Below are 115,343 nucleotides of genomic sequence, written 5' to 3'. Positions count from 1 at the left end.
TGCCCTGCCTGCCACCTGCGAAAAGCCGGACTGGATACCTACCTTTCCGAAAAAAATGAACAAGGGACCACTGTCTGATGAGCGCCAACTTCGATTTTCGCATCGTCGACCGCATGCAGACTTTGGGTACCCATATTGATAGATCACAGCTTCGCTACCACAACAAGCGCGTTCTTGTGAGCAAGGAGTTTACCTTCGACGCGGCACACCACCTGCACGCCTACGAAGGAAAATGCAAGAACCTGCATGGACACACGTATACCGTCGTATTTGGGATCAGCGGCTATCCGGACGAAATCGGACTGGTCATCGATTTTGGCGACATCAAGCAGATTTGGAAGGAACACATCGAAATCTACCTGGATCACCGCTATCTCAACGAAATGCTGCCTGCGATGAACACCACGGCAGAAAATATGGTCGTCTGGCTGTTCGAACAGATGGAGCAGCAGCTGCAATCAGAAGCTTATCGCGACCACTACAACGGAGCTCGTGTCGAATTCGTTCGCTTGTTCGAGACGCCGACCAGCTATGCCGAAGCGAGACGGGAGTGGATGATGGAGTGAACCCTATTCCTGTTTTGGAGATTTTCGGGCCGACTATTCAAGGCGAAGGCATGGTCATCGGGCAAAAAACGATGTTTGTGCGCACCGCAGGGTGTGACTACCGCTGCAGCTGGTGTGATTCCGCCTTTACCTGGGATGGCTCTGCTCGGGATGAGATCCAGCTTCTGTCCGCCGAAGCCATCTGGCAAGAGCTGTACCGGCTGGGCGAAGACCGTTTTTCTCATGTCACGATCTCTGGCGGCAACCCCGCGCTGATCGAGGGCATCGGGGCATTGGTGTCGCTGCTGCAGGAAAAAGGGATTCGTACAGCCGTGGAGACACAAGGCAGCAGATGGCAGGATTGGCTCATGCAAATCGATGACGTCACGATCTCACCCAAGCCGCCAAGCTCCGGGATGAAAACGGATTTGGACATGCTGGATCAGATCGTCCATCGGCTCGTCGATGGCGGTCATGATGGGGTTAGCCTGAAAGTCGTTGTGTTCAATGACGAAGATTTTGCCTATGCGCGCAGGATCCACAGCCGCTACCCTGCGGTGCCTTTTTACCTGCAGCCAGGCAATGGCGATCTGACGGACGCCAACACCGACCTGCTGCGCGAAAAGCTGTTGAAGTCTTTTGAATGGTTGATCGATCAGGCCATGTCAGCAGCAGACATGAACGATGCCAAGGTTCTGCCACAGCTGCACGCCTTGGTCTGGGGCAACAAGCGTGGCGTATAACGATGAGAATCAAGGAAGAAACGAGGGAATAAGATAGATGGCAAACCACGAAGAACGAGACTTGTCTTCATTGACTCTCCTGGGCAACCAGGGAACGACCTACAACTACACGTACGATCCGGGTGTATTGGAGACCTTTGACAACAAGCACCCGTACCGGGATTACTTCGTCAAGTTCAACTGCCCGGAATTCACCAGCCTCTGCCCGATCACCGGGCAGCCTGATTTTGCTACGATCTATATCAGCTATGTCCCGGACATCAAGATGGTGGAGAGCAAGTCGCTCAAGCTGTATCTCTTCAGCTTCCGCAATCACGGGGATTTCCACGAGGATTGCGTCAACATCATCATGAATGACCTGATCAAGCTGATGGAGCCCCGTTACATCGAGGTATGGGGCAAATTCACTCCACGTGGTGGTATTTCGATCGACCCGTACTGCAATTATGGCAAGCCGGGCACGAAGTACGAGGAGATGGCGCAATTCCGGATGATGAATCATGATCTGTACCCGGAGAAAGTCGATAATCGGTAGAGTTGCATGTAGTTCAAAATGAGGAAACCCTTATATAATAAGGGTTTTTCTTATTCTCACATTGTTGGGTTGTAGATTAAAATCACTGTTGTTGACGCATTTCGTCAACAGATCGTCAACAACATCCCTATTATTTTTGCCCCTTTAACCAATGTATAAAGGTACTTTTTGATATTCGCATTAACCGCCCAACCCTTACGACTGGAAGCTCTCCCGAATTCATTAATTCATATGTTTGCCGACGACCAATACCTAGGATGTTCTGAATATCTTTGGGAGTAAGCACATGGTGATAATCTGCCAGTAAATCATCTTCAATACTTCCTATCTCGGATACCTTAGGTTTTTCCTTCTCAATATTCTGAAGTAGCTCTCGGTACGCATGAACCTCTTTTATCAGAACATCCACATCCATCATCACGAGCTTCTGCAGACTCTTATACCTGTCCTCAATCTCTGAAACTTGTTTTTCTGAAAGGAAGTTGTGCTCCATCCCCACTCACCTAATTTGTCGCCTGTATTTTGGGTTAATCTCTACTTCTATCTCCATCCCATATTTGTCCTTAGCCAACTGTTTGACCTGACGTGCAAACCATTCATAACTACATTCCGTTCCAAATGTCTCTGTAACCGTAAATTCAATTTTCCTCACACCACCTGAACTAGTATGGATCCTCATTATTTAAATTCACCTCATGTAAATTTTTTTCTTCGGAATGACTGCCAGGTAGCTTTAGCAAGTCCATAAAAATGGATTTACCTACTATCCACCAAATTTGAACTGATTGCTTGGTTTGCTTTCTATCCAGCGAGTGAGGATTGGTCTTGAAGCAAAGGGTGTCAAATTTGACCCTCTCTACAAAGACGAATCGATGTCGTCACGGACCGTTACATCATCCAGAAATCATCCTGTTTTACGTTCGGATCAACTTTCCGAAGCGCCTTCAGTATTTTTTGGATCGTCTTCAAATTCGGCATGTTGTCATCGCTTGCACACAATCGACTGATCGTTGCTTTATTCAATTTTGATTCTGAGCAGAGCCACCCTTGTGTCAGATCGTTACTGTCTAACCATTTGCCCAAGCGGGATCTCTTTTTTCCAAGCCCAAACATGAGCTATCACCTCACCCATATCTTGGACAAACATTCAGAAAAGTATACTAGCAGTGTTTGAAAAATGCGTAATAATGGACAATCCCTTCCGCATCACATAGTAACACAGCACCACACCGCTGCTCTCCCCTCAACACATCGCAATGTGGTGCTATACATCACTTGGAGGTGCAGCACATGGGTGAAAAACGAAAGCCTATTGTATTTAACACTGAGGATCTCCTGGAGAAAGAAATGCACGAGTACGCGAAGAGTATCAATTTCTCAGGGTGGGCAAAGGGGAAGTTGATGCCTGCAGCTCTCTCACGCCTGGCTCAAAGGGGTATTGATATCGAACCGTATAAAAACCGAAGATACGGAAGCTAACAGACCCAGAAAACAAAAAAACCGCCAAGTTTGGCGGTGGGTAGACTCTGGCTATGGAGCTGTTGCGTTACTCGCGTGTACGCATGCGTTACTCACAGCGTATGCATTGGGGGGCTGCTTTATGCCTGTTCGCTGAACCTGCAGAAAAATTATCCTCCAAAAACAGCTGGGGCTCCCCAAATCATCATTCCGATACCAATTCCAATTTTGATCAGAGCTGCTACTGGCATTTCGCCACACTCCTTTCGTGTATTCTCCCCCAGCATTCCCGACTTACTGAAAATTTATCCATGAGGAGGAGATCAGGATGGTAAAGGTAATTCGCATCAACGGGAACACCATTCAGGACCTGTGCGGCACACAGCTGCCGCCACTAGACGAGAAGACTGCCCTCCGCTTAGATCGTGCTATCGCTCACCTGAAACGGAATAAAAAAGCGTATCTGGCTGTCTGCTATGCCCTGGCGATCGCGCTTCTTCCTCATACTGCCTTTGCTGCGAATGGCATAGGCGGCGGTATCCGTCTGCTGAAACTGGTGCAGCAGGGAGCCTTTTGGGGCGGCATCATCGTGACAATCTGGGGAATCGTCGAAGCCTGGCTGGATTGGCCAGACTGGAAGGGCCGGGTCCTCAAAGGAATCATCGGGTACGTTTTGATCCTACTGGTACCACTCCTCTTCCTTGAGTTGGATGCGAGTCTGGGCGTAGACGTTTGGACAGAGTTGGAACAAAGAACGGGGGCGGTCGGAAAATGATGGTCAAGATCAGCGGAAACCCGATCGAGTCAATCAGCAGCGCAGCCGACAAGGTCAATCAGGCAGCCGACGCCTGGGACGTATTCGTCTACTGGATAAATCCCGTTCATTGGTGGGACGCCCTGGGCGCTTACATCGTAAGCCCGGACGCATTCTTCGCAGTTGCGATCGCGACCTGCCTACTGATTGGACTATGGGCGCTTGGTGCGGAGTGGCCGAAGAAAGCGATATTCTGGGGCAACCTGACATTCTGGATACTACGGGGGCGATCTTCGGATGATTGTAAAAATCGGTAGAAAAGTCATTTACGAGCGGAAGGCAGATGATTACGCGGTTTATGAGATCACGGCGACGCCCAGCATACGGAATAACCAGGCGTACGTCCTGGGGAAGGTTATCTCGAGTTTTTACCGAAAGCCCAGCGAACGCCGCAGCTGGTTCCGTGAAGGGCGGGTCCTTGAAGAAGCCAGCCCCTACCGCTGCAACTTCCGTATCATCATGCGGCCGAATGACGTCGCCTTCTACCTGCTGCTGCCCCGCGAGAAGGCTGGAGAGGTTCTGCGTAAGGCCGAAGCGATCTACGACAGCGGAATCACGATCCAGGAGGTCAAGGACCAGCTGCCGAAGCTGGTCCCGGAGAAGACCTTCTGCACCGAATTGCATTACCGCAAGCACGACATTTTCAGCCTGGCAACCGACAAGGACAACAACTACCCGCTACCGTCGCTGTTGACAGCTGTCCGTACCCTGGAGGGTGACGACGTCGCCATCTTTGACGCCATGTTCGAACCAACGGATCCACTGGGCTGGTACAAGGAAGCGAAGCAGGCCCACAACCTACTAGATCAAGGCTACGTCCCGAATCCCAGCCTGGGAAACAAGATCCTGCGTACCATCCATGCAGGCTTCGAAAAGGCCAGGTACGAGATTCTAAAGCTGACCAGAGTAACTGAGAAACAGAAGGAACGCCTGGAGCAGCACAGGAAGGAGCGCGGCAGCTACAGCGAAGCGTCCCGGATCAAGGCCGACATGACGAACGCCACGAAGCGAAAGCAGGGCGACGACGTCCTAAAAGCCTGGCTGCGGGTCGCCGTTCAGTCAGAGGACCGTACCCGGAGACGGGACACTGCCTACACCATCGCGAACGCTTGGAAGGACCTGACCGCTGACAACGAGCTGGAGCGCACAGACGTGCCCGCAAAATGGACCGCGCAGTTCCTAGACGCGATCGAAACCCGCAAGGGATATTCCATTCGCTTCAAACCGTTGCGTGTGAGTTGCGACGAAGCCGGAAAAATCATGCAGCTGCCCGGACGAAGCCTACTGGAAGAATTCCCACAGGTCCGTAACCGCAGCCACAAGGAAGTCCAGCTGCCGGAAGAATTGACGGTCGAGGGCGACGGTATGAAGCATGTCCGGATTGGCTGGGTGACGACCAGGGGTGTCCGGCAGCTTGCCCGCATTCCTCTTACAGGCTGGGCGGCTATGTCAACGAAGGCGGTCTATGACGCCCTTTGTACGACGACCTTCGCCCAGGGCAAACAGGGCAGCGGTAAGTCGGAAGGCTTCGGGACGGTCTGGGCCTACGATATGGTCATGGCTGGCTTCACGGCTATTCTGATCGACACAGCTGACGGCCAGGTGCTGCGTAACTTTGTGAATTGTCTGCCCGCCGATTATCCGGATGAAAAGTTGCACCTTCTGAACCTAGATAATAAGGCTAGACCAATGCCACTCGGATGGGACGACGTATACGGGCGCACCTTTGCAACAGCAGGTGGAGACGAAGAACTGGCCGCCTTGGAGATCAGCGAACGCCTGACCGCCCGTTTCGTCGGCTTTATCAACGGCCTATCCAAGACGGGCGAGTTTTCCGACCGGATGCAGCAGTACGTCATATCCTGCATGCGGGCGATTACGACCCGGAAGGGCTGGTCTTTTCTCGATCTGGAACTTGCCCTGACGTCGCCCGCATATCGCCAGGAGTTACTGGGTAGAGCAGAAGTACAAACGCATCCAGATGTTGTACGCGACCTCCTCCACCTGCAGGAGAAGGCAGCAAGCGGAAGTGTAAACGCAATTATCGACCCGATCATGGCCCGCGTTAAGGCGCTGTCCTCTACCCCTTTCCTGGCGAACTTGTTCTTGCAAGCGCCAAAGCTAGATGAAGACGGGAAACCTATCTTTGACCTGCGCCGAATCATGGATAACCCGGAAGGCGGATACGGCCATGTCGTCTGCATCCAAGCATCATTTGACGCTTGGCAGGAGTACCAAGGCGTTATCCTGGGATTTTTCGACGATAAAATAAACTTCAACATCTACAGCCGGATTGATCAGGACCAGACACTGCGCAAGCCATGTCTAAAATGGTGGGACGAAGCGCACAAGGTAATTGACTATATTGAGGATCGAGCAAGTGAAACGGCTGTAGAGTTTCGGAAATATCGCGTGAAACAACTGTATACAAACCATTCTATCGATCAAATGGGCGCAGCCGCTCAGGCGCTACTGGACGGTGGCGCCCAAATCACCAGCTACAAGACTGAACGTTTGAGCGAGTTATCGCGATTCGCCCACGCGCTCAAGCCCTACGATGACGCGAAGGTGCTGTACGAGTCCCTGCCAGATAAGCATCGGGCCGTAAACAAGGTACGCCTTCCATCCGGTGCCGACTGCCCAGCCTTTATAGCCGACATGGTACCACCGCCACCAGAGGTCAAAAACCGTAGCTACGCTTGGCAACAGAGTGCTGAACGTTACGGGCGCCCATGGAAAGAAGTGCGGGACACCATCCAATCAAAGCGCTCACGCTATGCTGCTCAAGATAATGACTGGTATGCTGCTAAATCAGAAGAAGCACAGGCAGTAGCTGCAGAGGAAGCCGCACGCAAAGCACAGGCCCGCGCGGAAGCCAGGATGGCAGCCAAAGAAAGTGGAACACCCGCCTCGGCTTAATGCGGAGACGGGTAGTCATTCTTTTTCGGAGAACGAATCAGCCTTTCCACTTTTTTCTGCTCCTTCACTCGTAGCCTCCCCTCTAATTACAGATACGATTGCCCATATATTACTCGTATTAGTAATATGACGTTTGGCTTCGACTAAGTAACAATACTAATTAGAAATAAGTAATGTTACTCTCACTTACGCAATAAGTAATTTACGAGTCAAAATAATCACTTGCCGCCCGGTGGAGTAAATGGCGATGACCCGCAGTACATTGTGCTTGATGTCAGACAGCATGGCGGATCACCACCGGCTGGACAGCAAAGATATTGCCAATGGCAATGAAACTTGGTGCTCGCCGTGTGAGGCAGTATGCTTTCAGGCGGTCGCCAGTGATCTCCAACGGACGCAAAGTTTGCCTCGTTGTCTGGCTGTTGCTGCCAAGGTAGATGATCTGAATATATTGATGTTGATCTGTTGCTCGTTGCATTTCCTTCTCCATGTTCTTCGTTATTCAAGCAAAAAATACCCCACTTTTCAGTGGAACACGCTACCGCCGCCTTCTGGCGAACTAAACATTGGCCAACTTTGTTCTCCTAATAAGGAAATAAGCGATCCTTGTGCGCCAGGGCCGAGCGTCAAAGGAAGAACACGTTCAACAGCATCAAGCGATGCGTGGCTGTAACCCCAACCATCTTCCATCATCATTTGTTCATAACTAGGACAGCAGTCCTTTAAAATATGTTGGATCTCACTCTCCTTTGTCTCTATCATACCGATGCCCCCAGAAAAATAGAAAAAGCCTCTCCAGCGGATCTCTCCACCAGAGGGCTTAAGAATGAGGGCTTGGCCCTTATACTCATATCGCTGCATGTCGTCTTTATCTTAAGATTGTATACCAAAGTTGCTAACAAAAGCTTGCCACTTCTCATACACAGTGATCAGCCCAGGCGTTTTTTCGAATGTTGTTATTGCTTTTGTTAGCCCGTCCAACATACCGTTTAGTGATAGCCTATTTGGTTTTTCCTTGGCAACTTCTTCGGAGATTGAATCAATTGCACCTGATAACTCCTGTTTGGTCTCTTCAGGAATATCTGAATTTTGAATGGCTTCAAGCAGCTCTTTTTTTGCATCTACTAAACCAGCGGCAGTTGTATTATACGTTGTAGCACTTCCGTAATCGCCAACTTGAACAGATCCTTGAGGGGCGTCAATTTTCCCAATGTTATATTTAGGGCCATGAGTAGTCAAGTGCATATCCCCTTCAGAATTATATTGATGTAGATGTATCTCCGTCGGCTTGTCAAGCATCTCAGCAATGCTAGGGAACAACTCATGAAGCATCGACATACTCGCTGGAGTAATCATCCCTTTTTGGGTCAATGGGGGCGGATTTACACTTGTATTAGTACGCGTAGACTTTTTTTTTACTTCTCCTTGCCTAATATCTCTCGCGTACTTTCTTAAATCGTCAGTAATCTCAAATATAGGAAAAATAACCTCTGGAGACACTTCTACTTCTTGTCCACAATCACACGTATACTCTTTCTGAGATGGGACTGTGTCAAAAGTGTCCAGTGTTCGTACACAATAGTGATTCGGACATCTGATCTCCCACTTAAGTACAATTTTACCATCCTTCGTCAGCTCAAGGAGGCGCTCAAAAATAACTCCCAAAGGCAACTCTAAGTCTTGCATCAAGGAGGTTGGATAAAACCTTTTGGTAAGACCCAATGCTTTTCGTTGGACCCAGTTATCAACCATCCATTTGCTTGACATAAAGCTATCCTCCCTTCTTGACTCGATGGCAATACTCATCATACCACAGCTGTGATCGTTTGTCGCACGTGTTTAATAACCTCTTCAGTTGCGGGTGTATTGAAATAAATACTATTTGAAACTAACCCTACCCTGATGGTATGCGATTGGAATACCCCGTTTACTGGGTAGCGAAACCGGATGAACCCAGTTTGATGTTGCAAAAAGGGACTTAGAAAATCATAAAGCGGCTGCCCCCGTAATTCTTTGTCGGAACCCATGGAAACGCGTTGTAGTCCAGCCAAAATAATGGCTGTAAAAGGCGTCTCGAGCAAATTATCACCAAAAACATCTTTTGCCTGGGCAAGATTATCTTCAAGATCAGCAATATCTTCTGTCTCGAAATAATCATTCAAGCCTTCAAGAATTTGAACAATCGCTTCCCCCTGTTCTTGCGTAAACTCATCCAATAATAGACCTGGTTTCGAACTTGTATCAATAAACTCGCCACCTAATGCATCTGCGAATCGTTCTACATCCGCACCGAAGGGGGCAAGTATTCTCGTCTCTTCCATAAATGTCCTTTGTTGGATAAGCGAAAAAAGAACCTGTGCAACTTCCCTTGCTGACTTTGGCTCAGTTCTAATTTCGACTGCACCTTGTTCCTCATTTATATATACGTTGCAGATTCGTTGGATAGGACTAGTGGTCCCAGTATAATAGTCTCGCCGAACACCAGACTTCCACATAAATCTTAAGTAATATTCATGTGGCGAGTCTCCTTCTGCTGCACTGAATAACACTGGCGTACTTGTGAGATCACCAGGGTCAGGAACGGTTATGACTTCGAAAGGATTCTGATGGAAATTTCGTATAATCAATTCCTTAGCACCGCGCAAGGAGTTTTGTGCTGCTGACGAATACCAAGTAACTGTTGTTTTCCCGGCAAGAATCCTATCCCTAACACTCTCCAGTGCGATATTCTGTAGTCTCCTATTACCTTCTATTCTACCCATAATACTATAAGCTAAATCATCCTTGGTCCCAACAGATGGCAAGTTTAAATTCGTACAGATTTCTTTTAGCGATTCCTTCGGAAGGCTAATGACATCTCTTAGCATGGTTAGGTTCTGGATAGTAAGCATCATGATACCCCCGCATCTTTTTACATATTATGGCACAAACATACAAGCTAAGCAAAGAAAATTCTTATTCTGATTGGTCATTGTTTGCAATTGGTTTGCATTTGATTACTAATGAAAATATGGAGTTCGTATATCAATTTTCACAACGAGGTTGTGGCGACGAACACCCCAGCTAAATCTTTGTAGCCCTGAACTATGGCAAGGACGTCAACGGCAGGGAAGATCGGCTCTCCCAGCTCTTCCAGACGAGTCACAAAGCACAGACGGCAGTCCGGCTCCACGAAGAACGGATCGACGCCCGTAAAATTGGAAATGCACGGGTTGCGCAGCACGGTGATGTCGATGTCGGGCGGCATCTCCCCCTGTACCCGACTCAGCGCCCCCCGCTGGCCTGGTAACGGTAGTATGAGAGTCTTCCGCGTCGATCCACAGGTTGGTAATGAACGAGACTACGCCAAGCACGGGCTGACAATTTGCGATTCGGAGTCACGAGTCAGCTTGATCAGAATCGGATTCATGTCTGTCGTGGCCAAAATCCCCGCTGCTTCTGCCTGAACACCCTGCGCTCGCCCGATTTCTTTTCCATCCAAGGTCACGTACGAGTTCATCGCCATGTTTTGCGATTTGAACGGAGCCGTCTTGTAGCCATCCTGGGAAAAAATGCGGCACAGGGCTGTTGCAATCGTTTTTCCGGCATCCAGCTCGTACCCTGAATCATCAACGGGAGGCTTTTATGCAGGCGCTCCCCCCTCCACGCAGCGGCTCAGCCACCTTTTTACCAGCTCTGGATTCGACCCGAAATGCAGATGTGTATAGCCTGCGATCAAATTCCCTTCGGCGTACCCTTTCGGCTTGGTTCCTCGCAGTCCTCTCGTCTCATAGGCGTGTGGCAAGTCAGCCTCTGTCGAATAGGTGGAATAGTGGAACTCATGCCCTTTTGCCTGTTCCTCTGTACTGATCAGGAAGTTACCTTCTTTTCCACGAACCTCGGGACAGCCCGAGGTAGCCAGATTCTTTTACATCCGTCACTTCGCCCGGGATGATCTAGACCATTGGGTACATAGTGCGCGCAGTTGCAACTGTCCAGAAAACAATGCTGGCTCCACAAGCAGCTTCACGGCCTTGTTTTTTTGTGTCGAATTTATCGCGTCCTCTGCTCTTCTTCTTTTCCACCAGAAATATGCTCACAGTTCGCTTGAATTGCTTCTCCCAGACTGTACTTGCCTCTGCTTACCTGATTCAGTACTTTTTCTCTCGTCAATTGGCGTATCCATTGCGGTGATTTGCCTACAATTTCCGCCAATTCAGAAGTGGATACCTCTTTGATTTTCAACTGTTCGGCCTTCGCCTTTGGTTTCGCCAAATCTTCCACCTCACTTTCGTTTTTGGCATGAATTTCATCAGTGTTCATTTTTAGGACATCAGATGAAGTCAAATTTTTAGAATCGGCTGTTTTAACCAGTGCCCAGGCGAAAGCGCCAGTGATTTTCAAAAATAAAATCTAGCGGGATTTCGGGGCTCGCTAGACCCGCTAGCCTCTATCCTCTCCAGAAGGACCCGCGATTCCTAATCACCTATGCCCAGCCTATCCTTAACAGCTTGCACATCGATACCAGATACTTCGATAACGTCAACGTTGCCACTCATTTGAATGAACTGTTGATCGTGTCCCTGGGTCATAAAGAATGACACGCCTTCCTCATCCTTTACCGGCTGGAATCCTTTGACGTGATAGCTGGTAATCACCTTGCCTTGATCGATGTACTTCACGATTGGCTTCATCATCAGCTCATGCTCTTCTGCTTGTACCAATGCCAGCAGCGCTGTTGACTTTGCCTGCATTAACGTACAAAACATACGCTCATCATCGATCCCCTTCCCTGTGTTCGATATTTCTTTGATGCTCAGATCGATTTCTTCAAGGTGGCTTTTAATCTGTTTAACTCGATTACTCATAGCTGTTGATCCCTCTCTTCTCTCTGAAATAAAAAATGCCACTCAAAATACGAGTGACATTGTCGCGAGTATATTTCTTTAATATTTTCTTTAATATTTTCTTTAGGCATCGCGCTCTAATGAAGAAAAAAGTTTGACTGTCCTCTACGTGGAGTACACTACTGTACCCTACGTGGAGTACGGTTCTGTACTCTACGTGGAGTACGGTCGTGACTGTCCTCTATGTGGAGTGCGGTTGCCGTAAAAGCCTTATGTATCAAGGGCTGGCGCTTCTGTCCGTACTCTACGTGGAGTACAGTCGCTTGTTGCAAAAGAAAAAGCACCTTGTGGGTGCTTATCGTAAACTACCGCCCTGCTCGATCAAATCGATACCGTATGCTGTAATTTTCGCTTGGTATGCGGTTCTGTGCATAATTTTACTATCAATTAGGTTTTTATCATTGAGGTATAGGATTGCTGTTACAAGCTCATTATCAATCTTTCCGTCTTTTTCAATGTTAATTTGTGCAGTACGGCCGCCATCTTGGAAATGATGGTCATACAAGTCTTTTAGCAATTCTAGTCTCTTCTGATTTCTTTGTTCAGGTGTCATGGTCCCACCTCCTTTCGCCTACATCATTCGACAAAAGGAAGTCATTTCCTGTTACTATTTTACTATTCTTCCTCCAACATGTGGTAATTGTTAAAATCCGAGACCTTTTCCTGTAATATACGGTCGTCAATAAAAAAACCGCCCGTAGGCGGTTGTTTCTGGTTTATTGGATCGGCTGATATTGTTTAATCCGTTGTTCCATGTTTATTATTTTCTGCGTTTAATAATGCTCTGATCCTGATGCTTATGTGGCAAGCTCAAACCGACTTGCTTGCTCATGTTCTTAGCTTTCCACTGTGTGAAACACATACGCTCTAGGGACTTTTGCTCTAGTGTTCTTGCCATTACTTTCACCCCGTTCTGTATCTTTAGACGAAATGCCAATATACTACTCAGGGAGTTTTATTTTCCTTTTGCTTTACAATCTTCTCCCACGGCTTTTCATTAACTTTTCTATCTCCGCGACAATAGCCTCCCCTTCATTGAGGTGGTACTCACCTCTAACACGATCTACGTCAATATATTCAGCATTCTTTAATGCTTTAATAGCAGCTTCGATAATGTGGTTGTTCAGTGGAGTTCTAAGCCTTTCCAACTCCTTGATTCTGTTCTGTTCTGTAGACCGATTTTCCATTGAAATTTCCTCCAGTATTGTTATGGTATTTAAACTTGTGGAATGCTGTTTCCACCGTGTTGTGGCGGCCTGTACTCAACAGATGTTCCCGGATCACCAATACTAATAATGGGACCTTTATATTCATCCGATTTACTGAAGAAATCTTCAATCGTCTCTCCACTCATCCATTTTCGAATCAAAGTCTCTTTTTCGGTAAGTGACAACGCGGTCGCTCTTGGATCAATGTAGGAAGCGATCCCTACTAAATCCATTTCAGTCGTTCTTGAATAGGATACTCGCCAATCCAACATTACTTGCTCTCGTTTCATCTTCAAATCTGCTATTTGTTGCGCTAATTGCTCCCCTTGCTTATGGAGATTATTGACTCTTTCCACACGATCCTTGTCCGCTTGAATGGCGGCAGCTTTGACTTTGTCCAGCTCCTTTCCTAATTGATATCCCTGCCCTAACTGAGATCTATATCCTTGAATGGAGTCCTTGATTTCATCGATCTGTAAACGCAGCTGGCGATTACTCTTCATGATTTTTTCAGCACCCGCATTATCCCCGGCTATTTCTAATTCAATCATGGCCGCAGTTTGCACTTTAACCTTATCTGTGAGGGAATCGAATAGAAATTCCAGCTCCTCAATTTTTGAACGGATCTTCCCTTCCTGCTCGTTCACTTTACTCAAAAACTCATTGACATGTTGCTGTAACGTTTTGTTTCCAAACATCTTCATCGCTCCTCTGTTTTGATTGGGTGGAACCGTAATTGAAAATTTATCTAGCAATCACAGACTGTAGTGTTATAAAATCTATTGCGGAAGCATAACCTAGTTTCAAACGATGTTACTGATCTGGATACCTTCACTATTGGCAGTAGTGGGGGTATTTTTTCTGTCTTCACGAACCTCTCCTAAGAAACTTTCTATCTTGCCCGTATCCCTACCCTGGGATTTCATGACGGCGATCAAATCATCAACGTCAATCGTCTTTCTACTATCCATTCGGTCGCCTCCTAGAACCTCGGCTTCTTATCACTGAGAATGAAATACACTTCTTCCACAGGATCATAGTGCTTGGTTAGTAACTCAAATGCTGACATCTCCAGGATCCGCTTTGCGTACTTCTTTAGAGCAGAGATACTCCGTCCGCCTGTACCAAGAAACAAAGTGTAATTACCTCTCACCTCCATGGGCTTATAAACCCCGTCCTCCTTCGCTGGTTCAACTGCCATCATCTCAACGATGCCCATTCTGCTAAAGATTGCGTATTTGCCTTCCAGCAAAATGGCCTGAAAGAGCCTGGTTTTGTTACGTCCCGACCATGTTTCTACTAAAACCTCTTCCATTTCCTCAAACACCCCCTCTCTACAGTTTGAACTGCGCAAGCTCTTGTGTGATGTCATCCATTTCATCATTCAACTTGGCTATTCTAGCCTCGATTTTCTGAAACTCTTTTTCTGACAGAAGCGGCTTTTCAGCAGCCAGAAGACGAAGCTCCGTATATTCGTTGACAACGTTCAAATACCGTTTTTCAGCTTTGCGTATCGCCTTTGTGGAGAATTAAGGATTTTCATCTAGTTCAGCCTCCGTTTGAACAAACTGCTGCAGGATGTTTTCCCGTTCAAGTCGCAATTTCTCGATACGTGCTTTATAAATCTCGATCTCCAGCTCAGAGAGTCGATAGCGCTCGACGATCAATTCCCGGGCAAGCCGGGTATGCTCCTGTGTTATTTCAACCAGCCGGTCGCCGTGTTCAGAGTTGACAGCTAGCCAGATAGTCCGCTTACTATGGTTCATGATCTAACACCACCGATTACTTGCATGATGTTCATAATTTCCTGACTGTCTGAAATGTACCGCTTATACGTCTTCTCCACCCAGTGAATCGCTTCTGACTTGCTCATCCGACGAACTTCCTGCCTGATAGCTGCCACCGTTTTACCATATCTTCGTGAAGCCAAGAGCTTAAAATATTCATCCATGAATCGGGCGCCCTTCGGGTTTTTATCAAGCATTTCAAGCATGCTGTATTTGAGAATTCCCCGCGCCGAGAAAAGCATTGTTTCGGGATCATCTGGATTCGGCATAACGTCCACGCCGCTCTCCATCAATGGCTTTTCGATGTTGGACTTCTTCAACCGATGCATCGTCACGTCTGGAGCGTCCATTTGAGCTTGGTAAGAGATAAACCGGACATCCCTCGAATAGTCAACATCAACTCCTTCCTCTTTCAGCTGTTCCAGAAGCGTCTTTACGCAAGCAGCAACTTCGTTAATTATCAGAGGCTTCGGATATGTCTTAAAGTTGCTGCCACCCAAATCCATCGTGATCGTATACTTGGAAAATGGATCGGCTTCATCTACGGGGAAAGCAAAAATCTTCCCGCCCAATTCTTCTTTTAGCTGTGCTGCTCTATTTTCAATCTCCTGAATGTACATCCACTACACCGCCTTCTCGTAATTAATTCATAGTACAGTTTGGTTTGCCGTCACCCTCAAGAATGCCAAGCATGATCGCAAGTTTGCACATGGCTCTCCACCTGATTTTGGTATAAGTACCCTCGCTGATCGGTGGATTGAAACGATCGCGATACACTCTATAGTCGGTGATATAATCGGTATTGACACCTAGATACCTTTCTTTAATCAAAAATTGTTCACGATCTGGTAGCTGGCTGACAGCCTGTTCAATCTTTCTACAGAATGTACGATGCTTTTCCAGTGATTCGATATCATAATTTGATCTAATGGATTGGCCGTCTTCTGGAATTAGGTATTTGCAAAGCCTGTACTTCTCAAGAAGGGATTCAACAGATTGAAGTATTGCTTTTCGTTCACCCTTATGTAACTCATCAACCCCTTTCACTGGTAACACCTCGATTGCAAAGTGGACACCAATGAGAATCTGGAACCTCCGAGCTAATGCCTAGAATCTCAGCCAGCTTTTTCATCGATTTATTTTTATATTTGTAGTACGTGAACTGGCTAATCTGCATAGCCTCATAAACTTCGTAATCCTTGACGTAATTCCCATCCTGAGAAAGGTACCGCTCCGTAATCAGCCGAATTTCTTTTGGAGCAAGGAGTGCAACTGCTTTTTCGATCCGTTCAACGAACTGCTTGCGTTGTAGAACGATTTCGTCATCTAGCTGCTTGTCCTCTGCCACGCCAACTAGATTGATGTATTTTAAAAACTGTGCCTGTTTGAGCATTTCTTCAACGGTTTTGAAGGTGGTTTTATCTACTAGTGCCCTCACATCACATCCTCCTTCTAAGAATCTCCCCAGTTATAGTCCTCTGGATTGTTACCTCCTTGTACCCAGCGTTGAAATCCTATCTCTTTGTCTCGAGGATCAGCTTTTTTTGCTTTATAAGTCGAGGGCTTGTCTGATGACAAATGATCTTTCCAACGGTCGCTTTTGAGAAAAGTAGCTGCATGCTTAATGAACTGCATCTCTTTTCCCTGGCATTCAGTTGCATAGTTTCTGGTCGCTGCCATGATTTCATCTATGCTAACTCCTGATTTGACTAGGGCATTCCATGCTTTTGCTGCATCGGCTTTTGATACTTTCCGAGGATATTCACTCCAAAATTCATCGAATTGCGGAGTATATATTTCTTTCTTATCATTCTTTACATTCTTATTATTGTTCCGCGGTTGTTCCGCGACTGTTCCAAGTTCCGTTCCGAGTTCTGTCTTCTTATAGCTGTCAAACCCTTGATACTGCTCGTAATTTAGTACTGTGAACACTGTTCCAAGTTGGTGCTGTTTCGTGCATATCCTCTGCATATCAACTAGTTTCTTGATGGTCCGGTTTATCGTGGACACAGAATAAGTTTTGACCTGACGATTTTCAATGAATTTTAGGTCCTCTTGCAGCTTTCTCGTAGATCGAAGCCATTGACCACGTTGTAGAATAAGGTCATCTGCAACTCGTACGCCTTCGTCTGAAAACACTGCGTTGCCATAGATCAAGAAAAATAACCGAAATTCAACTATGCTTTTCCAAATTGGATTTTTGAACACCTCACGACTTGTAAGAAACGCTCCTCCCTCCACATCACCACCACTCTTTCATGTTTCCACCGGAAAAAATTGACGATTATCGATATCCCTGCTCCTGTTGTCGCAGCCAAGCCTCCAAAGTGTCTCTACGCAGTAAATACTTGGCACCGATTTTCACGTGAGGAATAGTCCCTGCCCGTAGCATCGAGTACAATTTATACTCCGAAATGGAGTTCTCGAACACTTCCTCAAGCGCTTCTTTCACCGTAAGGGTGTTTCGTCTATTTTGCACTGGCTGCACCTGCTGCTGTTGGATTAACGCTTGTGCCATCTCCTGGGCCAACTTCTGGATGAGCTGGCTTGGATCAGGTTGATGTTCTGCAGGCTGAGCTGTATGTACTATAACCGCTGGGCTGATGGATCGGTTTGTTCTTCCTCTGGATCCCCTCATTGATCTCACCACCTATACCTTTTATTTCGTGACGATATCGTTTCGTTTTTCGCGCATTCGCTTCATTCTCGCCCTAGATGCTTCCTTTTGTTCTGACGTCATTTTTGAAACGATCTCAACTGCAAAACGGACTTGACTGCCTTTTAGCTTCCACCTAGCAGCTGTGACACGGTCACCGTCTTTTTCCTCCCAAAAAGGTTCGGCTATCTTGCGTAGCTTCGTCAGATGGCGAGGTACGCAGCTATAAACATCCCAAATCCCATCAATGTAGTCATATACGCAAACCGTTTCCTTTTCCTCGTTGGTATAATTCATCTCTTACCTCTCCTTCTATCGTGAATTTCAAGGCAGTTGACACACGTTTTTCAAGTAAGCTGATGATAGCTGGGTATTTGTGCCTCCTCGTATGTCACTCGCATTTATTCCAGCGTTTTAGATTTCGCACGACACGCCTTTCAACTCTTTGTACACCGGTTCGCCACTCCACCAGTTTTTATCTGACTTCGCCACTGCCTGCTCTGCAAGTTCTCTGCTGAAATAGATCCCATAAATCAATTTTGTTACGCTGTCCGAAACCTCTACGACAGTCAACGTTTCTTTTTCCATTTGTTTCACCCTCGCGTATAGTCCAGCATAGAGCGGCCATCCCTCAACCGTTTTTGCTGTCAATGCGTCCCAAGTTGTAACAGGCTGATACTCATCACCGTTGCGGACCTCGATGTGATCGCCTTCCCCCAGATATAGTTCTTGCCCATTAGACCGTTGAATCCCTACTGTCCCGTTTTCAACAAACAGCCTGCCAGTTATATAACCAGCCATGATGTCAGCAGTCTCTTTCATGTGATCAGACAGAAAGATCATTGATTAACGCCCCCCTTCTGCGAGCTGCCGCTTTGAGTAATTGCAGCTTTGTTCCCATTGAAAGGCGCCTCCATGTCCCGCATTTGATTCGCAAAAACGTCCCCCCTCCAAATACTTCAAGTGATTACCCGGCAGTAACTCCAGTAGCTTTAACAATCACAAAAATGTCGTCAAATTCAACTGCTAGAGTATCAGTGATTCTTTTTGCCACTGGTGGACTTGGATGACGATCCCCATTGGTAATTTGAATCGTCATCGGCTGTGATAACTTAATTGCTTTGCTGAAGCTAGTTTTAGTGAAACCTTTGCGGAGTAAAAGCTCATTCAGATGATCCAGGTCCTTAACCTTTATCTTCACTTTGCCACCACCTTTCTTGCTATAAGCAAACTATAACACCAATTCTTACTATAAGCAAGAATTAACAAGTTTTATATTTTAATTTGTTTGCCTTTAGCAAGTTTGTTTATAATAGCTAGTAAAGAGAAAGGTTGTGGTTCCATGGATCCAACAGAATTCGGGAGATATCTTAAATCATTAAGAAAAGCTCAAAACTTGACACTCACCCAACTCGGAAAGCTTATTGGGTACTCCAACCCCTACTTGTCGCAAATCGAAAACGGCCAAAAGGGTATACCCTCCCCTGACCTATTAAGAAAGTTATCTGGGCCGTTGAATGCAGATTTTTTTGTGTTAATGCAAAAAGCTGGGCATTTACCGAATCAAGACTATCAAGCAATATTAAACGGAATGTTGCAGGGGATTATTGAAATTACTGGAGAGGATTTTTCAGTGGACTTAATTGAGAAACTTGAGCCATTAAAAATGAAATATGACGCAATTCTCGAAGAAGACTTTGAGTTTTCACCCCTCAGTCTAAGAGAACTAATGAAGAACAGCAGCTGGCGGCAAGAATGGAAGCAAGAAATGCTCACAGACATTATTGTCACGCTTAAGAATTCTGGTAACACATCTGCAAATAAAATGAATAACTCTTATTTGGAGTTAAGTACATACCTCGAACAAACAAACATTACATACAAAGGTAATCCTCTCACTGAAGATGACCGAAAATTAATACTCGACATGCTCAACAGAATATATCCAGATCAGAAGGACCTTGGTTAACCGGCTTTATATTCGTCTAGTTAACTTGTGATAACAGTTCATTTTCCAAGGAGGCAAACCAATGAAATTAGCCGATGCCAAAAAGTTAATCAGCGAACTTCAATACTTTGTAGATTTAGTGGAGTCTTACGAGCCCAGTACCTTTGAGACCAATATAATTCGCGAGTACGCGATTCATGGGAACGTCAATGAAGTAGCGAAAATAATGAATGAATTAGGATTTCAGGTAAACGGAAAAAAAGTTAACAGTTCAGATGTTTCCGAAGTGCTGAAACAAAAACCATCCGATGAGTTGCACAAAATCGTATCAAGAACATTTAAAAACAACAAAAAAGCTGTACAAAAGTTCACCTAATAATCAACGGAAAACTTCCTTTGATTTCAACTAGTCCCGTATTCCCGGGAGTGGTACGTCGCTACCCACTACTCTGCGTACAGTATTGCGCAGTAAAGGAGGAGAATTGATGGAGAGGAAAGCAAGAAAGCAAACTCAGTTCACTTACACTGAGCAAAACGGCATATTACCGATTGAGGAATGGCTAATATCAGCCCTAAAAACTTTTGCTAAAACGAAATATGGAATAAGTCTTGAGGTGTATTACGGAAAGGAGGAATAAACGTGGCAAGTATTCAAAAACGTGGAGAAAACTCTTGGCTGCTCGTCGTTGAAGCAGGATACAGCCCAGATGGAAAACGAATCAAGCGGACCCGAACGATAAGAATAACGGACAAGCTTACTCCAAAAAAGACCAAAGACTTTCTCGAACTTGAGCTGGCCAAATTCAAAATGGAAGTTGAAGCTGGTGAATATATTGCACCGGAAAAGATGACCTTTGCCGCATTTGTTGAGGAATGGCGTACAAAATATGCCGTAAAAGAGATAGGTCCAAAAACTGTTGACATCTACCTTAGACACTTGAAAAACCGTATTTTGCCTGTTTTCGGGCACATGCGACTTGATCAAGTTAAACCCTTTCACATCGTGAAATTCATCTCAGAATTAAGTGACGAAGGAAGTCGCCAGGATGGTAGCGCCGGACGATTATCTCCTGGAACAGTGCGCTATATTCACCGTGTACTCAATAACGTATTGTCCCGCGCCGAAGAATGGAAACTCATTAAAAAGAACCCCGCTGCGAGTGTAAAGAAACCCAAAGAAACATACAACGATATTGACGTATATGACGAAAACGATATAGCAGCCCTTTTCGAAGCACTCGAGAAAGAGCCGATACAATGGCGCATGTTAATTACGCTAGCAATCACAACCGGATTGCGCAGAGGTGAACTCGTCGGCCTGGAGTGGAGTCATGTTGACCTTGATCACGGTATCATAGAAGTTAAACAGAGCATTTCTACACAGATCAATGGTGAACCGATCATTACGGAGCCAAAAACAAAAAAATCCAAGCGGAAAATTAGCTTACCTGATGACTTGATTGATCAGTTGAAAGAGTACTATCTTTATGCTCGAAAGGTACGTCTCCAAATGGGTGACAAGTGGGCCGGGGAAAATCACTTCTTTGTATTTTGTAACCCCGACGGAAAACCGTTTCATCCCGAAACGCCATATTTGCACTTTAGGAGATTCCTCAAGAAGAACGGGCTACGTTATATCCGTTTTCATGCCCTACGCCATACCTCCGCTACTTGGTTAATCAGTCAAGGAGTTCATGCTAAAGTCATATCTGAAAGACTTGGACATGCCAGTATTACTACAACCATGAATGTTTATGGACATGCCCTTCAAACAGCTGACAAGGAAGCCGCTAATAAATTCAACAGCATCATACCGATGAAGAATAAAAAAGCATAAGGAGCCACAAAAGCAGCTCCTTTTTTCGTCAACAATCCGTCAACAACTCCCTGTTCAGGTGATCGAAACCCCATATTTATCAAGGGTTTAATACTTAGGGTATTTACCCGGAGAAAGTGGATAATCGGTAACGAACGCGCATGAGGCTGACCCTGGAGGTCAGCCTCATGCGCGTTTATTGCTGTGCTTCAAGCAGGGATTCCTTGAACTTTGCCAGCGTGCTTTCCTCAATCCCGCAGCCTTCGCGCAAATAGACGGCAACAGACCCGTGTTTTTGCAGCATAGCTTGGTAGACCTCATCCAAAAATCGCTGATGAGCCGTCAGGATCAGTTTCGTGCGCGCAGGCGAAACCCGCTTCAAGGTAACCCCATTCACAATCTTAGCTACCTTTTCCAAACGGGTCTGGTAGTAGTGATTCGTCAACAGGTATTCCTGTACAACCGTCTCATACGGCACACCTGCGAACAATTGGATCAAAGCAGCGATATAACCTGTCCGGTCTTTTCCAGCTGTGCAGTGAATCAAAACCGGCAGATTTTCCTCTTGGGCAAGCAAAGTAAATAGAGCTTTGATCTGAGAAGTGCTTTTGAAAGCCATATGCTGATAATACCCGCTGCTAAACTCCAAAAAACGCTCCCCGCCCGACCTTCCGAAAAAGAAGTCGAGTATCATCCTTCTGCTGGCTTGAGTCTCATCTTGGTGAAGTGGAAAATTGAACAAATGGAAGCTTTCATTGGATGCATGCCGTGATCGCTTGGATCGATGCCTTTTGGGCGTGCGCAAATCACAGACGACCTTGATGTTATAGGTACTCAGCTTCTCTGTATCTTTTTGGCTCATTTTCGAGATATCATCTGACCGGTACAGAAGCCCTGCTTTCATGACTCTACCATCAACCGTCTGCAGGCCGCCGATGTCTCTGAAATTAGCCAGCTTCTCAAAAAGGTGAAGATCTTCTCTCTGCCGTGTATTCATGTTTATTCCCTCTAAACGCCAGGAGCTCTCAAGCTGTTTTGGATTTCCCTTTCAAACAGCATGCTCCTTTTTTCTTCAAAATGAATCTTCTATCTATATACCACGCGATTCCAATAGCGCCGATCAGAGTCAACAGCAGGTTGCCGTATGTCTCATAGGGAAGCGCATTTCCCTCAAGCTGGTAATTTTCCGCCCGAAATTCCAGTCGTTTTACTGCATGCAGGGCTGTGAGCAAGTCCTCTTGCTTGGCTAAATCCTCAAACTGAGCCTCGAAGATAAAACGATTCGGATCACTGTGCACCAGGAGTGGCTCCAACCCATTTCCGATTTCCTTCCACCCCTCGATTTCATCTGTTGCGAGGGTCGTTGCTTGAGTACCGGGAACGATCATTTTATCCAACGCAGGGAGAGTCGCCCATTCATAGCGCGGCAGCAGATTCAGACCATGCTTCGACACGACTGGCTGACCTGCGCTGGTAGCCGATAGGACCTGTGTCGTTCCGGTGTCAGAATAAATATCCAGGACCGATGCAATCGCCATCTCTTCGACACCGTTGTAGAGGAGCATGCCCGCTTTTGTCTTATTCCACTGAAATGCGTTGTTCAGGATATAGGTCGAGTATTTCATGTCGATGGAAAAAGGCTCAACCTTCGGATTCTTCACGAAATCATAGGATGGGTAGTTTAGGTCTTTCGCTATTTTTTCTGCCATTGGTTCCCCTAGCTGCTGGCTGATAACGTAGAGTGTGGCATCAATTCCTGAAGAAACTCCCGCAGAGGAAATGATTTTGCCCTCATCATTCGTGATGTAGCGTCGATCCGTCACCCAGTTCACGTTTGGATACAGCCTTGTCAGATCAGCAACCGTCTGCCAATGAGTCGTGACCGTCTTTCCGTCCAGCAATCCGGTGGCTGCCAGATTACCGGAACCAGCGCAAATGCTGAGCAGGGTCGTATCCTTATGCTTTTGAATCCACTCTCGAATCGGTTCAAATTTTTGTGCGTCCTGGGTCATCATAAATGGAATCGCGATCATATCCGCGCTTTTTCCCAACAACGCATCCAGCTCCGCAAACGAATAATGAGGAACGATATCAACGCCACCTGTTAGCGATCTCACCTGGTTATCCTCGGCAACAGCATAAACATTGTACGCACCTGTCATGGATAAAAGCTGATAGGGAATGGTGAAATCCATGCTCTCTGTCGCTTCATTTCCCAGCAAAACAGCCACCGTAGGTTTATTGGGATCATGCACAGGCTTCTGGATCCCCTCCAAGGAAGGAACGGGCTCCTGGCGAATCGAGCCCCAAAACAGCCCTTGGGAATAGACTAATCCGGAAACTCCTATTCCCCCTACTAACAGGATGATGATCATTGCATAAACGACTGAGCGCAGCAAAAATTTCCACATGGTAACCGATCTCCTTATGATTTATTGTCACTATGATCATAAGAAGAAAAGGGGATCTGCAACGCGCAAACATCGGTCGGTGTCACGCAAAAATCTGCGCTCAGCACGCAAAAGCTGGTGTGCCACGGCAAAGGGATGCCAGAGTGGCTAAAATAAATCTTCAGCTGGGAGAATCCCTAGCTTTTTGGCTTTCTTGATCACCTCAACGCGTGAACTCACCTGCAGCTTCTGGAATAGCTCAGTCAGGCTGTATTCCAATGAACGCTGACTGATCATGAGCGTTTTCGATATTTCCTTGTTGCTCTTTCCCTTGGCCAATTCACGCAAGAGCTTGTCTTCTTCATGGGTAATTGTGGTATCTTCGCGCCCGGCTTCCCCTTGGACTACAATTTCCTGACGTCTCAGCTGCTTGAGCAGATGCATGGGAACGATCGCCTCTTTCCTGGCGGCACAGCGGATCGCTTGAATCAGCTGTTCTCTTGTGGAGGTTTTGGCGACAAAACCTGAAACCCCGGACTCCATCAATAAATTGAAATGGGGAGCGATCTCAAATCCTGAATAAATCAAAATGACGGCATCCGGGACATACTGGAGCACTTTGCGCGCCAAGTCAGCACCATTGATGTTAGGCATATATAAATCAAATAAGATCACATCGAATTTATGGAGACGAATCAGATCTGTGACACCATACACATCCGTCTCAATCATTACATTCATATCCGGCTCTGATTCGATCAGCATTTTCGTACCCTCTACGACCGAACGATGATCGTCAACCAATAAAATTTCCATCGCATTCACCTTGCCATCATCATTTTGGGAAAGCGTATTGTCACGTGAAACCCCTCTTTTGGGGCTGTATGAAATTGCACAATTCCTTCCAGACTTAGCACCCTCTTTTCGATGCCCGCTATCCCCATGTGCTGGAACGATCCCTCAAAGGCGGTGAGGTCCATCCCAACCCCGTCGTCTGAATAGGAAAAGGTGATGTGCTCCTCTGTGCTGCCTAGTGTCATGGCCACTTGGGTGGCATGAGAATGTTTGGATGCATTGTTTAACAATTCCTGGACAATCCGATACACCCCCAGAATCTGTTCTTCATTCAGGTGGACATCCAGCTGATCCGTGGAAAAGTGAATCTCGTAATTCGAAAACATCCGTGCATAGGAAAACAAGCTTTTGAGCGATTCCACCAACCCCATTTTCAGCAAGAACGGCGGACGCAGCTCATTGCAGGTAATGCGAATTTGATGAAGCAGCAGCTTTGCACCTCTAATCACATCGCAATACGCATCCATTATCCTTACTCCTTCATGGCAAAAATTCGTCCTTCTCATTTTCAAATGAATTAAAGTCTCCTGGGCCTATCGAGCTTTCTCTTATACGTGTTCGTGAACGCAAAAATCAGCGGAAGAAGCACCACGGTTGGCAAGAGCCAGATCCATAAGCTAGCAGCTTCAACCTGCAATAAACGCGGTATACCAAAGACCAAAAAGGCTGTCAGGGTGGAGATACAGCATGACATCATGCCTACGATATGTTCCACCACCCAATGGGACTTCTTCACCGGTACGGTCAGCCAATACAACAGCTGGGTTCCGCCAAGGAAAATTCCAAGCAATGGAAAGAACTGAAGCAACGCAAGTTCGATAACCCAGCCGTATAGGGAAACGCCGATCCCTGAGCCAAAAAGGATGAGTGGGAACAGCAGATCACTCCATTTCCGATGAACCACCTGCCTCTTTTTATGATAGAGTACGCGTATGCCATACCAAGCGGTCGCGGAACTCAAAACAGCCACGAACAGCAGGAACCAGGAGTACGGGATGGCATCCGGGTCTGGACCAGCATCCCAAGCAATGCGATACATTCCCATAAAAAAGGCTGTCAAGGAGACGATTCCCATCGCTATCACATACAGCCAGCCTACTCTATGATGGGTTCGCTCTCCTTTCCTGGTCACGATCGGAATCCAAAACACGCATAACGCAAGAAACCCGCTGACGATGTGAAGCCAGCGCATGATGTCAAAGCATAGCTGCACCTCTTCCCCTCCTGTCCAGATCTTCAGATAGGATCATGATAAGGCAAAAGAAGATGCGAAGCCGCGCAAACATTGCAGGCTATCCCGCAAATTTTTGCGGAGTCCCCATAAAAACAAAGCTGACGGGATCAATCCTCTGACCTTCCCTTGCTGTCCAGCTTCGCCAATATTTTCTTCAGCGTTTCGTGGATCATCAATAATGCCATCAGAACAAAGCCAAGCATGATGAACGTGATGATTTCCTGTGTAAAAATCGAGACCACAGCCAAAATGATGGCATAGATGATATTCAAGCTGTTTTTAAATAGATCCATTTGTACAACTCACCTTTCTGCTCTCTTTTTCTGCTCTTTAATCTCGTGTTCTTCAACATAGTTTCGATTGGCGCTTCCTTCGTAGTAGTTCCTGATGTCAGACACAACTTCCAGATTTCACAGGGCACTCTACCTCATCTATCTGTTTTACGGTGGGGTCCTGATCGGCAGCTACGGTTAGCCGTTGAACCTCTTTTTCCAAATAATCCAGTATATTGGCTCATCGTCTACTCCACATCCATTTCCTACATCAACTCTTTGTCAGGATTATTCAACTGTACGGTGACCACATCTTCGCCATCGATGACGTATGTATGGACTACGGACACAGGTCGGTCGTCCTCGTAAGTTACGTCAGAAATCTGACCAGATAGATTTCTCTAACGCTAACCATCATCGCCATTGAGCGTATTACTGTCATTTTCTCATCACACGATCCTGGAAAAAAAGAGAGGAGCAGCTCGTTTCGAAGCCTGTTCCTCTCTTCGTTATGTTACCATAGAAAAAGCCTATCTCTCACAATGCGAGGTGACTTCCCATGAGTCAATTTGAAGCAGGTACATTTCTTGCCTATTTGGCGTTTTCCATTTTCTTTTTGGTAGCGTACAAGCTCCAGCAAATCTCCCTGTTCGCCCTAGTCATGCTTCTGGTTGCTACAGCCGTCGTCATCGGTATCTTCTACACGCTGGTCATGCAGTACTGGTACGCCTAGCCATTCTCCCTATTTGCCGGTACGGCTGGTTTTGAACAGCTCTTTTCCAAGTTCATCCAGATAGCCGAAATGCTGTTTGGTGGTAAACACGAAAGGCGGGGAGTCAGCACCTGTCCAGAAGCTTTGCAAAAAGACGTGATCGGTTGCTTGAATGGATTCATACACGGGCTGCGTCATCGGGTTCAGATCCGTCGAAAGCAGTCCGTAAAGCCCCGTCTGCCGATCCTGAACCGCGATTGCCCGATCTTTTTCATCATAGGAGGCGACCAGCTGCATAGAGCGGTAATTTCCGTTTGTCTTTTTCTGCAGGGTATCTGTGTAGGCATCCCATCCACTGTCGTGCTTCACCAGAATGACGCCGAGCTGGTCGATTGTGTCGAAGTTGAGCACCGCCTCCTCTAGCATGCGCAAGCCCTGTTCCCCAGCATCCGCCCACAAATCAAATCTTCCATCTGCTCGTGTCACGATCAAGAGCTGCTTATCTTTCAAAGGCCGTACCTGAATGTCTCGATAATCAAAAGGACTGATAGGCGTGAGCTGATCTCCTTCCAACTTCAGCAACGCCAACCCGGTCTGATTCTCTTTTTTTCCAATGCTGTAGACCTCGTCTCCGATCTTGACCAAAGTAACAGGCATTCCGTATGGCGAGTCCGGTTGTGCCAATACCTTCATTTCCTGCGTGAGGAGCTTGCCACCAGCCGTGAACAAGTCTGCCAGGTCCGAATCTGCATTCATTCCGACTACGAGATTGGACTGCTCATCCAGATAGAGAGCGCGCGTGTAGGCTTTGCCGATCTGCTGATCCGTCTCGCGGTCGATCAGAACAGTTTTGTTGTCCAGCGATACCCTTTTGCTGAGACGATCTGTCAGGTCTTGAACAAGCCACTTATTTGGATCAACCAGCTTTCCGTCAAAGCCGTAGTAGAGGATTTTCCCATCCGGTTCTGTGACTCTTACCTTGCCGTTATTTTGTTCATAGTGAATCACTCGATTTTGCTGTGGAGACAGGAGCAGTCCCTTTGTTTCCGAATAAAGACCGATTTTGTTTCCGTCCTGGATGCTGAGCATGCTGTAGCTTCCGAGGGTGGTCAGTGTATCAAACCAGAATTGCGGCTCCTCCATCGGCAGCTCATAGGCTGGAAGGAGTCCTTTTTTTCCATCTTGGCGGACGAGCAGTCGCGCCGCCGGAGGTCCTTCCACGCGTGGATATTGGAACGGAATGACCACATCTCCGCCTACTTTGACCACACCGTACATACCTGTTTGCAAATCTTGCCCGAGAACATAGTCATTGTGCACGATTTCAGCACCCGGCTTGAACGAATACGACCATGTTTGTGACGAGGAGTGATACGTGACCTTCCCAGCGCTCTTCGTACTAAACACTTCGTCCGTACCGGATTCAATCCCGACCTCGGCATAAAGCGGCTCAGCCAGCATTCTGCCATTGCGCCACAAACCAATGCCTTGCTCACCTTTTACTTGCACATACCCGTGATTCCAAAAAGTAAGCTTCTTGTATTTCGGCTCTAGCACATAGGTACCGCTGCTGTCTACCAGTCCTTCCTTGCCTGCTACTCGTACCCGGATGTAGGCTGACTTCGCTCCATCTTGAGGTAGGTATTCCGCATGGTTCAGGGTAAATTTCGGCTGCAGGGTGACGGGATCGTACAAGGTCAATTGATTGGCCGTTTGGGTCAAAACGTAGCGCACCTGTTTTTCTTTCGGCTCGTCCTCATTCTCTACGAAGGTCAAATCGGCGAAGGAAATTTTGCCTGCAAAAAGAGGAATCAGCACCTTGCCCGAGGGATCCAGCATCGTTGTTTTCTGTCCCCCCATGACAACGGCATCAGGGTAGGCTTCCGACAGAAAGTACGTATGGGCACCGACGAATTTCTCAGCAGAGAGCTGCTGGGTGGTCAGATTCAGATGTTGGAACCATCCTCCTTTTTGGACAATGGCGATCTTTCCGTCATTCGCCAGCTCGATGGAGTCCCAGATGACGGGGGTGAGCGTCTTGCCAGTCTTTCCATCCAGAATCCCATATTTCCCTGCTGTGCTCACCACTACATAATGCTTATATGGATGGATGCTATCGTAAATGGCTTTGGTGACCAGCTTTTCTCCATTGGTAAAGCCAATTTTGTTGTTGCTCAGGACATAGGGTTGAATGGTAGAAAACTCAGCCGCTTGCACAGGGAAGGTCGATACCTGTGCGAACAACAGAGCAGTCACGCCAATCTTGGCTATGCGGCTTTTCATGCTTTGCCTCCTCCTTCTCGTTGCTTCCAATACTTTTCAGACGTCGAGAATAGGGAAAGGTTTCATAGGAGCGATTCCTATGCTACAAATCCTTGATGCGGTACCAATACCGATACACTTCCTGGTAACCCAGCTTCGCATAGAGTCCTAAAGCGGGCCGGTTATCCGCTATGACCTGCAAATAGGAAATCTCGGCTCCGTTATCCCTTCCCCATTGCAGCAGATGCAGAACCAGCTGCTCACCAAATCCCTGCTTGCGACAACGTGAATCGGTGACGATATCGTAGAGACCGATATATCCGCTATCCAGCACGCCCAATCCGCATGCGACCACTTCGTTCTCATGATACAGAGCGATATAACAAGTGTCAGCTTGAAGATCGGCGGCAGCTGTTTGCTTGCGTAGCTGCTTTCACAGGCTTCTATTTTACGCTCCAGCTCTTCTTCGACCGGATAAAGCGGATAGACGGAATTCGCTCGCTTCGTATAGCCCGCCGCAAACCGCATGACCCAGCCGTCAGCGATGATGGTTTCCAAAGCAGGCCATGCCCGTATGGAAAGCTCCTCTAGTTTTGTGATCAAGCAGGTTCATCATCATAAACCCTTCCATTTCACTCTGGAAGGGTTTGTTTGTTATTGATGATCGTACGCCTTCACCACAATGACGGCGTTGTGTCCGCCAAACCAAAGGAATTCGATAACCCGATATTCAGTGAAGCTTCACGCGCTTCATTGGGTACATAGTCCAAATCACATTCCGGATCTTTCTGCTCCTGATTGATAGTCGGAGGAATCGGTTTTCACCAATGCAATGGCCTCAACTCCAGGCTCTATCCGTTTTTCTGAAAGCAAAACGGGCCAAGCTCCTGCCTGAATCAGTTGGTTTGACTCCAGGCACCCGTCGTCGAACACCGGGGCTCAGACGAGAAGAGGTCGCCCAGCTGGCAGGCGTCAGTACAACCTGGTATACGTGGCTGGAATAAGGGCGAGACATCCGAATGTCACCCTCGGTATTGGACTGCATCGCAACGGCCTTACAGCTGACCATCGATGAACGGAAGTACCTCTACGCTTTGGCATTGGAATCCGGTACAGGCGTCACAGACAAAGAGGAAGAACCACCCGAAATAAGCCCCCCATTAAAGAAAATTTTAGAAGAGCTGCGATACTGTCCTACCATCATCACGGACAGACGAACTTTTATTGTCGGATGGAATGAGGCTGCCGCCAATGTCTTTTTAGATTTTGGGCAAGTTCCCATGGAACAGCGCAATCTGATCCGACTGCTGTTCACAAGAAAAGAGCTGCAGCGGTTGGCGGTAAACTGGGAGCACTTTATTCGGGGCTATCTGGCCATCTTTCGCGCTTATTACGGCCAGTACGTGGAGGATGACTGGTATGATGCATTCATTGAAGAGATGAAGGCGGTTCATCCCGATTTCGAGCCTCTCTGGCAGCAAAGTGAGGTACAGTCTGCTCCTGAGGTACTGATTGAATTTCGCCATGCAAAAGCTGGCAAGATGCTGTTTCATTTAACCTCTCTGCAGGTTCAAGGAAGCGCTGATCTGCGTTGCAGCATTTACACCCCTGATCCCGATTCCCCGACAGAGGGCAAGCTGCGAAAATGAATGGAGCCGAAAGCATAGAGCAGCCCCGAAACACATCGTGTACTCGGGGCTTTTCTTATTCGTTCATGGTACGTAACTTCTATGGGTTCCAGGAGCCCTGCTGCTTGCGAATCACCCTGATCAGCCTCTTCCTAAAAAAAAGGTAGCCTCGTTCGACTCCAGCTGGTCAACCGATTCTGCCAGAAAACGCTTCAGCCATCTTTCATTCCAAAACGTCAGGTGAACCAGCAGCTCCCAGATGGAATGGTTAACCCCCTTCCTTCCATTTTGCCTGCTCGGCTGTGAGTCCTTTTACGACTTCACTGACAGGCGGGTACCAGCCCTTTACATTGTGAAACAGCGTGATTTGTTCCGCAAAAATGTGACTCTTTTTACTCGTCATCCGCATACTCCTCTGCAGGTTTGTCTACTGTCTTCACTCTAGCATATTTTGGTAATTTTTTGTTGATTACCCGAGCGTGGATTCGCAAGCAGCAAACCCATTAGCACGTCTCGCAGCTCAGCTGGATTACTGAGCATCGGCAAGTGACCTGAATTCAAATGAACGACCTGGTCCGGTGCGAAGTGACGAATCATTTTATCCTGCAAGGCCAACGAAAATTCCTTGTCCTGCCCAAGCCTGACGTAGTATCGAGGTACCTGTGGCAGTGGAGCGTCGATCCCATCTGTGTAGACCCGGATAGACTCGGGCACAAACCCTCGCACCACCTCTGCTGTCTGTTCAGCAGTCAAATCGTTGCATATCCCCGCACGGATGACAGACTCGGGCGGTCTCGTTCCGAGCTTTCGCAGGACCAGGGAGAAAATCATTCGCTTGATGAGGGGCAGTGTCGATAAAAAAGATCCTCCCCGCTGTGGAATTGCAGCACCAATCGCCACCATTCCCACCATGCGGCCCGCATATGCTTGTGCCACCTGAAGGGCGAGTGCTCCGGCCAACGAATGAGCCACCAGAATGAAGGTTGTAACACCCCATGCCTCGATCTGTTGTTGAATGCAAGAAACATAGTCATCGGCAGTGAGCCCTTTTCTCGTCACATCGTCGCCATCTCTCATAGGCAAATCGACTAACAGCACAGGGTGTTCCCATCCGTCCACTACCTCCTTCCAAACACTTCCACGTAGCCCTGCTCCATGAATAAAGACCACACCGATTTTCTCTTGACCTGACATTTCCATATCCGTTACCCCCTATCGAATGCTCCAAACGGAGTTGTTACCGTCACTATACCGTTTAAACAGGACAGATTTTGTCTTATTTACATGATAAAATGAAAAAAACTCCTTGAAGGGATGCGCGGAAATGCCAAAATCGCAACGGCTGATCCAATTAATCATGATGATCAACGCCAAGAAGAGTTTTACGGTGCAAGAACTGGCAGATGAGCTGGGCTTGTCCACTCGCACCATCACGCGAGACCTTCTGGAACTAAGCGAACTGGGTGTCCCGCTCTATTCGGTCCAAGGTCGGGGAGGAGGGTATCGCTTGCTGCAAGAGCGAATTCTGCCGCCGATCTCCTTTACCGAGAGTGAAGCACTCGCCATGTTCATCGCTTGTCAGTCCCTCGAATTTTTCGGATCGCTGCCTTTCGACGAAGGAGCCAGATCCGCTCTTCATAAGTTCTATCACTACCTGCCTGCCGATGTTCAGGAACAGATCGATCTGCTCAGGCACAAAGTGGCGATCTGGAGTCCGCAGCGTCCCATGCTCCCCGAAAATCTGCGTGTTTTGCTGCAAGCCCTCACACAAGGAGCTGTTGTCACGATCGAGTACAGCTCGAGCGAGGGTACATCCAAGCGTAATATTCAGCCTTTTGCCCTGTACGCCAGTGCCGGATACTGGTACTGTCCTGCGTATTGCTTCAAGCGACAGGATTATCGACTGTTCCGCGCAGATCGCATTCATTCTGCTCAATTGAATGAAGAAACAGCGGGTCTAGAAGAAGTGCACAAGCGGACATTAGTGGATATTCCTGATGAAAACTCGGAACAAGTAACGTTCGTCGTATATCTGACGAAAAACGGCGTACGCTTACTGGAATCCGATCCTTGGCTAGGTCAGGCGATCGTACGCAACACAGATGGCAGTGGCAAGGCGGTGGTGCAGGTCGCGAAGAAACATATCCCGTTTAACGCTGATTTCTTCTTGAAAATGGGCACTGATGCCCAAGTGGCAGCTCCAGAAGAGGCCGTTGCCTACATCAGGCAGAAAATCCGTGACATGGCTGCTCTCTATGTTGCAAAGGATGGGCCTCATCCCTGATGGAATTGGATGTTCCCTTCCAAACAGCATGAGCCCTTCCTCCTTGCCTGATCATTAGCCATATCCTCGACAAAAATAACCCCCGATCTCAAACAGATAGAGGGTTAAAGGAATGTATTTCATTTTCAAATTATTGTTTCTTCAATAGTTCTTCCCACTCATGGAAAGACAACTTATCGGTAATATGTTTGAGATGATCGGGAACTTCAATATAACACATCAATTCAAGACTGTTTCCATCTGGGTCATCAAAATAGACGGAAGCATTCCCTTGATTCGGACGAATAAATGGGTCAATAGTGCTTCTTCTCCCAAATGGTACTGCCTTTACTTGAATGGATTCCAACCACTTCAAAGATTGCTTTAAATCGTCGTATGTTACCTGAAAAGCAATATGCCGCAAAGAAGGATGGTAAGAAGTCTGATACTCTTCCCCTTCCCATAAACCGATCCAGCTTTTTCCTTCCTCAATCCAAAAGAAGGCCGTGTCATCATCTCGCCAAGCAAATTTCAGTCCCAGTCTTGTGTAAAATTCAATGGAGACTTCCAAGTTTTTTACAGGTAAATGAGCCTCGTACAATCCTCTGATCAAGTAACATCCCTCACTTATCACTAATAGTTGTCAAGCTTTGTTGTTCCTCACCCTTATTTTTATCTGGATATTGTAAGGACCGATGATTGAAATTTTGTATCAAACACATTCACTCCCAGGTGTTTCGGGCAAATGAATGAGACTTACTTGCTTCACATAGTGCAACCAGATTACTTCTACATCCTGTGGGCTTGTTCTCCAGTTACTGAAAGCTGCCCGATCATTTTCACTGCAAGTTCTTTCTCGTCATCTAGGAGATGACCCAAAAAATCAATATATGCTACAGTCGGGTAATAAGTTCCTTTTTGCGCTCTCAGTTTTGGAAAAAGCTCATTTCCCGCAAAAGCAATGAAGTGACCGGCTGTGTGAAAACGGGCATTGGCCACCCTTAATAACGGATTTATTTCCAAAGCAACGTCATGTCCAAGTTGGAGATGTCCGATCGTAATCTCGCCATCGTGAAGAACGATACCATCTCTATTGCGACAGCGTTCACTTCAAATTCTGTTTGAACTGATACGTATCATACAGATAGCATAGCTCCGTCTTCGTAGGAAAGAAGTTACCTTATTTATTCCAGATATATTCGTACGATGGCGGTGCATCAATGGGTACATGAAGTTCCTTTGCTGCCGTTTTTGGCCAGTAAGGATCTCTTAGCAATTCTTGGCCAATAAATATCAAATCAGCATGCCCTTGAACCAATATATCTTCGGCCTGTAATCCACTTTTGATAAAACCAACTGCCGCTGTATGAACCTGTACTTCTTTTTTAATCTGTGATGCAAAGGGAACCTGATACCCTGGACCGGGTTTTTCCGGAAAGTTAGGTGGAACGACCCATCCCGAACTGCAATCGATTAAATGAACACCCTGTTCTTTCATCATCTTTCCATAGAGAATATAGTCATTTATGGAACATCCTTCAGGGTGGTAATCGGTCGCTGAAATCCTAACAAATAGTGCTCCGTCCCATACCTTTTCAATTTCCTGGATGACTTCTTTCAGAAATTGGTACCTTTTTTCAGGATTGCCTCCATAGTTATCATCGCGTTTGTTCGATAACGGAGATAAAAATTGATTAATTAAATACCCGTGTGCAGCATGGAGCTCCAATACATCGAATCCAGCTTGTTTTGCTCGTCTAGCAGATTCTTTAAAGGATAAAATCACTTCATGAATTTGTTCTTCCGTCATCGCTTCAGGGACGATGCTGTTTTCATCGTAAGGGATTGCGGAAGGAGCCACGATCTTACCTGGTATTTTAGATTTTCTACCCCCATGACAGAGTTGAATCCCTATCTTGGCTCCTTGTTCATGCACCATTGTTACAAGCTCTTTTAAACCTGAGATTTGTTCATCTTCCCAGATCCCTAGATCATCCCGATCTGTTCTCCCATCGAGTGACACTGCGGTTGCCTCCACCATGATGAGTCCTACCTGTCCAACAGCCCTGCTTGGGTAATGAATTTTATGCCAATTCGTAACTTTTCCATCTTCTGCTTTGCAAGCATTCATGCCCATTGGTGACATGACTATTCGGTTTTTTAGAGATACACCACCAATCGTAATTGGCGAAAAGAGGATACTCACGTTACCACCTCATAAGTTGAACTGTATTTATGTTCAAAAAAATTGAACTAAAGTATTAGTAACATAGTTCAGGAAAAATTACAACTATTCCCTATAATCTACATTTAATGAAAAACGTACGTTTCTAGCATCAACTTGACGTCATCAAAAACTCCCGTTCGTACTCCATATTTATCTTGGTTTGAAAAAGGAACATGATGGAGAGTGATTAAACCCGCTGTTCGCAACAAAGACAAATGATAATGCACGTTACTTTTCGACAACTCCGTTAACTCAACCAAGTCAGAAAAGCTTCTATTTCCTGATGCAAGGATTTTCAAGATACGGAGTCTCTTTTCGTCTGATAACGCTTTCGTCATTCTCATTAAGCTACTTGGAGGCATAAAATCGGTTACTTCCCTTGTCTCAACTGGATATAGAATGATCATGAACCCTTTATAATCATTAAATATGACATTCGCTGGTTTGGTATAATAGACAGGAACCAAGTATACTTCTTTCAACTCCGCGTGCTCTTCTACTACTAATCCATTGCATAGCATTTCTATCGTTTTTTCAGGGCCGAAATTCCTTAAGTAGTCATCAAATCGAACTCTTTCTTGAAAAAGAATTTTTTGGATGTCAAACTCCTGATCTTTGTAGTAGTTTGCATACCATTGGTTAAAAACAGAGATAACATTCTTTTTGATTTCCCCAATGTCATTTGGAACGTTGTCGAGTAAAAAGGGGGAAACTTGTTCAAATACCTCACCTGCTGTTAAGGAATCTAACCATTTTGTAACAGCATCCACTTTTGAATGGTCCGGACACCTCCAGATGAATAAAGCAATAAGTGGAAATGGTAATGATAGGCTATCCAATTCCGCCACAAAATCTATATCTAACTCATTCTTCACTTTTTTTACCCATTGACTGTCCAAATCAAATGCTTTCGAACATTTGTAATAGACCATCAAACTTGAAAGAAGATCATAAACAGGGCTTATGTTCAGTTTTAATTGGTACGACATGTTCTCGACCTCCTCCTTCTCATTTATCATATCAAAGTTATTTCAACTGATGAATGGGTAAAGTTCAATGGCATTATGGAATGTCTGCGATCCTTTCTTATTTTTCAAAGTGCTTGAGAAAGATTGCAGGATCTCGTTTCTTTACTGATTGCATTGTGCTATGGAATGCACGTTTTACTATTTTTCTCTGATCGTTTGATAAAATTTTTAAAAGATGTATCGAATCCTCGATATATTTGATTCCCTCAGCAGACGAGAAAATTTTAATGATATTTTAATAATCCATCCCCGATTGCAAACGCTCCTAAGTTCTTTTTCACATATATGTCTTCATCACTTAATAAGGGCTCGATCAAATCAATTAGTAGCTCTGCATATTGATCTTCCATTTTCCTTGCCGTGTATTTTACCGCTACTACTACAGCTCTTCTCACATTTGGTGAATCATTTTTCGTCCATTCCAGTAGAGTGGGATAAAAGTTTTTAAAGTTATGGGTTAAAACAATTGCACAGGCACTTGCAACCCACTCCCTTACTTCCCAGTCGGTGCTATCAGCTAGACGTAATAAAACCGAATTTACTTCTGCAGGATTAACAGCGTAGTGAGTGGCTACTATGATGGCCCCTAACTCTTCACCTGTCGGGCTTTTCGAATTCGAAAGTTGAATACCTACCTCGTAGATTGCCGCTGGTTGTTGTAAAATCTCTTCCATTATTTTTAATGCCATATTTTTCACTGATTGATTTGGAGTTGTTGCATGTTTTGTGACTTGCATATGCAAAATATCAAGCATTTCAGGAATATCACTTCTTACGACTGCTTCTTGAAATCGTTCTTTCCACAATGGACATCGCCTACTCTCTACTTGTTTAATGATAAAAGACAAGACCCTCCTGTCACAGGGGGGCCTTTGTCGTGTTGGTGAAGAAAGAACGGAAGAATCATGCTTTATCGTTCTTGCATTCTCCTATTAAAGCACTTGATCTCGCTGGCTGCCTTCAGTCATCTCTGTTCTGTTCGAGGCTGCCCTCTTCCAAAGCCAATACGCCAATGTGATCAGGATCATCCAAGGAACGCCGACGAGCAGCGTCATCTGGAAAGCATCCGTAAACCAAGTCGTGAACATAATGGCCAGCATGAGTCCAGCACCCAAGAGCGTCAGATACGGGAAGCCGATCATGCGGACAGGCAGTCTGCGCCCACCGGAAGCTTCCCATTTTCTGCGGAAGAAAAGGTGCGTGACAAAGATCATGAACCAGGTAAACATCGCGCCAAACAAGGAGATACCCATCATCAGAATAAACGATTCATCGGGGGCTACAGCCTCCAGAATCGCCGCAAGGGCAATCCCGATGGTAGACAAGGACAAGGCTGAAGTCGGAACTCCTTTCTTGCTCAAGGTACCAAAGCGCTTAGGCGCATAGCCTGCACGCGAAAGAGAAAACATCATGCGGGTCGTAATGTACAGTTGACTGTTCATGGCGGAAAGCGCGGCAATCAGCACGACGAAGTTCATGATGCCACCTGCCCCCGGAATGGAAAACAGCTCCATTACCTTCACAAACGGGCTCTTGTCCACCCCTGCACCCTTCCAAGGTACAATCGCCAGCATCAAGGTGAGAGTCAGCAAATAGAAGACAATCAAGCGGACAACCGTAGAGCGCAATGCTTTTGGCACAGCTTTTTCCGGATCCTGCGCTTCCCCTGCTGTCACCGCAATCATTTCAATACTGAGGTAGCTGAACAAGGCTACGATAACCGCAACCCACATTCCCCACCAGCCATTCGGCAGGAAGCCACCCTGGTCCGTATAGTTATGGAAGCCGATTTCTGGACTGCCACTGGTGCCGAATACTACATAAGCTCCTAATAAAATGAAAGATACAATAGCTACAATCTTAATCATGGAAAACCAGTATTCGACTGAACCAAACATTTTGACACTCGTTGCATTTACATAAATGAGGACGGCAGAAAAAAGAACGATCCAGATCCACCCGGGTGCTGTAGGAAACCAGTACTTCATGTACACCGCTACTGCCGAGATCTCTACCCCTACAGCCGCCACAATACATGCCCAGTAAGAATAACGTACGGCAAAGCCTGCCCAAGGATTGATATAGTGTTCAGCAAAAGCGCCGAACGATCCAGACGTCGGGTGCGCCACCGTCATTTCGGCTAGACATCCCATTAACAGAAAGGCAATGACCGCCCCAATCGCGTAGCTGATCAGTACGCTTGGACCAGCGAAGCCAATGGCAAAGCCACTTCCCAGGAAGAGGCCAGTCCCAATCGCGCCACCGATGGCAATCATCGTGAGCTGACCAGTCGTCAAACCGCGCTGTAGCCCACCTTCGCGATCCATAATTTTTTGAAATTGATTTGCATCTCCAGCCATATGAACCTCCTCCATGTGTGGGGGTAAATAACTGCTACTCTTTTTTTCTAGATCACCCCTTTCTTTTTGTGTGTATTTTCTGTAAATTAAGATTATTACATCGGTGACTCCGTGTCAATGACATCTAATCGGCGAAATTTCAAAGGTGGAAGGTTCGCTGCCAAATCGTTGTCGCATTAGGGTTTTAGCTATTATTCCAACAAAAGAAAGGACATCCAATGAAAAAGTCCAGTGAAAAACTCCCTTCCCGTAAACTGCGCTCTCTGGAAACGAGAAAAAAACTGTTAGCTGCTGGACGTGAGCAATTCATCGAAAGCGGTTTTCACAAAACAACGATTGCCCAGATCATCAAAAAGGCAAATACCGGCTACGGGACCGCCTATGTGCATTTCAAAGGGAAAGACGACCTCCTGATGCAGCTGATGGAGGAGGTCATGGATCGCTTTTACGAAATCGCTGAGCTGCCTTTTAAACCCCAATCCAAGCAAGAAGCCTACGACATCATTGAAAAGCAAGCCAGCCTGTTTCTGGAAATGGCGAATGAAGAACGCAGCATGATGCAGGTATTCGAGGAAGCGATAAGACTGTCGGATGATGTCAACCGCAAATGGAAGGATACACGTGAACGTTTTATCAAGCGCATAGCCCAAGATATCGCGTATTCTCAAGCCCACGGTCTGGCCCGCACTGACGTCGATCACCACCTGGTGGCGAGAGGCTGGTTTTTCGCGAACGAGATGTACCTATGGGAGATCGTGAAGAACGAATACGGGTTTACCGTAGAGGAGATCGCACATAATTTGACGGCGGTGTATACGGGTGGGATTTATGGCTAAACGAGGGGGCTGCCCTTAAAGCCATATTCGGATTTTTTCGGCTCCTCTTTTAGGAAGTTTGAACATTAATAACGAACAACCCGTCCCACTCTTGATAGTGAAACGGGATGTTTTTCGTTCATTTTTCTGGTTCAGATACTGGAATTACCTTTGAATCATGAACATTATATACACCAAGGTGTTTTTCCAATGCATCACTTCTGATTTCAGTTGTGCTAGAGACGGCTTAGAGTATGACAGGTGTTCAACGTTTTTAGCATCACAGCTAATTTCAGTTTCAACCACTCGCACCCGTCGATCACGCTACGCTAGTGCTCAACGCTTTTCAGCATCACAGCTAATTTCAGACGCCACAGCCCGTCACGAATAGTCGCGCAGCATCCACGTGTGCTCAACGCTTTTCAGCATCACAGCTAATTTCAGGTTTACCGCGACCGCCCCGGAAGTTGTTCCGTATGCTGAAGTGCTCAACGCTTTTCAGCATCACAGCTAATTTCAGCGCGCAAGGTATCGAGGAGCTGCTCAAGGCCGGACTCACTCCGGGTGCTCAACGCTTTTCAGCATCACAGCTAATTTCAGAAGCCGTGTTTTCCGCGAGTGGGCCTGAAACGTCCGTTGCGCGTGCTCAACGCTTTTCAGCATCACAGCTAATTTCAGGAGGCGCTAGACCTGTTCGGCGCGGCAAATATCGGTGCTCAACGCTTTTCAGCATCACAGCTAATTTCAGGAAGAGCATGAGCTGATGATGAAGCCAATGATGTTGTGCTCAACGCTTTTCAGCATCACAGCTAATTTCAGTGGCAGAAATTGAAAACAGGTGCATATCGTGTCGGGCGTGCTCAACGCTTTTCAGCATCACAGCTAATTTCAGTTCAGTTCGGACGCGATCTCTGCCTCGATACCGCGGTGCTCAACGCTTTTCAGCATCACAGCTAATTTCAGAGTGCGCGATACGGCGACGAACAACCTGTCGCGATCCTGTGCTCAACGCTTTTCAGCATCACAGCTAATTTCAGCTCGTAAACGTCCACGCCCGGCACAACCTTATCCGTGTGCTCAACGCTTTTCAGCATCACAGCTAATTTCAGCAGGCGCCTACTGAAAGATTACCGAAGATACGGAGTGCTCAACGCTTTTCAGCATCACAGCTAATTTCAGACCACATCCATAGCCCACCGTGATAAATCGCATACACGTGTGCTCAACGCTTTTCAGCATCACAGCTAATTTCAGTCAGGAGCTCCTGGAGAATTTCACGCCATTGTAGTTCGTGCTCAACGCTTTTCAGCATCACAGCTAATTTCAGATCAAGGACAGATTGAGGTGATCGCGTGAATATTACCGAGTGCTCAACACTTTTCAGCATCACAGCTAATTTCAGAGCTGAACCATTCCCCATATTGCATCATCAATTTGTGCTCAACGCTTTTCAGCATCACAGCTAATTTCAGCATTTCTGTAAGAGTGTACTGTCTAACGTCTTTCTTGTGCTCAACGCTTTTCAGCATCACAGCTAATTTCAGGATCACCAGGCGTGGGCCTGATAAAAATGATCATATCAGTGCTCAACGCTTTTCAGCATCACAGCTAATTTCAGTCACATCCCGGGACGACATCATCAAACTTCATTTCAACAGGTGCTCAACGCTTTTCAGCATCACAGCTAATTTCAGTCGGGAGCTTGCTGACAAGAAGGGACGTAAGGTGCCAGTGCTCAACGCTTTTCAGCATCACAGCTAATTTCAGGCCCAAGCTTGGACTAACTGAGTAACATCAATTGTTACCGTGCTCAACGCTTTTCAGCATCACAGCTAATTTCAGGGCGGCGGAGGAGACGTTTTCGCAGGCATCACCATTGTGCTCAACGCTTTTCAGCATCACAGCTAATTTCAGGTCGTTGGAGAGTAACACGGAATCCAGACGGGTTTTTCCGTGCTCAACGCTTTTCAGCATCACAGCTAATTTCAGCCCGATCTTGCCACTCGTTTCCTTCCTTTGTGCGTATCCGTGCTCAACGCTTTTCAGCATCACAGCTAATTTCAGATTTTGAAGATTGGACGATCGCGCGCAAGAAAAAAACATGTGCTCAACGCTTTTCAGCATCACAGCTAATTTCAGCAACACAGCGTATGGAGCAATCATGTACTGTTTCACGTGCTCAACGCTTTTCAGCATCACAGCTAATTTCAGGGCTGTCCAGTCGTTTAAAAGTCGGATCGCGGCAAGGGAGTGCTCAACGCTTTTCAGCATCACAGCTAATTTCAGTTGACAATCCATCCGTCTCCGTGCATTCTTTTGCAGGTACGGTGCTCAACGCTTTTCAGCATCACAGCTAATTTCAGCTACATATCCAATCAGTGCTTTCATAATACGTTGTTTTCGTGCTCAACGCTTTTCAGCATCACAGCTAATTTCAGCCGTCAGAAGGTATTGGAACAGGAACGATTGCCCTCGTTCAGTGCTCAACGCTTTTCAGCATCACAGCTAATTTCAGAAACAAAAAATGAAATTAGCGCAATCGATCCGCTCAGTGCTCAACGCTTTTCAGCATCACAGCTAATTTCAGAGGCATGAACAATGGCATACATCGCTAAATCAAAGATTCTGGTGCTCAACGCTTTTCAGCATCACAGCTAATTTCAGCCTCCCATCAACGCTGATGACACGATTTCCAGAAGCAGTGCTCAACGCTTTTCAGCATCACAGCTAATTTCAGATCATTTAAAGCATTCAGAAGCTTCCAGCACCCCTCCAGTGCTCAACGCTTTTCAGCATCACAGCTAATTTCAGTGATTTGTGCGGCCATTAGCACCATGAAATGATCCAATTTGTGCTCAACGCTTTTCAGCATCACAGCTAATTTCAGTGCCGCAGCTTCCGCAGATGGCGGCCCGGGTTACATGTGCTCAACGCTTTTCAGCATCACAGCTAATTTCAGGCTGCGCCCCAGACGAATCAGCGGAAAAGACTTGAGATCGTGCTCAACGCTTTTCAGCATCACAGCTAATTTCAGACCCTCACTCCAACATTTATTCTTGGAAAAAGCGGGTGCTCAACGCTTTTCAGCATCACAGCTAATTTCAGACCTATACTCACTCAAACGAGTATGCTTCTTACCATTACGTGCTCAACGCTTTTCAGCATCACAGCTAATTTCAGCCAGGAGGCCAAGGAGACGGTTAGGCACTATATCATGTGCTCAACGCTTTTCAGCATCACAGCTAATTTCAGGCTTGCAGCTTGCCCTTTCTTACGGCCGCAACGATGTGCTCAACGCTTTTCAGCATCACAGCTAATTTCAGTGTTTCACCAGTTTGCAAAAATCGATGAATGCCTCCAGTGCTCAACGCTTTTCAGCATCACAGCTAATTTCAGGATAAATTTGCTCTCGCCTACGACCCTGCTAGATGTGCTCAACGCTTTTCAGCATCACAGCTAATTTCAGTTAAGATTGGGGCATCAAAACACGGGGGAGAGTAAGTGCTCAACGCTTTTCAGCATCACAGCTAATTTCAGGCTCTTGTCAACATAAGAATCGCACCTTTAGAAGCTAGTGCTCAACGCTTTTCAGCATCACAGCTAATTTCAGTTCCGATGATGACGAGCAAGAGATCAAAGAAATCATGTGCTCAACGCTTTTCAGCATCACAGCTAATTTCAGGGGAGGAGAGGTCGCTGTCGATCGATACTTTTTAGTGCTCAACGCTTTTCAGCATCACAGCTAATTTCAGGACCAGCGACCAGACTGGATCGATTGCGGCTCATAAGTGCTCAACGCTTTTCAGCATCACAGCTAATTTCAGATTGGGGGAGGTGTGAATGGTGAACAGATTTCAATAGTGCTCAACGCTTTTCAGCATCACAGCTAATTTCAGACTATTTAGCGTATATGATTATGGCACATTACCATCACGTGCTCAACGCTTTTCAGCATCACAGCTAATTTCAGTAACATGATCGACTTGATCAAGGAAGACGAAACTCAAGTGCTCAACGCTTTTCAGCATCACAGCTAATTTCAGTTTGATACACCTTTCCACTCGGATACTCTTTATTTTGTGCTCAACGCTTTTCAGCATCACAGCTAATTTCAGTGCCGCCAAAATAGTAAGGGTGATTCTTTTCGTCCTGTGCTCAACGCTTTTCAGCATCACAGCTAATTTCAGTTCTTGCCAAAGGTGCTTTAGGTGCATTCATGTAAGTTGTGCTCAACGCTTTTCAGCATCACAGCTAATTTCAGGCATCACGATCTTTTGCCATGACAAGCGAATCATTTTAACGTGCTCAACGCTTTTCAGCATCACAGCTAATTTCAGACGGAAACATGTCGATAACGGGAAGGGACAAAGAGTGCTCAACGCTTTTCAGCATCACAGCTAATTTCAGACAATGTCTGAAGGCTTGATTAACAATTTCATATTGTGCTCAACGCTTTTCAGCATCACAGCTAATTTCAGTAAATTTGAATGCATGCTATCTCAGCTCCCCTTACTGGAGTGCTCAACGCTTTTCAGCATCACAGCTAATTTCAGGATCTTTTTCGGGACAACCAATGACCATGAGTACCTAGTGCTCAACGCTTTTCAGCATCACAGCTAATTTCAGTACGAGCGACGGAAGGAGAAGAGGGCAAGCGAACGTGCTCAACGCTTTTCAGCATCACAGCTAATTTCAGGATGTTCGCCGATTTGGACAGTTTGCCTTTGCTCCAAGGTGCTCAACGCTTTTCAGCATCACAGCTAATTTCAGGAGAAGGATTACTTAAAAGCGGTACGTGATCGGGATGTGCTCAACGCTTTTCAGCATCACAGCTAATTTCAGGACTGGACACTCAACAACGCTAAAACAATCAAAGTGTGCTCAACGCTTTTCAGCATCACAGCTAATTTCAGAAATCTCGATTCGGGTACCGTTGCGGATAAAGGAGTGCTCAACGCTTTTCAGCATCACAGCTAATTTCAGAGAATCTTGCATTAGAAGACAAAAATAGAATCGTGTGCTCAACGCTTTTCAGCATCACAGCTAATTTCAGACCAGCCTTTATAAGCTGAATCTCTCAATTGCTTGTGCTCAACGCTTTTCAGCATCACAGCTAATTTCAGTGGAAGCCAATGAGAAGAGGTTCTTTTCCTCCCCAGGTGCTCAACGCTTTTCAGCATCACAGCTAATTTCAGCACATCGTGCTGATTACCTTCTAATAAAAAAAGGCGTGCTCAACGCTTTTCAGCATCACAGCTAATTTCAGGCAAACCTGGAATTTGATCATTACGGTAATGATCGGGTGCTCAACGCTTTTCAGCATCACAGCTAATTTCAGTACGCCATCCGAAGGGCGACGTCACGCGGTATTCTTGGTGCTCAACGCTTTTCAGCATCACAGCTAATTTCAGAAAAAAGACGTTCAACAAGCCGTCAATTCATGGTTAGGTGTGCTCAACGCTTTTCAGCATCACAGCTAATTTCAGAACTAAACTGGATTACAGCAAAGAGAAGGTTGATTTGTGCTCAACGCTTTTCAGCATCACAGCTAATTTCAGAATGGAAAAGTATGAAGAAGTGGAAAATGTTTATAAGTGCTCAACGCTTTTCAGCATCACAGCTAATTTCAGACACCAGACGTACCGTCCATTTCCATGCTTTCCAGTGCTCAACGCTTTTCAGCATCACAGCTAATTTCAGAGCACCCCCCTAAAACCATTACTATAATCGCATTCTTTACGATCAGATTCAAGCACTCCGAAGTATATGCTTGCTCAATCCTTTAAATCTCCTCTATTGTCCCAAACCAATCGTAAACCTATTGATAAATCAACACTCTTTTAGATTCAAGCATCTATCCGACCACATAAAGCGATGAAACCCTTGCCAGGCAAAGGACTCTGCTCATTTGAGAGGTTATTTAGAAAAGAAGGTACCTGATGCTTGAATTATCCATAGCAGCCTAAAACAATAGAAACCGCTCTTTCTCTACTTCCCATTTCTCATTCATATTAAAGACAAACACATCTTTCAATGCTTCCGGAAGTATCGGAGCAATCAGCAATCGATCTTCCTCTTCCAATAATTTAACCAGTTTCCAACGCATTTCTGCTAACTGTTTATCAGTTAAATGACATTTAAATACAGAGTATTGAACACGCTCACCATACCCTTTAACGAGCTTGTGACACTTACGCCATCTTTTCGCATCAGCGATATCATAACAAATGAGATATACTTGACGTTTTGGCATACCCTTCCACCCCCTTATCGCAATCGATTAAGTGCAAATAAGCCAGGGTGACCGGACCATTCTTTTTCTAGTAATCTTACCTCTAATTCCAATAGTCGCGCATAGGAAAGGGAGTATCCAATAACAGGGTGCTTCCATTTGTCCTGTTTGCGTCTTTCATAGAGAGCGATCGCTTTTTTTCTTCCTGTCTCATTCAGCCATACATGCTCTCCGGCGATCTCAAAATCAGTATCAACATCCCACTGCCCACGATGAATGGAGCCAAGCACGACCATATCGCTCAATGCTACCCGGAATAATTCCATCAGATCCAAGGCTAGTGGGTATGCAGAAGAACGAGGCTGATGATAGAAGCCAATAGTAGGATCCAGACCAACAGTCAGTATGGCCTGAACACAATCCCGATACAGCATGGAATAAAGAAAGGAGAGCAGAACGTTCGCAGGGTCTTTCGGCGGTCGTCTGCTCCGATGGACAAAGGACATGCCGGATGATACATCATCTTGCGTCAGGGAACGCAGGCATGAAAAGTAGGCACGGGCGGCATTCCCCTCATAGCCAAGCAATTCCTCGTTACTTTTTGCTTGATGACTTTTGCGCAGCATCGTCTTGATCATCTGCAGGTCTTCTTCCAACATTACACGAGATTCGGTGCCCCGAGACATGCGCAGCATATACCGTAATTGACTCTCTATCTTTGCGGACACCAACGCAACGGATAATCTATGGGGTAATACCGGATCGGTCAAACCCTTATATTGTCTCAACCGTCTTTGCACGCCGCCAGCTGCGTTTGCCAGGCTCCCCATATACTTGCCTCCCCCTGTCATCCAATGAACGGCGACACCTCTCTGTGCACACAGATGCAAGGTTTGGGTTGTGATCTGTGAGGGGCCATGCAACGTCAACGATCCGACCTCGGCAAGGGGTATGCTGCTTTTGTTTCCATCTCTCGTCTCTACCACAATCGTTTCACCGCTTTTTCGAACTGTAGATCCAGGTGAAGTAACATGTACGTCTCTGGTCTCCTTATCCTCTGGGAACAGACGCAACGTTTCACGCTCTGGAGAAATGAGTAATCTCTCTTCTTCCGGCAGGCAGACAGGTGCCAGTGAACAACGGTTACAAAGGCGCTCGTTGGAAGTGATATCCGGTCTCAGCGGTGTTGCACGCAACTGTCGTGCCCGATCCACCGTATCGCGTACCCAGTCTCGTTCTCTCTGTGTAATGGGTACTTGAACTGTCCTTCGGTCTGTTCCGTAGTAGATACGACCTTCCCTGATGGATTGCTTGTGATGCTTTTCTAGGAGTAGGGCGTAAGCGGCAAGCTGCAAGATATCGGAAGGCCAGGCACCAGGAGTACCGTCACTTTCCTTGCGGGCTCTCCCTTTTTTGTACTCGAACGGAATCCATTCTCCCTTTTTGGAACGAACACAATCGATTTTGCCCATAATACCGAGTTCTTCATCTTCCAGAACAAATCGTTCTATCTCTGAATACTCCGGCACTAGCTCATGAAATCTTCTGCCATCGTAGACGCGAGCATCTGCTACCCGTATCTCCTCTACTTCTTCCAGATAAAAAAGTCTCTCGCAATATTCCAAAGCATGCAATGCCATGACGCGGATCAGCGGCTCTTTTTCCTGAATTCGGGAAATCTCCTGCATCTCCTACACCCCTTTTACCAATAGATGAAACATTTGTACTAGTTTCGCCTGTTTCGGGGTGTAGCAAACATCCTGTCAATCAAAAATTATGGTAGTTCTTATGGTGATACAATTTGTACCCATTCCCAATCAGTGCTGCCTGGCAGCTCGTTCAGCTCTGCAGAGTGCTCGTCTAACTGAAATCTTTGCCACCTGGTCTTGGCACTTCCGACATGATCCACCCATACTGGCAGTTCCATTTCTCCATCTGCTTTAGGAAGTAGGCGATGCCATTTGCCCTCTAATGATCGACACACTCTCACTTCATTCACCATGTCATCGCTTAGTCCGAGACTGAGAACACCATACCGCGAAACCGTTTCAGGACGATGAATAGCTTCTTCCAATCTGGCTTGTAACGTCTCTTCGTGCGTACCATACTCCTCAGAGGAATCGACCCAGCATACTAACTCTATTCCACAAACCGTTTCTACAAAATCCGGCTTACTTCCAAGAGTTTCCTGTTTCTTCGCTTCCCCGTATTTATACCGACTTAATTTGCGAAGCGTTACTGCTACCTGTGGGATTCTACGATAAGCAAAAGCCAGCTTGACACCTTCATGGGCACTGCGTAGCTTTTCTCCGACCAACGAGAGTAACATACCGTACACAGTAGCTGGTGGTGGCAACAAATACGTCTCGGCATAGGAACGGGCAAAAGACTTGCGAAAACTGGCATATGGAACATCGATGTAAATGGCTAACACTATAATCCCCTCGTTCCTATCGCTCAAGTACGGAATAGGCTTGATCTAAACGGACAATACGTCGTCTCGCTTCATCTGCTGCAGCCCGAGTCCCCCCGAATACTTCTACACCAAGTGTTTGCAACTGTTTTCCTTCCTCACGTTCTGCTATTTCACCACCGACGATCAGCTCGTTTGGCGCAATGTCTCCGCTTTCTACACGACGAATCAGCTTTTCAACCGTATAGGAACGTGTATCTTCATTATGCTCAAAACAGTTATGAATTTTGGAAGAATGGGCACTGCTAACACGAAGCACAAGTGAAGCCGGAGAAAAATCGTAGGCAAAACGGGCGTGGTTCCCTGCAACGGCTGGCATATCCACAATTGCATCCAGAAAATGCGAAATGTTTTCCTTGTTCAATACATCTCCGAGATTTAAGCCGAATGTATATTGATACTCAGTCGTGTGCATCTCAGCATTGTACAAGGACAGCTTTCCTTTCTCCTTTTCTCCGCTCACTGCGTTAAAAGTGATTTCTCCACGATACGGTCTAAGAGACACAGCTCGTCCGATCGCCAAGGGACTTTGGCGACGTGTTGTCTTTCCCTTGCCTTTGGTCTTACTTTTCGTGTCACTACTCTCTTCTTCTTCACGGTCTGCTTTTGCTGCTGCCGCATCCATGAATCCCATCAAATCATCATCGATGAAAGGAGTTCCTGTACCATTCCAATAGGTTCGTTTTTCGTTTTCATATAACAGTTTTCCCAGGCTGGAATCATAGCTTCGATTCACAGGCAAGCCTTCAAGCTGAAACCGATAACGAATCGCAAACCGAATCGCTTCCGCTGACACACTCGTGTGCAGATCATCCTGATGAAATACTTTTTGCAGCGTAGTCGTATTCCCTATATTGTCACCGCGGTTATTGGCTGCAACACCCTCTCCGGTCAATATCGTTCCATACAAGTAATGAGTTGCCATTTTTTATCTCTCCTCTTCTTGAGCTTGATTTGCTTCATCTTTTGTATAACTGAGCAGGGCAAAAAGGCACAGGTTTTGAAAACGTTCATAATTGCGAGCGTCTGTTATAAAGGCATGAATTTCTTTCATATTTGTCTGAAAACTGGACAAGGTCCCTCCACCTGTTGCGGATGCGCAAAAACGCAAAAACCAGTTTGCCAGTGAGTCTGAAGTCTTTAGTCGTAAAATGGTGTTGCGAATTTTTTCTTGTTCTACCTCCAGTTGTCTAGTAAAATCCAGTCCTTCACGCCGTGCACGCTCACCCATCTGTCCCATCGTTCGTCTCCACGCCTCATGAAATGCCTCAATGATAATGCGATCTTGCTTGTTGCGAATCGCTTCTTTCATCGCTTGAAATCCTCCTTTCAGGGGTAGCAATTTCCGAAAATCCTTCTGTTCCTTAACCAAATCCAGCAACCCAGCACACCAGTGACGCTCACTGGCCAGATTGGAAGCTACTAGAGCAGGAACCGAGGATGAAGGAATCGCGAAGATACCCTCCTTTTTCGTTTTCAGCTTGGTGACTCCACCCAGTGCGGATTGGTAGGCAGCCAAATAAATGTCAATCTCTTCGTAATTCGTGCCGATATGGTAGGTAGAGCTTCTGTTGATCTGATTATTGTCCCAAGAGACCTTTCCCATCGTTACAACCATACATCCACCTACACCACCCCATTCGGAGTTGAGCGTTTGCTCCAGTGACAATTCCGTTACAAAGCGAATCCCCGCCTCCTGTGCACCACCTACAATTCGCCGGTCATAATCGGCATAATGTCTCGCTTTTTGTGGCGACCGAGCGAACTGTTTGATCGTAAATGTATAATCGATCAGATTAGTCACATAAGGAACAATAATCGCTGTCTGTAATTTTTCTTGCTGTATTCGCGGACGCAACAGATAGATCGGGCTTCCCACTATGAGATACAGCAGTAAATATACTTCTTTCCACGATGCCTGCAGATCACCAGAGCCAGCTGTCGAACCGGGAATCAACGATTGGGGAATAGTGGCTATCTTGGACAGTCCCCCTTTTTTCGTAAATAAATCTGTCCCCTGCGCTGTTTGATGCGCATAGCTATAAAGTCCTTTGTAGGAAACCATTTGAACGTCATCTTCCTCCATCGCGACATTGACGGTTCTGTTTTCCTTCTCTCCTGGCCTCATTTTGTTATGTTGTAAAAAACTTCCGGTGATTCCGTTGTGAATCGCGACCCGCAGCCCATCCTGATTATCCTCCAGCCCCAGACCTGGAAGATCAATCAACTTGTTGCTCGTCAAGCGAAAAGAAGCCGCCAGCAGGCGCATGATTGCCTCTTTGTCGGACACTTCCTCTCCCCAGCCGATAGATACGCTCTGTTCGTCATATTCGTACTTAAGATCAAGTGGAGCAATATCAGATCGATTGGTTTGCCAGGCGTGAATCGTCGCTGCCAGACCGCCTAATGCTGCACGATGATACACGGTGTATCCCTTGTCTTGGAGACGATACATTAGTTGATACTCCACGTCGCTCCCTCCCCCCTACTGGTCATTACGTCGAAGTTATACTGGATAGCCCCGGTTGGAGCCACAGGTATGCCGCGTACTTTTTGCCACAGAAATATTTCTTTCCGAATCGGCATCTGAATCTCATGTTCCCGGATCCAGTCCCGGTGCGGTTCTTTCCCATTTTCCCTGCGATATGCGAATACGTCCGATTCGAGAAGTACTGGCACGGTATACCCAGGCTCGCGTAATGAATGGGGACTCGTTTCCCACATACCAGAAAAAAAGTTCGCAATTTGTTCCACTTCCGTTAGTGAAATCTTCCTTTCCTGTTCATGCATGGCTGAGATTTCTTTCAAATCTTTTTGAGATATAGTCCGATTTAATTGAATCAGGGATGCAATCCACGCCTGCGCACACTTCAGCTCCTCCTCCTTGTACGGGTTGCAGTTGTTTCCTTCCAGCGGGAGAATCAGTGCTGGTTTGGGAAGTACAGTCTGGTCAGGAGTTGCTCTTCTGTTCACACGTCCCAGCCGCTGGATCAAAGCTGGTATAGGCGCAATATCGGATATCAGCAAATCCGCCGATAGATCCAGAGACATCTCCGCCACTTGGGTGGCGACCAGAATTATGGGCTTGTTGTGTTCCTTGAACTGATCGATGACCTTGCGATGGCGTTCACTTCGATCCTTGTAACGAAAGCGGGAGTGATACACCTCGACATCACACTCCGGGAATAATTTCTGGCACTCCCGATAGGTTTCCATCGCCCATTCCACCTGATTGCGTACCCATAACACCTTGCCCCCGTCAGCGAGCGTTTGTCTGATCCAAGACTGCACTTCCTCTGATTGCACATCTTGAACCAACTGGTATCTCTGTAATTCTTCCAGTTCTTGAGGGCCGCTGATCACATGTAGATCATTTCTTACCTGATAGAGTAATTGTTTTTTCCAATCAGGCAGGGAAGCGGTCATAAGGAGTACAGGAAGATTCGGGAAGTATTTCAAAAAAGCAAGTAGAAGTTTGAACATACGCTCGTCCAAGGCGTGAATTTCATCTATAACGAACAGTCCGTTCATTATAGCTGGAAAACTATAGAGTGCACGTCTGGAGTTAACTAACAACCCTAATACCGTATCTACCGTACAGACGACCAGAGGAGTGCTCCAAATCGCCAACGATTCGACGACATCCTGTTGTTTGTGAAATCTTTCGGATGCATCCAGCCCATCTTCCTCTACCTGATCGGCTAACAGTGTTCGGATTCGCTCCAAATCGACATTTGCTTTGGAATGTATTAGCTTCGCCCCTACATCTCCGTGCAACGCATAATCCAGATACTGTTCCGTCGCTGTACCCATCGTCGGCATACAGAAGAACAATCTACCCGGATGACTACGGCACCAGGACTTTGCCCACAGATAGGCAGCCAGACTTTTACCTGAACCACATCCCGCTTCGATCAGTGTTACAGTACTCGTAGACGTGGCGGCTTCCTTTTGAAACGACCTCAATGAGATCGCTTTTCCATGAGATCTCATGCTTTTCTCAAGCAATTCGTCCAGATCTGTCTGCGTCAATCCTGTTCCAACCAGATGATCATCAATGTATTCCTCTATCTCATCAGCAGACTGTCCTAATTCTCCAAGTGCACTGGCCACGACATCTCCGGCGATGCCCAACGTTTTGGTCAGAGCCAAGCGTTTCTTTACATCGTTGTTCGTTCTAAATTTCAGGGCCCATTTTTCCAGTTCTCTTTGCAGTTTGGTCAATTCGTCTGCTGCTCTAAGAGCCAAGTCGCGCTTGGTAAATGACATGACAAGATTTTGACTGGATGGTACCGGATCGGGTAGCTGGAAATGACTGCTGATTTCCTGCAAGATCTCCAACCATTCAGGATTTGACGTCAGTACTTGCATTTCTGTAGAAGGTCTGGCTGTTACTCCTCTGTCAAATTTGATATGGTGTCCAACAACAGCGCTCAATAACAGGTATCGAGTGTCATCTGGAAACAAATGCAGCCACTTGCACAAATTCGGTTCCAGGTTCATTAGGATGCCTGAAACTGCTTCATGCCTTAACATTTGGACAGTAGTTGGATGGCCTGAATGGATGAGGATACTCTGGAAATGGCTATTCGCTTTTCCCAGATCATGCAGCCATCCAAACCACTCTAGATGTTTTCGCAACTGAACAGTGTCTACTGCCATCCCCATGTTGTGAAAAGCCCTCTCGCCTACACAATCCGCCAACTTGACACATGCACGCGAAACGTTGGCAGCATGCACGATGAGTAAATGTGCAGCGTTCTCAAGCGATGAGGTATCAGCACCGGATCCCTTTGCCATCAAACGATTACGCTTCAATTGAATCCACCACATGCAAGGAAGCGTCGGTATCCCTCTGACTCCTCGTCCACTCCCCGGGCATAAAGAAGCTACATCCGTACTTCATGCGTGAACCAATGGGAATTGCCTGTATCTGCAAAGACAGTTTGTCGTCGCAAATATCGGTTATAGCGACGCCAAAACCGTAAATCAGCTTGCCGTGCAACTTGAGTACGCGCCTTCTGAGGATATGCAGGTTGTATTCGTGTTGTAGAATGGCTCCAAAACGGGTACTGATTTCTTTTCGCAGATAGGAGTGCATCTCTTCTTCCGTCTGTTTTCCTTTTACAACGACCACTCTGGCCAGAAGATTGGAAGCAGGAGTAAGTGAATGAATGGTAGGGATCCCGATGTACAGGCGATTTTGTCCGATCCTAATAGATTTACCTGCCAAACGAAGAAGATGAGGAATAGAGTAAGCAGTTGCCTGAATATAGAAGCTTCCTTGATCGGCGAGAACCAATCGTTTCTGTGTTGTATACATCCCTTTTACAGGAGAAATGCGCACTTCGGCTGAGGCATGTACATACGGGCAAATTCTCGATAAAGCTCCATATAACGCTTCAGCATGATCGAGTGGCACATCGATAGCGCCCGTCAAGGGAAACCGGATACGAACTACTGATTCAATCTGATCAATAGACATCTTTTCACCTCTCTATTTGGATTTTTTTTAATAGAATTAGGTAATTTCTCCTACATATTTCCAATATACCCTATTTTCCGAATGATAACACCTGTAACTCTCAAGATTCGACATTTTTCTGCTTCACATACATTTCATCTCTGATTTCCCCTATAAAAAAACAGTCCGGAACACAATTCTCGTTCCAGACTGTAATCATATGCTTTCACTTTATCCTCTACTGTCACCGAAACCATCCCACTGCCTGCTTCAAATCCTCCGCCCGCTTCTCCAGCGACAGCGTTGACGCCGTCACTTCCTCGCTGGCACGCACCTGCGTCTGTGTCGCGGCCACGATCTTGTGCGTCTGCTCCGCTGCTCCTTTGACCACGTAAGCAGTCTGCGCTGCGGAAGCCGATAGCTGCTCGACGCTTGCGGACATCTCCTCCGTGATCGCGGAGACCTCCTGTACCTGACTGGTGATTTGCCCCATTCCCCGTGTGATCTGATCGAATGCAGACTCGGCTGACTTGACGACTGCTGCACCGTCGTACACATCTTGGGACATCTTCTTCATAGATTCTACCGCCTGTGAGGACTCTTCCTGTACGTTCCCGATCAACACTGCGATCTGCTTGGCAAATTGGTTCGAACGTTCCGCCAGCTCCCGTACTTCCTCCGCTACGACAGAGAAGCCTCTGCCCTGTTCGCCAGCACGCGCTGCCTCAATGGCGGCATTGAGTGCAAGCAGATTGGTCTGGGATGCGATCTGGGTAATCATCTCTACGATTTGCTGAATCTGCTGTGAGCTTTCACCTAGCTGCTGAATTGCCGTCGTAGACTCGTCCATCGCTACGGTGATCGCCTCCATCTGGGCTGTTGCTTTTACCAGCGAATGAATCCCGTGTTGGGCTTCCTGCTCGGCCAGCAGAGAAGCCTCTGCAAGTGTAGCAGTAGATTCGGCGACACGCTGAATGCCAATGGCCATCTCTTCCATCGCCCTGGCGCTCTCTTCTGCGCTGGCCACTGTAGCATCCGTACCCGCAGAAATTTCCTGGAGCGAAGAGGCGATCTCGTTGCTTGCTGATAGGGTCTCCCCTGCATGACCACTCAACTCTACCGAGGACCGGGTGACATGGTGCGCCGTTTCATTCACTTGCGCAGTGAATTCTCGCAGCTTGTTTCGCATTTCATCGACATGCTTCGCGAGTTCGCCAATCTCGTCCCTGTTTTTGATATGGAGCTGCCCGTGTCCGATTTGTCCTGCTGTCACCAGCTTCACTGCCTGCACGACCTGAAGCAGCGGGGTACGGATGTGCCGAGTCAGCAGGATGGAAAGCAGCAGGCTGATCAGCAGAGCTACTCCCATACTGATCATGGTTTCCATTCTTCCCGTTTCATGCACGGAAGCTGCTTGGGCCGTGGCAGCCGCTGCACCCTCCTCACTCAAGCGCACCAGGTTGGTCAAATACCCCTCCATCACCTGAAACATGGTGTCTGCTTCGCGCTGCAAATCCTGAAGCGATATTCCCCCATTCTGCTCTACCATGCTCTGATACGCCGCTTGGTAGTTGGCCCAGGAGGATTTCAAAGAATGGAAAAACTTCTCTTCCTCACTGCTCAGCTGCAGCTGCTCGTAGCGCGAAAACTGTTCCTGGATCTGCTCCATCGTCTCTTGTGCTTGCTCATGAAAAAAGATTTGTTTTCTTTCATCGTTGGTGCCCACGTATTGAAGCTGTAAGGCAAAGAAATGCTTGGTCAAGTATTTCACTGTCATGATAGCCGTCGTCTTGGGGAGCCAGTTTTCGTTGATCTCTTCCGCCTTGCTGTTGATTTGATTCTCCGTGCGCAGCCCTAGCCAGCCTAATCCGGCCATCAGGATCAGCATGCATAAAAAACCTGCAAACAATTTGGTTCCAACAGTATGCCGCATACCCTACCCTCCATGTCAGGTGAGAAATAATAGGGAGAAAAAGAAACTGAGCTAATACAGGGACCTTTTTCTCCACGTAGCCTACTGCGCTTTTCTGGTTGTGTGTGGATGGGACGAAGGAGCGATCTCATCCTCATTTTGTGGAAGATTGTAGATCGTATCCAGCAGATGATCGATGGCAGCTCGTTCTCTTTCCCGATCCGCTTCGCTCCAGCCCAGCTTCTCGCCCATCAGGCGAACCACCGCATCTGCCTTGGCTTCAGCTTTCTTGACCTGGAAATACGTCCATCCCGTACGCAGTCGCAGAAAATCGACTGCTGTCGTGGTCATTTCCTCTTCGATGGCATAAGACAGCTGCGCTCGGAGAAGCTGCTCTTCATTTAGCTTCTGACCTTTTTCTCGAACCGCTTCCAGACGATTGTAGATATGCTGGGTATTGGTCCCATAGGTATCGATCCACTCCTGTGCGGTGGAAGCATCCACACCCTTGGAGACGCCGGTTTCCAGCAATTCCTGTTTGCACGCCTCATAATCGGTATGACCCAAGCGCTCTCCACCGCTGACCACGACCTGATCCGTCTTGCAAGTACCAAATGGACGGCCTTGCGCTTTAGACAGATCCTCCGCGACCAAATCCACGACTTTTTCCGCCATCTTGCGGAATCCGGTCAGCTTTCCGCCTGCAATCGTGATTAACCCGGAATCCGAGATGAAGATCTCGTCTTTGCGAGACAGCTCGGACGGTCCCTTGCCTTCCTCGTAAATCAGCGGGCGAAGTCCTGCCCAGTGCGAAACGACATCTTTTTCTTCGAGCTTCACGTCCGGGAACATGGCATTTACTGCACGAAGCAAATAATTGCGATCTTCCTTTGTGGTGCGAGGCTGATCAATCTCCTGCTTGTAGCTGGTGTCGGTCGTCCCTACGTAAGTGATCTTGCCACGAGGAATGACGAACACCATACGGCCATCCGGCGTATCGAAATAAGCGGATTGCGTCACAGGCAGCTTCTCTTTTTCCACGACGAGATGCACGCCCTTTGTCAGATAGAGACGCTTTCCTTTCAGCGAGTTATCCAGCTTGCGCACCCCATCCACCCAAGGGCCCGTAGCGTTGACGATTTTTTTCGCGTAGATGTCGTAGCTCTCACCCGTGTGGCGATCGGTTACCTTGACACCGACAGCTTTGCCGTTGCGATAAATAAATTCGGTCATATTTGCGTAGTTGACGATGTTTGCTCCCTTGCTCCATGCTGTCTTCATGATGTCCAGCGTAAGTCGGGCATCATCTGTCCGATACTCGTAATAAAATCCGGCACCCTTCAAGCCTTCCTTTTTCAGCAAAGGCTCAAGGCGCAAGGTTTCTTCTCTGCTCAACATTTTGCGCCGTTCTTTTCGCTCTACGCCTGCCAGCCAATCATAGACGTACAGCCCCACCGAAGAGGCCAGGTATCCATACGTTCCGCCTTTGTAAATGGGTAAAAGCATCGGTGCAGCAATGACCAGATGTGGGGCGTTTTTGTACAGAATCGCGCGTTCACGGCCAACCTCCTGTACTAGCTTGACATCCCCTTGCTTCAAATATCGAAGCCCGCCGTGAATCAGCTTCGTCGAACGGCTGCTGGTGCCCGATCCGAAGTCGCTTTTTTCCAAGAGCCCGACTCGAATCCCCCGTTGGCTTGCATCCAATGCGATTCCCGCACCTGTAATACCTCCGCCAATGACGAGCAGGTCCAACTCCTTCTCTGCCATTCTGGTGAGGACAGCAGTCCGATTATGTGCAGAAAAATGTGTGTCCATCTCCGCTCTCCCTCTCTTCCAGCACATGCTGGTTCTTTACCGAAATAGAAAAAACCCCCATGGAAAAGAGCAACTTGATCACATACAAGTTGCAGCTTCTCCATAGGGGGTTCTCCTGTTCTCTTCCCTATTGAAAATGCTATGGAACTAAAACCACAATTCAGTTGTTCCGACAGAGACAGCCAGTGCTCCGGCGGCTAAAGCGTCGTTAATCTCTTTTTTGGTATCGATCAATCCGCCAGCAATGATCGGCAGCGGTGTCAGGTTCGTCATCTCCTGGATGACACGGGGCATCACACCTGGCATCACCTCGACCGCATCGGGTAGGGACTGTTCGATCACCTTTATTCCTTTGATCACAGCATTGCGATCGATCAGAAAGATACGCTGAATCGCCATCAGGTTCATCTCTTTCGCCACCCGGATCAGGTTGCTGCGCGTCGAGATGATTCCCGTAGGTGCGATATTTTTGGCGACGTAAGCCACACCGCTTTTATCTGCTGCAATCCCTTCAATAAACTCCATATGCAAAAATACGTGTTTACCGACGGCCCTCACTCGATCCACCAGTTCCTTGATGTTGAAAATGGAACCAGTGAGCAGAAAAATGATGTTCGCCTCGCTTTGGATCGCAATCTCCAAATGCTGTTCGTCCTGAACTGCGGCAATTGTCTGGCAATCAACCAGATCAACAATCGGGTACATTCCGTTAACCTCCATTACACTGGAATTCATCCCCATTATAGCATGGCTGATTACAGGTTAACGATTTCTTTAATGCTATTCAAAATATAGCGTGGACTATGCTCGCTGGTTCTCGCCATATCGCGCGTGCTGATTCCCGTCAGTACCAGGACGGAGTTCATTCCGGTGTCATTCCCCATTTTGATGTCTGTTTCCAGACGATCTCCGACCATATAGCAAGCGGAATAATCCAGACCCAGATGTTGTACAGCCGCTTCAGCCGCGATCGGAGAAGGTTTGCCGACAACCAGATCGATCGGGGCACCCGTCGCCCCTTCCAAAGCACCGATCAAAGCACCCGTATCCGGTATCGTTCCATCCTCCAACGGGCAGGTGCGATCTGGATTGGAGGCAATCACGACAGCTCCACGGATAGCGGCCTGATACAAGTCATTGAGTCGGTCATACGTAAAATGGCGGTCCCAGGATAGGACGACGTATTTCACTTCCAGCGGATTCTCGCTCATCGTGATGCCGTGCTCGCGCAATTCATCCCGAATCGGTTCTTCCCCAACCACCAGAACCTTGTCTCCCAGCTGGCAAACCTTTTGCAAATAACGTGCAACGATCAGCGATGAATTCAGGACATCCTCTATGCCAGTCGGAATTCCCATCTTCGTCAATTTATGTGCGTACGACTGTCTGGTTGCAATCGGCTTGTTGGAGAGAAAAACGACTTTATCCCCTCTGTCGCGCAAGGCTTGTATGGCTTCCACTGCACCGTCGATCAACTGGTCACCCAGGTAGACGGTACCGTCCAGATCAAAAATAAATCCCTTCATGTCTGACTCACTCCTGTCATTCCTGTTCCGTCATCCCATTAATAAAGCTGATCCTTCGTGATTTTCTTCGCCAGTGACTGGAGAATGATAACAATCACGATAATCAAGATCGCCATCGCACACGCTGTATAATATTCACCGCGCAGCAGGTTTTGGAATACGGCCAAGCTCATTGGTGCCCAATCTGTTGGTGCGAGAAGAATCGAGATACTGGTTTCTTTAATGACCGTGACAAAAACCAGAATCGCTCCCGCCGCAATTCCCGGCAGCATCAATGGTCCGATGACCGTAATCGCAGCCACGAGATTCGATGCACCCAAGCTGACTGCCGCTTCTTCAATGTCTTTGCGGATCGCCATCATCGAGCTCATCGTCGAACGAATCATGTATGGCATCCTGCGAATCGTATACGCGATGATCAAGAGCAATGCCGTACCTGTCAAATGGAGAGGCATCGTGTTAAAGGTTTGGATCAACGCAATCCCGAGCGCAATCCCCGGTACGATCAACGGAATGGAGGAAACGAAATCAAGTCCACCCGAACCGCGACGTACGACAAAGTAGGAAACGAATGTAGAGATGACCACGCTCAGAACCAGCGTACCGCCAGCCAGCACCATACTGTTCCAGATGTTTTTGCCGGAAATGCTGAAGATCGTCTTGTAGTGATCCAGGGTGTAGCCGTCTGGCAGGGCCTGGTGTCCCCATGTCGTCGCAATCGAGGAAAGAAAGACCGAACCCAGTGCAAGCATCGGGATGAGTATAATCAGAAACGTATAAATCGTCAGGCCAGTGATCGTGCCTTTGTGATCGTTCAGCTTTTGCTTGGTCGGTTTTCCGGAGATGGTTCCGTATTCTCTTCCTTTGATCACCAGGCGCTGCAGCCAGAAGAAGAAGGCAGCCACGATCAGCATGATCACAGTGAGAACCGCTGAACCTGCCCAATTAAAGAATCCGGCAATCTCGCGGTAGGACTCCACCACGATCAGATTCAAATCCTTCGGTGCCAAAATAATCGGCGTACCGAAATCGGAGAAGCTGACCGTGAAAATCAAGAGCATACTGGAGACAATGCCCGGTACGGCGAGTGGCAGCGTGACGCGCAAAAACGTGTACCAGCTTCTCGCACCCAGATTTTGCGAAGCCTCTTCCAAGGTAGCATCCGAAATCTTGAACGCTGCCACCATCGGCCACAAGGCATACGGAAAAAAGAAAAAGACTTGAACCAGCACAATCCCCAGCATGGACTGTACATCAAACAACACACCTTCTCCGCCAAAGCTATGGTAGATTTGCGTCACCCAGCCTGTTTTCCCGAACATCAGGATGAAGGCATGGGACGAAATGAAGGTAGGCATGATCAATGGAATCGTGCACAGTGCTGCAAAGAAAGCCTTAAACGGCATAGCCGTACGCGCGAAGGCGTAAGCGATAGGCAATACGATCAGCGTAACCAGTACAGCTACGCCCGTTCCCAGCTGCAAGCTGTTGATCAGGGCTGCAAAGTAGCTGTTCCCCTCGCTAAAGATCGAGGTGTACGCCTCCAGCGACATATTCGACAGCTTCTCCATCGTCGAGTTGAATATTTTGGCGCTGGTAAAGCTGCCGAAAATATTCACCGGCTGTCCTGTGAAGCTGACAATCAGGATGGAGAATAGCGGAACGAGCAAGAATACAAAGAAAAAGAGATAAATAAGCCACTTGAGAACCGTAAAACCGTTTAATTGGGATGCCAAGCGTTTCATCATAGCGCCACCACGCGATTCGGATCAATTTGCAGTTTCACTACTGTTCCTGATGGCAGGATTGGACTGCCCGCTTCAAACACCGTATCAACCTCAAAGCGCAACTCGCCAACCTTAACATCATATCGGATCGTCGGCCCCAGATAAGTGGATAGTTCAATCGTTCCATCCAAAATGTTCTCATCGCTTGCGGCTGTATCACCCGTCAACAGACGAATGCTCTCAGGTCTAATGATGACTTCCACGTCCTTCTTGCTGGTAGGGTACGTGGAGCGAAGCTGTTGATTTGCACCGATCTGAATCAGGGTTTCACCAAATTCATTTACCCCTTTAGTTGAACCATTATAAATATTGGAAGACCCTACGAAATCTGCGACGAACTTCGTGCCCGGATTGCTGTACAGAGCAGTCGGCGTATCCACCTGCACCAGACGTCCGCCGTGCATGACCGCTACCCGGTCTGCCATGCTCATCGCTTCTTCCTGATCGTGTGTTACGAAAATCGTCGTGATCCCAACTTTTTGCTGGATCTGGCGAATCGTGACGCGCATCACGTTGCGCAGCTTTTTATCCAGGTTGGAGAGCGGTTCATCCATCAACAGAACGGCAGGCTCCATCACCAGGGCACGAGCCAAGGCCACGCGTTGTTGCTGACCGCCGGACAATTGACCTGGCAGACGATCAGCCAGATGTCCCAACTCTACAAAGTCGAGGGCATCGCGCACTTTTTGTTCTGTAACGCGGTCCACCTTGCCGAGTCTTCTGTTCAGCATATGTGCCAGCGTCGCGATCTTCGTTCCCATACCGCCCTCGTAAAAACGGCGAATATTCAAACTGTATGCAACATTCTCAAATACATTGAGATGTGGAAACAAGGCGTAGCTTTGGAAAACCATCCCGCAGTTGCGCTGGTTTGCCGGAATCTGGTTTACATTGCGATCCCCGATGTAAATATTGCCGGAGGTCGGTGTCTCAAAGCCGGCAACGCAACGCATCGTGGTCGTTTTCCCGCAACCGGATGGACCCAGGAGGGCGAAGAACTCGCCCTCTTGAATCTCCAGACTGACATCTTCCAAAGCGGTGTTTCCGTTATATTGTTTGTTTAAGTGTTCAATCTTCACCGATCCCATTGGAAGATCCCCCTTTTTCTGTGAAAAACGTCTCGACGTTTTTCATTAAACATAATGTGACCGCTAGCGGTCTGCCAATAAACGGTCATGACCGTTTATTGGAATTTTTGACGCCATTCGTTACGCACGCGGTCATAGTTTTGTACAACCCAATCCACATCCAGCTCCTGTGCGTGAGGAATGACTTTCTCCAGCGTCAATGGAGTCTTGGATTGAACATCCTTGGAGATTGGAATGTGGTACCAGTCAGCCAGCGTCTGTTGTCCTTCGTTGGAGAGCAGGTAATCGATGAGTGCTTTTCCGCCGTCTGGGTTTGGTCCGCCTTCTACCAGAGATACAGGGTTTACGATAATAGGTGTTTTTTCAGGAACGATAAAGTCTACTTTTTCGCCTTTTGCTTTGTTTTCATACGCCATAAAGTCAAAGCCAATACCGATCAGTGCTTCCCCTTTTGCAACCGCTTTCGTAGGTGCGGAACCAGAATCCGGAATTGCGCTCATCTGATCTACCAGTTTCTCGAAATATGCCCAACCTGCTTCATCGCCTTTTTCCATCAGTTGGCTCAGAACCAAGAGGGTAGCTGTACCCGATGCTGCCGGGTTAGGCATTTGAATTTTGCCTTTCCATTTTGGATCGAGCAAATCATCCCATGTTTTTGGCAGATCTTCTGGCTTCACCAGGTCTGTGTTGTAGACGAAGCCCAGTACGAATACTTCTGCCCCGATCCATTTCCAATCCTTGTCGCGGATTTTGATGCCATCGCGTACCTCTGGCCAATCCTTGATTGCTTCCGGTGTATAAGAAGTGATAATGCCTTTATCCTTTGCAGACTCGAACGGCAGGAATCCACCACCGCCATACCAGAGGTCAGCCATCGGATTGTCTTTTTCCGCGATCATGCGGTTTACGAGCACGTTGGTACCCGCGTATTGCACGTTAACAGAAGAACCTGGGTTTTGCTTTTCAAATGCTTGTCCCATCTGTTTGGTCATATCAGGTGTCTCTGGTGAATAAAAAGCAATGGAACCTAGCTCTTTCTTGCCTCCAGCTTCTCCCCCGCCAGTGGTAGGCGAACCTGTGGAAGAACCCTCAGAGGAAGAGCAACCTGTGAGCACGACAGATGTGAGCAATGCTGCCGCCGCAACTCCATGAAACCAATTTCTTTTTTTCATTTTTCTGACCCCTCTCTATTGTTTGGATCAACTATGCAATCGACACATTCGTTCAGCACAAGTGATCGGCATAGAAAAAAGGAAAAAACCCTTACACACACATAAACACACTTCTCCCCTAGGGACATGTGTTTACGGGTAAGGGTTTTCTCCATTTTCTCCGCCTAACCGTATGTGAACTGTTTATTGTCGATTAACAAGTATTCTAAAGGGAATTATAGGGATACTGTCCAAATTTGTCAATGAAAACACTTTCATTTTTTTCACAAAATCTTAACGTTGTTTTTCGTACCACTTGATCAATGCCTGTGTACCGCTGTTTTCCTCGCCCTCTGCCGCCATTTCGTCGTAGAGCGATTTTGCCAATTCCAGCCCTGGTGTCAAAAGACCCAGCTCTTTTGCTGTTTCCAGCGCGATCGCCATGTCCTTGATCATATGCTTGATGTAAAAGCCAGGAGCGTAGTTGCCTGCAATCATACGCGGGGCGAGATTCGTCAAAGACCAGCTGTTCGCCGCACCTGACCCGATGCTCTCCAGCACACGGGTTGGATCGAGGCCTGCCTTTTTCGCATAGGAGATCGCTTCGCAAACGCCGAGCATATTGCTGGCAATCGTGATTTGGTTGCACATCTTGGTGTGCTGGCCAGCGCCCGGTCCGCCTTGCAGGATGACGTTGGTACCCATGATTTTGAGCAGTGGAGCCATCTCGTCAAAGGCCTGCTGATCTCCTCCAACCATGATCGTCAGTTTCGCATCACGAGCGCCGATATCGCCTCCCGATACAGGGGCATCGAGCGAATAGAGCGAATGTTTCTTCGCTTCTTCGTAGATGTGCTGTGCCAACGTCGGCTTCGAGGTGGTCATGTCGATCAGGTACGTACCTGGCTGGGCATGGTTGATAATCCCCTCTTCACCCAGATACACTTCCTCTACATCATGCGGATAGCCCACCATCGTGATGATGACATTGGCTTCGCTGGCCAAATCGGCGACCCGCTCCTTCCAGACCGCACCTTGAGCAAGCAACTCCTCCGCCTTTTCCTTGCTGCGGGTATAAACAAGTACAGAATAGCCTCTTGTCAGGAAGTGGGAAGCCATGCTTTTTCCCATCACACCTGTCCCGACAAAGCCGATCACTTTTTTCTCTGTCTGTACTGCCATTTTCGCCACTCCTCGTCGTTATTGTCGCTAATTCTCAGAGGTATATTTCTGGAATGGCAGTCAAAAGTCCTTCCGACTCTTTTTTCCTTCTCTGGAATTTGATCAAAGACCCCGTGCGATCAATTGCCCTTTGCGTTATGATCAAGACGGGTTGGAAAGCTCCTGTGAAAAGGAAGTGAGCGCATCCGGGTTCATTCCCAATAGTGCCGGGTGGACGAACAGACCGTCCTTTCGAATCAACACGTCGTCAAACCAGATCTCACCGCCGCCGTATTCGGGCCGTTGGATGCTGATCAAATCCCAATGCACCGTGCTTCTGTTGCCATTATCCGCTTCCTCATACGCGCGCCCCGGAGTCAAATGAAAGCTGCCGGCGATTTTTTCGTCGAACAATGTATCCCCCATCGGATGCAGAATCAACGGATTGAAGGCGATAGCAAACTCACCGATGTAGCGTGCTCCTTCGTCGCTGTCCAGGATTTCATTCAGCTTGGCACTGTTGTTGGCGGTACCCTCTACGATTTTGCCGTCGCGGAAAGTTAGGCGGATATTTTCGAACAGTGTTCCTTTGTAGGAGCTTGGCGTGTTGTAGCTGATGACTCCCTGTACAGAGTCACGTACGGGTGATGTGTACACCTCTCCGTCAGGCATATTGCGCTTGCCAACTGCGGTGCGAGTCCCAATTCCTTCGATAGAAAAGGTCAGCTCTGTCCCCGGCCCCACGATCCGCACGCGATCTGTCTTGTCCATCAGCTCGTAGAGTGGCTGGCAGGCGTCTGCCATCCGCTGGTAATCAAGCGAACATACGTCGAAATAAAAATCTTCAAACGCTTCTGTCGACATATTCGCTTTCTGCGCCATCGACGGGGTTGGATAATTGATCCGAAGTCCTTTGGTCTTGTTGTCGATGTAGTGTGCAATATGCTGGAACTGTTCAGAGTACAGTCTTCCTTTTTCCTGCGGCACATCGCTCATCTCGCTGTCGTTGGTTTCTCCATGTATCCCGATATACCCTTGCAGACCGAAGTACAGCGATTCCTCCATGCGCAAAGACTCTACAAGCTGCTCTCTGGTCAAGCCCTTCATCCATTCGCGCTGCAGCTTTGGACGGGTGAAGCGTATATGAGGATAGGCCCCTTTTGCATACATTTGCTTGATCAGCTCAACTGCCAAAGGCTCTCCTTGGTCTACCACATTGATCAAAATATGTTCCCCAGGCTGTACATCCAGGCTGTAGTGAAGGATGTTGTGCGCCATTTTTACCAAGCGTTCATCTTTCATCGTCAACAGCTCCTTTTCCTCGACTTTTCCTCAAGTGTACAGTCGGATTGTCAGAAGAAGATCAGAGGCGGGAAAACTTCCTGCGATAGTAGATCGAGAAGCCGATGATGAGTGGAACCATGATGATCGCCGGCATAAACCACAGCAGAATCGATACCGAATCAATAGCCAAAAGGCGGGGAGCGCCAAATACGGTGAACGCTGTAACGGTAGCAATGCAGCAGCCAAGCATGCCACCCAAATGCTCGAACCACCAGTGCATTCGCTCCTTGGGAGGACGAAGCCAGTACCCCAGCTGAGTTGCCCCAAGCGCAATCCCGATCAACGGAAACCAGCTCAGCAAAGGAAAATCGATCGTAAACCCATACCAGGAGATCGCGATACCGGAAACTAGCAAAAGCCCGGAGACAAACAAATCGGCATACTGCCGGTGAGCGGACTTGCGCTTCTTGTAGCGCAGCACCCGGATTCCATGCCACGCTGTAGCGGAGCTCAAGATCGAGATAAAGATCAGAAACCAGGCAAACGCAACACTGTCTGCCGTACGCTCCGGATCAAAAAAGATGCGCCAAATGCCCATGTACAGGGCAGATACCGCCACGACTCCCATCGCCGCGACGTAGAGCCAGCCCACGCGAAGATGAGCTTTTCCCCCTTTTTTGGTCACGACAGGAATCCAGAACACGAGTAGAGCGACGAATCCGGCAACGATGTGCGCATACTTAAAAAGAGAAAATAAAGACATAGATGACCAACCTTTCATCATCGCTTGCTGCTTGGATTTTGATCACAACGTCACTATACGGGATCAAAACCAAAAAACCAATACCTGACAAATATAAATTTTTTCAAATGGAAAAGAGAGGGCATGGACGCCCCCACTCTTCCTTCCTGGTTTTCAAGATAATGAGATGACCTTTTTTTCTACAAGCTGAAACATGTCATGCTTACGGGTGGATCAGTAAAAAAGCAATCGTATTTCTGATACAATCTGTTCGGGAGAGGCTGCCGCAAGTCCCGGTGATGGCAGTGAATAGGCAGATTTTCTCGGTTTGCGATCTCCAAAATATGGCCAATGAACCGCTCTGCGCAAGCTGGTCTCCGGTGTGCATTTCGACTGATCGATCTGTACATTTACCTGCGGCCTCATCCTGAAGATGTCTTCGAGGATCGCCAGAATCTCTGCCAGCACAGGATGACCGCTCAAGTCATCCATGCTGATCTCCATGATCTCCAGATAGAACAGCTTGTTCAAACCGCTATACCCCCTAACCTGTTCGATCCATTCCCTGGCTTCGCTCGTACATTGAACCCCGTTTTTTTGTATCAAAGCTCCTGCCCGTATCAGTTCCTTTTTGATCGCAGCTGCTACAGGAACAGGCAGCAGTGTTCTGCGTGCCAGCTCCTTGGTGGCAATACCCGGATCGAAATAACACGACAGCAGCAGCCTCTCGATCACATGATTTCCTTCTTCCAGCCTGACGCGAGTACCTGTTTGTTCTATAAAGTCCTGCATGGCATCACTCCTCTGACTTGGTTTCGATTGAAAGGCCTTCGACATATTTGCGGCCCATCATTTTTCGCCTTTTCCGGTTTTCCTTTGTTTCAAAAACGATGTCCAGATCGTAATTTTCAGGGTATAAATCCTTGCTTTCGATGTGCAGGACAAGCCGTTTTTTATTGATCTTGTATTTCTGGTTCTGGATCAGGACGCCTACAATGCCCTTCGCATCCTCTTTTTCATAGACGATTCCGGTCCTTCCCAGGTAAGAAACATAGACGGCATCTCCGCGCTCAAAAGGCTTTTCAGGCAGAGGCGCTGCTTCGACTTCGGCTGCCGGTTCCGTTGACTCAACCGTTGGAATCGCTAGTGGCTCAGCATGCTTTTCAGGGGCTAAAATCACGGGTGACTCTTGTTCTAGCTCTGCCTGGTCATGGCTTGCAGCTGCATCGGATTCTAACTGGTCTGGTGCTGAATCGATAACGTGAGCAGGCTCTGCTCCTCTCGCGGTAAGCTCTCTGGATCGTTCGATGATTTCGTTAGGCAAGCCGATTTTTAGGGCAATGGAAAAAGCGTAGCTCTGCCCCGCCTCTCCGATCCGCAATCGATACAGCGGTTGAAGCGTCTGCGTATCGAACTCCATTCGCGCATTTTCAAAGCCCTTCGTTGCCGCAGCAAAGTTTTTGATTTCATTGAAATGCGTCGTTGCTACTACCGTCGCACCTCTCTTGTTCAGCTCTTCCAGTATCGCAATAGACAGGCCGACTCCCTCACCCGGGTCGGTACCGGAGGCCATCTCATCGATCAGGACAAGCGTCGAAGCGTCTGTGATTTTCAAGATCTCAATGACGTTGTGAATATGAGCGGAAAAAGTGCTCAAGGCGTGCTCGATGCTTTGACCATCCCCTATATCTACCGCGATGTGATTGAACGTAGAGAACAGGCTTCCTTCCTGCACCGGTACCAACAGACCAGACTGAACCATGACGGTTAATAGTCCTACGGTTTTAAGCGTAAGTGTTTTCCCGCCTGTATTCGGCCCTGTGATGATGAGCGATTTGTATCGATACCCGATCTCAAAATTCAGGGGAACCATCTGTTTGCCCAGCAATGGATGTCTCGCTTCCTTCACACGGATGAAACCCTGTTCGTTCAATTCCACGTTTGCGCCTCCGATGGCAAGCGCATATTTCGCTTTGGCAAAAAGAAAATCATAGACACCTACCGTCTCCACGTTCACTTGCAAATCAGCGGTAAACTCCTCTACCAAGGCAGATAAGACCATCAGGACCTTGGTGACTTCCCTCTCTTCCTCACCCTTCAGTCCATTCAGCTCAAACTGCAAATGGCTCACTTCCGTCGGTTCCATGTAGACGGTTTGCCCGCTGGCCGACTCGTCCAGGACCATCCCGGCTACTTGGCGGCGATATTCTTTTTTGATCGGGATCACATACCGCCCATTTCGCGTGCTGATCACGTTCTCTTGCATGATCGAACGATATTTGCTCATCAGGGAGTCGAGCTTGCTTTTCAGACGTTCTTCGAAGACTACAATGCGTTTTCGCACTTTCAATAAATCCTTGCTAGCGGTATCGATGACTTGCCCATGCCGGATGCTCTGCTCGATCTCGGATTTCAATTTGTTCATCAAGGACATCGAGGAAGCATATGCGCTGACATGAGGGGCTGCATCGGATTTCGCTGCCATGTATTTCACGAGCTGTGCGCAGCTGGTCAAAAATTGATACAGATGAGTAAAATCCTTCTCGCTAAACACATACCCCTTGCCCAACAGGTTGAGGATATTCTCCATTCCTTCCAGGGAAGGGATGGGCACACTTGCTCCGTATTGGAGTAATTCCTTGGCTTCAGCCGTCTCGTCGAGCTTTTTGCGCAGAAGCTTCATCGAGGTCATGGGACTCATCGCCTCCACCTGCTTCTTGCCCATGTACGAGATGGCGTATCCCATCAATGTCTCTTTGATTTTGTCGTATTCCAATCGTTGCAAAGCTTTTTGATTCATGCTTGATCGCTCCTTTAGAGAAAAATTAGAAAACTTGGCTACGCCAAGCTTTTGGCGGAGCCTTAGTTGCACTTATACTATCTTCCGCTAATCTTTTTAGCGCTTTAGCGCACTTAAACTTTCCGATAGTATAAAAAAGGGCAGAGAATGAACGAGTGTCATTCTCTGCCCTTTTGAAAAATAGATGTGACCGCAACTGGTCATGCAAAAACAGCAATAACCGTTCCTGCACCCTAAAAAGTGTGCGCGACAAAAAGAAAACCGCGCTGAACTCAGCACGGATTTTGGGCGCAATGATAGGGTTTCACCTAAGGCATTGTATGATATCCGTTGTTCTTAACTAATTCCAAGGCCTTCAATAAGCCACAAAAAAATAAACCTTGCTTTGGACAGCAAAATTTCAGTGGATTACCAAAACCTCTGTATGGAATTTGATTAGTTAAGAACGATCACCGACATCAAAATCTCTCCTTTAGATGAGGATACCCACACTATAGCGTAACCATCGCTCTCCAGTCAAGAATAAGGATAGGAATTTTGTGTAAAGATATCCACAACATTCAATATCCATAAGCAGGGTGTTCGTATGAAGAAGAGAACGTATTCGCACAGGAACAAAGGCCGATTGCCCGATTCACAGACCGAGTCGATTAACGACGAAGCTTCAAGCCTGTCCTTATGGTCGTCTGGTTGACCAGTCTTTTTATCAAAATCAGTCTGTACTTGTATGTAGCGGTCATCGCGCTTACCCATACCTTTGAGTTACATGACCATAAGCCGTTTACTTTTTCCATGACAGCCATGATGATCGGTCTTTCTTTATTCATGGTCAAAACGAAGACAGAGCTCGCTCACCTCTTGCTGCATGGTGAAATTGTCTTTCTGTTCATCACTGAATTGATCCCTGCAACCTATTTGTTGGTCGATTGGGTACGAGTCAGAAAGACACCCGGTCAGTCATCAACAGAAACAGACAATGTCCAGCATTGAGTGGGTTGTTTTTCCAGATGTCGACAACCCCTTTTTTTCTGCCTATAATAGAGAGGTATGAGATGAGAAAAAACAGCTCTCGTGTTGTGTAGGAGATGATTCCGATTCAGTACGCGCTATCATTTATTGTTTCTTTTTGCATCGTGATGCTCCTGATTCCTCCCTTGCGTAGATTGGCCTTCAGGCTGGATTTTGTGGACAAGCCTAGGAAAGATGTCGAACGAAAAATTCATCGGGAGCCGATTCCGCTTACAGCCAGCTATGCGATCTTCATCGGCTTTGCCGTTTCCTTTCTGTTTTTTTCCAAAGAGTCAGCCAGCCAGACCATCGCGGTCTTGTGCGGTTCTCTGCTGCTCTTGACCATCGGAACGATCGATGACTGGTACAAAACACAGGGCAAGGATTTCCCTGCACTGCCCAAGCTGATTATCCAGGTATCCGCAGCCGTGATTGTCTATTTGTCGGGCATTACCTTTTCCGGCTTTTACAATCCACTCAGCGGCGAGTACATCCTGCTCCCGGTCTGGCTGCAATTTATCCTGACGATTCTCTGGATTTTCGGTGTGACGACGGTCATCAATTTCTCTGACGGGATGGATGGACTGGCTGGCGGATTGACGGCGATCTCGGCAGGTACGCTGTTTGTAGTCGCCTTGACCAAAGGACAGAGCACGTCAGCCGTGATGGCGATCAGTCTGGTCGGGGTATCTCTGGCTTATCTGCGTTACAACAAACCGCCAGCCAAGATTTTCATGGGTGATGCGGGCGCTACGTTCCTCGGCTTTATACTGGCCGTGATTGCGCTGGATGGGGCCTTCAAGCAAGCGACTGTCCTCTCCCTGTTCATTCCGATCCTGGCTCTGGGCGTCCCGATTTTTGACAATCTGTTCGTTGTAACCAAACGCCTGATACAAGGAAAACCGATTTATCAAGCTGACGCCACCCAGGTTCATTACCGGCTGTTGAAATCGGGCTTGAATCCAAAGCAGGTCGTCGCCTTTCTATGTCTGATCAGTGTCTGCTTTAGCCTGACCTCGATCATTCTGCTCCTGTTAGGGGTATAAAAAAATGCCGTCTGGGTCCATCGCCCGGCGGCATTTTCCTTTATTTCTGTTCGATTAGTGCCGGATCGGCTGCTGCCTGTTCCAGCTTCTTTCTGCGCTGCATGCAAGAAATGCATCTTCTGCTTTTGCGACCAAACGCTGTATAATACTTTGATTTTTTGCAGGAGCGGCAGGTGACATACAGAGAGCTGGACATCGTATAGTTTTCTTCTGGCGTATTTTTGACCAGATGAACGATGTTGTTGTACTTGATCAACAGATGTGCCGTATGTATAGCGTCTACCAATGCCGAATGGAGCCTGCCTTCCTGGACGATTCCGGCTGCATCAATCGCATCTTTAAGTCCCATCTGCTTGCGCTCGGCGAGCAGCATGCTGATCGGAGGCTGGATGTCGTTGTAGTTTTGCAGCCAGTCAAAGGGGAGCCCGAACCTGGCACAATGCTCGATCATCAGTCGCTTATCGTCTTTGCCCCACGTGCACAAATAGTACTCTGAGTCCGTGCCGATCCACTCCAGAAAATCTGCAAAGGCTGTTTGAAAAGGGATAAAATCTGGCAAATTCTCCTTATCCAATCCAATAAAATGGCAGGTTCGCTCAGAAATTCTTCGTTCAATAGCCGGAAAGGTATACCGCTGGAAGGTGTCTACCTCCACTCCGTTTTTTCCAGGCACTACCTTGGCCGCTCCGATTTCGATGATTTCCGGTATCTTGTTTTTTTGATAGGTAAGTGTAGTCTCCAGATCAAATACGATGATTTGCATGCGTAATCACATCCTGAGCGTAATACTTCTATTATGACGGTTACAGGGGTAGAAAATCAAAATAAATGGCTCACCTTTCAACTCCAAGATAAACAACCTCGCTATGGAAATCAAATGCAGCCGCCCCTCTGAATGAGGAAAGCGGCTGATTTCTTATTACTAGCGATCTACTTATGCATTCTCTACCTTGGTCAATTGGCGCAGCGAATAGCTCATCCGCTCGACTTTTCCCTCGTCCGAACGGCTGAAGTCAATCCAGACAGCAGAGCGGCCGCGCTTGAACACAAAGCTGTCCTTTTGTACCGGGATGAGCGGATACATGCCGTCGTCCGCTTTCAAATACAGCTCCTGCTCTTTGCTCACGATCTCTACCTTCATCCATTCCTGTGACTTGAACAAGCCCACATAATCGGTGTGCAGCTCCACTGACAATTCACAGCTTTCGATCGGATAGACCAGCGCGTCTGCCGGTTTATGGGAGATCGTGTTGAGAATGCCTAATACGAGGTCGCGAACAGGTACGCCATCCACATTGGTCAGCACTACTCCGCTAAGTCCTGTATCCGGTTGCGTAAACACATGAGAGCTGATTCCTTTCAGCGAACCTCCATGCTCGATCAATGGTCCATCAGGAAAAGCAGGAGAGATCATCAAACCGTAGCCGTAGGAGCGATACCCGTCGCATCTGGCGTGCGGGGTCGTCATTTGCTGGATGCTCTCCCTCGACAGCACGCCGCTTACGGGTGCCTCTCCGCTTGTACGAAACAGCTCCAGATACCTCATCAGATCACGAACCGTAGACTTGAGGAATCCACAAGCTCGCATCGCGGGGGCATCGTGCCAGATCGGAGCAGCGATCACTTGCTCTTCTCCATCGATTTTTTTCCGCGTGTAGAGGGTCGTGACATCCTCTTGATTAGGCAAGTCTTCCACCGCGAATACCGTTCTCGTCATCCCAAGCGGCTGCAGAATATGTTCGGTCATGTACTGCTCGTAGGTCTGTCCGCTCACTCGCTCGATGATCGCGCCAAGCAGCCCATACCCATCGTTGTTGTAGCTAAACGCCGTCCCCGGAGCACCCAAACCGGTACCCTCCCACTTCGCTATCGCGTCCAGCACCTCTTCATAGGTATCCAGGTAGGGAACGGTCTTCAGCTCCTCTTCCGCCTCAGTCCCGATAATGGCAGGGTCATGCTCCATGCTGCGCTTCATCGCCCCATCTAAATAAGGCAAAGGCGGCATGCCCGGTGTGTGCGCCATAAAATGCTCGATCGTGATGGCTTGGGTATAAGCGTCGTTCAAAAAATGAAACTCTGGCAAATAGCGAACCACCGGATCGGTGACGGACAGCTTCCCCGCCTCCTGAAGCTGCATGATTGCTACACACGTAAAGGATTTGGTCACGGAAGCGATCCCAAATACCGTATCCATCGAAAGCGGCAATTGCTGCTCCCGATCCCGTTCACCGAATGTCTGCTGATACATCCACTCTCCGTCACGCGCAACCGCAATTACCGCACCGGGAACCTTTGATTCCTCCAGCAGTTTTTTCGCATATTCCTCAAAAGCTTCAGCCCATGCTTGCATCATCATACCCCTCCCATCGCCTGATCGTATACGGCTCTCGCCACCTGTGCGATTGTGCGTTCTGCCGCTTGTTTTTCGGCTACATTCCTGGACAAGACCGTGATCGCGATCGACCCCCTGCCATCTGGCAGATAGATGATGCCCGCATCGTTCACGACGCCATTCACCGTACCGGTCTTGTGCGCGACCTTTGTTCCTTCTGGCAGAAGAAGGGGGAGTCGGCTGTTGTACTGCTGACGGCGCAAAATATCAAGAATCAGATCGCATGATGCTTCACTTAGGATCTCTTTCTTTGCTACCATCGTCAGCAGTCGATTCAGGTCAGCGGGTGACGCAACATTGTTCGCTGTCGTAGGCTCTCCCACATCGAACATCAATTCATAGTCTCCCGTCTCTTCCCTACGCTCAAATTCAGCGAATCCTGCAGGTGAGGGAGACGGTTCCTCCATCCCTACACAGCGATTTAACAGCTGCCAGGTAGTCTGAGGCAGATAGATGTTCCTGAGTCCCAATTCCCGCATGTGAGCCTCTATATTTTCCAACCCGACGAGGTTGATCAGCATGTCAGTGGCATAGTTGTCGCTGACAATGGTCATCAGCATCGCCAAGTCCTTTACAGTCAAGGCAGCACCGGAATCCAGCTCCTGCAATACACCTGAACCAGGTACCCGCTCTTCATATCGCAAGGTAACGCGTTGATCCAGCCTGAATTTCCCTGCGTCGACATCCCGCATCAATGTCACAATAATCGGAATCTTAAAGACACTAGCCATCTGGAATAGCTGATCTGCCTGATGCCCCGCTGTCTCACCAGACTCCAGATGGGTGACCGCTACGCCAAATTCCCCTTGCGCCTCCTGCAATACCTCATCAATCACCTGTTGCCACTTCATGACTTTTTGCCTCCATTCGTTTATCTCGGTGTTTTCTACATCGTTACTCCTTCTTTTCGACATGGAGGAAGATTTATCCTTGATGTTCAATAGAAGAAAAGAATCTCGGTCAAGCTTGGGTGGTTGTTCCACATAAAGACCCACAAGCAGTTCGAATGCCTGTGGGTCACCTTCATTTTAGCTCTATTACTCCGACTGCTCGGCAGCCGTCTTCGCCAGCTCCTGCTCACGCAGCGTTCTGCGCAGGATTTTACCAACCGCTGTTTTCGGCAGGGAATCCCGGAATTCGATGAGACGGGGAACTTTGTAGGCGGCCATGTTTTCGCGGCAAAATGCGTTCAGCTCTTCTGCTGTCAGGCTGGCGTTTGCCTTGAGAACCACGACGGCTTTCACACTCTCACCCAAATAGGCATCCGGTACACCGATGACCACAGCTTCCATTACAGCCGGGTGCTGATACAGAACTTCTTCCACTTCACGCGGGTAGATGTTGTAGCCTCCAGCGATAATCATGTCTTTTTTGCGATCGACGATATAGTAGTAATCCTCTTCGTCCCTGTATGCGATATCCCCTGTGTACAGCCAGCCGTCGCGAATGACGTTCTCGGTTTCTTCCGGCATGTTCCAGTACCCGCTCATGACTTGCGGTCCGCGAATGATCAGCTCGCCAACCTCACCAGGCGCAAGCTCGCTTTTTCCGTCCTGCAAATCTACGATCTTGGACTCGGTGTGCAAAATGGCTTTCCCTACGGATCCTGGCTTTTGCTTGTCGATCGGATTGAAGTGCGTCACCGGAGAGGCTTCAGACAAGCCATAGCCTTCCATGATCGTGCTTCCCGTCTTTGCCGTGAATTCCTTGATAATCTCTACGGGCAGCGGCGCAGATCCGCTCAGGCAAAAGCGAATCGAGGACAGTCCATATTCAGCGGCGTTGGGATGGGCATTCACGGCCACGTACATCGTCGGCACTCCTGGGAAAAGCGTTGGCTTGGCATCTCGTATGGTCTCCAGAACCTCGTCCCGATCAAAGCGAGGGAGCATAATCAGCTGCGAACCGTCTATGATTCCCATATTCATACACACGGTCATGCCATATACGTGAAAGAGGGGAATAACCGTCAGGATGCGATCCTGATCGTCCTCGGCCTCTCCATCCTTGGAAGCCTTCAGGATTTGTGAGATCTGGAAAGCGTTGCAGACGAGATTGCCGTGAGTGAGCATCGCACCCTTGGATCGACCAGTCGTCCCTCCTGTGTATTGCAGCACTGCGATGTCATCTGTGCTCAAGGGAACGCGGGGCAAGGATTCTCCTGATGCGAACAAGGCTTCGAAAAGAATGTTGTTTCCACTATATGTTACACCGCTTGGCGGCAGCTCTACGACGATTTTCTTCAGGCTGGCTGCTTGTGCCACCTTATCGATCACAGGAAGCAGCGGCGCGAACACCACGATGGCTTTCGCTCCGGAGTCTCCCAGGAAATGCTCGAGTTCAGCAGGGACTGCCATCGGATTGATCTGGACCACAATCGCTCCTACTTGCAAAATCCCGTAATACGCGATTGGAAAGTGCGGGCAGTTGGGCAGCATGATCCCTACTCGATCCCCTTTTTCAATTCCCAGATCACGCAATCCTGCTGCAAAGCGACGCACACGTTCTGTCAGCGTCTGATAATCCATCTGCATTCCCTTGAAATAAACAGCACTTCTCTCTGGGTAGCGCTCGCAGGTGGATTCCAGTACTTCTGGCAAGGTTACCTGCGTCATGTCTAGCTGTGACATCAACAACACTCCCTTTCACGTGATAGGCTGATTCTGTATATATAATTCAATCATAATAGGCTTAATTCCTCTTGCTGAAGCGCTTACATGTAAAAAAAGGAACATCCCCGTGATCTCTCCTGCCTCGAACAGGGAACCTCTTCACGGAAATGCTCCTTTTTGCCCACCTTTGCTTCTTCTATGTAACAGCAGATGATGTTCAACTGATCACCGGTTCGTACATGGACAAGGATACCGCTTCACACGATCTGCGGCAAAAGACGATCGGCACCTGCTTTTGCTTCGCCAGCTTTTTAATATTTTTACTAAGATTGTGGTTGACGAAATTGATAAAGACGACGATCAGCTCCGTGTCCGCTGGAATCATGGCCTTTACCTCTGATTTTTTTCTGCCGGACACGTGGTACACATTGCGAAATCCTTTCTCTTGCAGCATGTTCTCAATTGCCCCCACTTTATCTCCACCAATAACAAGGACACCTGCCATTTTCTTTTCCTCCCCTCCGATTTTTCGTGAAACTGATTGCGTTGTCATCTTAATCTACATTAATCCGAGTTGTTTAGTGTGTATTATAGCATGAACGTTTTTGGTTAGCCAACCTTTTCTAACCGCATGGAAGCCTGCCTTTGTTAATTCGCAACAAGAACGGCCTGGTTGTCGAGATCACCGACGGAACGGCAGAATACAACGACCAAAACTACCGTTTATCCCTGTTCTACGATCTAGCCAAGACGTCTGTCATCCGTATGGCCAAATCATTGTCCCATGAACTTTCCCCGCATGCTTGCACGGCCGTAGCCGTGACTCCGGGTTGGATGCGTTCGGAAATCATGCTCGATCACTTTGGTGTTACCGAAGCTAACTGGCGTGACGCCACCGAAAAAGAGCCGCATTTTGTCATCTCGGAAACGCCGCGTTTTGTAGGGCGTGCCGTTGCCGCTTTAGCCGCTGATCCGGAGGTCGCGCGCTGGAATGGTCAATCTTTTTCAAGCGGTCAGCTGGCACAAGCGTACGGCTTTTGCGATCTGGACGGCTCAAGGCCTGATGCGTTCCGGTATATCGCTGAAGTGCAGAATGCCGGGAAACCAGCGAATGCTGCTGGGTACCGTTGACGCGAACGAACATAAAGCGCATGCAAAAAACCGCTGTCAGCTCGCAACAGCGGTTTTTGCTTCTGGCTTTCTTTCTACTTCGCGTATCCGGACAACGATTTCGCTGTCTCACAGATTACCGGAACGATTTGCGATTCCAGGATGTCAGGGTTCAACACACTGGTTGGCGCTGCGACGTTGATCGCTGCGATAATCTGTCCATCACGATCAAATATCGGAACCGCTACGGAGCAAATGCCGATCTCGAATTCTTCCTTGCTGATGGCATAGCCTTTGCGGCGAATATCTTCCAATTCCTGCTTCAAATCAAGCAGCATGGTTTTGGTTTGACTAGTAAAAGAGGGAAGATTCACTGTATCATTCCAGGATTGCAACTTTTCCTTCGATAAAAAGGCTAGCAGGACTTTCCCCATCGAGGTGGCATGTGCAGGCAAGCGTGAGCCAATCATGACATTCAAGGTCGAAAAGCTCGTGCTGGTAGCCGCACGTGCGACGTAGACCACCTCATGGCCGTCCAGGATGCCCATATGAGCAGACGCTCCCGTCTGATCGCGAAGCTTTTCCAGATATGGTCTGGCCAAATCGGGCAGCTGCAAGGTATTGAGGTAGGCAAAGCCCAGATCCATGACTTTTGGTGTAAGCTGATAACGCTTGGTGATCTCGTCCTGATACAGGTAACCCAGATGCTGCAGTGTATAGAGGAATCGGAAGGGAACCGTACGACTCACTCCCATCCGGGAAGCAATCTCCACCAAACTCAAAGTAGGCGTCGAGGCATCAAACATTTTTAATATTTCCAATCCTCTAATAAGAGAATTCGAAAGGTAGCGGTCTTTTTCCGTTTTCGACATAGGCGCTTGTTACTCCTTTCACTAAGGAACGTGCAATAGGTGGTTTGCTTCCTATTGTAGTCTTTCTTGCGGGTACGTAACAAGTGCGAACTGGAAAACTCTCAGAAGTCAACAGCTTCGCCCTTAAAATGCGACGAAGCTGTTCTCTAACGAAGCTCCTAACTTTGGTACGAATCCCCATCTGAAAAGCTCTAGGTTCGTTCAACCCTTCCGATGGTGTTAGCCAATCGAAATGTATTCCGTTTTCTTTTTCAGCGAAGAGAGCACACTCAGCGCAGCCAGATAGCTGGTTTTTGGATTGGATGGCATCGGATCGTTCTCCAGTTGAATTGTCATCCGCCCAAAAGCTCCCACTGCCTCAATGCAGTGAGTATTCTTGGTCGCTTGTGGATCAGCCACGATTTTGACCGTTGTCTTGTCGCTGCCAAGTCCGGCAAGAGATAAAACAATCGCAACGTTGATGTTTTTGGGGAACTTGCTGATCGCTTCTGTTGCCGTTCCCTCGAAGACGACTTCCTCGATCTCGACTTCTCGTCCAATCAGGGATAGCGGCGGCTTGCGTGTAGTCAGGGACACGGATTCCAGCTGACCTGAGCTCATCGCGGAGTGAATAACATCAAGCCCCCCGATCGCACCGGATGGCAGCATGATGCGCGTTCCGGACTGACGACAGCTATCGTTCAGTCGTTGATACAGCTCCTGATCCACCAGTGCTCCCACGCTGATGATGACCAGGTCCTTGCGTTTTGCGATGACTTTCTCCGCATACTCTTGTACAGCTTGAACAGTAGCGGCTTCTACGACCAAGTCAATGCCCGAATCCATAAAGGCATTCAGATCCTGATAGCCATTGACGCCGTAGCGATTCTCCCATTCCTCGGCAACCTCAGGACGGCGTACCAAAACCGACTCAACGGTACAATGAGGCAGTACTCGATCAACATTGATACTTTGCAAAAGGAAGGTCGCGATGCTTCCTCCTCCAATAATCCCAATTTTCATCTAAGCTTCCCCTTTCTTGGCCGCCGCTTCGCGCTCCTCCACGAACGACCGCACCAAGGCATTAAATTGCTCTGGCTGCTCCATGTAGCACAGATGTCCCGCTCTCGGGATCAGCTTCAGTGTCGATCCGGTGATTCCCTGATGCACGATCTCAGATTCCGGCACAGGTGTCACACCGTCATCTTCCCCACAGATCAACAGTGTTGGTACTTGGATGGAAGCCAGCAGCGGCGTTTGGTCCGCATGGAACAGTGAATAAGCCACAGAGCGGTAGCCAGCCAGGCGCACCTGGGACATGATTCGTTTGCCTTCAGCAATCAGCTCTGGTGCTGCATACGGAGAAAACATCGCAGGCGTGCGCAGCTCTGCCAATTCTTCTGGCGGCAGATTTTCGATGTTGTTCAGACGACCCTTCAGCTTCTTCTCGTTTGTCTCTGGATTAGTCGCACCTCCGCGCGTGCTTGCAGCCAAAATGAGACCTTTCAAATAGTGCGGATACTTGGCAGCAAACTCCATCGCCGTTGTACTTCCCATCGAATGACCCAGCAGATAGACCTTGTCCAAACCTAGGGAATCCAGAAATCCTTTTAATAGATCTGCCAGCTCCCCAAATGTACGGAATTCCGGATCAGGGTCCGAGCTTTGGCCGTAGCCAGGCGTATCCCAGCCGATGACCTGAACGGAATCCTGGAGTCCTGCGTACTGTCTGGACCAGGACTGGGAATTGTTTCCGAGGCCGTGCAAAAGAATGAGGGGAACGCCTTCACCGGCTGTCTGATAATGAATCGAAAGCGAACCTACTTGTGTAAATGGCATATCGATCACCTCAATTGATTAATGGAATAGGAAGCAGGAAAGGAAAAGACCGGGCGAATGCCGGTCTTCTCAACATGATAGGCAATTGCCTGTCATTATTTTTTTTCTGCTTCAGCTGCAGCTGCTGCTGCTTTTGCTTTTGCACGCTCAACGCGGAGGTTTTCGAGAGCGCTGCCTGGCTCGTATGTTGGGATTTGTGGTTTTGGAGCACCCAGCATAACAGCCATGATTGCTTCTTCATCGCTATCGTTGCGAACACCGCGGTAGTAGCCTGGAGGAGTCCAGATGCAATCGCGCTCGCTCAATTTGAGCTCATGAATGGTGTCGCCGATTTGTACGCGAGCCGTTACGCTACCTTTGATTACGAAGAATACTTCTTCTACGTCTTCATGCAAGTGCATAGGGCCTTCGCAGCCTGCTGGCAGGTACATGTTGCTCAAAGTGAAGTTTCCTGCTTGAATCACGTTGCTATCAACTGCAGCTACTGCGCCAGTACCAACATAACGGCATTGTGCACGGCGGTAGTGCGGGCTGATTTGCTCTTGGAAAGAAAGTGCGTTGTAGTCAAGTTTTCTTGTTTCCAGGCGGGCTACATATTTTTGCTCAAATTCTTCAATGGAGATGTTTTGTTCACTCATGGATAAAGCCTCCTCAATCGAATTTGTGTTTTAAATGAAAAACATTGTTTTGTATTTAAATCAATTATAAGCGGATTCTCCGTGAAAGTCAATATTCGAAATGGTAAGAAAACACGGTAACGAGTAAGAGTCTGAGACTTTTACTGCCAGAAAACGTACTTGCGCTGAATTTTCTGGATCAGTAAATTCAAGAGATAGCCGACGACTGTAATCAGCACAACACACGCCAATACCTTCTCCTGCATCAGGGACGCAGACATGTAGGTCAGGAGATATCCCATGCCCGCTGTCGCTCCAATCATCTCTGTCAGGATCGCGATGATGAAAGCCATAGGCAGGGCAATTTTCAAACCGGTAAAGATAGAAGGCATCGTAGCCGGCAAAAGCACGCGCCAAAAGACCTGGTTGCGGTTTGCTCCCATATTTTCAGCAGCCCACAGATACAGCTTGCCTACGCGAGTCGCACCGTAGTAGGTATTGAGAACGATCGGGAACAGACATTCCAGAAAAATCATCGTGATCTTGGATGCAGAACCGAGACCCAAGATAAAGACTAGGATCGGATAGAGCGCTACGCGCGGGATCGGGAATCCCAGAGAGAAAACGGGCTGCACTAAATCGTTCATCAGCTTCGAGCGGCTCATCATCAGACCCAATGGAACTCCGACGACAGCAGCCAAAGCAAATCCGGAGAATACGCGGAACAAGGTGATGGGCAGATTCTCCATCAGCATCCCGGTCGTGATCAGCTCAAAGGCAACGACAAGTACTTTTGACAAGGAAGGGAACAGCCGCTCAGGCATGATTTGCAGGAATACGATGAGCTCCCATGCCACCACGATCCAAATGAGCGCTTGATATTCGACGAGTAACTTCCAACCTTTTTTCATGATGTTTACCCCCTGTTCTCCGACCACCAGAGCAATCGTGCACGGACAGCCAGCAAAATTCGATCAAACAAAAAGCCGAGAAGGGCAATGAAGAAGACAGAGACAAACATCAAGTCGGTACGTCCGGCCATATCTGCCATCAAGATCATGAAGCCGAGCCCCAAACCGTTGGAAGAACCAATCATTTCAGAGGAGAACATCATGACGAAGGTCAAGCCCAGTGAAACCCGCAATCCATCGAAGATCTTGGGAAGTGCAGCCGGAAGGACTACTTTCCACAAAATCTGTAGTTTGTTGGCTCCCATATTTTCAGCAGCCCAGATGAACACTTGCTTCACCCCGTGCACCCCGTCCTTGGTCGCAATAAAGCAAGGAAAGAATGCGGTCAAAAAGATCAGCAGAACGCGTGTTGTATCCGAGATTCCGAACCACACCATTAATATAGGAAGAAGAGCGATTTTCGGAACAGGATTCAGCACGTCTACGATAGGCTGGAAAAAGGTGCCGATCGGTTTGAAAAATCCTGCTGCAATCCCAAACACGATACCCAGTACCGTAACCAGTAAAAAGCTGAGCAATGAGCGGTACAAGCTGGATGCTGCGTTGGTAAACAGTTCACCGCTTACGAGTAGAGCCCACATCTCTCTCCCCACCACGAACGGGCTGGATAGATACCCCGGAATCCATTGCAGGCTGGCGAGAATTTGCCAAATCGCCAAAAGACCTACAATCTCCAGCACGGCGATTTTTTTCTGGCGACTATCCATCACATTCCCTCCTCATCCGATTTGCCGTCTTCCTGGTGGAGCAGGTCCCAGATATGGTTGCGAATGTTCATAAATTCCTGGGTCTTATGGACGTCAAGCGTACGTGGACGTTGGAAATCAATTTCGATGATTTCTTTGATTACAGCTGGGCGGCCGCTAAAGACGACCACGATGTCGCTAAGGAACACCGCTTCATCAATATCATGGGTTACAAACATCACGCTTTTGTTTGATTCTTGCCAAATGCGTTGCAATTCTACCTGCATTTTTTCACGTGTCTGTGCATCCAATGCGCCAAAAGGCTCATCCATCAGAAGAACATCGGGATTGAAGGCGAGAACTCTTGCCAGGGAAATACGTTGCTTCATACCACCAGACAGCTCGGATGGCAGATTGTTGCGGAAGTCCCACAGATTCACGAGCTTCAAATAATGCTCGACGATCTCGTCCCGCTTCGCTTTCTCCATTCCTTGGATCTCCAGTCCCCATGCCACGTTGTCAAAAACGTTTTTCCAAGGGAAAAGTGCGGATTCCTGAAACATCATTCCGCGGTCAGGACCTGGCTTGTCTACTTCCTTTCCGCGAATCCGGACTGTACCTCTGGTCTTGGGAATAAAGCCACCTACAATATGAAGGAAAGTACTTTTTCCGCATCCACTAGGACCTACAATGCTGACAAATTTTCCTTCCGGTACTTGCAAGCTGATCTCCTGGATAGCAGTGACTTCCTCTTTTCCTCGGGTGTAGACTTTGCCCAACTTCTCAATATCCATGGCTGGTGTCTTGTTTTCCATCACTGATTCTCCTTTTTTCTTTGAAAAACGTCATGCTTTCTAAGGGGTGTGGCAATCGTGTGACGTTTTTCATGAATGATTGATGTGGCGATTCGTCCGTAAACAGATGAGCGGCCCCTATATTGGGGATAGGGGCCGCAGCAATTCGCGCCTATAGTTTACTTAGGCAGGTAAGACATGTCGATGATCGTGCTCGGATCAACAGGCTTGTCCAACCACTTTTCTTCGATCAGCATGTCTTGGAGCTTACCCCATGCCTCGATGTTTACAGTACCGTCGATGGAGCGGTTGTTATCCTGCATTTTTACATACAATGCTGGGTCAGCTTTTACTTTGCCTGCATCGATGATTTTTTGACGAGCTGCTTCACCATTTTCTTGGTAGTACTTCACGGCGTTGACATAGTCACTCAAAAAGTCCTTGATTGCTTGCTCGTTATTGGTAACAAAGTCAGGCTTCGCCATCATGACGAGGAAATCTTCTTCTACATTCACACCTGTTTTGGAGTTGAAGATTTCTACGAATTCGCCGCTTGCATTGGCAGTTTCAAAGTATGGCTGCGGGAAAACACCTACGTCGATTTTCTTGGATTTTACCGCTTCACCCATAGAAGGAATTGGGATGACCGCGTATTTCACATCTGTATCTGGGTTCAATCCTGCAGAGCGAACAGCTGCGCGTGCCCACAGGTCAGTTGGAGCTTTAAAGTCAGGAATACCGATTACTTTGCCTTTCAGATCTGCCATGCTGCTGATGCCAGAATCTTTCAGAGCCATGAACTTGGTATTGAAGCCTTCACCTGGGGTATCTTTCACTACGGAACCGATGACTTTCACTGGAATTCCTTGGGATGCAGCCAGCATCGTTGCACCTTGTCCGATCGATGCGATATCGATTTGATCTGCTTGGTACGCATTCAATCTGTCAGCGTTGGCACGGAATTGCGTGAGATTCAGCGTGTAGCTTTTTCCTTGATTTGGCGTTAACGATGGATCTACTTGCATGAGCCAGAAAGGTTCTTCGGAAGCAAAACCGCCACCCAATCTGATTTCTACCGGTTGATTACCTGCTGTCGCAGCTGCTTGCTCCGCAGGTTTTTGTTCTGCTGCCGGTTGTTGTGCCGGCTGACTGGTCTGTCCGGAACCACAGGCTGCCAAACCGACTGCCATACTCAAGATGAAAGCGATTTTACCCAAACCTTTTTTCACAATGATGCCCCCCTGTACTCTCTTCGATATCGTTTCGCATGAAAAACATGGTTTTTCATATAAACAATATGTTACAAGTTTATTCACATCCTTGTCAATATTGAAAACCGTTAAAATAGTTTAAATATTATTTATCAACAAACAATTAGCTCCCTAACTAAAAACCCATCCTTTACCTGCCAGATGCTTGACAGATAAAGGATGGTTCCACTTCCAGTTATTTACGATAATACTTTATGGATAAAGTAAATTGTCTCTTTCCAAGCGTCTCTGGAGGCCTCCACGTGATAACCGCCACGCGTATCGTTTAGAAATCCGTGGTGCGCTCCCTCGTAAACATTGTACGTAAACGACTTGTTTGCTTCACTCATCGCCTGCTCAAATTCCGGTACGAGCGAAGTAATTTTTGGGTCCAACTCTCCGAAAAAGCCTCGGATCGGACATTGAATAGCAGCAACCTGTTCTTTGGAAACAGGCATTCTGCCGTAGAAATTCACTGCTCCGGCCAGCTTCGGTTCAGAAGCTGCCAGCATGATCGACAAAGCCCCACCCATACAGAAGCCAATCGAGGCGATCTTTTGGCCACGGCTCCATTCATGATCAGCAAGAAAAGCTGTCGCTGCCTGGATACGTTCCAACAATTCCGGCAATTTGCCCAGGTAAGCGAACAAATCCGTAAAGGTGACACGCAGAATTTCCCGAAGCTCCTCTGGCTGTTTCTCCAATGCCGCTTCACGTGCTACCGGGTCATGCCAGGCAGGCGGCGCCAACGTGTCCAGGAATCGCTTGATCTGTTCAATCCGTTCCTCAGTCAAGCTCTCCGGACGCTGGCCACCTACAGCGTACAAATCCGGAGCAACCGCCAGATAACCGGCTCTGGCAAATCTTTCGGTCAGGTCAAGGATGTGATCGTCTGTCCCCCATAATTCCTGGATGACCAGTACGACCGGGAGAGGAGCTTTGGCTCGCTCGGGTCGAGCGGCGTAGAGACGATGTTTGGTTCCATTTTGTTCAAATGAAATCCATTCCGTGTGCATGGACATCTTATCCCCTCCTTCTGGCTAGCTTATATCCATAAAAAGTAGACAACTCATCGGCTGCTTCCAGGATAGCTGGCAATACGGAGCGGGCTACATAATCTTCTGGCAGGACAGACTCGGGTGCCGCAACGCTGATCGCAGCAACCAGTTCTCCACTCTCGTTAAAGATCGGTGCCGCCACTGAGCGGACACCTGCCTCAAATTCCCCGCTGCTGATGGAAAAGCCTTGGTTGCGAACCACTTCCAGCTCTTTCAGCAGAGCCGTGATCATCGTCTTCGTATCCTTGGTGTAGGAATGAAGATCAGAGATGAGAAGCAGCTCCTGCCACTGGTCTTTCGGCTGGAACGCGAGCAAGGTTTTTCCAATCGCTGTAGCATGTGCCGGCAATCGTGAACCGACAGCTACCGAAAGCCGTGTGACACCGCGGGCTGATTCGCAAGCGACATACACGACTGAGGTCTCATCGAGAATCCCCACGTGAGCGGAACCGCCTGTTTCATTTCGCAGCCGCTCCAGATACGGTCTTGCTACATCCGTAATTTGCAAGGTGTTCAGGTAGGCAAAGCCCAATTCCAATACCTTTGGAGTTAGCTCATACCTTTTCGTGCTTTCACTTTGTCTGAGATAACCCAGCTGCTGAAGGGTGAACAACAAGCGAAAGGGGGTTGTTCTGCTGACTCCCAGCTGATTGGCGATTTCTACTAGCGACAGTGTGGGCTGTTCCGGTCGGAATAGCCGCAAAATTTCCAATCCCCTCACCAGGGAACTGGAATTGTAACGATCTTTATCCTCTTTTGTTTTTGCCACCGCTTTGCCCTCTCTCTCATAGAATGGGGGGAGCATGCCGGTCGTACGCTCTTGATTCCATCTAAAATCTTTCCAAAAGCTCGATGATGACATGATAGTCTGAAACAGTATCCATGTAGGCGTATTTTCCATTTCCTGTGAAGAAATAGCCTTTTTGAATCAACGGATAACCCATCGCTTCCAGCTCAGCCGCTTTTTCATCCAGGTTTTTCACCAGGAACGCAATGTGGTGAACGCTCTCGCCTTTGGTATCGAGATGCTCTTTCCAAGTGCTTGGTGAATCACCTGGCTCGATCAGTTCGATCTCAATCAACGGCGTTTTGATGAACATAAAGCGGCACTTTGCTTCTGTCGATTCACCGCGATACACAACCTGCGTCACTTCCGGCTTGCCTTCTTTGAGCACAGTTGGTTTCTCCACACCGAGCAGGGAGCAGTATGCATCCGCTGCTGCATCCAGATCGCGAACGACAACCGCGATTTGAACAACGGTATCAGAGCCAAGCAGAGGCTGATGCTCCTCTGTTTTTGGTTTTACAGGTGGAATCGCTTGTGGCTCATCGCGCTCCAGCAGTTCGAACATCGTCTTGCAAGCAGGAACTGTATCGACATAGGCATAGCGGCCTTGGCTGGATGTAAACTCACCAGTCTGAACGACTGGATATCCGGCTTCGCCCATGATGGCCAACTGCTGCTTCATGTCGTCTACGTCGACTGCCACGTGATGAATCCCTTCCTGTTTGTTCAGGAATTCACGCATGGTGCTTGGCTCTTGGTCAGGCTCAATCAGCTCAATCTGAACGGACGGCGTGTCCATAAAGATCAATTTGTTTCTTGCACCAGTAGGCTCACCGTTAAAAACGATTTTGGAGATGGAGCTGTCACCAGTTAAAAACCAGCTTGGCTTTGGTACGCCCAACAGCCTTCCAAAAGATTCTGCGGCTTTCTCTATATCGTGTACGACAAAACAAATCTGGTTGATCTTGCTCGTTCCCAATAGTGCTTTACTCATGGTTGCAGTCCACTCCTTCTAGCTCAAGCCACGCACTGCAAGTCCACCGTCACTTGAAATCACTTCGCCAGTAATCGCACGCGCTTTATCCGATGCAAGCAGCAGATAAGCACCGACGTGATCCTCCGATGCCATTACGATTTTCAGGGGATTGCGCGTCTTGATGCTTTTTGCCTTGGTCTCGTTGTCTACCACGTTTACAAATGGGCGCAACGGAGGAATGACGGAGAGCGCTGTCAGCGTTCCCCCAGGAGCTACTGCATTGACACGGATATCTGGTGCAAGCTCAAAGGCAAGCTGTCTCATCAAGCCGATCTGAGCGTGCTTGCTCGCTGTGTACCAGACACCGCCACCATCCGGGTAGAAGCCTGCCCCGGACACGGTGAAAATGATGTTCCCCCGCGTCCGTTTCAGCTCGTCTACAGCAGCCTTGGCAGCGAAGAAGCTGCCTTTTACATTGATAGAGAAAAGGACGTCGTACGCCTCAGACAATGCTTCCGGGGTGACATTGACGAACTTGGCAAAAGCATCGAAGACACCAGCGTTGGAGATCAGAACATCCAGCTTTCCGAATGCATCGACTGCCGTCTCCACAGCTCGCTGATGATCTTCATAGATCGTCACATCCCCTGTGATCGTGCGAATCTTGTCGCCAAACTGCTGTTCCAGCTCTTGTAGTCCTTCTGCTGAGCGATCCAGTACGGTAACGAAAGCTCCTTCATTTACGAGGCCTTCTACGACCGCTCTACCGATCCCGGAGGCACCGCCCGTAATATACACTGATTTTCCCGAAAGCTCTGCCATTGCTGACTTCCTCCTCTACTTATACGAAAATGGCCAGGTTACGCGTGTTGATCGTAGTTTGATCGATCAGGAAGAAACGTTTGGACAGCTTCCACTCTCCATCTACATAAGTGAATTCATCCGTTCTTTCACCGGATACCAGATCGTTGAAGATGTCAGTGGAACGGCTGCGGTACAGGAGCAGGTAGCTCTTCACTACCGCTTTTTCGTTCGCAACATACTCCATGACACGCACATTGTTCACCGAGCGGCGAGTACGCGAAGGCGGCATTTCCGCCCACGCATACTCGGTTTTCAGACGTTCGATACGCAGCTTCATCAGCTCGTAATCGTCGTTGAATGCAAACATGTCTGTCGCATAGTCAGGTCGCTCCATGCCTTCCTTGTTTATGCGAACAGGCATGACGTATTTAATGTCCGGATGGAACATCGCAAACCAGCCGTCAAAATCAATCTCATCCAGCAGGCTTGCCTCGCGGTACAGCCATTGCTGAAACTCATGTGTTGCCAGCATCATTTCCATGCTCATCGTGTTCTTCCTCCTCTACAGATTACGAGTTCATCAGGTCGAGCCAGTACCGGTAAAAGTTACGGGAGCCAGCTTCAGAGAACTTGTCAGTGTAGGCCACACCAGGACCCGGGAAGTCTGTCAATGGTTCACGATGCATTCCCATTGTGTAGTTGTACGTCAATTGTTTCGTGAATGGCATCGTACCGCTCGCAGCTGCTGTAATATCCGTAAATACTTCTGTGTCATCCTGCTCGAAGATTCCGGATGGACTGAAAGTCAGGATATACGCTTCACGAGAGCGTTGTTTCCAGTCTTCTGTTGCGTTTTTCTCTACCATGAACCAGGTCATGACTTCCATCTTGTCAGGTCCAACCGGCTTCCACAGACGCATAGTCGTATTGGAGATCAGCTGATCCTTGATTTTCGTATGGGATACCAGAAGCGACAGATTCGGGAAGATGGTTCCGATCAGGTTTTTCAGATTGGACATCATCTCGAACTGTGCTTCCGATAGATTGGCTTTGTACTCGTCCATCAGGTTTGGCGGGAATGCGAAGTCTGGGTTCGGCATTCCGATGTTGCAGCCGTGACCATTCTCTGTGTGCACCTGGTAGCCGCGTTTGGAGTAAGTCGCGCTCGGAACCATGCCGAGAGCCGCGATCGAACCATGCGTTACCATGGTGTGGTAGGAGTCGCTGACGAAGTTGTCAGAACCGATCTTCCAGTTGGAGTGCACGATGAATTTTTGTGGTGGTCCAACGACTTCCATCTCGGTACGACCAAATACGATGTCAATGTACCATTTATAATCGCCCAGGAATTCTTCCAATGGCTGCGGATTGTCGTTCCAGGTACCGAAGATCAACCCTTTGTAGGTCGCAATGGTTACCTTTTTCAGGCTCATGGTGGACTTGTCGAGTTGACCACCATAGATGTCGTTTTGCAGCGGTACACCGATCAATTCACCGTTGTTGCGGAAGTTAAAACCGTGGTACGGACAAGTAAAGTTCGCCTTGTTGCCTTTGTCAGCACGGCAAAGCTTCATTCCGCGGTGCGTACACATGTTGTAGAAAGCGCGAATCTCGTCATCCTGTCCACGTGCAATAATGACGGAGTAACCGGCCAAATCACGAGTCAGATAGTCATTTTTTTCGGACAACTCGGATTCATGTCCGAGGAGAACCCACGTTTTCATGAAGATCTTTTCATGTTCCAGCTTGTAGATGGTTGGATCCGCCAAAATGTAGGCTGGAATGACTCCTTCTTCTGGCCGAACAGTTTCGTTCAAATATTGAAGGGTCTCTTCACGGGTCATTTCGTCAAGAAGCACTTCTGGCTTGTTCATACGTGATCACTCCATTTCCGAACTTTTGGTCTTTCTTCATTTCCTTATTACAGATTGGCTTGCGCATAAAGGCGAACCTCAGCGCCTTCCTTTTTCAAAGTCGTGATATACGCCAGGAATCCGATGAGGGCCACAACAATCAGCATGATAATCGAAGGACCGAAGTCACCACCCGCTGAATCGCGCATGAAGCCCATGATGTAGCTGGAAAAACCACCAAGGATGTTAGTAAAGCCCATCAGACCTGCTGCTCGACCCGCTGTTTCAGGGGTAGAGAACTTCACGATAAACAGGTTGCTGAGTTGGAAAACCCCACCTTGTGTACCCATGGCAAGCCCCAGTGCAATACCTGCAACAATGGGAGTTGTCGAATTGAATGCAATAGTCAGACAGACTGCGCACAGAGCAAACAGAATCGTGGCAAGCATCGCAGGACGTTTTGTTTTGTCTGCCAGAAAACCGCAAAGCAAAACGAAAACCAAAGCAAACACCCATGACAGAGAAGTGATTCCAGCCATTTCTTCTGTAGCGAAGCCCTTACCTTGCGTCAAATAGGTCGGCAGCCAAATACTGATACCGAAGAAGAGGAACGACGACGCCAGCATTCCCACCCATACCATCCAGTAACGAAAATCTTGTGTAAACTTTTGACCTTCTTCTTTTTTGGCTGTCACATCGACTTCGCGGATGTAAGCCAGCTCTTCCTTGCTCAAGCGTGGATGCTCTTCCGGTGTCTCACGTGTGAGATAGAGGAACATCGGAATGTTGATCAAAAGGTTACACGCTGCCAGCAAGAAGAAGGAGTAATGCCAGTTGAAGTTGGCAATCAACATGGACAAGGCAAGTGCACCAAGCGCAGGTCCGAGATAGTTACCAGTCAACCAGGATGCCTGCGCTCTCCCCAGTTCTCTACGGTTAAACCAGTTCGCAATAAACTTACCTGAAACCGGAATCATGATCCCTTCACCAATACCCAGGATGATTCTGGATACCAGGAACATTTCATAAGAAGTAGCCATACCGGCCATGATCATCGTGATTCCCCACACAACCAACCCTAGAATGGCTGTTTTTCGGGCACCGAGCTTGTCGATGACCACACCCCAGAACAGGTTGGACAACGCATAGGAGACCGTAAATATAAAGGTCATGAAACCGATCTTCGCGTTTTTGTCAGGGCCTGTAAGTCCCATGTCTTGCAGGAACCCTGGATCGGTCTGAATCACAGAGATGCCAAGCTTATCTATCTGGCCAAAAAACCAAAAGAAGAAAATAGGGATTGAAATGTATACCCATCGCATGTTTTTGCTTAGCATAATCTGCGCCTCCTGGTGTTATGGACTCTAGTTGAGTGTGGGCGTAAAGCTATTTAATTGGCAAAGCCGTACTTGTCTGCAAACAAATCAATGCTGCACCACTCGGTTTCGCGACTCAGTCCACTCTCTTTTAATCCTGGGAAATCATAGTGAAGATCTTGGAAGATCGTATGGTTGTTGAAGAATACAGCACCCGCTTCGAGGCGGTCTGCAAGCTCCTCGGCCTTTTGCTGGTCTCTAGTCCAGACGGAAGCACGCAAGCCGAATTCGGTATCGTTCGCCATCGCGATTACTTCGTCCAGATCGGAGAACTTCAATACCGGAATGACCGGGCCAAACTGCTCAGCTCGAACCAGTTCACTCGATTGAGTCACGCCGGTTGCGATCGAAGGAAGCATGAAGTAGCCTTTGTCCCAGGTTTCTTCATCCAGCTTGTTTCCGAGGGTTTCTACTTGAGCACCTTCTTCTTTGGTGCGCTCGATCAAGCCTTTTACGTAGTCGTACTGCGCTTTGTTGTTGATGGGTCCCATCATAGAGTCTGGCTGAATGCCGTTTCCGACAATCATGCGGGAAAATTCTTTCTTCAGCTTTTCCATGAATTCATCGTAGCGAGATTCGTGGACGTATACCCGCTTGATAGCGGAGCACACTTGACCAGCTGCACGGAGGATTCCCATGCGAATGCGTTGCATCGCGGTTTCGTCCAATACAGCATCCTGGAGAATGATCGCTGGGTCATTTCCGCCCAATTCCATGTACAGCTTTTTCACAGTCCCTGCAGACATGCTCATGATTTGCTTGCCTGTCTCCGTACTTCCTGTGAAAGCAATCGTACGAACGCGAGGATCGGTACATACTACCTCGCCCACCATAGCTCCGGAACCAGTCACGATATTGATCACGCCTGGCGGCAACACGGCAGCTACGACCTTCAGCGTTTCCAGAACAGTCAACGGACAGTCTGTTGCCGGTTTGACCACGACACTGTTCCCCGCCAATACAGCTGGAATTACGCGTTTGAAGGTGAGAATCATCGGCGAGTTCCAAGGCGAGATGACGGCTGTAACACCGCGCGGACGACGACGGATTTGCACCATTTGTCCGCCTGGCAGCGTTTCGGTCTTCCAGAATTCAAGCAGCGCATCTGCGCCCTTGCTCATGATCTCTACACAGCGCATGATGTCTTTTTTCGCTTCTACCAGCGGCTTTCCGTTTTCACGAACAAAGAGAGGCACGGTAGATTCGATGATTTCAGCCAATTTTTCAGAGGCTGCCTTGACCATTTCCGCTCTTTTTTCAACCGGTGTGCCAGCCCAAACGGCAAACGCTTGCTCAGCTGCATCGATCGCTTGTTTTACATCTTCTTTTGTACAGAGAGCTACCTGACCAACCACTTCTGAAATGTTGGCGGGGTTGGTCACGTCTGTGACCTTCCCCCCCTTGATCCACTCACCATTAATCAGAAATTGGCCGGAAATGCTCGGATATGCGTTAGTCATGGTTGTTCGGCCTCCTTACAGTTTTTTCGGCTTGAACGCGTCTGCCGCTCCTGGAGGTCCACCAAATGGTTTAGCCATAGGACCTACCGCATTCATGTCTACGACGATCATTGTTGGCTTTCTACGCGCTACCGCTGCTTCCAGCTCGTTCACCAGTTCATCTGGAGAACCGACGCGGTTTGATTCATACCCCATCGACTTCGCCAGCATGACGAAATCAGGACTTACCAGATCTACGGCAACTTGGCGACCGTATGCAGCATCCTGGATGTTGCGCAGTACACCATAACCAGCATCGTCAAACAACAGAACGATCAATGGCAGGTTTTCCTGAACCGCTACGGGCATTTCACCTACATTCAACATGTAGCCGCCGTCACCAGCCATCAGAACAACCACGCGATCCAGTTGTCCCATTTGAGCACCCAGCGCTGTCGGCAAGCCTTGTCCGATTCCGCCGCCGGAAGCATGGATCGAAGTACGTGGCTCGTAAATTTCGAACAAACGGCTGCCCCATACGTTCGCTGGAACGGTAACGTCACGAACCAGAATAGCGTCTTTTGGCAATACGCGGCGCATGCCATCGACAATCGCTTCATATGGACCCAATGTGTCACGCAGGATTCCGCGAATTTTTTCGCGAACCGCTTTTACTTCTTCTACATAACCAGCATCAGGTGTAGAGCCTTTTTGTTGCAGCGCTTCGTTCAAGGCTGACAGGATGGGCTTCGCTTCACCCAGCAAGCCGTGTGTTACTTCGTAGTTGCGGTTGAACGCATTCAGATCCGCATCGATGCTGATGTGGTTTTCTGGTGCTGTTACTTTCCAGTTCGCTGTCTCGTTGCCGCGGAAGCGAACGCCTACGCTTACGAGCAAGTCGGAATTTTTCAACAGCTCTTTCACTGCTTCATAGGCCGCAAAGTGACCGATGCATTGCGGATGATCTTCCGAAATGGAGCCTTTGCCGGATTGGCTGGTGATGACAGCCGCGCCAGTCAATTCAGCCAGCTTGGTCAGTTCTTTGGAAGCGTTCGCAGAAATGACACCGCCACCCGCCCAGATCACAGGACGACGGGAATTCGCCAGGGCTTCGATCACTTCAGCCGGGATCACTGGAGCTACTGGAGTATGGGTCAATGTTTGCACGTTTTCGATTTTGCTTTGTGGAACGATTGCAGATTGGAAATCAATCGGGATTTCCAGTGATACTGGACCTGCAGGAGCAGCAAGCGCTGTCTGGATCGCGTTGCGCACGACAGAAGCCGCTTGCTCTGGCTTGCGGAGGCGATACGCTTCCTTACAGCAGCCTTTCATCATGGAAAGCTGATCTTTACACTCGTGGATGTAGCCTCGGCCTGTACCCAAGTATTTGGAGCCTACTTCACCAGTCAGGTGCAAGACAGGCGTACCTGCTGCCCAAGCTTCCACCAGGGAACCTGCAGCATTTCCTGCACCGCTACCTGTACTTGTGATGACAACACCCAATTTACCTGTGGATCTCGCATAGCCATCTGCCATGTTGGCAGCACCGCTCTCACCGCGAGAGCAGACAATCCGGATGCTTCCTTCGCGCAAGAGTGCGTCGTAGATTGGCATGTTGTGAATACTGACGACACCGAAAACCACTTCAACCCCGGCGCGTACAAGTTCAGCTACGACCGCATCCGCTGCCGTATATTCCATTTGCGCATTTGTAGTCATGATGTACCCCTTTCAGACCCTTTCTTTATTAGAGCGCTTTACTGATAGCACCCGCTACCTCGATGGTAGATCCTGAAGTATAGCTGGCTTGAGCGGAAGCGAGGTAAAGAATAGCACCTGCTACCTCTTCCGGTTGACCTACGCGGCCCATCGGAATGTTCCGTTTTTTCGCCAAGTCGTTGTAGTACTCTTCTGGAGCCATGTCCGGAGCGTTTTTCAAACGTCTGCGCTCCCATTGATCCGTCGCGATCAGACCAAGCGCTACCGAGTTGACGGTAATGTTGTCCGGCGCCAATTCCTGAGACAGCGTTTTGCTGAGGTTCAACAGACCTGCACGTGTAGCAGCTGTCGCTACCATGTGACGCTCCGGTTCTTTTGCCAGCGTAGCGTTGATATTGATGATGCGGCCTCCACCTTGCTTCACCAGATGCGGATAAACAGCGTGCACAGCGTAAATGATGGCGAAATATTTCAAATCAATTTGCTGTCTCCATTGCTCATCGGTGATGTCGAAGAAGTGGCCCATCACGCTTTGACCCGCAGCGTTGACGAGAATGTCTACCTGGCCGAAGCTGGCTGCTGCACCGTCGACAAATGATTGTACATCTTCTTTACTGGTTACATCACAGGTAGCAGCGAACACTTGCTCAGCAGGAGCGAATTGCAGTAGATGCTCGCGCGCGCTTTCCATTCTTTGCTGGTCACGACCGCAAATCGCTACACGAGCACCTTCCTGCAGAAACATCTCAGCCGTTTTCAAGCCGACGCCTGAAGTTCCGCCCATGACAATCGCCACTTTATTTTTCAGACCCAGATCCATCTTGTTCAACACTCCTTATTCAGCACTGGCTGGTTGTCATTCCTAGTCTTTTTTCACCAGTTTGGTCGCCCAGCCCTCGTCTGGATCGCCCTGCATGGAAGCACGTGCTCCTGGAGGTGGTGGTCCCGCAATTCCCCATTGGTCCATCAGATGCGGAACGCGTTTCCATACCAATGCTTGCCACTTGTCATCGTCTTCTACAGTAGTCAAGTAGCAGGTGTACTCCATCACGTATCCCGCTGGATCGCGGAAGTAACAGAATACGTTGTTTCCTGGGCCGTGACGTCCTGGTCCCCACATCGGTTCAACATCCGCTTTGCGCACATTGCCGATACCGCGCATGACTTCGTCTACGCTCTCTACCTCGTATGCGATGTGGTTTACAGAAGCGTGAACGTCCTGATTGAATGCGAGGGAGTGATGGTTTTTGTTGCAACGCAGGAATACCATCTGATGCTCGCTCCAGTCGGTCACTTTGAAGCCGAGAACGGTTGTATAAAATTCAGTGATCATGTCGATGTCTTTTGTATTCATCACGACATGGTTCAATTTGATAGGATCTACGTTCTTCTTGCTCCAGTCCTTCGTGTGAATCTCTACCCAACAGGACAGCTCGATGCATCTTCCTTCTGGATCGAGAAAACGAAGACCGTAGCCAGCACCTGCTTCATCCAAATAGCCAGGCTCCTGAATCACTGGAACATTCAGTTCTTTCAATTTTTTCGCAGCAGAATCAACAGCATGCTTGTCAACGACACCAAAAGCCATGTGGTGCAGACCGCGTTTTTCTCCTGCTTGCAAATGCAAGATGTGGTTCTCAGAACCTGCTCCGCGGAAATAGACGTTGTTCTCGTCTTCTTGCAGCTTATCCAGTCCCCATACCTTTTCATAGAAGTCAGCCTGTTCTTTCAGCACTGGTGTAAACAAGCTGATGTGGCGCAAATGGGTAATGCCCAGCATAGGAAATCACCTCGTAAGTAATAGTGTGTTTGGAACGGATGAGACAACGGTGCATTTTTTGTGTTTTAAATATAAAACAATGTTTCCGAAATTGACTAAAAAAAAAGAAGCGCCAATACCAAAGGCCATTTTTCGCGGCTTTGCCCATTCTTTCGCATCCATTCATATCGTACAATGTTTCATATACAAAACAAAGTTTATTTTTTATTATGATTTTATTTTAAATTTTTCATAACTATCGTGTCAATACTAAAAATTTAGATTATTTCTTACAAAGTAAGCCCCCTGCATCTTGACACACAGGGAGCATGCCCTGCGACAACGACGACCTTGCCTTCATCCAGATGCTTTCTGATCGGCATCGGGTCGATGTGCTCGATGCGTGCATCCGAGTGTGTCGACTCGGTGCGAATGCCCGCCTGCCAGCCTGTCAGCGAAATCGCGTCGCAGCCTTTTTGGCGCAAAGCCATGGCTAGCAAGGCGATCGACACCTGCTCGCCTGTGCTGGCCAGCATATCCCATTCCCGACCAGTAGGCTCTTCGTCGAGCTGGGCTGCCATCTTTTTCAACGTATCTGTCGTATTTCCCATTGCTGACAAGACGACCACCATGTGTTGGTGCTTTTCCTCGGTAAGCAAGATTCGAGCGGCCACCTTGCGTATTCGGTCTACAGATGCCACAGACGTGCCTCCATATTTTTGTACCACAAGTGCCATGTGTCGCCTCCCTATTCTCTCGTCGCAATATAGTCAGGTCGCGGCTGTTGACCCGAGAATGGAGCTACCAGCCTGTTTTCCACACTGTTGTACACCATAAACACGTTGCTGCGTGGCAAAGGCGATCCAGGCAGGAGCAGCAGTGGGCCATTGTAATGAACATTATCTTCCAGTGAGATCGAGCAACTGAGCGCACGCATCCTCGGCATGCCATCCTCTACATGCCAGGTCTCAAAATCGGAATGCCAGTAAAACTCTTTGCCGGTAAAGCCCTTTTTGTAATTGATCCGCGACTGATGGAGGTAGACCGCGCTGCCCAGAATTTGCTCGATCATCGCGATCAGGCGAGGATCACGCGACAGCTGTCGGAAAACCTCGTTGTCCCGATGAACAGCGAATATGGAACGCACCTCTTTCGATTCCGGCTCCTGAATCACTTCCTTGCGATCGGAACGGGAATTCTCCTCCCACAGCCGCTTCATCTCGTCGCGAAAATACTGAACCTCTACGGGAGCGAAAAAACCTGCCAGATTCAAATAGCCGTTTTTCTCATAGAAGGAAAGCTGCTCGGCAGACAGAGGACCGCTGCTCGTGCTTTCATTTCGATACACGACCGGATCTACGCGCGGCACTATTTCTGCCTGCGCACGGATAGCTGCGGGGAGAGAAAGTCCGCTGCCACCGTCTTCGAGTAGCCGTTCGATGTACGCGGCGGTATCCATCGCGTCTCCCATGTACTGGTCGTAGGGAAGAGATAGCGTATGGGTCAACGGCATTCCCGCCCCCTCGCGCTTGGTGCGGTTGCCCGTCACCGACAAGGAGCCGATCGTCATGCCGTGGAATCCATTGGTAAAGCTCAGAATCGTATGTCTTCCGGTCACCTTGCGTGCCAGCTTCAACGCTGCCTCTACACTGTTGGTGCCCGTCGGTCCAGGGAACATGACCTTGTAGCGCAGGCCACGCGGTGCCAAAATCACTTCGTCAAACCGTTGCAGCAAGGCTTCCTTGGCTTCTGTCGCCATATCCAGACTGTGTGTCAGTCCATCCTTTGTGAGATACTCGATCAATTTTTCCTTGATCACCGGGTTGTTGTGCCCATAGTTCAGCGCACCTGCGCCTGCAAAAAAGTCAATATAGTCTCTTCCAGCGGCATCCCAGATCGTATGCCCGCTCGCCTTGGCAAAAACGACCGGAAAATGACGGCAGTAGCTCCTAACCTCCGACTCCATTTGCGCAAACACCTGTAATGGGTTCTGTACCTCGGTAACAACTTTCATGCATAACCTCCTTCTTAACCATGAGCTAGGATTGGTCCGATGCGATACGTCCACTCCGCTTCATGAGCTCCACCTGGGCGCCATCTGCCTCTGTCGGAGAACGCAAGCTGATTTGATCTTCTCGGATCTCGTTTCGATTCACTTTTCTCACCTCCTTTCACGGCGATTCGCGTCGTTCCTTAGCCCGCTCGAAACCGACTCAAGAATGTTATCAGACGCGGACTCTGCGGCCGATAGAAAATTTGCTCAGGCGTACCTTGCTCCACAATTCTGCCGCCATCGGTAAAAATGATTCGATCCGCCACATCCCGGGCAAATTCCATCTCATGCGTGATCAGAAGCATCGCCATCTCGCCCTCTTCGGCAATCTCCCGGATGACCGTCAGCACTTCCCCTACCAGCTCCGGATCGAGGGCAGATGTCACCTCGTCGAACAGCATGACCTTGGGGCGCATGACGAGGGCTCGTGCGATGGCTACCCGCTGCTTTTGTCCACCGGAGAGCTGTGCCGGATACTGGTCCAGCTTGTCGGCCAGCCCGACTTTTTTCAGCATGGAGACTGCTCGCTCCACCGCCTCCTCCTTGTCGAGTCCCAGCACGTGGATCGGCGCTTCCGTCACATTCCGCAGGATGCTCATATGTGGAAACAGATTGAAATGCTGAAACACCATCCCGATTTTCCCTCTGATGCTGTGCAGGTGCTTTTCGTCCGCCCGCACCAGCTTCCCCTGCACGGTCTTGTGCCAGAGTTGATTTCCATCCACCTCAATCGTTCCCGAGGTAGGCTCCTCCAGCGTCATGAGCAAACGTGCCAAAGTGGTCTTTCCCGAGCCACTCGGGCCAATGACCGCTATTTTTTCCCCTGGGGCAATATCCAGATTGATCTCTTTTAAAATCGGGCGATCCCCAAAACTCTTGCTCACCTTCCGATAGCGCACAATTGGCGCATCCTTTACGAACTCCATAATGGTTCTCCTCCTTTTATGACCGACTCCATTTGAGCTCCAGCCTTCTGATCAGCAAAGATGATCCGTAGCTGAGGATCAGGAACAGGATACCTACGAGTGTGAAAGCCTCCAGATAGCGGAACGATTCAGCTCCGATCATCTTGGCTGTCAGCAGCATCTCTACCAGTGTGATGGCTGACAGGACTGGCGTTTCTTTAAACATGACGATCAAATAATTACCCAATACGGGTATCACAGGGCGAATCGCCTGGGGGAGAATAATGCGTCTCCACATCGTTCCTTTGGAAAAATTGAGGGCTTTGGACGCCTCCCATTGACCGCGTGGAACCGCATCAATTCCGGAGCGGTAGACCTCCGACAGATACGCGCTGTAGTGAATGCCGAGCCCCAGTACTCCGGCGGAAAACGGTGAAAGCGAGATCCCAATCGCCGGGAATCCGTAAAAGAGAAAGTACAATTGGACCAAGAGCGGCGTGCTACGCACGAATTCCACGATGCCTGCCGTACCAAGCGAGATTGCCCTGTTCTTAGCGCGTCGCCCAAGCGCGAGCACGAGTCCACCTACCAGAGCGAAGGCAAAGCCAACGATTGTCGCCAGAATCGTCGTCTTCATTGCTTCCAGAATCTGTGGCAGGATACTCCATGTAAAACTCCAGCTCCACATCGGCTACACCCTCCCCGCTGAGAAACGTCGTTCCAACCAACGCATGAAGAGCGTCAATGGGTAGGCCATCACGAAGTACATCACCAGTATGAGACCGAATATTTCAAATGTTCTGGACGAGTCAAATGTGCGTAGGATCATTCCCTGATACGTCAAATCCGCCATCGTAATCAACGAGATCAGCGATGTTCCCTTCAACAGCTCGATCGCCAAATTTCCAAATGAGGGCAGCATGATCGCCAGGGCTTGAGGCAATATCACTCGTCTCATCCGAAGCCAAGGACTCATATTCAAAGCGATGCTGGCTTCTGTCTGCCCTTTGGGTATGGCCAAAATCGCGCTTCTCACCACTTCAGATCCATACGCTCCGTAATTAAGTCCCAACGCCATCACTCCGGCTACCAGCGCTGTCAGCTCGATCCCCAGCAAGGGGAGGGCAAAGAACAGCCAGAACAGCTGTACCAGCAAGGAGGTGCCTCGGAATACTTCCACATAGACGGAGCTCGCTACACGAATGCTTTTGATCCGTGACAGCCGTGCAAATCCAGCCGCAAACGAGAGTACAAACGCCACAACCATCGACAGAGCCGTCACCTGAAGCGTCACTGCGGCCCCCTGGAAAAGCAGCGGCAGCAAATCAACTGACACCATCATCCACCATTCCTCTCTCGTGGACTGCCTACTCTTTGGACAGTTCCTCCGCTGTCATGTCGCCTGGAAGCTCTTGCTCTGTAAAGCCGAATGGTTCCAGAATTTTCAAAAGCTCACCCGAATCCTTCAGCTTTTGCAGCTCTTCATTGTACGCTTTGACGAAATCCTCGTCTTCTTTGCGGAACGCAGCTGCACCGTAGCCCCGGATACTCTTGCCGTCAATCTCAGGCTGGATAAAGTCCATCACTCGCTCCAGACTGTCATCCTTGGCACTATCCAGAACCGCCTGCAAGGATGGTCCCGTCATCGTGATCGCATCCGCACGTCCTGATTGCAGGGCAGATACAGCAGACGGCTGATCGGGTACGAGAACCATCTGTTCTTTTCTCACACCACTTTTCTCCAGGTATTCCATTTCAATTGCTCCGCTCATCACTGCAATTTTGGCAGCAGGGTTGGCTGCTATATCCTGATAGCTGCGCAGGTTCAGCGGATTTCCCTTTTTCACGGCAATCGCCTCTCCAATACTGTACTCGGGATTCGCAAAAGCAACCTCCTGCGCACGTTTCGGCGTAATGTACATGCCTGCTGTGATAATGTCAAACCGCTTTGCCTTCAGCCCCGGAATCAAGGAGCCGAATTCGGTCAAAACGCCGTTCATCTCTGGGATGCCCATGCGTTCCAGCACCACTCGTGCCACTTCTACGGCCTCTCCAGTTAGCTTGCCGTCAGGTGTGGCATAGGCATAGGGCACCTCATTGGCAAAGCCGATCGTGACGAAGCCTTGTTGTTTCGCCTTTTCCAGAGTGGAGCCGGCAGCCCCAGCCTGCTCGCCTCCCGCATTTGTCTGTGAAGTCGTGCTGCAGCCCGCAAACAACAGGGAGCTAGACAGCAATACTGTCCAAACCATTCTCATCATGCTCTTTTTCACTTCTTTTCCCCCTCCAACGTGAACGAAATAACATAAAAAGCGGCGCATTGCTTTTCATTCCAGGAAGATTTCCTGGTCGCCAAAGCAAATGCACCGCGTGTTGCTGCGCTAGTAGGTATCGCAAATAAACCTCTCATCAGGAAGACATCTCCAGACAAACAAGTATTGCGATCACATAGAAAAATAAAGTTAGGAATGATCTGCTTTAGCCGACGAGGTTAGCTGACGGGTAGGATGGCAGTCGAGCATCCCTTCTGCGAATCGCAGAATTAACCCCTAAGGTGGTTCCCCCGCTTCCGTCCTGGACGGAACTAGGCCCATATTTGATTTGAGGGTGGATCTGTTCTCCTCTCACCTTGCATTATGGTTAACACGGGCTTTATGTTATCACACTACTTTGGCTGGCTCATCCCTGATATCTCCTGATATTCCGGCTTCAGATCGGTTCAGCCGCGGTTAACCGTAATTACCAGACCTATACAAAAAAATACTTCCATATCCTACCTGATAAAATCTGTTTAAACTTATCCTCTAAAAGTGAACAAGCCTTCTACGTTTATAGAAGTCCTATTGAATGAACTGGAGTCCTTCCCCGATACCTTGATCTTGATCCTGGATGATTACCATTTGATCCAAGATGATTCCATACACAAAAGCTTGTCGTATTTCATCGAATATTTACCTGCACATGTCCATCTCTATATCGCCAGTCGCCATCCGCTTCCCTTTGCTACTGCCAAATGGACGCTGCACAGTGAAGCCCTCCTCATCCCAGCCAATCTGTTTTCGTTCGACTACCAGGAGACAGAAAGCTTCTGTCGGAACATCATCAAACGCGAGCTCACTCCACAGCAAATTCAGCAGCTTGCCACGAAGACGGAGGGCTGGGCAGCAGGACTGCAGCTGGCGGCGATCTCCCTGTCCCATTCCTCAAACGTAGACTCGTTCTTTTTAGAATTTGGCGGTTCCCACCAGAATGTGGACCAATTTTTGTTTCAAGAGGTATGGACAAGCCTTCCTGCAGAAATCCAGCACTTTCTGACACACACCTGCATGCTCAGTCGCATGGACAGTCAGGTTTGCCAGACTCTCACGGGCTATCCAAACTGCCACGAGATTTTAGCCAGCCTGCAGGAGCAAAACCTGATTGTCACAGCCCTGGATCAAGGAACAGACTGGTATCGCTATCATCATTTGTTTGCGGAATTCCTGCAAACAAAGCTCAGGCAGCAAGGACAGGAGAAATGGCATGTCTTGTATCAACAGGCATGCGAGTGCTTTGTCCAGCGCGGAGAATTCGGGATATTGCTTCGCTGGCTGGACCAGTTTCCAAAGCCTGAGAAGACGTTCTCCCCTAGACTTGCTTTACTGTACGCTTTTATCCTGACGTCCAGTGGTAAAACAGAGCGAGCTGCCCTATTATTGTCGCTGCTGGAAGCCAGCTACCCGTCGATCCTTGCCCCTGAAGATCAGGAGCCATTTTTGAGCGGCCTCTTCTTTGTTCGCGCCAATCTCGTTTTCGCGACTGGCGACTTTGACTCCTGGTTAGCGAGCTCATCGCTGCTGGATGCTTTGGCCCAATGGCAGCAAGGGAACGCAAAAGAAGCCATCTCACATTTGCAGGAAGCCTTGCAGATCGGCCAGAAAAACGGCTATATCGCAGTTTTTTGGATGAAGATGCCCCTATGGAGCACTTGCTCTTGGAGTACATGTCCATCATGAAAAGAGAAGCCCGGCACGAGGAGCAACAGGTCTCTTTGGACTACGTCCAGATGCTGCTCTCCCTGTTTCCCAAGAGGCATGCCAGGAATGCACCGGATCAAGCTTCTTTTATGCTGGAGGCTTTGACAGCAAAAGAATTATCGATCCTTTCCAGGCTTCGTCAAGGCGCATCCAACAAAGAAATCGCGCACGAGCTGGGAAATACGGTTGGCACCGTCAAAGTATACCTGCATCGCATCTACGGAAAGCTCGGGGTCACCAATCGCACACAAGCTATGCTAAAGGCGCAGGAATTCCTCCTGCCGGAGCAGGAGCTTTCGCAGGATAAGCCCTCGTGAATTCGTCCTCTATATCGCTCTATGAAAAGAGCACCATTCGCTGACATACTAATAGAACTGGAAAACCCCATGCCGGTCTGGCAGGGGGTGCGGTTGCTTGAGTAAGCGAATTTTTTAAATTGGATCACTTGGGCTGCATGCGAATCGCCCCGTCCAGGCGGATCGTCTCGCCGTTCAGCATCGGGTTCTCGATGATATGGGTCGCCAGCATGGCAAACTCATGCGGCACACCAAGCCGTGGTGGAAAAGGAACCATTGCCCCAAGCGCATCCTTTGCTGCACGGGGAAGGGAATCAAATAACGGTGTATCAAATAAACCTGGCGCAATCGTCATGACACGGATGCCATAAGGAGCAAGATCTCTCGCGATCGGTAGCGTCATGCCGACAATTCCCCCTTTGGAGGCACTGTATGCTGCCTGACCCACCTGCCCTTCAAAGGCTGCCACGGATGCGGTATTGATAATCACACCACGCTCTCCCAATTCATTGGGTTCATTGCCAGCCATCTGCTCTGCTACCAGACGGATGACGTTGAATGAACCGATCAGATTGACTTGAATGACTTTGGAAAAAGAGTCCAAACGATGAGGGCCGTTGCGAGACAAGGTTTTTTGGGCCACTCCGATACCTGCACAGTTGACTGCCGCATGCACGGTCCCGAATGTCCCCGCGACTTGCTCGACCGCTTCCTGTACGCTTTCTTCACTGGTTACATCGGTATGAACGTAAGTGACGCGCTCTCTCCCCAACTCTTGGGCAAGGGATATTCCTTTTTCTCTGGAAAGATCAAGAATGGCTGCTTTCCCACCACGCTCTACCACTTTTCTCACGGTCGCTTCGCCAAGCCCGGATGCTCCTCCTGTCACAATGACAACCACGTCCTGAATATTCAAGCCATCCTCTCCCTTCCTCTACGGTCCTAGGTCAGTCGATGCAAGTTGGATACCAGTGCGTAAAAGCACGCCAAACCGCCGCTTTCCTCTTTGTGTATATGTCCGGGAAAGGTTCGCACCTGGACAGTTTGCGCGCATTTCCCCAATACACCGGACACATGCTTGAGATGTTTTTCTATAGAAAAAGAGCAAGATGCCCATTCGGGACCCTCCTGCTCTTCTTGGTATATGCCTGTTACGGTTTCTCAATGACTGTCGACATCTCTTTCAGCTCAGCCAAAGACTGTTCATTCACGTCCAACCCCAGACCCGGCCGGTTTGGCAGGACAATCGATAGCCCTTCATAAGGAAATGCGGCAACATCGCGAGAGAACATCAATGGTCCCACCAGCTCATTGGAGCGAATGTTTTTCTTGGCTGCACACAGATGCGCACCTGCCGCCGATGCCACAGCCGACTCTACCATGGATCCCACCTGACACTCCATACCCGCCATCTCTGCCTGAGCGACGAGTCTGAGTGCCGGGTAGATGCCACCGCATTTCATCAGCTTGATATTCAGCTTGTCGGCAGCTTGCTTGGTAATCGTCTCGCGCATCTCCCGATCACCATGCACGCCTTCATCGATCATGACCGGAATGTGGGTCTGGCGGCGAATTTCAGCCAGTGCCGTAATATCATCAGCGATGACAGGCTGTTCGATCCAATCGATGTTGGCCTCGCGCACCTGCTCCAGCACCCACATGGTTGTGGCTCGATTGCGCCATCCCTGATTGGCGTCCACGCGAAGCTGCATGGATTCTCCAATCGCTTTGCGCACCGCTTGAATCCGTTTGACATCCATGACTGGATTGGTTCCTACCTTGATCTTGATGCTTTGATAGCCTTGTCTGATGGCATCAGCCGCTTCCTTCGCCATGGCTTCCGGATCGAGGATACTGACCACGTACGGGACGGGCAGGCTCTCGTAATAGCGGCCACCGAGCAGATTGTAGACCGGCTGGTTCGTCGCTTTTCCCATGATGTCGTAGCACGCGATATCGATCGCAGCCTTGGCGGCCGGACATCCGTATACCATATCCGCCATTTTTTCGTGAATCCGTTCGATCTGAAAAGGATTTTCGCCGATGGCCAAAGGAGCCAGTTGATGAACCAAGAGACTGTAGGTACTCTCCCAGGTCTCCCCCGTCACGTGCTGATCCGGTGTCGCTTCGCCGTAACCGGTAATCCCCACATCCGTCTCCACCTTGACCAGCAAGGTTGGCATATCGTAGTAGGTTTCATAGGCCACGATGAACGGACGAATCAGTGGAAGCCTGATCCCCATGACGGTTATCGAAGTGATCTGCATGTTGTTCCTCCTCGTGGTCAAGCCATGCGAGCCCCTGTTATTGGTAAGCGATGAGGTGGGCAATCGTCACGAAGACTGCTCCCAATGCATAATGGATGAGGATCAACGGCCAAATCCATTTGACCCACTTGATCCAGGAGATACCTGCCAAAGCCAGACCAGCCATGAAATAACCCGATGTTGGAGTGAAGATGTTAGAGATCCCGTCACCCAACTGGAAGGCAAGAACAGCGGTTTGACGCGTCACGCCAACCAGATCACCCAGCGGCGCCATGATCGGCATCGTCACAGCAGCTTGCCCGCTTCCCGAAGGAATAATGTAGTTCAAGAGACATTGTACGATGTACATCCCGATCGCTGTCAGCGCGGTTGGCAGGGAACCTACGGCATTAGCCAAGCCGTACAAGATCGTATCCAGGATTTTTCCGTCCTGGAGAATGACCAGAATAGCCCGCGCAACCCCGACTACCAGTGCTCCCATCACCAGTGTGCGGCACCCTTCAATGAACGATTCCGCAATCTTGTTGAAGGACATGTTGGATACGATCCCCGTCAGGATTCCCATCAAGAGGAACAGACCAGCGATCTCCGTCAAGTACCAGCCCCACTGGGTTACACCGATGGCAAGCATGACGATGGCACCCGCCAGAATCAACAAAACCAGTTTTTGTCTTCCGGTCAAACCGGCTTGTTCCTGTTGTTCCGGCTCTTGTTTATTTTTCAGTTCCAGATCATTTTCGAGTGTCACGCTATGTTTGGAGTCTTTTTTGACTTTGCTGGCATAGCGCATGACGTACCAGATGCTGATTGCGAGGAACACTACCCACATCACAATCCGGAAGGTCATCCCGGAAAAGAGAGGGATTTGCGCAATTCCCTGTGCTACCCCTACGGTAAATGGATTCATGAATGCAGTCGTGAAACCAACCGATGTACCCACTAGCACCACTGCAGCACCTGTCATGGAGTCAAAGCCCAATCGAAGCATGAGCGGAATCAGGATCGTGATATAAGCGATCGTTTCTTCCGCCAGGCCGAGCATCGCTCCAGCCAAGGCAAAAAAGATCATCAGTACAGGAATGATCAGCTTTTCCCGTCCTGCCATCTGCCTGGAAATACTCCCTACTGCGCCCTGTACGACATTGGTAGACAGCAAAATACCGAAGGAGCCGCCAACGATGAAAATGTAAAAAATGATGTCAGAAGCAGCGTTCATACCGGTATAAACGGATTCAAACACGTCCATAAAACCGATTCTGTCGGCTTCAACCGTATGGTAGCTGCCATCCACAGCAATCATCCGGCCGTTTGCATCTTCCACCCGGTCATATTCCCCTGGTGAAACGATGTACGTGGAGATTGCCGCAAGCAAAATAACAGAAAATAAAATGACAAAAACGTGTGGCACTCTTGAAGCCATCGAACAACCCTCCCTTGTCCATTATCGACGACACATGTCGTTATATCGTCGCTAATTTACGGATAAATATACGGAATATTGAACCGATCGTCAAGGTAATTTTCTAAAAATTGATACGATACAACGCTCTCGGACGCCCCTGCTGGTAGGGCTGTTCTTCGCCTACGGCCTCTACAAACGCCTTGTCTGCCAATTTTTTCAGTATTCGCTCTGCACTTCTTCTGCTCACTTGCAAATACACAGCGAGATCTGTCGCCGTAAACCGATTGTCGCGACGCAAACGAATAAAGGAAATGAGCTTGTTGATCGTGACTACGCTGATTCCGGTTTGCTCCGCCACGTGGAGTACGCTGCGGTCTTCACTTTTGAGATGAAAGGTCTTGACTTCTTCGTTCAAGGGACCGATGACCTCTTTGTCTGAAGTCACGAGGAAAGCACTGCTTACACCCTGCTGCTTGCGCGCATGAAACAGTCCGATCCGCGCATTCGATTCCGCCTCTTTCGCTGTCATGCCAAAGCCAAAACCCATGCTGATCGTCACGCCAAACAATTGCTCCATGTTTCCCATGATCGGCATGTGTTGAAAATTATTGGTCATCTTCTCGATGCTTCCTCGCGTGCCGTAGAGAATAAATTGATCCAGACCCAGCTGCTGGATGGAGGCGTCTGTTTCTTTGCCTAGCTCCAGCAGCATCTGTTGCAGCATCATTCCGGCATCTGGCTGTGTCTTTGGGAGCTCACCCTCCCACTGATCGATTGCGGCCAAGCCGACAGCAATCTGCGCGTTTTCACTGATCAGCATATGCCCGAGCGAGGTTGCTCTCGCTACAGTCTCGCGAATGCTTTTTTCAGGCACAAGCATACTGACACACGGGATTCCTGCCGAAACGAGCTGGTCGTGGACGTAGTCGACACTCGTCAGCGCCAGCTTGCTCCGCCCGCTTTCGATGTTGCTCCGATGAAACTGGATCAACTCCTCTGCATCAAAAGAGGTTCCCACTCCATCGACGATCTGGCTGAAATCCTTTACCAGCCAATGTGAGGCATCCAGATTCAATTCCGTTACTGCCTGTGTGATGTACTCCTTTTTGGGAATATCGACAGACAGGTATTTCAAGCCCTCCTGCCTGTTCAGCATGACGTAGCCCAGCGTCAGGGTAAGGGTATACTCGTCTGACGGGATGTACACCGACGGCACTTTGCTTTGCTTCATTCGTTCGCGTGCAAAGAACGAGGGTAGAGGTCCGGCAAACAGCCATATGTCGCATTCGTTCAGCTCTTCAGGCAGCGAAGAGCATTCCATCGGATTTTGATAGATTTGGGTGGTAAATTGATTGTTGGGAAATGCATCTGCATAGGCCGTTATTCGAGAAGAAAATTCCTCAGGTGAAATGACGGCTATTCGTATCAGCATCATCTGTTCCTACTTTCGATCCTAAATTAATGGTCAGTCCCAGCCCTTCAGGATGATTATTCATCATGGAAGATGGGCAAGAAGACGCGAATCGTTGTACCCTTGTCAGGTTCGCTTTCAATCTCCAATCTTCCCTTGTGATGATTAATAATCTTGTTCGTAATCATCATTCCGAGACCGGTTCCCTTTTCCTTGGTCGAATAGAACGGCTCCCCGATCTTGTGGATGATGTCGGGTGGGATTCCGCATCCGTGATCAACAAAGCACAGCCTAGCTTCAAGGCCATGACGCTCCGAGCTAATGAGCAGCTTTCCCCCTTGCTTCATTGCCTCGATGCCATTTTTGATGATATTGACGAAAACCTGCTTTAACTGATTTTCTTCGCATTGTAGAAATGGCAGATCAAGATCAAGCTTCAATTCCACTTCTACGTTATTCATGTTGGCTTGTGACTCGAGCAAAGCAACGACACTGAGCAAAATCTCGTTCACGTTCCTCTGATCGTAATGTTTGACCTGAGGCTTGGCCAAAACGAGCAGCTCTCCGGAAATCATCTCAATCCTCGCCAGTTCGCTCAGCATAATATCAAAGTACTGCTTTTTCTCTTGCGGAAAATGATCCTGAAGAAGCTTGGTAAAACCCTTGAGTGAAGTCAGCGGGTTTCGAATCTCATGAGCAACAGCTGCAGCCAGCTGCCCCACTGCAGCGAGCTTATCGGATTTTCGCAAAATCTCTTCTGTTCGCTTTCTTTCGGAAATATCTCGGCAAATGGTAAAATATCCGGTTATATTTCCATTAATAATGATCGGAATATTATGGCTATTTACTTCGAAAAAATATCCATCCTTATGCTTGATTGGATGTTCCAGTGAATAAGGGACACCCTCTTGGATCATGGACTCCCAGCTCACTTTGACTTGCTCCAGCTCCGTTTGATCAAATGGAATCAGCTGCTTATGGGACATCTGGAGCAGCTCTTCCTTTGTATAGCCTGTCATCCGCTCAAAAGCTGGATTGACCTCGATGTAGTGACCGTGCAAGTCCAATGCAACCACACCGTCCGAATTGTAAGCCAGAAGAGACCGGTAGCGCATCTGATTTTCCATGATCAGCTGCTCCGTACGTTTTTGTTCCGTGATATCCTGGACGATGCCAAACACATGTGAACGATCATCGCCGACTGCATGCCCTTGCATGAGGAGCACACGCTCCATTCCATCAGGGCGGATGATCCTGTGTTCCAATCGAAGTGGTTCACCTTTTATGGCTTGCTCGAAGGCTTCCTTCACCGTCCTCCGGTCATCCGGATGAATCATCGAGAAGGGTACCTCAGACGGAATGGCTTCCTCCATCGCTTCTCCACCAAAGATACGAAGCGTTTCTTTGGAGCAGGTAAGCGCATCAGTCTTTAAATCCAGCTCCCAGTGGCCGACCTGTGCGATTCGCTGGGATTGTGCGAGTCCTCTTTCACTTAATCGCAAAGCCCCTTCGATTTGTTTACGCTCCGTGATGTCCTTTGATATTCCATAGACACCAACGACTCTTCCATCGATGCTGATCGGAACATTGGATACATCGATGACTCTCATCGAGCCGTCTCTCGTGACGATGTTTAACTCATAGCGTTGGGGGATTCCCGCACAAGCCAGTTGAAAATGTCGATTTGTCTTGTCTATTTCGGATGGGGTACAGAACAATCTGAAATTGCTTTTTAGCAATGCTGTACGCGTGCAGCCCAACATCTTTTCGGCAGAAGGATTGACCTCCAAAAAATTCCCATCCAAATCCATCAGGTAGACAGCGTCTGGATTTTGCAGAAAAAGCGAACGGTAATAAAACTCCTCTTCAGGCTCCAGGCTCTTCTGATTCTCTACCTCCTGGAATAGCATATAGATGCCCGTTTCAACAGGATAGGCATGCACCTCAAACCAGATTTCCAGCATCCGATCAAAGGTGCGGAATTGTACGTTGACCTGTTCTACAAAAACCTTTCTTAATTGGTCGCAAAAATCGTCTGCAAATCCATCGGGATTCAGATCACAAATACACTGATGGAGCAGTTCTTCACGTGTCCGATTCAGCAGGCGGCTGGCTCGTGTATTCACCTGTGTGATAATCCAATTGGAATTAATCGCAATAAAAGCGTCGTTCATCTGCTCTAAAAAAACGGCTTCGTATTTGCCCAATGTATCGAATAGAGCCATTGTTTCCTCCAACTTGTGCAAAGTAGTAAGAAAACCAATATCAAAGTCTCCTCTGGGGAGGGCACATTTTTACTTTCCGATTCCATAAAAAAGTTCTATCACACTTTCCACTATGGACTTCGTGTCTCCTATACAAAATCCTCTTTTCTCGGTGATGGATTTTGTTGAAAAAGCTGGAATACGTAAAAAACCTGTTGTCTTTTCCCGAACAACAGGTTTTCCCTCGTTTGACTATTTTCGCATTTGGTTCTTCGTCGCCAAGTCCGTGTAGTACTCCGTCTCTCGTGTAACCTCTTGCAAGAAGACGGTCCGATCCGCATAGGCAGGCTCTACCTGGATGGTCTCCAGGTGCTTCAAGAAGACAGGGTCCTGCACCATTTTGGCGATAGCCCCATCCCACTTCTCGATCACATGCTGAGGAGTGTCCTTGGCAAACGACACACCGGTCCACCAGGAAACGGACAATCCCTTGATGCCCTGCTCTTCGGCAGTAGGGACATCCGGAAGAAACGTACTACGCTGTGTCCCGGATACGGCCAGAATCTTGATCTTGCCGGCCTGCAGCATCGGCATGACCTCTCCGATCATATGAACCGCCAGGACAGCATGACCTCCGGCTACTTTAGGCAAGGAATCCGATCCTCCCTTGGTCACGATCATCCGCGTCTTGGAAAAATCGGCTCCGATCACATCCAGCCATTCCGCCACACCAAATGCGGAAAAACCTGCAGGCCCTACCGAAGTCCAGGTCAATTCTTCCGGATGCTCCTTCACCCAAGCCGAAAACTCGGCAAAATCGTTCCAAGGTGCATCTGCCTTGACCGCAAAGGCCAGCGTTCCCTGGCCGATCCGGGATGTATATACCTGATCTTCATTGGTAATGGGAGGATTGGTCATCCCTGCTGTCAGCATCGTTGTATTGGAGACATTGACAGCAAGGGCTGTATAGCCATCCGGTTTGACCTGCTTCAGCGCGTACTCCGCACCAATCGCTCCGCCTCCACCCGGCTTGTTGACGACGAGGATCGGCTGTCCCCATTCTTTACTCAAATAATCCGCCGTAGCGCGAGCGACCAAATCTACGCCGCCACCCGCTGAGTAAGGCACGACGTATTCGATCTGCCTGGTCGGATAGTCCGGTACAGTCTGCCTCTCTTTTTCCCCTGCTGCCCCACACGCGCTGACCGTCAAGGCAAGAATGAAGGAGAGTAATGCGGTTCCAAAGCGTTGATACCCTTTCACGTTTGCTTCCTCCTCCTGTGGATTCAAAAACTAGGCGACATCTTCCTCGCCACGCCGTTCCTCCCTGACCCGGATTTGGGTCCGCTTATTGAGCAGGATCGAAACGATCAGCAGCGCGGCCGCGGCAAGCAAAATAGTCAGCGAAATCGGTCTTCCCAGCACAATCGACAAATCCCCTGAGCCCATGGCCATCGTCTGAATAAACGACTCTTCCAGCAAGGGCCCCAGAATAAAGCACAAGATGAGCGGAACGACCGGCCACTTTCCTTTGTAGAACAAGTAGCCCAATCCTCCAAAAATAAAGGCGATCAAAACGTCAAACATGCTGTTGCGCACACTGTACGCCCCTATTGTGCACAGCATCAAAATGATCGGAGCCATGATCCCATAGGGCACTTGCGTGAGCTTCACCCAGATCCAGACCATCGGCAGATTGAGCACCAGAAGCATCGCATTGCCAATAAACATCGAGGCGATGACCGTCCAGACGAAGGAAGCGTGCTGCTCAAACAGGACTGGACCTGGAGTCAAACCATAGATCATGAACCCTGCTAGCAGGATAGCCAGAGGAGGGGAAGAGGGAATCCCCAATGAAAATAAAGGGATAAAACCAGCACTGCTGGTGGCATTGTTGGCTGCTTCCGGTGATGCGACACCTTCGATGGCACCTTTCCCAAATCGCTCCGGGCGCTTGGCTATCTTCTTCTCCAGATCGTAGGCCAGAAAGGACGTAATCGCGGCAGAACAACCAGGGAGGAGCCCCAGAAAAAATCCGACCAGCCCGCCCCTCAGCATGGGTGCTGCGCTTTTTTTCAGGTCCGCCTTCCCCGGATAGACGCTTCCCGGCTTTCCAATCACGGTAGACAAACGTTTTTCCTCTATCCCTTTCAACACTTCTGTGACGGCAAACAGACCGATAATGATACTGATCATGTCGAATCCGCCCACCAGTGAAGAGACGCCGTAATCAAATCGGGGCATACCGGAGGAGGGACCTAGCCCCACCAAAGCGAGCGTGTAACCGAATGCCCCCATCAAAAACGATTTGATCAAGGAGCCTCCTGACAGACTGACCATCAGGGTAAGCGCGAGAATCATCAAGGCAAAGTATTCCGGAGGGCCGAATTTCAACGCCTGGTCTGCCAATATGGGCGCAAAAAAGACTAAACCTACTACCCCCATCAAACCAGCCGTGAAGGAAGCGATCGCCGAAATCCCCAAAGCAGGTCCGCCTTTTCCTTGCTTCGCCAACGGATATCCGTCCAGACACGTCGGTACCGAAGACAGCTCACCCGGAATATTCAGCAGGATGGCGGTCGTCGAGCCTCCATACATGGCCCCGTAGTAGATTCCAGCGAGCATGATAATGCCTTGTGTCGGTTCCAGCACGGCCGTCAGTGGAAGCAGAATGGCAATGGCAGAGGTTGGCCCCAATCCCGGCAGGACACCGACAAAGGTTCCGATCAGCGCCCCAATCGCTGCCATCAGCACATTTTGCAGTGTCAAGGCCGATGCAAAGCCGTCCATCAGGAATTGAATCGTATCCATGAACAGACTCCTTCCCTACAAAACTCCGTTACGAAAATGCAATCTGCAGCCAGTAGACAAAGATCAGGTACTGGCTGACAGTCAGGATCGCGGCGTACAGCATAGAGGTGGTCCATCGATACCATCCAATCAACCGAAACAGCGCTACACTGATGAGCCATGTAGCCACGATGTACCCCGCCATTCCCAGCAGCCAAATATAGAGGAACAATACAGACAGACATAGGATGATGCGCATGCGCAGCTCGGCAGGAATGCTGCTTTTCGCTGAGGTGGCAGCCTGTAATCGGAAGGACTGAAGCAAGAGGACCACTCCCATTACGAGGAACACACCCCCCAGTATACTTGGCAGGGTATGGTCCCCTACATAGGGAGAAGAAGCGTAGCTTTGCAGGCGATACGCCTCTATACTGACGACTACACCGAGCAGCGTAAACAACAGCGCTCCGATAAAATCGAAAAGGTTTCCTGGCCGTATCACACCATCACTCCTCCCTGAAAGCTATCATCAGCCTATGGCACAATAGCCCATTTTGTGATTAGAAAACTTGGCTACGCCAAGCTTTTGGCGGAGCCTTAGTTGCACTTATACTATCTTCCGCTAATCTTTTTAGCGCTTTAGCGCACTTAAACTTTCCGATAGTATAAGAAAACCTCTATTGAGGCAGCTTTCTGCGCCCAGGGTCATGCCTTGATCTAAAAAGAAAAAAACCGTTGCCGCCCGGCTACGTTCACCGAACTGACAACAGCTTTTGCTGTTTGCTGCTCCTCCACTTCCTCACAAGCCACCTCAATCGCATCACGATCTCGATGACTAGCTTCGGATAAGCCGTATTCGTTCTTTATCCTGCATTCCCTGTCTCAGGCTTGTCAGCCGGTTTGCCCGCTTCGACTAACGATTTGTTGCCCAGCAGGAAAAATCCTTGGATAAACAATAATGTTCCTGTCACGATCAGCAGCCATTCGATAGCCACGACATCCGCAAGCGGTCCGAAAACAAGCATCCCCATCGGCATTGTCACACTGGAGATCATCCCCATCACCCCGAATACCCGGCCCAAATAATCCACTTCTACCTTCTCTTGTAGCATCACGGTCGACGGTGTATTAAAAATGGGCATAGAGACGCCAGCCAAGCCCATAATCGCAATGTAAATCCAAAAGTTCGGCACGATCCCCAAAGCAACCGTGCACACCCCAAACATTAGACAGGATAGAGCCATCGTATGGATTTTGTTGCGAAATCCACCCCAGGAAGCGATCAGAGCGCCACCAAGCATCATTCCTATGGAGAAGGCCACCTCAATCGCAGTCAAGCGCCACACATCGTCTCCGAATGTCCGGGTAACCTGAAGGGGTGTCAGGAATGCAGCAGGTGCGACCAAAAGCATAAAAAACGTCATGAAAATAAAGAACTTTTTTACATAATTGTGCTCTTTGACGTAGTCGAAGCCCTTGCGCATATCTGCAAAATAGCTTGTCGTCTGCTCTTCGGCAGCTTTAGCATGTGTCTTGACTCGCAGAAACAGAAGCAGGATCGCAACAGCAATCGCAGCTGTAACGACATCAATCAGGAAAATAACCTCGATGGTAGCCATCGTAAGCAGCGCTGCACTAAGCATCGGTGCGGACAGCATAACAAGCGCCTGGATGCTGCCATTGACTCCGTTTACCTTTGTTAGCTGATCCTCTGGGACAAGCAGGGGCAGGATCGCCCCTACAGCAGGTGTCTGTACCGCTGTGCCAAGCGCCCGAATCGCCGAAATGACAAAAAGCAGCCAAAGCGAATTGTAGCCATTCATAAAGAGGATGGCCAATACGAGAGTAGACAAAGCAATAAAGGAGTCTGACAGGATAATGAGCTTCTTGCGATTGTACCGGTCAGCCCATACTCCCGCAAATGGCGAAAGGAAAAAAGTAGGCAGGAAGCCGCATATGATTGAAATCGTCATCATCACGCCGGATTGGGTCGTCAGTGTAATATGCCACATGATTGCATATTGAACGAGTGCGGTACCAAACAGCGATATGGTCTGGCTGGACAAAAAAAGGATGATGTTCTTCTTCCATGACTGGTCCATGACTCTTGAACCACCCCCTCGAATGTTCTAATCGAATTCCATACTATCATAGGTACGCAGGATTTATTTTCTTATAAATGAATCAATTTCATAATTGCTCATCTTAAAAATATACAGACTGCCCCAATCTCTTCTTTATCCTTTTTTAAAA

118 protein-coding genes, 5 pseudogenes, 1 CRISPR repeat array and 1 riboswitch (1 of these 125 running past the window's edge) are annotated in these 115,343 nt (G+C 48.5%); of the genes and pseudogenes, 21 read left to right on the top strand and 102 right to left on the bottom strand.

Annotated features, from left to right (window positions below; genetic code table 11):
* The 4 genes in view from queC to queF are tightly spaced (at most 37 nt apart) and all read left to right on the top strand, a layout consistent with a single transcriptional unit that may run on beyond the window.
* Positions 1-78, top strand: the end of a protein-coding gene (queC, locus tag EDM52_RS18610) for a 7-cyano-7-deazaguanine synthase QueC (RefSeq protein ID WP_122910449.1). The gene continues 600 nt to the left of window position 1, outside the view; 78 of the gene's 678 nt are visible here — the last part of the coding sequence; its start codon lies off the left edge, out of view; it ends in the stop codon at positions 76-78.
* Positions 78-566, top strand: a complete 489-nt coding sequence (gene queD, locus EDM52_RS18605) for a 6-carboxytetrahydropterin synthase QueD (protein ID WP_122910448.1) — start codon at positions 78-80, stop codon at positions 564-566. Before queC ends, queD begins: the two co-directional genes overlap by 1 nt.
* Positions 563-1,288 (top strand): 7-carboxy-7-deazaguanine synthase QueE, encoded by a 726-nt coding sequence (queE, locus tag EDM52_RS18600; RefSeq protein ID WP_276330130.1) that lies wholly within the window; start codon positions 563-565, stop codon positions 1,286-1,288. Before queD ends, queE begins: the two co-directional genes overlap by 4 nt.
* Before the next feature lie 37 nt (positions 1,289-1,325).
* Positions 1,326-1,823, top strand: a complete 498-nt coding sequence (gene queF / locus EDM52_RS18595) for a preQ(1) synthase (protein WP_122910446.1) — start codon at positions 1,326-1,328, stop codon at positions 1,821-1,823.
* 130 nt (positions 1,824-1,953) lie between these two features.
* Here queF and EDM52_RS25550 read toward each other — a convergent pair whose 3' ends face one another.
* Both EDM52_RS25550 and EDM52_RS18580 read right to left on the bottom strand, forming a co-directional pair.
* Positions 1,954-2,316, bottom strand: coding sequence for a helix-turn-helix domain-containing protein (locus EDM52_RS25550; protein ID WP_338068331.1), 363 nt, complete (start codon positions 2,314-2,316; stop codon positions 1,954-1,956).
* Between the two features lie 395 nt (positions 2,317-2,711).
* Positions 2,712-2,936, bottom strand: a complete 225-nt coding sequence (locus EDM52_RS18580; protein WP_122910444.1) for a helix-turn-helix domain-containing protein — start codon at positions 2,934-2,936, stop codon at positions 2,712-2,714.
* A 177-nt stretch (positions 2,937-3,113) separates the two neighbouring features.
* Here EDM52_RS18580 and EDM52_RS18575 point away from each other — a divergent pair, with 177 nt between their 5' ends.
* From EDM52_RS18575 to EDM52_RS18560, 4 genes are all read left to right on the top strand, one after another.
* Positions 3,114-3,302, top strand: coding sequence for a hypothetical protein (locus EDM52_RS18575; RefSeq protein WP_122910443.1), 189 nt, complete (start codon positions 3,114-3,116; stop codon positions 3,300-3,302).
* A 307-nt stretch (positions 3,303-3,609) separates the two neighbouring features.
* A complete protein-coding gene (locus EDM52_RS18570; RefSeq protein ID WP_122910442.1) occupies positions 3,610-4,056 on the top strand; it encodes a hypothetical protein in 447 nt (148 codons plus the stop codon).
* Positions 4,014-4,352 carry a hypothetical protein gene (locus tag EDM52_RS18565; protein ID WP_183185185.1) on the top strand — a complete coding sequence of 113 codons (339 nt, stop codon included), beginning with the start codon at positions 4,014-4,016 and terminating at the stop codon, positions 4,350-4,352. Before EDM52_RS18570 ends, EDM52_RS18565 begins: the two co-directional genes overlap by 43 nt.
* On the top strand, positions 4,333-7,014 hold the full coding sequence (locus tag EDM52_RS18560; protein WP_122910440.1) for a hypothetical protein: 2,682 nt from the start codon (positions 4,333-4,335) through the stop codon (positions 7,012-7,014). The genes EDM52_RS18565 and EDM52_RS18560 overlap by 20 nt, the downstream gene beginning before the upstream one ends.
* A 274-nt stretch (positions 7,015-7,288) precedes the next feature.
* Here EDM52_RS18560 and EDM52_RS18555 read toward each other — a convergent pair whose 3' ends face one another.
* From EDM52_RS18555 to EDM52_RS18455, 24 genes and pseudogenes are all read right to left on the bottom strand, one after another.
* On the bottom strand, positions 7,289-7,492 hold the full coding sequence (locus tag EDM52_RS18555; RefSeq protein WP_245997113.1) for a WYL domain-containing protein: 204 nt from the start codon (positions 7,490-7,492) through the stop codon (positions 7,289-7,291).
* Between the two features lie 47 nt (positions 7,493-7,539).
* Entirely contained in the window at positions 7,540-7,875 is a 336-nt protein-coding gene (locus tag EDM52_RS18550; protein ID WP_122910438.1) for a hypothetical protein, read from the bottom strand.
* Positions 7,876-7,887: 12 nt separating this feature from the next.
* Positions 7,888-8,781 (bottom strand): hypothetical protein, encoded by an 894-nt coding sequence (locus EDM52_RS18545; protein ID WP_122910437.1) that lies wholly within the window; start codon positions 8,779-8,781, stop codon positions 7,888-7,890.
* A gap of 38 nt (positions 8,782-8,819) precedes the next feature.
* Positions 8,820-9,908, bottom strand: a complete 1,089-nt coding sequence (locus EDM52_RS18540; RefSeq protein WP_221175561.1) for a hypothetical protein — start codon at positions 9,906-9,908, stop codon at positions 8,820-8,822.
* A gap of 137 nt (positions 9,909-10,045) precedes the next feature.
* Positions 10,046-10,261, bottom strand: coding sequence for a hypothetical protein (locus EDM52_RS25745; RefSeq protein WP_415783070.1), 216 nt, complete (start codon positions 10,259-10,261; stop codon positions 10,046-10,048).
* 111 nt (positions 10,262-10,372) lie between these two features.
* Positions 10,373-10,644 (bottom strand): annotated as a pseudogene (locus EDM52_RS25740) (nucleotide-binding protein); the annotation flags it as partial.
* A complete protein-coding gene (locus tag EDM52_RS18530) occupies positions 10,637-10,864 on the bottom strand; it encodes a hypothetical protein (RefSeq protein WP_245997122.1) in 228 nt (75 codons plus the stop codon). The gene EDM52_RS18530 and the pseudogene EDM52_RS25740, both read right to left, overlap by 8 nt.
* Before the next feature lie 182 nt (positions 10,865-11,046).
* The gene (locus EDM52_RS18525) at positions 11,047-11,316 is read right to left on the bottom strand and encodes a hypothetical protein (RefSeq protein WP_122910435.1); all 270 of its coding nucleotides are present in this window, start codon (positions 11,314-11,316) and stop codon (positions 11,047-11,049) included.
* Between the two features lie 155 nt (positions 11,317-11,471).
* On the bottom strand, positions 11,472-11,861 hold the full coding sequence (locus EDM52_RS18520) for a hypothetical protein (RefSeq protein WP_122910434.1): 390 nt from the start codon (positions 11,859-11,861) through the stop codon (positions 11,472-11,474).
* A gap of 334 nt (positions 11,862-12,195) precedes the next feature.
* On the bottom strand, positions 12,196-12,453 hold the full coding sequence (locus EDM52_RS18515; RefSeq protein ID WP_122910433.1) for a hypothetical protein: 258 nt from the start codon (positions 12,451-12,453) through the stop codon (positions 12,196-12,198).
* Between the two features lie 418 nt (positions 12,454-12,871).
* The gene (locus tag EDM52_RS18510; protein WP_122910432.1) at positions 12,872-13,087 is read right to left on the bottom strand and encodes a hypothetical protein; all 216 of its coding nucleotides are present in this window, start codon (positions 13,085-13,087) and stop codon (positions 12,872-12,874) included.
* Between the two features lie 29 nt (positions 13,088-13,116).
* On the bottom strand, positions 13,117-13,806 hold the full coding sequence (locus EDM52_RS18505) for a hypothetical protein (RefSeq protein ID WP_122910431.1): 690 nt from the start codon (positions 13,804-13,806) through the stop codon (positions 13,117-13,119).
* A 105-nt stretch (positions 13,807-13,911) separates the two neighbouring features.
* A complete protein-coding gene (locus EDM52_RS24780; protein ID WP_183185183.1) occupies positions 13,912-14,079 on the bottom strand; it encodes a histone H3/H4 domain-containing protein in 168 nt (55 codons plus the stop codon).
* A gap of 11 nt (positions 14,080-14,090) precedes the next feature.
* Positions 14,091-14,423 carry a hypothetical protein gene (locus EDM52_RS18500; RefSeq protein ID WP_122910430.1) on the bottom strand — a complete coding sequence of 111 codons (333 nt, stop codon included), beginning with the start codon at positions 14,421-14,423 and terminating at the stop codon, positions 14,091-14,093.
* Positions 14,424-14,442: 19 nt separating this feature from the next.
* Entirely contained in the window at positions 14,443-14,598 is a 156-nt protein-coding gene (locus EDM52_RS24775) for a hypothetical protein (RefSeq protein WP_183185181.1), read from the bottom strand.
* A gap of 39 nt (positions 14,599-14,637) precedes the next feature.
* Positions 14,638-14,874 carry a hypothetical protein gene (locus EDM52_RS18495; RefSeq protein ID WP_122910429.1) on the bottom strand — a complete coding sequence of 79 codons (237 nt, stop codon included), beginning with the start codon at positions 14,872-14,874 and terminating at the stop codon, positions 14,638-14,640.
* Positions 14,871-15,515, bottom strand: a complete 645-nt coding sequence (locus EDM52_RS18490; RefSeq protein WP_122910428.1) for a hypothetical protein — start codon at positions 15,513-15,515, stop codon at positions 14,871-14,873. Before EDM52_RS18490 ends, EDM52_RS18495 begins: the two co-directional genes overlap by 4 nt.
* A gap of 22 nt (positions 15,516-15,537) precedes the next feature.
* On the bottom strand, positions 15,538-15,942 hold the full coding sequence (locus EDM52_RS18485; protein ID WP_122910427.1) for an ArpU family phage packaging/lysis transcriptional regulator: 405 nt from the start codon (positions 15,940-15,942) through the stop codon (positions 15,538-15,540).
* Complete coding sequence (locus EDM52_RS18480; RefSeq protein WP_122910426.1) at positions 15,929-16,333, bottom strand: ArpU family phage packaging/lysis transcriptional regulator; 405 nt, start codon at positions 16,331-16,333, stop codon at positions 15,929-15,931. The genes EDM52_RS18485 and EDM52_RS18480 overlap by 14 nt, the downstream gene beginning before the upstream one ends.
* 14 nt (positions 16,334-16,347) lie before the next feature.
* A complete protein-coding gene (locus EDM52_RS18475; RefSeq protein WP_122910425.1) occupies positions 16,348-17,136 on the bottom strand; it encodes a hypothetical protein in 789 nt (262 codons plus the stop codon).
* Positions 17,137-17,179: 43 nt separating this feature from the next.
* Complete coding sequence (locus EDM52_RS18470; RefSeq protein WP_122910424.1) at positions 17,180-17,533, bottom strand: helix-turn-helix domain-containing protein; 354 nt, start codon at positions 17,531-17,533, stop codon at positions 17,180-17,182.
* A 21-nt stretch (positions 17,534-17,554) separates the two neighbouring features.
* Positions 17,555-17,848 (bottom strand): hypothetical protein, encoded by a 294-nt coding sequence (locus EDM52_RS18465; protein ID WP_122910423.1) that lies wholly within the window; start codon positions 17,846-17,848, stop codon positions 17,555-17,557.
* Positions 17,849-17,965: 117 nt separating this feature from the next.
* A complete protein-coding gene (locus EDM52_RS18460; RefSeq protein WP_122910422.1) occupies positions 17,966-18,394 on the bottom strand; it encodes a hypothetical protein in 429 nt (142 codons plus the stop codon).
* Positions 18,395-18,518: 124 nt separating this feature from the next.
* Positions 18,519-18,752 (bottom strand): helix-turn-helix domain-containing protein, encoded by a 234-nt coding sequence (locus EDM52_RS18455; protein WP_122910421.1) that lies wholly within the window; start codon positions 18,750-18,752, stop codon positions 18,519-18,521.
* Positions 18,753-18,893: 141 nt separating this feature from the next.
* On the opposite strand from EDM52_RS18455, the gene EDM52_RS18450 reads away from it, so the two are divergent.
* From EDM52_RS18450 to EDM52_RS18440, 4 genes are all read left to right on the top strand, one after another.
* Positions 18,894-19,520, top strand: coding sequence for a helix-turn-helix domain-containing protein (locus EDM52_RS18450; protein WP_122910420.1), 627 nt, complete (start codon positions 18,894-18,896; stop codon positions 19,518-19,520).
* A gap of 61 nt (positions 19,521-19,581) precedes the next feature.
* Entirely contained in the window at positions 19,582-19,875 is a 294-nt protein-coding gene (locus EDM52_RS18445) for a hypothetical protein (RefSeq protein WP_122910419.1), read from the top strand.
* 109 nt (positions 19,876-19,984) lie between these two features.
* Positions 19,985-20,137, top strand: coding sequence for a hypothetical protein (locus EDM52_RS24770; RefSeq protein ID WP_183185179.1), 153 nt, complete (start codon positions 19,985-19,987; stop codon positions 20,135-20,137).
* 2 nt (positions 20,138-20,139) lie between these two features.
* Positions 20,140-21,336 carry a site-specific integrase gene (locus EDM52_RS18440; protein WP_122910418.1) on the top strand — a complete coding sequence of 399 codons (1,197 nt, stop codon included), beginning with the start codon at positions 20,140-20,142 and terminating at the stop codon, positions 21,334-21,336.
* 175 nt (positions 21,337-21,511) lie between these two features.
* Here the strand turns inward: EDM52_RS18440 and EDM52_RS18435 are convergent, their stop codons facing one another.
* The 6 genes from EDM52_RS18435 to EDM52_RS18410 form a co-directional block, all read right to left on the bottom strand.
* On the bottom strand, positions 21,512-22,312 hold the full coding sequence (locus EDM52_RS18435; protein WP_122910417.1) for a tyrosine-protein phosphatase: 801 nt from the start codon (positions 22,310-22,312) through the stop codon (positions 21,512-21,514).
* Positions 22,313-22,340: 28 nt separating this feature from the next.
* Positions 22,341-23,726, bottom strand: a complete 1,386-nt coding sequence (locus EDM52_RS18430; protein WP_122910416.1) for a DJ-1/PfpI family protein — start codon at positions 23,724-23,726, stop codon at positions 22,341-22,343.
* 147 nt (positions 23,727-23,873) lie between these two features.
* A complete protein-coding gene (locus tag EDM52_RS18425; protein WP_122910415.1) occupies positions 23,874-24,521 on the bottom strand; it encodes a response regulator transcription factor in 648 nt (215 codons plus the stop codon).
* A 5-nt stretch (positions 24,522-24,526) separates the two neighbouring features.
* Complete coding sequence (locus EDM52_RS18420) at positions 24,527-25,027, bottom strand: sensor histidine kinase (protein ID WP_245997108.1); 501 nt, start codon at positions 25,025-25,027, stop codon at positions 24,527-24,529.
* A gap of 50 nt (positions 25,028-25,077) precedes the next feature.
* Positions 25,078-25,773 (bottom strand): DUF2306 domain-containing protein, encoded by a 696-nt coding sequence (locus EDM52_RS18415; protein WP_122910414.1) that lies wholly within the window; start codon positions 25,771-25,773, stop codon positions 25,078-25,080.
* 128 nt (positions 25,774-25,901) lie between these two features.
* Positions 25,902-26,087 carry a hypothetical protein gene (locus EDM52_RS18410; protein ID WP_057134231.1) on the bottom strand — a complete coding sequence of 62 codons (186 nt, stop codon included), beginning with the start codon at positions 26,085-26,087 and terminating at the stop codon, positions 25,902-25,904.
* Positions 26,088-26,625: 538 nt separating this feature from the next.
* Here EDM52_RS18410 and EDM52_RS24765 point away from each other — a divergent pair.
* Complete coding sequence (locus EDM52_RS24765; protein WP_183185177.1) at positions 26,626-26,799, top strand: hypothetical protein; 174 nt, start codon at positions 26,626-26,628, stop codon at positions 26,797-26,799.
* 9 nt (positions 26,800-26,808) lie between these two features.
* Here the strand turns inward: EDM52_RS24765 and EDM52_RS18405 are convergent, their stop codons facing one another.
* From EDM52_RS18405 to EDM52_RS25485, 4 genes and pseudogenes are all read right to left on the bottom strand, one after another.
* Positions 26,809-29,061: a WG repeat-containing protein gene (locus EDM52_RS18405; protein WP_122910413.1), complete on the bottom strand. Its 2,253-nt coding sequence runs from the start codon at positions 29,059-29,061 to the stop codon at positions 26,809-26,811.
* 82 nt (positions 29,062-29,143) lie between these two features.
* The gene (locus EDM52_RS25250) at positions 29,144-29,413 is read right to left on the bottom strand and encodes a GNAT family N-acetyltransferase (protein WP_245997120.1); all 270 of its coding nucleotides are present in this window, start codon (positions 29,411-29,413) and stop codon (positions 29,144-29,146) included.
* Between the two features lie 74 nt (positions 29,414-29,487).
* A pseudogene (locus tag EDM52_RS25735) lies at positions 29,488-29,598 on the bottom strand (GNAT family N-acetyltransferase); the annotation flags it as partial.
* 96 nt (positions 29,599-29,694) lie between these two features.
* Positions 29,695-29,855: pseudogene (locus EDM52_RS25485) on the bottom strand (beta-ketoacyl-[acyl-carrier-protein] synthase II); the annotation flags it as partial.
* A 12-nt stretch (positions 29,856-29,867) separates the two neighbouring features.
* Between EDM52_RS25485 and EDM52_RS18390 the strand changes: the two are divergent.
* Positions 29,868-30,689, top strand: a pseudogene (locus EDM52_RS18390) (helix-turn-helix transcriptional regulator).
* A gap of 247 nt (positions 30,690-30,936) precedes the next feature.
* Here EDM52_RS18390 and EDM52_RS25480 read toward each other — a convergent pair.
* Together EDM52_RS25480 and EDM52_RS18385 are read right to left on the bottom strand one after the other, a co-directional pair.
* Complete coding sequence (locus tag EDM52_RS25480; RefSeq protein WP_276330129.1) at positions 30,937-31,071, bottom strand: hypothetical protein; 135 nt, start codon at positions 31,069-31,071, stop codon at positions 30,937-30,939.
* Positions 31,072-31,109: 38 nt separating this feature from the next.
* On the bottom strand, positions 31,110-31,868 hold the full coding sequence (locus EDM52_RS18385; protein ID WP_122910412.1) for an alpha/beta fold hydrolase: 759 nt from the start codon (positions 31,866-31,868) through the stop codon (positions 31,110-31,112).
* 124 nt (positions 31,869-31,992) lie between these two features.
* Between EDM52_RS18385 and EDM52_RS18380 the strand changes: the two genes are divergently transcribed.
* Entirely contained in the window at positions 31,993-32,952 is a 960-nt protein-coding gene (locus EDM52_RS18380) for a helix-turn-helix transcriptional regulator (protein WP_122910411.1), read from the top strand.
* A 130-nt stretch (positions 32,953-33,082) separates the two neighbouring features.
* Here the strand turns inward: EDM52_RS18380 and EDM52_RS18375 are convergent, their stop codons facing one another.
* The 6 genes from EDM52_RS18375 to EDM52_RS18350 form a co-directional block, all read right to left on the bottom strand.
* Positions 33,083-33,544, bottom strand: coding sequence for a VOC family protein (locus EDM52_RS18375; protein ID WP_122910410.1), 462 nt, complete (start codon positions 33,542-33,544; stop codon positions 33,083-33,085).
* A 176-nt stretch (positions 33,545-33,720) separates the two neighbouring features.
* The gene (locus EDM52_RS18370; RefSeq protein WP_122910409.1) at positions 33,721-33,930 is read right to left on the bottom strand and encodes a hypothetical protein; all 210 of its coding nucleotides are present in this window, start codon (positions 33,928-33,930) and stop codon (positions 33,721-33,723) included.
* 181 nt (positions 33,931-34,111) lie between these two features.
* Positions 34,112-35,137, bottom strand: a complete 1,026-nt coding sequence (gene namA / locus EDM52_RS18365; RefSeq protein WP_276330128.1) for an NADPH dehydrogenase NamA — start codon at positions 35,135-35,137, stop codon at positions 34,112-34,114.
* 104 nt (positions 35,138-35,241) lie between these two features.
* Positions 35,242-36,147, bottom strand: coding sequence for a winged helix-turn-helix domain-containing protein (locus EDM52_RS18360; RefSeq protein WP_183185173.1), 906 nt, complete (start codon positions 36,145-36,147; stop codon positions 35,242-35,244).
* Between the two features lie 263 nt (positions 36,148-36,410).
* On the bottom strand, positions 36,411-36,992 hold the full coding sequence (locus tag EDM52_RS18355) for a DNA alkylation repair protein (protein ID WP_148038778.1): 582 nt from the start codon (positions 36,990-36,992) through the stop codon (positions 36,411-36,413).
* Between the two features lie 126 nt (positions 36,993-37,118).
* Positions 37,119-38,546 (bottom strand): amino acid permease, encoded by a 1,428-nt coding sequence (locus EDM52_RS18350; protein WP_122910406.1) that lies wholly within the window; start codon positions 38,544-38,546, stop codon positions 37,119-37,121.
* Positions 38,547-38,764: 218 nt separating this feature from the next.
* Between EDM52_RS18350 and EDM52_RS18345 the strand changes: the two genes are divergently transcribed.
* Positions 38,765-39,382, top strand: coding sequence for a TetR/AcrR family transcriptional regulator (locus EDM52_RS18345; RefSeq protein ID WP_122910405.1), 618 nt, complete (start codon positions 38,765-38,767; stop codon positions 39,380-39,382).
* 311 nt (positions 39,383-39,693) lie between these two features.
* Positions 39,694-45,061: direct repeats of the CRISPR family, unit length 36 nt; unit sequence GTGCTCAACGCTTTTCAGCATCACAGCTAATTTCAG.
* Positions 45,062-45,323: 262 nt separating this feature from the next.
* Here the strand turns inward: EDM52_RS18345 and cas2 are convergent.
* From cas2 to EDM52_RS18250, 19 genes are all read right to left on the bottom strand, one after another.
* Entirely contained in the window at positions 45,324-45,614 is a 291-nt protein-coding gene (gene cas2, locus EDM52_RS18340) for a CRISPR-associated endonuclease Cas2 (protein WP_122910404.1), read from the bottom strand.
* Positions 45,615-45,628: 14 nt separating this feature from the next.
* On the bottom strand, positions 45,629-47,281 hold the full coding sequence (locus tag EDM52_RS18335) for a type I-MYXAN CRISPR-associated endonuclease Cas4/Cas1 (RefSeq protein ID WP_122910403.1): 1,653 nt from the start codon (positions 47,279-47,281) through the stop codon (positions 45,629-45,631).
* A 98-nt stretch (positions 47,282-47,379) separates the two neighbouring features.
* Positions 47,380-48,027 (bottom strand): type I-MYXAN CRISPR-associated protein Cas5/Cmx5/DevS, encoded by a 648-nt coding sequence (gene cas5, locus EDM52_RS18330; RefSeq protein WP_122910402.1) that lies wholly within the window; start codon positions 48,025-48,027, stop codon positions 47,380-47,382.
* Positions 48,028-48,043: 16 nt separating this feature from the next.
* Complete coding sequence (locus EDM52_RS18325; protein WP_122910401.1) at positions 48,044-48,991, bottom strand: DevR family CRISPR-associated autoregulator; 948 nt, start codon at positions 48,989-48,991, stop codon at positions 48,044-48,046.
* A 3-nt stretch (positions 48,992-48,994) separates the two neighbouring features.
* The gene (gene cas8a1, locus EDM52_RS18320; protein WP_148038777.1) at positions 48,995-50,536 is read right to left on the bottom strand and encodes a type I-MYXAN CRISPR-associated Cas8a1/Cmx1; all 1,542 of its coding nucleotides are present in this window, start codon (positions 50,534-50,536) and stop codon (positions 48,995-48,997) included.
* Positions 50,521-52,899 (bottom strand): CRISPR-associated helicase Cas3', encoded by a 2,379-nt coding sequence (cas3, locus tag EDM52_RS18315; protein ID WP_122910399.1) that lies wholly within the window; start codon positions 52,897-52,899, stop codon positions 50,521-50,523. Before cas3 ends, cas8a1 begins: the two co-directional genes overlap by 16 nt.
* The gene (gene cas6, locus EDM52_RS18310) at positions 52,874-53,551 is read right to left on the bottom strand and encodes a type I-MYXAN CRISPR-associated protein Cas6/Cmx6 (RefSeq protein ID WP_122910398.1); all 678 of its coding nucleotides are present in this window, start codon (positions 53,549-53,551) and stop codon (positions 52,874-52,876) included. Before cas6 ends, cas3 begins: the two co-directional genes overlap by 26 nt.
* Before the next feature lie 223 nt (positions 53,552-53,774).
* The gene (locus EDM52_RS18305) at positions 53,775-55,463 is read right to left on the bottom strand and encodes a HAMP domain-containing methyl-accepting chemotaxis protein (RefSeq protein ID WP_122910397.1); all 1,689 of its coding nucleotides are present in this window, start codon (positions 55,461-55,463) and stop codon (positions 53,775-53,777) included.
* Positions 55,464-55,544: 81 nt separating this feature from the next.
* A complete protein-coding gene (locus EDM52_RS18300; RefSeq protein WP_122910396.1) occupies positions 55,545-57,260 on the bottom strand; it encodes a glycerol-3-phosphate dehydrogenase/oxidase in 1,716 nt (571 codons plus the stop codon).
* Between the two features lie 147 nt (positions 57,261-57,407).
* Positions 57,408-57,965 carry a glycerol-3-phosphate responsive antiterminator gene (locus tag EDM52_RS18295; protein WP_122910395.1) on the bottom strand — a complete coding sequence of 186 codons (558 nt, stop codon included), beginning with the start codon at positions 57,963-57,965 and terminating at the stop codon, positions 57,408-57,410.
* Between the two features lie 50 nt (positions 57,966-58,015).
* Positions 58,016-58,786, bottom strand: coding sequence for an HAD-IIA family hydrolase (locus EDM52_RS18290; RefSeq protein WP_122910394.1), 771 nt, complete (start codon positions 58,784-58,786; stop codon positions 58,016-58,018).
* Between the two features lie 38 nt (positions 58,787-58,824).
* Positions 58,825-60,531, bottom strand: a complete 1,707-nt coding sequence (locus tag EDM52_RS18285) for an ABC transporter permease (protein WP_122910393.1) — start codon at positions 60,529-60,531, stop codon at positions 58,825-58,827.
* Positions 60,531-61,661, bottom strand: a complete 1,131-nt coding sequence (locus EDM52_RS18280; RefSeq protein ID WP_122910392.1) for an ABC transporter ATP-binding protein — start codon at positions 61,659-61,661, stop codon at positions 60,531-60,533. Before EDM52_RS18280 ends, EDM52_RS18285 begins: the two co-directional genes overlap by 1 nt.
* A 95-nt stretch (positions 61,662-61,756) precedes the next feature.
* Positions 61,757-62,833, bottom strand: coding sequence for an extracellular solute-binding protein (locus tag EDM52_RS18275; RefSeq protein WP_122910391.1), 1,077 nt, complete (start codon positions 62,831-62,833; stop codon positions 61,757-61,759).
* A gap of 273 nt (positions 62,834-63,106) precedes the next feature.
* Positions 63,107-63,994: an NAD(P)-dependent oxidoreductase gene (locus EDM52_RS18270; RefSeq protein WP_122910390.1), complete on the bottom strand. Its 888-nt coding sequence runs from the start codon at positions 63,992-63,994 to the stop codon at positions 63,107-63,109.
* A 141-nt stretch (positions 63,995-64,135) separates the two neighbouring features.
* Positions 64,136-65,275 carry an aminopeptidase gene (locus EDM52_RS18265; RefSeq protein ID WP_122910389.1) on the bottom strand — a complete coding sequence of 380 codons (1,140 nt, stop codon included), beginning with the start codon at positions 65,273-65,275 and terminating at the stop codon, positions 64,136-64,138.
* Between the two features lie 61 nt (positions 65,276-65,336).
* Complete coding sequence (locus EDM52_RS18260) at positions 65,337-66,020, bottom strand: DUF2306 domain-containing protein (protein WP_122910388.1); 684 nt, start codon at positions 66,018-66,020, stop codon at positions 65,337-65,339.
* Positions 66,021-66,199: 179 nt separating this feature from the next.
* Positions 66,200-66,409: a bis-aminopropyl spermidine synthase family protein gene (locus EDM52_RS25730; RefSeq protein WP_122910387.1), complete on the bottom strand. Its 210-nt coding sequence runs from the start codon at positions 66,407-66,409 to the stop codon at positions 66,200-66,202.
* 386 nt (positions 66,410-66,795) lie between these two features.
* Complete coding sequence (locus EDM52_RS18250; RefSeq protein WP_122910386.1) at positions 66,796-68,799, bottom strand: endonuclease MutS2; 2,004 nt, start codon at positions 68,797-68,799, stop codon at positions 66,796-66,798.
* A gap of 678 nt (positions 68,800-69,477) precedes the next feature.
* Here EDM52_RS18250 and EDM52_RS18245 point away from each other — a divergent pair.
* Both EDM52_RS18245 and EDM52_RS18240 read left to right on the top strand, forming a co-directional pair.
* On the top strand, positions 69,478-69,789 hold the full coding sequence (locus EDM52_RS18245; protein ID WP_122910385.1) for a hypothetical protein: 312 nt from the start codon (positions 69,478-69,480) through the stop codon (positions 69,787-69,789).
* A 95-nt stretch (positions 69,790-69,884) separates the two neighbouring features.
* Positions 69,885-70,853 carry an MraY family glycosyltransferase gene (locus EDM52_RS18240; protein WP_122910384.1) on the top strand — a complete coding sequence of 323 codons (969 nt, stop codon included), beginning with the start codon at positions 69,885-69,887 and terminating at the stop codon, positions 70,851-70,853.
* A 40-nt stretch (positions 70,854-70,893) separates the two neighbouring features.
* On the opposite strand, the gene EDM52_RS18235 is transcribed toward EDM52_RS18240, so the two are convergent.
* The 5 genes from EDM52_RS18235 to EDM52_RS18215 form a co-directional block, all read right to left on the bottom strand.
* Positions 70,894-71,616, bottom strand: a complete 723-nt coding sequence (locus EDM52_RS18235; protein WP_122910383.1) for a 3'-5' exonuclease — start codon at positions 71,614-71,616, stop codon at positions 70,894-70,896.
* A gap of 171 nt (positions 71,617-71,787) precedes the next feature.
* Positions 71,788-73,206, bottom strand: coding sequence for a serine hydrolase domain-containing protein (locus EDM52_RS18230; protein WP_245997099.1), 1,419 nt, complete (start codon positions 73,204-73,206; stop codon positions 71,788-71,790).
* Positions 73,206-74,096, bottom strand: a complete 891-nt coding sequence (locus EDM52_RS18225) for a serine hydrolase (RefSeq protein WP_122910381.1) — start codon at positions 74,094-74,096, stop codon at positions 73,206-73,208. The genes EDM52_RS18230 and EDM52_RS18225 overlap by 1 nt, the downstream gene beginning before the upstream one ends.
* Positions 74,097-74,282: 186 nt before the next feature.
* Positions 74,283-75,875 carry a long-chain-fatty-acid--CoA ligase gene (locus tag EDM52_RS18220; protein WP_122910380.1) on the bottom strand — a complete coding sequence of 531 codons (1,593 nt, stop codon included), beginning with the start codon at positions 75,873-75,875 and terminating at the stop codon, positions 74,283-74,285.
* Positions 75,876-76,074: 199 nt separating this feature from the next.
* Positions 76,075-76,362, bottom strand: coding sequence for a DUF2325 domain-containing protein (locus EDM52_RS18215; RefSeq protein WP_122910379.1), 288 nt, complete (start codon positions 76,360-76,362; stop codon positions 76,075-76,077).
* Positions 76,363-76,487: 125 nt separating this feature from the next.
* On the opposite strand from EDM52_RS18215, the pseudogene EDM52_RS18210 reads away from it, so the two are divergent.
* A pseudogene (locus EDM52_RS18210) lies at positions 76,488-76,988 on the top strand (SDR family oxidoreductase); the annotation flags it as partial.
* Positions 76,989-77,062: 74 nt separating this feature from the next.
* Here the strand turns inward: EDM52_RS18210 and EDM52_RS18205 are convergent.
* The 25 genes from EDM52_RS18205 to ehuB form a co-directional block, all read right to left on the bottom strand.
* Entirely contained in the window at positions 77,063-77,839 is a 777-nt protein-coding gene (locus EDM52_RS18205; protein ID WP_122910378.1) for an IclR family transcriptional regulator, read from the bottom strand.
* Positions 77,840-78,058: 219 nt separating this feature from the next.
* Positions 78,059-78,841, bottom strand: a complete 783-nt coding sequence (gene nadX, locus EDM52_RS18200; RefSeq protein ID WP_122910377.1) for an aspartate dehydrogenase — start codon at positions 78,839-78,841, stop codon at positions 78,059-78,061.
* Positions 78,842-79,657 (bottom strand): alpha/beta fold hydrolase, encoded by an 816-nt coding sequence (locus EDM52_RS18195; protein ID WP_122910376.1) that lies wholly within the window; start codon positions 79,655-79,657, stop codon positions 78,842-78,844. It lies immediately after the preceding gene.
* Positions 79,658-79,752: 95 nt separating this feature from the next.
* Positions 79,753-80,295 carry a cupin domain-containing protein gene (locus EDM52_RS18190; RefSeq protein ID WP_122910375.1) on the bottom strand — a complete coding sequence of 181 codons (543 nt, stop codon included), beginning with the start codon at positions 80,293-80,295 and terminating at the stop codon, positions 79,753-79,755.
* A gap of 140 nt (positions 80,296-80,435) precedes the next feature.
* On the bottom strand, positions 80,436-81,185 hold the full coding sequence (locus EDM52_RS18185; RefSeq protein WP_122910374.1) for an ABC transporter permease: 750 nt from the start codon (positions 81,183-81,185) through the stop codon (positions 80,436-80,438).
* Positions 81,186-81,190: 5 nt separating this feature from the next.
* On the bottom strand, positions 81,191-81,952 hold the full coding sequence (locus tag EDM52_RS18180; protein ID WP_122910373.1) for an ABC transporter permease: 762 nt from the start codon (positions 81,950-81,952) through the stop codon (positions 81,191-81,193).
* Positions 81,952-82,746, bottom strand: a complete 795-nt coding sequence (locus tag EDM52_RS18175) for an ABC transporter ATP-binding protein (RefSeq protein WP_122910372.1) — start codon at positions 82,744-82,746, stop codon at positions 81,952-81,954. The genes EDM52_RS18180 and EDM52_RS18175 overlap by 1 nt, the downstream gene beginning before the upstream one ends.
* Positions 82,747-82,904: 158 nt before the next feature.
* Positions 82,905-83,954 carry an ABC transporter substrate-binding protein gene (locus EDM52_RS18170; RefSeq protein WP_122910371.1) on the bottom strand — a complete coding sequence of 350 codons (1,050 nt, stop codon included), beginning with the start codon at positions 83,952-83,954 and terminating at the stop codon, positions 82,905-82,907.
* A 221-nt stretch (positions 83,955-84,175) separates the two neighbouring features.
* Complete coding sequence (locus EDM52_RS18165; RefSeq protein WP_122910370.1) at positions 84,176-84,997, bottom strand: dienelactone hydrolase family protein; 822 nt, start codon at positions 84,995-84,997, stop codon at positions 84,176-84,178.
* A gap of 1 nt (position 84,998) precedes the next feature.
* Complete coding sequence (locus EDM52_RS18160; RefSeq protein ID WP_245997095.1) at positions 84,999-85,802, bottom strand: IclR family transcriptional regulator; 804 nt, start codon at positions 85,800-85,802, stop codon at positions 84,999-85,001.
* Between the two features lie 61 nt (positions 85,803-85,863).
* Positions 85,864-86,814, bottom strand: coding sequence for a VOC family protein (locus EDM52_RS18155; RefSeq protein ID WP_122910368.1), 951 nt, complete (start codon positions 86,812-86,814; stop codon positions 85,864-85,866).
* Positions 86,815-86,832: 18 nt separating this feature from the next.
* Positions 86,833-87,618 (bottom strand): SDR family NAD(P)-dependent oxidoreductase, encoded by a 786-nt coding sequence (locus EDM52_RS18150; RefSeq protein WP_122910367.1) that lies wholly within the window; start codon positions 87,616-87,618, stop codon positions 86,833-86,835.
* Between the two features lie 19 nt (positions 87,619-87,637).
* Positions 87,638-88,147, bottom strand: a complete 510-nt coding sequence (locus EDM52_RS18145; RefSeq protein ID WP_122910366.1) for an aromatic-ring-hydroxylating dioxygenase subunit beta — start codon at positions 88,145-88,147, stop codon at positions 87,638-87,640.
* Between the two features lie 22 nt (positions 88,148-88,169).
* Positions 88,170-89,474, bottom strand: a complete 1,305-nt coding sequence (locus tag EDM52_RS18140; RefSeq protein WP_122910365.1) for an aromatic ring-hydroxylating dioxygenase subunit alpha — start codon at positions 89,472-89,474, stop codon at positions 88,170-88,172.
* A gap of 47 nt (positions 89,475-89,521) precedes the next feature.
* Positions 89,522-90,790 (bottom strand): MFS transporter, encoded by a 1,269-nt coding sequence (locus EDM52_RS18135; protein ID WP_122910364.1) that lies wholly within the window; start codon positions 90,788-90,790, stop codon positions 89,522-89,524.
* Between the two features lie 53 nt (positions 90,791-90,843).
* Positions 90,844-92,289 (bottom strand): aldehyde dehydrogenase family protein, encoded by a 1,446-nt coding sequence (locus tag EDM52_RS18130; protein WP_122910363.1) that lies wholly within the window; start codon positions 92,287-92,289, stop codon positions 90,844-90,846.
* Between the two features lie 15 nt (positions 92,290-92,304).
* Positions 92,305-93,990 carry a thiamine pyrophosphate-binding protein gene (locus tag EDM52_RS18125; RefSeq protein ID WP_122910362.1) on the bottom strand — a complete coding sequence of 562 codons (1,686 nt, stop codon included), beginning with the start codon at positions 93,988-93,990 and terminating at the stop codon, positions 92,305-92,307.
* Positions 93,991-94,018: 28 nt separating this feature from the next.
* Positions 94,019-94,810 (bottom strand): SDR family oxidoreductase, encoded by a 792-nt coding sequence (locus EDM52_RS18120; protein WP_122910361.1) that lies wholly within the window; start codon positions 94,808-94,810, stop codon positions 94,019-94,021.
* Positions 94,811-94,852: 42 nt separating this feature from the next.
* Positions 94,853-95,770, bottom strand: coding sequence for a VOC family protein (locus EDM52_RS18115; protein WP_122910360.1), 918 nt, complete (start codon positions 95,768-95,770; stop codon positions 94,853-94,855).
* 269 nt (positions 95,771-96,039) lie between these two features.
* Positions 96,040-96,486 carry an amino acid kinase family protein gene (locus tag EDM52_RS18110; RefSeq protein WP_122910359.1) on the bottom strand — a complete coding sequence of 149 codons (447 nt, stop codon included), beginning with the start codon at positions 96,484-96,486 and terminating at the stop codon, positions 96,040-96,042.
* 11 nt (positions 96,487-96,497) lie between these two features.
* Positions 96,498-97,763 (bottom strand): aminotransferase class III-fold pyridoxal phosphate-dependent enzyme, encoded by a 1,266-nt coding sequence (locus EDM52_RS24975; RefSeq protein WP_221175559.1) that lies wholly within the window; start codon positions 97,761-97,763, stop codon positions 96,498-96,500.
* 179 nt (positions 97,764-97,942) lie between these two features.
* Positions 97,943-98,728 (bottom strand): ectoine/hydroxyectoine ABC transporter ATP-binding protein EhuA, encoded by a 786-nt coding sequence (ehuA, locus tag EDM52_RS18100; RefSeq protein ID WP_122910358.1) that lies wholly within the window; start codon positions 98,726-98,728, stop codon positions 97,943-97,945.
* Positions 98,729-98,744: 16 nt separating this feature from the next.
* On the bottom strand, positions 98,745-99,395 hold the full coding sequence (ehuD, locus tag EDM52_RS18095; protein ID WP_122910357.1) for an ectoine/hydroxyectoine ABC transporter permease subunit EhuD: 651 nt from the start codon (positions 99,393-99,395) through the stop codon (positions 98,745-98,747).
* A 3-nt stretch (positions 99,396-99,398) separates the two neighbouring features.
* Positions 99,399-100,049: an ectoine/hydroxyectoine ABC transporter permease subunit EhuC gene (gene ehuC, locus EDM52_RS18090; protein WP_221175558.1), complete on the bottom strand. Its 651-nt coding sequence runs from the start codon at positions 100,047-100,049 to the stop codon at positions 99,399-99,401.
* Positions 100,050-100,074: 25 nt separating this feature from the next.
* Positions 100,075-100,962, bottom strand: a complete 888-nt coding sequence (gene ehuB, locus EDM52_RS18085) for an ectoine/hydroxyectoine ABC transporter substrate-binding protein EhuB (protein ID WP_122910450.1) — start codon at positions 100,960-100,962, stop codon at positions 100,075-100,077.
* Between the two features lie 208 nt (positions 100,963-101,170).
* Positions 101,171-101,305: riboswitch (cyclic di-AMP (ydaO/yuaA leader) on the bottom strand.
* 209 nt (positions 101,306-101,514) lie between these two features.
* On the opposite strand from ehuB, the gene EDM52_RS25240 reads away from it, so the two are divergent.
* Positions 101,515-102,699, top strand: coding sequence for a winged helix-turn-helix domain-containing protein (locus tag EDM52_RS25240; protein WP_245997089.1), 1,185 nt, complete (start codon positions 101,515-101,517; stop codon positions 102,697-102,699).
* Positions 102,696-103,037, top strand: a complete 342-nt coding sequence (locus EDM52_RS25235; RefSeq protein ID WP_245997085.1) for a response regulator transcription factor — start codon at positions 102,696-102,698, stop codon at positions 103,035-103,037. The genes EDM52_RS25240 and EDM52_RS25235 overlap by 4 nt, the downstream gene beginning before the upstream one ends.
* Before the next feature lie 124 nt (positions 103,038-103,161).
* On the opposite strand, the gene EDM52_RS18075 is transcribed toward EDM52_RS25235, so the two are convergent.
* From EDM52_RS18075 to EDM52_RS18035, 9 genes are all read right to left on the bottom strand, one after another.
* Complete coding sequence (locus EDM52_RS18075) at positions 103,162-103,932, bottom strand: 3-hydroxyacyl-CoA dehydrogenase (RefSeq protein WP_122910356.1); 771 nt, start codon at positions 103,930-103,932, stop codon at positions 103,162-103,164.
* Positions 103,933-104,167: 235 nt separating this feature from the next.
* Positions 104,168-105,283: a mandelate racemase/muconate lactonizing enzyme family protein gene (locus tag EDM52_RS18070; protein WP_122910355.1), complete on the bottom strand. Its 1,116-nt coding sequence runs from the start codon at positions 105,281-105,283 to the stop codon at positions 104,168-104,170.
* 37 nt (positions 105,284-105,320) lie between these two features.
* On the bottom strand, positions 105,321-106,703 hold the full coding sequence (locus tag EDM52_RS18065) for a YfcC family protein (protein WP_122910354.1): 1,383 nt from the start codon (positions 106,701-106,703) through the stop codon (positions 105,321-105,323).
* 103 nt (positions 106,704-106,806) lie between these two features.
* On the bottom strand, positions 106,807-108,117 hold the full coding sequence (locus EDM52_RS18060; RefSeq protein WP_122910353.1) for a transcriptional regulator: 1,311 nt from the start codon (positions 108,115-108,117) through the stop codon (positions 106,807-106,809).
* Between the two features lie 56 nt (positions 108,118-108,173).
* Entirely contained in the window at positions 108,174-110,321 is a 2,148-nt protein-coding gene (locus EDM52_RS18055; protein ID WP_122910352.1) for a PAS domain-containing sensor histidine kinase, read from the bottom strand.
* A 231-nt stretch (positions 110,322-110,552) separates the two neighbouring features.
* Complete coding sequence (locus EDM52_RS18050; RefSeq protein ID WP_122910351.1) at positions 110,553-111,563, bottom strand: tripartite tricarboxylate transporter substrate binding protein; 1,011 nt, start codon at positions 111,561-111,563, stop codon at positions 110,553-110,555.
* Positions 111,564-111,593: 30 nt separating this feature from the next.
* Positions 111,594-113,111: a tripartite tricarboxylate transporter permease gene (locus tag EDM52_RS18045; RefSeq protein ID WP_122910350.1), complete on the bottom strand. Its 1,518-nt coding sequence runs from the start codon at positions 113,109-113,111 to the stop codon at positions 111,594-111,596.
* Between the two features lie 28 nt (positions 113,112-113,139).
* The gene (locus tag EDM52_RS18040) at positions 113,140-113,592 is read right to left on the bottom strand and encodes a tripartite tricarboxylate transporter TctB family protein (protein WP_122910349.1); all 453 of its coding nucleotides are present in this window, start codon (positions 113,590-113,592) and stop codon (positions 113,140-113,142) included.
* 361 nt (positions 113,593-113,953) lie between these two features.
* Positions 113,954-115,192: an MFS transporter gene (locus EDM52_RS18035; protein WP_122910348.1), complete on the bottom strand. Its 1,239-nt coding sequence runs from the start codon at positions 115,190-115,192 to the stop codon at positions 113,954-113,956.
* Between the last annotated feature and the right edge of the window lie 151 nt (positions 115,193-115,343).

Source organism: Brevibacillus invocatus, assembly GCF_003710915.1.
Taxonomy (GTDB): domain Bacteria; phylum Bacillota; class Bacilli; order Brevibacillales; family Brevibacillaceae; genus Brevibacillus; species Brevibacillus invocatus.
Note: the sequence above shows the minus strand (reverse complement) of the source record. Positions and strands in the feature narration are given on the sequence as shown.

Excerpts from the sequence above, each read along its gene's own strand:
- EDM52_RS18240 (WP_122910384.1), top strand. The coding sequence starts at position 69,885 with ATGATTCCGATTCAGTACGCGCTATCATTTATTGTTTCTTTTTGCATC.
- EDM52_RS18150 (WP_122910367.1), bottom strand. The coding sequence starts at position 87,618 with ATGGCAGAGCTTTCGGGAAAATCAGTGTATATTACGGGCGGTGCCTCC.
- EDM52_RS18130 (WP_122910363.1), bottom strand. The coding sequence starts at position 92,289 with ATGACTAACGCATATCCGAGCATTTCCGGCCAATTTCTGATTAATGGT.
- EDM52_RS18235 (WP_122910383.1), bottom strand. The coding sequence starts at position 71,616 with ATGCAAATCATCGTATTTGATCTGGAGACTACACTTACCTATCAAAAA.
- EDM52_RS18055 (WP_122910352.1), bottom strand. The coding sequence starts at position 110,321 with ATGGCTCTATTCGATACATTGGGCAAATACGAAGCCGTTTTTTTAGAG.
- ehuC (WP_221175558.1), bottom strand. The coding sequence starts at position 100,049 with ATGATGGTGTCAGTTGATTTGCTGCCGCTGCTTTTCCAGGGGGCCGCA.
- EDM52_RS18495 (WP_122910429.1), bottom strand. The coding sequence starts at position 14,874 with ATGAACCATAGTAAGCGGACTATCTGGCTAGCTGTCAACTCTGAACAC.
- EDM52_RS25550 (WP_338068331.1), bottom strand. The coding sequence starts at position 2,316 with ATGGAGCACAACTTCCTTTCAGAAAAACAAGTTTCAGAGATTGAGGAC.
- queF (WP_122910446.1), top strand. The coding sequence starts at position 1,326 with ATGGCAAACCACGAAGAACGAGACTTGTCTTCATTGACTCTCCTGGGC.
- EDM52_RS18435 (WP_122910417.1), bottom strand. The coding sequence starts at position 22,312 with ATGAATACACGGCAGAGAGAAGATCTTCACCTTTTTGAGAAGCTGGCT.
- EDM52_RS18555 (WP_245997113.1), bottom strand. The coding sequence starts at position 7,492 with ATGCAACGAGCAACAGATCAACATCAATATATTCAGATCATCTACCTT.
- EDM52_RS18335 (WP_122910403.1), bottom strand. The coding sequence starts at position 47,281 with ATGCAGGAGATTTCCCGAATTCAGGAAAAAGAGCCGCTGATCCGCGTC.
- EDM52_RS18195 (WP_122910376.1), bottom strand. The coding sequence starts at position 79,657 with ATGCCATTTACACAAGTAGGTTCGCTTTCGATTCATTATCAGACAGCC.
- EDM52_RS25745 (WP_415783070.1), bottom strand. The coding sequence starts at position 10,261 with ATGCCGCCCGACATCGACATCACCGTGCTGCGCAACCCGTGCATTTCC.
- EDM52_RS18220 (WP_122910380.1), bottom strand. The coding sequence starts at position 75,875 with ATGTCACAGCTAGACATGACGCAGGTAACCTTGCCAGAAGTACTGGAA.
- cas6 (WP_122910398.1), bottom strand. The coding sequence starts at position 53,551 with ATGTCTATTGATCAGATTGAATCAGTAGTTCGTATCCGGTTTCCCTTG.
- EDM52_RS18205 (WP_122910378.1), bottom strand. The coding sequence starts at position 77,839 with ATGTCGAAAACGGAAAAAGACCGCTACCTTTCGAATTCTCTTATTAGA.
- ehuD (WP_122910357.1), bottom strand. The coding sequence starts at position 99,395 with ATGTGGAGCTGGAGTTTTACATGGAGTATCCTGCCACAGATTCTGGAA.
- EDM52_RS18305 (WP_122910397.1), bottom strand. The coding sequence starts at position 55,463 with ATGCGGCATACTGTTGGAACCAAATTGTTTGCAGGTTTTTTATGCATG.
- EDM52_RS18545 (WP_122910437.1), bottom strand. The coding sequence starts at position 8,781 with ATGTCAAGCAAATGGATGGTTGATAACTGGGTCCAACGAAAAGCATTG.
- EDM52_RS18295 (WP_122910395.1), bottom strand. The coding sequence starts at position 57,965 with ATGTACCCGATTGTTGATCTGGTTGATTGCCAGACAATTGCCGCAGTT.
- EDM52_RS18405 (WP_122910413.1), bottom strand. The coding sequence starts at position 29,061 with ATGAAAAGCCGCATAGCCAAGATTGGCGTGACTGCTCTGTTGTTCGCA.
- EDM52_RS18060 (WP_122910353.1), bottom strand. The coding sequence starts at position 108,117 with ATGCTGATACGAATAGCCGTCATTTCACCTGAGGAATTTTCTTCTCGA.
- EDM52_RS18445 (WP_122910419.1), top strand. The coding sequence starts at position 19,582 with ATGAAATTAGCCGATGCCAAAAAGTTAATCAGCGAACTTCAATACTTT.
- EDM52_RS18540 (WP_221175561.1), bottom strand. The coding sequence starts at position 9,908 with ATGATGCTTACTATCCAGAACCTAACCATGCTAAGAGATGTCATTAGC.
- EDM52_RS18350 (WP_122910406.1), bottom strand. The coding sequence starts at position 38,546 with ATGGCTGGAGATGCAAATCAATTTCAAAAAATTATGGATCGCGAAGGT.
- queD (WP_122910448.1), top strand. The coding sequence starts at position 78 with ATGAGCGCCAACTTCGATTTTCGCATCGTCGACCGCATGCAGACTTTG.
- EDM52_RS24975 (WP_221175559.1), bottom strand. The coding sequence starts at position 97,763 with ATGAAAGTTGTTACCGAGGTACAGAACCCATTACAGGTGTTTGCGCAA.
- EDM52_RS18465 (WP_122910423.1), bottom strand. The coding sequence starts at position 17,848 with ATGAATTATACCAACGAGGAAAAGGAAACGGTTTGCGTATATGACTAC.
- EDM52_RS18300 (WP_122910396.1), bottom strand. The coding sequence starts at position 57,260 with ATGGACACACATTTTTCTGCACATAATCGGACTGCTGTCCTCACCAGA.
- EDM52_RS18110 (WP_122910359.1), bottom strand. The coding sequence starts at position 96,486 with ATGGCACTTGTGGTACAAAAATATGGAGGCACGTCTGTGGCATCTGTA.
- EDM52_RS18165 (WP_122910370.1), bottom strand. The coding sequence starts at position 84,997 with ATGTCCATGCACACGGAATGGATTTCATTTGAACAAAATGGAACCAAA.
- EDM52_RS18580 (WP_122910444.1), bottom strand. The coding sequence starts at position 2,936 with ATGTTTGGGCTTGGAAAAAAGAGATCCCGCTTGGGCAAATGGTTAGAC.
- EDM52_RS18225 (WP_122910381.1), bottom strand. The coding sequence starts at position 74,096 with ATGAAGTGGCAACAGGTGATTGATGAGGTATTGCAGGAGGCGCAAGGG.
- EDM52_RS18260 (WP_122910388.1), bottom strand. The coding sequence starts at position 66,020 with ATGTCTTTATTTTCTCTTTTTAAGTATGCGCACATCGTTGCCGGATTC.
- nadX (WP_122910377.1), bottom strand. The coding sequence starts at position 78,841 with ATGAAAATTGGGATTATTGGAGGAGGAAGCATCGCGACCTTCCTTTTG.
- EDM52_RS18410 (WP_057134231.1), bottom strand. The coding sequence starts at position 26,087 with ATGGATCTATTTAAAAACAGCTTGAATATCATCTATGCCATCATTTTG.
- EDM52_RS18145 (WP_122910366.1), bottom strand. The coding sequence starts at position 88,147 with ATGAGCATGGAAATGATGCTGGCAACACATGAGTTTCAGCAATGGCTG.
- cas3 (WP_122910399.1), bottom strand. The coding sequence starts at position 52,899 with ATGTGGTGGATTCAATTGAAGCGTAATCGTTTGATGGCAAAGGGATCC.
- EDM52_RS18135 (WP_122910364.1), bottom strand. The coding sequence starts at position 90,790 with ATGCTAAGCAAAAACATGCGATGGGTATACATTTCAATCCCTATTTTC.
- EDM52_RS18140 (WP_122910365.1), bottom strand. The coding sequence starts at position 89,474 with ATGAACAAGCCAGAAGTGCTTCTTGACGAAATGACCCGTGAAGAGACC.
- EDM52_RS18270 (WP_122910390.1), bottom strand. The coding sequence starts at position 63,994 with ATGGCAGTACAGACAGAGAAAAAAGTGATCGGCTTTGTCGGGACAGGT.
- ehuA (WP_122910358.1), bottom strand. The coding sequence starts at position 98,728 with ATGGAGTTCGTAAAGGATGCGCCAATTGTGCGCTATCGGAAGGTGAGC.
- EDM52_RS18280 (WP_122910392.1), bottom strand. The coding sequence starts at position 61,661 with ATGGGATCGGTGAAGATTGAACACTTAAACAAACAATATAACGGAAAC.
- EDM52_RS25480 (WP_276330129.1), bottom strand. The coding sequence starts at position 31,071 with ATGACGAGTAAAAAGAGTCACATTTTTGCGGAACAAATCACGCTGTTT.
- EDM52_RS18230 (WP_245997099.1), bottom strand. The coding sequence starts at position 73,206 with ATGATGCAAGCATGGGCTGAAGCTTTTGAGGAATATGCGAAAAAACTG.
- EDM52_RS18065 (WP_122910354.1), bottom strand. The coding sequence starts at position 106,703 with ATGGCTTCAAGAGTGCCACACGTTTTTGTCATTTTATTTTCTGTTATT.
- EDM52_RS18125 (WP_122910362.1), bottom strand. The coding sequence starts at position 93,990 with ATGACTACAAATGCGCAAATGGAATATACGGCAGCGGATGCGGTCGTA.
- EDM52_RS18515 (WP_122910433.1), bottom strand. The coding sequence starts at position 12,453 with ATGACACCTGAACAAAGAAATCAGAAGAGACTAGAATTGCTAAAAGAC.
- EDM52_RS18560 (WP_122910440.1), top strand. The coding sequence starts at position 4,333 with ATGATTGTAAAAATCGGTAGAAAAGTCATTTACGAGCGGAAGGCAGAT.
- EDM52_RS18430 (WP_122910416.1), bottom strand. The coding sequence starts at position 23,726 with ATGTGGAAATTTTTGCTGCGCTCAGTCGTTTATGCAATGATCATCATC.
- EDM52_RS18285 (WP_122910393.1), bottom strand. The coding sequence starts at position 60,531 with ATGAAACGCTTGGCATCCCAATTAAACGGTTTTACGGTTCTCAAGTGG.
- EDM52_RS18575 (WP_122910443.1), top strand. The coding sequence starts at position 3,114 with ATGGGTGAAAAACGAAAGCCTATTGTATTTAACACTGAGGATCTCCTG.
- EDM52_RS24765 (WP_183185177.1), top strand. The coding sequence starts at position 26,626 with ATGAGTCAATTTGAAGCAGGTACATTTCTTGCCTATTTGGCGTTTTCC.
- EDM52_RS18470 (WP_122910424.1), bottom strand. The coding sequence starts at position 17,533 with ATGAGGGGATCCAGAGGAAGAACAAACCGATCCATCAGCCCAGCGGTT.
- EDM52_RS18425 (WP_122910415.1), bottom strand. The coding sequence starts at position 24,521 with ATGGAAATTTTATTGGTTGACGATCATCGTTCGGTCGTAGAGGGTACG.
- EDM52_RS18510 (WP_122910432.1), bottom strand. The coding sequence starts at position 13,087 with ATGGAAAATCGGTCTACAGAACAGAACAGAATCAAGGAGTTGGAAAGG.
- EDM52_RS18450 (WP_122910420.1), top strand. The coding sequence starts at position 18,894 with ATGGATCCAACAGAATTCGGGAGATATCTTAAATCATTAAGAAAAGCT.
- EDM52_RS18460 (WP_122910422.1), bottom strand. The coding sequence starts at position 18,394 with ATGATCTTTCTGTCTGATCACATGAAAGAGACTGCTGACATCATGGCT.
- EDM52_RS18190 (WP_122910375.1), bottom strand. The coding sequence starts at position 80,295 with ATGAGTGAACAAAACATCTCCATTGAAGAATTTGAGCAAAAATATGTA.
- EDM52_RS18265 (WP_122910389.1), bottom strand. The coding sequence starts at position 65,275 with ATGAAAGATGAACGCTTGGTAAAAATGGCGCACAACATCCTTCACTAC.
- EDM52_RS18175 (WP_122910372.1), bottom strand. The coding sequence starts at position 82,746 with ATGGAAAACAAGACACCAGCCATGGATATTGAGAAGTTGGGCAAAGTC.
- EDM52_RS18500 (WP_122910430.1), bottom strand. The coding sequence starts at position 14,423 with ATGGAAGAGGTTTTAGTAGAAACATGGTCGGGACGTAACAAAACCAGG.
- EDM52_RS18185 (WP_122910374.1), bottom strand. The coding sequence starts at position 81,185 with ATGAAAAAAGGTTGGAAGTTACTCGTCGAATATCAAGCGCTCATTTGG.
- EDM52_RS18245 (WP_122910385.1), top strand. The coding sequence starts at position 69,478 with ATGGTCGTCTGGTTGACCAGTCTTTTTATCAAAATCAGTCTGTACTTG.
- EDM52_RS24780 (WP_183185183.1), bottom strand. The coding sequence starts at position 14,079 with ATGGATAGTAGAAAGACGATTGACGTTGATGATTTGATCGCCGTCATG.
- EDM52_RS25730 (WP_122910387.1), bottom strand. The coding sequence starts at position 66,409 with ATGTACAGATCGATCAGTCGAAATGCACACCGGAGACCAGCTTGCGCA.
- EDM52_RS18290 (WP_122910394.1), bottom strand. The coding sequence starts at position 58,786 with ATGAAGGGATTTATTTTTGATCTGGACGGTACCGTCTACCTGGGTGAC.
- EDM52_RS18420 (WP_245997108.1), bottom strand. The coding sequence starts at position 25,027 with ATGGATGCGTATTGCGATGTGATTAGAGGTGCAAAGCTGCTGCTTCAT.
- EDM52_RS18325 (WP_122910401.1), bottom strand. The coding sequence starts at position 48,991 with ATGGCAACTCATTACTTGTATGGAACGATATTGACCGGAGAGGGTGTT.
- cas2 (WP_122910404.1), bottom strand. The coding sequence starts at position 45,614 with ATGCCAAAACGTCAAGTATATCTCATTTGTTATGATATCGCTGATGCG.
- ehuB (WP_122910450.1), bottom strand. The coding sequence starts at position 100,962 with ATGAGAATGGTTTGGACAGTATTGCTGTCTAGCTCCCTGTTGTTTGCG.
- EDM52_RS18385 (WP_122910412.1), bottom strand. The coding sequence starts at position 31,868 with ATGGAAATGTCAGGTCAAGAGAAAATCGGTGTGGTCTTTATTCATGGA.
- EDM52_RS18120 (WP_122910361.1), bottom strand. The coding sequence starts at position 94,810 with ATGGATCTGGGTCTGAAAAATAAAGTGGCGATTGTCATGGGCGGAACT.
- EDM52_RS18275 (WP_122910391.1), bottom strand. The coding sequence starts at position 62,833 with ATGAAAAAAAGAAATTGGTTTCATGGAGTTGCGGCGGCAGCATTGCTC.
- EDM52_RS18550 (WP_122910438.1), bottom strand. The coding sequence starts at position 7,875 with ATGCAGCGATATGAGTATAAGGGCCAAGCCCTCATTCTTAAGCCCTCT.
- EDM52_RS18215 (WP_122910379.1), bottom strand. The coding sequence starts at position 76,362 with ATGGCAGGTGTCCTTGTTATTGGTGGAGATAAAGTGGGGGCAATTGAG.
- EDM52_RS18115 (WP_122910360.1), bottom strand. The coding sequence starts at position 95,770 with ATGCTGGGCATTACCCATTTGCGCCACATCAGCTTGTTTACACCAGTG.
- EDM52_RS18250 (WP_122910386.1), bottom strand. The coding sequence starts at position 68,799 with ATGAATCAAAAAGCTTTGCAACGATTGGAATACGACAAAATCAAAGAG.
- EDM52_RS18345 (WP_122910405.1), top strand. The coding sequence starts at position 38,765 with ATGAAAAAGTCCAGTGAAAAACTCCCTTCCCGTAAACTGCGCTCTCTG.
- EDM52_RS18525 (WP_122910435.1), bottom strand. The coding sequence starts at position 11,316 with ATGAACACTGATGAAATTCATGCCAAAAACGAAAGTGAGGTGGAAGAT.
- EDM52_RS18380 (WP_122910411.1), top strand. The coding sequence starts at position 31,993 with ATGCCAAAATCGCAACGGCTGATCCAATTAATCATGATGATCAACGCC.
- EDM52_RS18360 (WP_183185173.1), bottom strand. The coding sequence starts at position 36,147 with ATGTCGTACCAATTAAAACTGAACATAAGCCCTGTTTATGATCTTCTT.
- EDM52_RS18155 (WP_122910368.1), bottom strand. The coding sequence starts at position 86,814 with ATGAGTAAAGCACTATTGGGAACGAGCAAGATCAACCAGATTTGTTTT.
- EDM52_RS18180 (WP_122910373.1), bottom strand. The coding sequence starts at position 81,952 with ATGGATAGTCGCCAGAAAAAAATCGCCGTGCTGGAGATTGTAGGTCTT.
- EDM52_RS25235 (WP_245997085.1), top strand. The coding sequence starts at position 102,696 with ATGAAAAGAGAAGCCCGGCACGAGGAGCAACAGGTCTCTTTGGACTAC.
- EDM52_RS18490 (WP_122910428.1), bottom strand. The coding sequence starts at position 15,515 with ATGTACATTCAGGAGATTGAAAATAGAGCAGCACAGCTAAAAGAAGAA.
- EDM52_RS24770 (WP_183185179.1), top strand. The coding sequence starts at position 19,985 with ATGGAGAGGAAAGCAAGAAAGCAAACTCAGTTCACTTACACTGAGCAA.
- EDM52_RS18045 (WP_122910350.1), bottom strand. The coding sequence starts at position 113,111 with ATGGATACGATTCAATTCCTGATGGACGGCTTTGCATCGGCCTTGACA.
- EDM52_RS18505 (WP_122910431.1), bottom strand. The coding sequence starts at position 13,806 with ATGTTTGGAAACAAAACGTTACAGCAACATGTCAATGAGTTTTTGAGT.
- EDM52_RS18570 (WP_122910442.1), top strand. The coding sequence starts at position 3,610 with ATGGTAAAGGTAATTCGCATCAACGGGAACACCATTCAGGACCTGTGC.
- EDM52_RS18035 (WP_122910348.1), bottom strand. The coding sequence starts at position 115,192 with ATGGACCAGTCATGGAAGAAGAACATCATCCTTTTTTTGTCCAGCCAG.
- EDM52_RS18070 (WP_122910355.1), bottom strand. The coding sequence starts at position 105,283 with ATGCAGATCACTTCGATAACCGTCATGGGGATCAGGCTTCCACTGATT.
- EDM52_RS18520 (WP_122910434.1), bottom strand. The coding sequence starts at position 11,861 with ATGAGTAATCGAGTTAAACAGATTAAAAGCCACCTTGAAGAAATCGAT.